At 28.8% G+C, this 115,343-nt stretch carries 121 protein-coding genes and 1 tRNA gene; 56 read left to right on the top strand and 66 right to left on the bottom strand.

All coding sequences use genetic code 11. From position 1 onward, the window contains the following. Positions 1 to 51: 51 nt before the first annotated feature. Positions 52 to 564, bottom strand: a complete 513-nt coding sequence (locus B5464_RS00615; protein WP_079736772.1) for a VOC family protein — start codon at positions 562 to 564, stop codon at positions 52 to 54. A 158-nt stretch (positions 565 to 722) separates the two neighbouring features. Between B5464_RS00615 and B5464_RS00610 the strand changes: the two genes are divergently transcribed. Then, on the top strand, positions 723 to 995 hold the full coding sequence (locus B5464_RS00610; protein ID WP_197684949.1) for a helix-turn-helix domain-containing protein: 273 nt from the start codon (positions 723 to 725) through the stop codon (positions 993 to 995). 51 nt (positions 996 to 1,046) lie between these two features. Here the strand turns inward: B5464_RS00610 and B5464_RS00605 are convergent, their stop codons facing one another. Continuing rightward, positions 1,047 to 2,891 (bottom strand): PLP-dependent transferase, encoded by a 1,845-nt coding sequence (locus B5464_RS00605; protein WP_079736770.1) that lies wholly within the window; start codon positions 2,889 to 2,891, stop codon positions 1,047 to 1,049. 198 nt (positions 2,892 to 3,089) lie between these two features. Between B5464_RS00605 and B5464_RS00600 the strand changes: the two genes are divergently transcribed. Both B5464_RS00600 and B5464_RS00595 read left to right on the top strand, forming a co-directional pair. Continuing rightward, positions 3,090 to 5,588, top strand: coding sequence for a M14 family metallopeptidase (locus tag B5464_RS00600; RefSeq protein ID WP_079736769.1), 2,499 nt, complete (start codon positions 3,090 to 3,092; stop codon positions 5,586 to 5,588). A gap of 122 nt (positions 5,589 to 5,710) precedes the next feature. After that, positions 5,711 to 5,869 carry a YqaE/Pmp3 family membrane protein gene (locus tag B5464_RS00595; RefSeq protein ID WP_077809516.1) on the top strand — a complete coding sequence of 53 codons (159 nt, stop codon included), beginning with the start codon at positions 5,711 to 5,713 and terminating at the stop codon, positions 5,867 to 5,869. Positions 5,870 to 5,877: 8 nt separating this feature from the next. Here B5464_RS00595 and B5464_RS00590 read toward each other — a convergent pair whose 3' ends face one another. From B5464_RS00590 to B5464_RS00575, 4 genes are all read right to left on the bottom strand, one after another. Further along, positions 5,878 to 6,219 carry a tRNA-binding protein gene (locus tag B5464_RS00590; RefSeq protein WP_079736768.1) on the bottom strand — a complete coding sequence of 114 codons (342 nt, stop codon included), beginning with the start codon at positions 6,217 to 6,219 and terminating at the stop codon, positions 5,878 to 5,880. A 4-nt stretch (positions 6,220 to 6,223) separates the two neighbouring features. After that, positions 6,224 to 6,685, bottom strand: a complete 462-nt coding sequence (locus B5464_RS00585) for a DUF962 domain-containing protein (RefSeq protein ID WP_077809514.1) — start codon at positions 6,683 to 6,685, stop codon at positions 6,224 to 6,226. 64 nt (positions 6,686 to 6,749) lie between these two features. Then, positions 6,750 to 7,286 carry a YfiT family bacillithiol transferase gene (locus B5464_RS00580; RefSeq protein ID WP_079736767.1) on the bottom strand — a complete coding sequence of 179 codons (537 nt, stop codon included), beginning with the start codon at positions 7,284 to 7,286 and terminating at the stop codon, positions 6,750 to 6,752. 3 nt (positions 7,287 to 7,289) lie between these two features. After that, positions 7,290 to 7,967, bottom strand: coding sequence for a lipopolysaccharide assembly protein LapB (locus B5464_RS00575; RefSeq protein WP_079736766.1), 678 nt, complete (start codon positions 7,965 to 7,967; stop codon positions 7,290 to 7,292). 395 nt (positions 7,968 to 8,362) lie between these two features. Here B5464_RS00575 and leuC point away from each other — a divergent pair, with 395 nt between their 5' ends. The 4 genes from leuC to leuB all read left to right on the top strand — a co-directional run bounded on the left by leuC (position 8,363) and on the right by leuB (position 13,126). Then, complete coding sequence (gene leuC, locus B5464_RS00570) at positions 8,363 to 9,763, top strand: 3-isopropylmalate dehydratase large subunit (RefSeq protein ID WP_079736765.1); 1,401 nt, start codon at positions 8,363 to 8,365, stop codon at positions 9,761 to 9,763. Between the two features lie 88 nt (positions 9,764 to 9,851). Beyond that, a complete protein-coding gene (gene leuD, locus B5464_RS00565) occupies positions 9,852 to 10,451 on the top strand; it encodes a 3-isopropylmalate dehydratase small subunit (protein WP_079736764.1) in 600 nt (199 codons plus the stop codon). Between the two features lie 27 nt (positions 10,452 to 10,478). Beyond that, on the top strand, positions 10,479 to 11,999 hold the full coding sequence (locus tag B5464_RS00560; protein WP_079736763.1) for an alpha-isopropylmalate synthase regulatory domain-containing protein: 1,521 nt from the start codon (positions 10,479 to 10,481) through the stop codon (positions 11,997 to 11,999). Between the two features lie 71 nt (positions 12,000 to 12,070). Beyond that, positions 12,071 to 13,126, top strand: coding sequence for a 3-isopropylmalate dehydrogenase (leuB, locus tag B5464_RS00555; protein ID WP_079736762.1), 1,056 nt, complete (start codon positions 12,071 to 12,073; stop codon positions 13,124 to 13,126). A gap of 52 nt (positions 13,127 to 13,178) precedes the next feature. Here leuB and B5464_RS00550 read toward each other — a convergent pair whose 3' ends face one another. The 5 genes from B5464_RS00550 to B5464_RS00530 form a co-directional block, all read right to left on the bottom strand. Further along, positions 13,179 to 13,913, bottom strand: coding sequence for a flavodoxin family protein (locus B5464_RS00550; protein WP_079736761.1), 735 nt, complete (start codon positions 13,911 to 13,913; stop codon positions 13,179 to 13,181). 149 nt (positions 13,914 to 14,062) lie between these two features. Then, complete coding sequence (locus tag B5464_RS00545) at positions 14,063 to 14,995, bottom strand: peptidylprolyl isomerase (protein WP_079736760.1); 933 nt, start codon at positions 14,993 to 14,995, stop codon at positions 14,063 to 14,065. Between the two features lie 52 nt (positions 14,996 to 15,047). Beyond that, entirely contained in the window at positions 15,048 to 16,631 is a 1,584-nt protein-coding gene (locus B5464_RS00540) for a hypothetical protein (RefSeq protein ID WP_079736759.1), read from the bottom strand. Positions 16,632 to 16,634: 3 nt separating this feature from the next. Then, a complete protein-coding gene (locus B5464_RS00535) occupies positions 16,635 to 18,227 on the bottom strand; it encodes a peptide chain release factor 3 (RefSeq protein ID WP_079736758.1) in 1,593 nt (530 codons plus the stop codon). A gap of 44 nt (positions 18,228 to 18,271) precedes the next feature. Next, positions 18,272 to 18,961: a peptidylprolyl isomerase gene (locus B5464_RS00530; protein ID WP_079736757.1), complete on the bottom strand. Its 690-nt coding sequence runs from the start codon at positions 18,959 to 18,961 to the stop codon at positions 18,272 to 18,274. Positions 18,962 to 19,082: 121 nt separating this feature from the next. Here B5464_RS00530 and idi point away from each other — a divergent pair, with 121 nt between their 5' ends. The 4 genes from idi (at position 19,083) to B5464_RS00510 (ending at position 21,507) form a co-directional block, all read left to right on the top strand. Further along, positions 19,083 to 19,601: an isopentenyl-diphosphate Delta-isomerase gene (gene idi / locus B5464_RS00525; RefSeq protein WP_079736756.1), complete on the top strand. Its 519-nt coding sequence runs from the start codon at positions 19,083 to 19,085 to the stop codon at positions 19,599 to 19,601. Further along, complete coding sequence (locus B5464_RS00520) at positions 19,594 to 20,007, top strand: 6-carboxytetrahydropterin synthase (protein ID WP_077809499.1); 414 nt, start codon at positions 19,594 to 19,596, stop codon at positions 20,005 to 20,007. The genes idi and B5464_RS00520 overlap by 8 nt, the downstream gene beginning before the upstream one ends. A 107-nt stretch (positions 20,008 to 20,114) precedes the next feature. Further along, positions 20,115 to 20,909: a metallophosphoesterase gene (locus B5464_RS00515; protein ID WP_079736755.1), complete on the top strand. Its 795-nt coding sequence runs from the start codon at positions 20,115 to 20,117 to the stop codon at positions 20,907 to 20,909. Position 20,910: 1 nt separating this feature from the next. Next, entirely contained in the window at positions 20,911 to 21,507 is a 597-nt protein-coding gene (locus tag B5464_RS00510; protein ID WP_079736754.1) for a hypothetical protein, read from the top strand. A gap of 59 nt (positions 21,508 to 21,566) precedes the next feature. On the opposite strand, the gene argH is transcribed toward B5464_RS00510, so the two are convergent. The 9 genes from argH to B5464_RS00465 all read right to left on the bottom strand — a co-directional run bounded on the left by argH (position 21,567) and on the right by B5464_RS00465 (position 30,534). Further along, positions 21,567 to 22,844, bottom strand: a complete 1,278-nt coding sequence (gene argH, locus B5464_RS00505; RefSeq protein WP_079736753.1) for an argininosuccinate lyase — start codon at positions 22,842 to 22,844, stop codon at positions 21,567 to 21,569. Positions 22,845 to 22,945: 101 nt separating this feature from the next. Next, on the bottom strand, positions 22,946 to 24,016 hold the full coding sequence (locus tag B5464_RS00500; protein ID WP_172830835.1) for a M20 family metallo-hydrolase: 1,071 nt from the start codon (positions 24,014 to 24,016) through the stop codon (positions 22,946 to 22,948). Beyond that, positions 24,016 to 24,798, bottom strand: a complete 783-nt coding sequence (gene argB, locus B5464_RS00495; RefSeq protein ID WP_079736752.1) for an acetylglutamate kinase — start codon at positions 24,796 to 24,798, stop codon at positions 24,016 to 24,018. The genes B5464_RS00500 and argB overlap by 1 nt, the downstream gene beginning before the upstream one ends. Then, positions 24,791 to 25,729 (bottom strand): acetylornithine carbamoyltransferase, encoded by a 939-nt coding sequence (locus B5464_RS00490; RefSeq protein WP_079736751.1) that lies wholly within the window; start codon positions 25,727 to 25,729, stop codon positions 24,791 to 24,793. The genes argB and B5464_RS00490 overlap by 8 nt, the downstream gene beginning before the upstream one ends. After that, on the bottom strand, positions 25,723 to 26,853 hold the full coding sequence (locus B5464_RS00485) for an aspartate aminotransferase family protein (protein WP_079736750.1): 1,131 nt from the start codon (positions 26,851 to 26,853) through the stop codon (positions 25,723 to 25,725). Before B5464_RS00485 ends, B5464_RS00490 begins: the two co-directional genes overlap by 7 nt. Further along, complete coding sequence (proC, locus tag B5464_RS00480; RefSeq protein ID WP_079736749.1) at positions 26,850 to 27,650, bottom strand: pyrroline-5-carboxylate reductase; 801 nt, start codon at positions 27,648 to 27,650, stop codon at positions 26,850 to 26,852. The genes B5464_RS00485 and proC overlap by 4 nt, the downstream gene beginning before the upstream one ends. A gap of 114 nt (positions 27,651 to 27,764) precedes the next feature. Then, positions 27,765 to 28,742, bottom strand: coding sequence for an N-acetyl-gamma-glutamyl-phosphate reductase (argC, locus tag B5464_RS00475; RefSeq protein WP_079736748.1), 978 nt, complete (start codon positions 28,740 to 28,742; stop codon positions 27,765 to 27,767). A 2-nt stretch (positions 28,743 to 28,744) separates the two neighbouring features. Continuing rightward, complete coding sequence (locus tag B5464_RS00470) at positions 28,745 to 29,920, bottom strand: argininosuccinate synthase (protein WP_079736747.1); 1,176 nt, start codon at positions 29,918 to 29,920, stop codon at positions 28,745 to 28,747. Next, positions 29,917 to 30,534 carry a GNAT family N-acetyltransferase gene (locus B5464_RS00465; RefSeq protein WP_077809488.1) on the bottom strand — a complete coding sequence of 206 codons (618 nt, stop codon included), beginning with the start codon at positions 30,532 to 30,534 and terminating at the stop codon, positions 29,917 to 29,919. The genes B5464_RS00470 and B5464_RS00465 overlap by 4 nt, the downstream gene beginning before the upstream one ends. A gap of 618 nt (positions 30,535 to 31,152) precedes the next feature. Here B5464_RS00465 and B5464_RS00460 point away from each other — a divergent pair. The 15 genes from B5464_RS00460 to B5464_RS00390 all read left to right on the top strand — a co-directional run bounded on the left by B5464_RS00460 (position 31,153) and on the right by B5464_RS00390 (position 41,246). Then, positions 31,153 to 31,566 carry a DUF2141 domain-containing protein gene (locus B5464_RS00460; RefSeq protein ID WP_079736746.1) on the top strand — a complete coding sequence of 138 codons (414 nt, stop codon included), beginning with the start codon at positions 31,153 to 31,155 and terminating at the stop codon, positions 31,564 to 31,566. Between the two features lie 29 nt (positions 31,567 to 31,595). Then, positions 31,596 to 32,957: a 2TM domain-containing protein gene (locus tag B5464_RS00455; protein ID WP_079736745.1), complete on the top strand. Its 1,362-nt coding sequence runs from the start codon at positions 31,596 to 31,598 to the stop codon at positions 32,955 to 32,957. After that, complete coding sequence (locus B5464_RS00450) at positions 32,957 to 33,280, top strand: 2TM domain-containing protein (protein WP_079736744.1); 324 nt, start codon at positions 32,957 to 32,959, stop codon at positions 33,278 to 33,280. Before B5464_RS00455 ends, B5464_RS00450 begins: the two co-directional genes overlap by 1 nt. 1 nt (position 33,281) lies before the next feature. Next, on the top strand, positions 33,282 to 33,566 hold the full coding sequence (locus B5464_RS00445) for a 2TM domain-containing protein (protein WP_079736743.1): 285 nt from the start codon (positions 33,282 to 33,284) through the stop codon (positions 33,564 to 33,566). Between the two features lie 7 nt (positions 33,567 to 33,573). Continuing rightward, positions 33,574 to 33,909, top strand: coding sequence for a 2TM domain-containing protein (locus B5464_RS00440; RefSeq protein WP_077809483.1), 336 nt, complete (start codon positions 33,574 to 33,576; stop codon positions 33,907 to 33,909). Positions 33,910 to 33,911: 2 nt separating this feature from the next. Then, complete coding sequence (locus B5464_RS00435) at positions 33,912 to 34,220, top strand: 2TM domain-containing protein (protein WP_079736742.1); 309 nt, start codon at positions 33,912 to 33,914, stop codon at positions 34,218 to 34,220. A gap of 40 nt (positions 34,221 to 34,260) precedes the next feature. Continuing rightward, complete coding sequence (locus B5464_RS00430; RefSeq protein WP_079736741.1) at positions 34,261 to 35,016, top strand: LytTR family DNA-binding domain-containing protein; 756 nt, start codon at positions 34,261 to 34,263, stop codon at positions 35,014 to 35,016. A gap of 55 nt (positions 35,017 to 35,071) precedes the next feature. After that, the gene (locus tag B5464_RS00425; RefSeq protein WP_079736740.1) at positions 35,072 to 35,887 is read left to right on the top strand and encodes a DUF6597 domain-containing transcriptional factor; all 816 of its coding nucleotides are present in this window, start codon (positions 35,072 to 35,074) and stop codon (positions 35,885 to 35,887) included. A gap of 87 nt (positions 35,888 to 35,974) precedes the next feature. Continuing rightward, on the top strand, positions 35,975 to 36,349 hold the full coding sequence (locus B5464_RS00420; RefSeq protein WP_079736739.1) for a VOC family protein: 375 nt from the start codon (positions 35,975 to 35,977) through the stop codon (positions 36,347 to 36,349). Positions 36,350 to 36,477: 128 nt separating this feature from the next. Further along, entirely contained in the window at positions 36,478 to 37,059 is a 582-nt protein-coding gene (locus B5464_RS00415) for a porin family protein (protein ID WP_079736738.1), read from the top strand. A 172-nt stretch (positions 37,060 to 37,231) separates the two neighbouring features. Beyond that, the gene (locus tag B5464_RS00410; RefSeq protein ID WP_079736737.1) at positions 37,232 to 38,233 is read left to right on the top strand and encodes a bifunctional oligoribonuclease/PAP phosphatase NrnA; all 1,002 of its coding nucleotides are present in this window, start codon (positions 37,232 to 37,234) and stop codon (positions 38,231 to 38,233) included. A 69-nt stretch (positions 38,234 to 38,302) separates the two neighbouring features. Further along, positions 38,303 to 39,874 (top strand): helicase HerA-like domain-containing protein, encoded by a 1,572-nt coding sequence (locus tag B5464_RS00405; protein ID WP_079736736.1) that lies wholly within the window; start codon positions 38,303 to 38,305, stop codon positions 39,872 to 39,874. A gap of 43 nt (positions 39,875 to 39,917) precedes the next feature. Then, entirely contained in the window at positions 39,918 to 40,484 is a 567-nt protein-coding gene (locus tag B5464_RS00400) for a hypothetical protein (protein ID WP_079736735.1), read from the top strand. A gap of 6 nt (positions 40,485 to 40,490) precedes the next feature. After that, entirely contained in the window at positions 40,491 to 40,880 is a 390-nt protein-coding gene (locus B5464_RS00395) for a hypothetical protein (RefSeq protein ID WP_079736734.1), read from the top strand. Next, positions 40,881 to 41,246, top strand: a complete 366-nt coding sequence (locus B5464_RS00390) for a cupin domain-containing protein (protein WP_077809474.1) — start codon at positions 40,881 to 40,883, stop codon at positions 41,244 to 41,246. Here the strand turns inward: B5464_RS00390 and B5464_RS00385 are convergent. Continuing rightward, complete coding sequence (locus B5464_RS00385) at positions 41,243 to 41,944, bottom strand: TIGR02206 family membrane protein (RefSeq protein WP_079736733.1); 702 nt, start codon at positions 41,942 to 41,944, stop codon at positions 41,243 to 41,245. The two genes, B5464_RS00390 and B5464_RS00385, sit on opposite strands and share 4 nt — an antisense overlap. A 120-nt stretch (positions 41,945 to 42,064) precedes the next feature. Between B5464_RS00385 and B5464_RS00380 the strand changes: the two genes are divergently transcribed. Next, positions 42,065 to 43,096: an AI-2E family transporter gene (locus tag B5464_RS00380; RefSeq protein WP_079736732.1), complete on the top strand. Its 1,032-nt coding sequence runs from the start codon at positions 42,065 to 42,067 to the stop codon at positions 43,094 to 43,096. Here B5464_RS00380 and B5464_RS00375 read toward each other — a convergent pair. The 7 genes from B5464_RS00375 to msrB form a co-directional block, all read right to left on the bottom strand. Next, positions 43,093 to 43,983: a YitT family protein gene (locus tag B5464_RS00375; RefSeq protein WP_079736731.1), complete on the bottom strand. Its 891-nt coding sequence runs from the start codon at positions 43,981 to 43,983 to the stop codon at positions 43,093 to 43,095. The genes B5464_RS00380 and B5464_RS00375 overlap by 4 nt on opposite strands. Then, positions 43,983 to 44,861 carry a bifunctional methylenetetrahydrofolate dehydrogenase/methenyltetrahydrofolate cyclohydrolase FolD gene (gene folD, locus B5464_RS00370; protein WP_079736730.1) on the bottom strand — a complete coding sequence of 293 codons (879 nt, stop codon included), beginning with the start codon at positions 44,859 to 44,861 and terminating at the stop codon, positions 43,983 to 43,985. Before folD ends, B5464_RS00375 begins: the two co-directional genes overlap by 1 nt. Then, a complete protein-coding gene (locus tag B5464_RS00365; protein ID WP_154066910.1) occupies positions 44,858 to 46,276 on the bottom strand; it encodes a hypothetical protein in 1,419 nt (472 codons plus the stop codon). The genes folD and B5464_RS00365 overlap by 4 nt, the downstream gene beginning before the upstream one ends. A gap of 55 nt (positions 46,277 to 46,331) precedes the next feature. Continuing rightward, complete coding sequence (gene ffh, locus B5464_RS00360) at positions 46,332 to 47,660, bottom strand: signal recognition particle protein (RefSeq protein ID WP_079736728.1); 1,329 nt, start codon at positions 47,658 to 47,660, stop codon at positions 46,332 to 46,334. 75 nt (positions 47,661 to 47,735) lie between these two features. After that, positions 47,736 to 48,200, bottom strand: coding sequence for a hypothetical protein (locus tag B5464_RS00355; RefSeq protein ID WP_079736727.1), 465 nt, complete (start codon positions 48,198 to 48,200; stop codon positions 47,736 to 47,738). Beyond that, the gene (locus B5464_RS00350; protein ID WP_079736726.1) at positions 48,187 to 48,720 is read right to left on the bottom strand and encodes a DinB family protein; all 534 of its coding nucleotides are present in this window, start codon (positions 48,718 to 48,720) and stop codon (positions 48,187 to 48,189) included. The genes B5464_RS00355 and B5464_RS00350 overlap by 14 nt, the downstream gene beginning before the upstream one ends. A gap of 89 nt (positions 48,721 to 48,809) precedes the next feature. Next, positions 48,810 to 49,292 (bottom strand): peptide-methionine (R)-S-oxide reductase MsrB, encoded by a 483-nt coding sequence (gene msrB / locus B5464_RS00345; protein WP_077809465.1) that lies wholly within the window; start codon positions 49,290 to 49,292, stop codon positions 48,810 to 48,812. A gap of 200 nt (positions 49,293 to 49,492) precedes the next feature. On the opposite strand from msrB, the gene B5464_RS00340 reads away from it, so the two are divergent. After that, the gene (locus tag B5464_RS00340) at positions 49,493 to 50,302 is read left to right on the top strand and encodes a M48 family metallopeptidase (RefSeq protein ID WP_079736725.1); all 810 of its coding nucleotides are present in this window, start codon (positions 49,493 to 49,495) and stop codon (positions 50,300 to 50,302) included. A gap of 83 nt (positions 50,303 to 50,385) precedes the next feature. Further along, positions 50,386 to 51,762 carry an MFS transporter gene (locus tag B5464_RS00335; protein WP_079736724.1) on the top strand — a complete coding sequence of 459 codons (1,377 nt, stop codon included), beginning with the start codon at positions 50,386 to 50,388 and terminating at the stop codon, positions 51,760 to 51,762. A 76-nt stretch (positions 51,763 to 51,838) separates the two neighbouring features. Here B5464_RS00335 and B5464_RS00330 read toward each other — a convergent pair whose 3' ends face one another. The 6 genes from B5464_RS00330 to B5464_RS00305 all read right to left on the bottom strand — a co-directional run bounded on the left by B5464_RS00330 (position 51,839) and on the right by B5464_RS00305 (position 57,742). After that, complete coding sequence (locus B5464_RS00330; protein WP_079736723.1) at positions 51,839 to 54,139, bottom strand: TonB-dependent receptor; 2,301 nt, start codon at positions 54,137 to 54,139, stop codon at positions 51,839 to 51,841. An 82-nt stretch (positions 54,140 to 54,221) separates the two neighbouring features. Continuing rightward, on the bottom strand, positions 54,222 to 54,494 hold the full coding sequence (locus tag B5464_RS00325) for a hypothetical protein (protein ID WP_154066909.1): 273 nt from the start codon (positions 54,492 to 54,494) through the stop codon (positions 54,222 to 54,224). 49 nt (positions 54,495 to 54,543) lie between these two features. Continuing rightward, positions 54,544 to 55,308: a TerC family protein gene (locus tag B5464_RS00320; RefSeq protein WP_079736721.1), complete on the bottom strand. Its 765-nt coding sequence runs from the start codon at positions 55,306 to 55,308 to the stop codon at positions 54,544 to 54,546. Between the two features lie 6 nt (positions 55,309 to 55,314). Then, the gene (locus tag B5464_RS00315) at positions 55,315 to 55,800 is read right to left on the bottom strand and encodes a hypothetical protein (protein ID WP_079736720.1); all 486 of its coding nucleotides are present in this window, start codon (positions 55,798 to 55,800) and stop codon (positions 55,315 to 55,317) included. Position 55,801: 1 nt separating this feature from the next. Continuing rightward, positions 55,802 to 57,145, bottom strand: coding sequence for an adenylosuccinate lyase (gene purB, locus B5464_RS00310; RefSeq protein WP_079736719.1), 1,344 nt, complete (start codon positions 57,143 to 57,145; stop codon positions 55,802 to 55,804). A gap of 45 nt (positions 57,146 to 57,190) precedes the next feature. Continuing rightward, entirely contained in the window at positions 57,191 to 57,742 is a 552-nt protein-coding gene (locus B5464_RS00305) for a hypothetical protein (protein ID WP_079736718.1), read from the bottom strand. Between the two features lie 80 nt (positions 57,743 to 57,822). On the opposite strand from B5464_RS00305, the gene B5464_RS00300 reads away from it, so the two are divergent. From B5464_RS00300 to B5464_RS00275, 6 genes are all read left to right on the top strand, one after another. Beyond that, positions 57,823 to 58,536, top strand: coding sequence for a toxin-antitoxin system YwqK family antitoxin (locus B5464_RS00300; RefSeq protein ID WP_079736717.1), 714 nt, complete (start codon positions 57,823 to 57,825; stop codon positions 58,534 to 58,536). Positions 58,537 to 58,623: 87 nt separating this feature from the next. Continuing rightward, a complete protein-coding gene (mnmA, locus tag B5464_RS00295; RefSeq protein WP_079736716.1) occupies positions 58,624 to 59,811 on the top strand; it encodes a tRNA 2-thiouridine(34) synthase MnmA in 1,188 nt (395 codons plus the stop codon). 44 nt (positions 59,812 to 59,855) lie between these two features. Next, positions 59,856 to 61,523 (top strand): S8 family serine peptidase, encoded by a 1,668-nt coding sequence (locus B5464_RS00290; protein WP_079736715.1) that lies wholly within the window; start codon positions 59,856 to 59,858, stop codon positions 61,521 to 61,523. Between the two features lie 20 nt (positions 61,524 to 61,543). Further along, the gene (locus tag B5464_RS00285) at positions 61,544 to 62,485 is read left to right on the top strand and encodes a nitronate monooxygenase family protein (RefSeq protein ID WP_079736714.1); all 942 of its coding nucleotides are present in this window, start codon (positions 61,544 to 61,546) and stop codon (positions 62,483 to 62,485) included. A 116-nt stretch (positions 62,486 to 62,601) separates the two neighbouring features. Then, positions 62,602 to 62,793, top strand: a complete 192-nt coding sequence (locus B5464_RS00280) for a cold-shock protein (RefSeq protein WP_077809452.1) — start codon at positions 62,602 to 62,604, stop codon at positions 62,791 to 62,793. An 86-nt stretch (positions 62,794 to 62,879) separates the two neighbouring features. Further along, entirely contained in the window at positions 62,880 to 63,077 is a 198-nt protein-coding gene (locus B5464_RS00275; RefSeq protein ID WP_079736713.1) for a YwbE family protein, read from the top strand. A gap of 9 nt (positions 63,078 to 63,086) precedes the next feature. On the opposite strand, the gene B5464_RS00270 is transcribed toward B5464_RS00275, so the two are convergent. From B5464_RS00270 to mtaB, 3 genes are all read right to left on the bottom strand, one after another. Next, positions 63,087 to 63,989, bottom strand: coding sequence for a lytic transglycosylase domain-containing protein (locus B5464_RS00270; RefSeq protein ID WP_079736712.1), 903 nt, complete (start codon positions 63,987 to 63,989; stop codon positions 63,087 to 63,089). 40 nt (positions 63,990 to 64,029) lie between these two features. Next, positions 64,030 to 64,689 carry an alpha/beta hydrolase gene (locus B5464_RS00265; RefSeq protein WP_077809449.1) on the bottom strand — a complete coding sequence of 220 codons (660 nt, stop codon included), beginning with the start codon at positions 64,687 to 64,689 and terminating at the stop codon, positions 64,030 to 64,032. Between the two features lie 78 nt (positions 64,690 to 64,767). Beyond that, positions 64,768 to 66,090: a tRNA (N(6)-L-threonylcarbamoyladenosine(37)-C(2))-methylthiotransferase MtaB gene (gene mtaB / locus B5464_RS00260; RefSeq protein ID WP_079736711.1), complete on the bottom strand. Its 1,323-nt coding sequence runs from the start codon at positions 66,088 to 66,090 to the stop codon at positions 64,768 to 64,770. Positions 66,091 to 66,283: 193 nt separating this feature from the next. Here mtaB and B5464_RS00255 point away from each other — a divergent pair, with 193 nt between their 5' ends. Beyond that, positions 66,284 to 66,601 (top strand): antibiotic biosynthesis monooxygenase, encoded by a 318-nt coding sequence (locus B5464_RS00255; RefSeq protein ID WP_079736710.1) that lies wholly within the window; start codon positions 66,284 to 66,286, stop codon positions 66,599 to 66,601. Here the strand turns inward: B5464_RS00255 and B5464_RS00250 are convergent. The 8 genes from B5464_RS00250 to B5464_RS00215 all read right to left on the bottom strand — a co-directional run bounded on the left by B5464_RS00250 (position 66,598) and on the right by B5464_RS00215 (position 73,967). Next, on the bottom strand, positions 66,598 to 67,758 hold the full coding sequence (locus B5464_RS00250) for an NAD(P)/FAD-dependent oxidoreductase (protein ID WP_079736709.1): 1,161 nt from the start codon (positions 67,756 to 67,758) through the stop codon (positions 66,598 to 66,600). The genes B5464_RS00255 and B5464_RS00250 overlap by 4 nt on opposite strands. A gap of 42 nt (positions 67,759 to 67,800) precedes the next feature. Beyond that, the gene (locus B5464_RS00245; protein WP_079736708.1) at positions 67,801 to 68,817 is read right to left on the bottom strand and encodes an endonuclease/exonuclease/phosphatase family protein; all 1,017 of its coding nucleotides are present in this window, start codon (positions 68,815 to 68,817) and stop codon (positions 67,801 to 67,803) included. Position 68,818: 1 nt separating this feature from the next. Further along, positions 68,819 to 69,673, bottom strand: coding sequence for a rhomboid family intramembrane serine protease (locus B5464_RS00240; RefSeq protein WP_079736707.1), 855 nt, complete (start codon positions 69,671 to 69,673; stop codon positions 68,819 to 68,821). Further along, positions 69,673 to 70,404 (bottom strand): rhomboid family intramembrane serine protease, encoded by a 732-nt coding sequence (locus B5464_RS00235; protein ID WP_079736706.1) that lies wholly within the window; start codon positions 70,402 to 70,404, stop codon positions 69,673 to 69,675. Before B5464_RS00235 ends, B5464_RS00240 begins: the two co-directional genes overlap by 1 nt. A 2-nt stretch (positions 70,405 to 70,406) precedes the next feature. After that, positions 70,407 to 72,221, bottom strand: a complete 1,815-nt coding sequence (gene mutL, locus B5464_RS00230; RefSeq protein ID WP_079736705.1) for a DNA mismatch repair endonuclease MutL — start codon at positions 72,219 to 72,221, stop codon at positions 70,407 to 70,409. Beyond that, a complete protein-coding gene (locus tag B5464_RS00225) occupies positions 72,221 to 72,496 on the bottom strand; it encodes a riboflavin synthase subunit beta (RefSeq protein WP_077809441.1) in 276 nt (91 codons plus the stop codon). The genes mutL and B5464_RS00225 overlap by 1 nt, the downstream gene beginning before the upstream one ends. A gap of 120 nt (positions 72,497 to 72,616) precedes the next feature. Further along, a complete protein-coding gene (ribH, locus tag B5464_RS00220; protein WP_079736704.1) occupies positions 72,617 to 73,123 on the bottom strand; it encodes a 6,7-dimethyl-8-ribityllumazine synthase in 507 nt (168 codons plus the stop codon). Positions 73,124 to 73,199: 76 nt separating this feature from the next. Next, positions 73,200 to 73,967 (bottom strand): tol-pal system YbgF family protein, encoded by a 768-nt coding sequence (locus B5464_RS00215; RefSeq protein WP_079736703.1) that lies wholly within the window; start codon positions 73,965 to 73,967, stop codon positions 73,200 to 73,202. Between the two features lie 114 nt (positions 73,968 to 74,081). On the opposite strand from B5464_RS00215, the gene B5464_RS00210 reads away from it, so the two are divergent. Next, positions 74,082 to 75,161, top strand: a complete 1,080-nt coding sequence (locus B5464_RS00210) for a DNA replication/repair protein RecF (protein WP_079736702.1) — start codon at positions 74,082 to 74,084, stop codon at positions 75,159 to 75,161. Continuing rightward, complete coding sequence (locus B5464_RS00205) at positions 75,161 to 75,457, top strand: DUF721 domain-containing protein (RefSeq protein ID WP_077809437.1); 297 nt, start codon at positions 75,161 to 75,163, stop codon at positions 75,455 to 75,457. The genes B5464_RS00210 and B5464_RS00205 overlap by 1 nt, the downstream gene beginning before the upstream one ends. Positions 75,458 to 75,529: 72 nt before the next feature. On the opposite strand, the gene B5464_RS00200 is transcribed toward B5464_RS00205, so the two are convergent. Both B5464_RS00200 and B5464_RS00195 read right to left on the bottom strand, forming a co-directional pair. Then, a complete protein-coding gene (locus B5464_RS00200; protein ID WP_077809436.1) occupies positions 75,530 to 75,949 on the bottom strand; it encodes a nucleoside-diphosphate kinase in 420 nt (139 codons plus the stop codon). Between the two features lie 50 nt (positions 75,950 to 75,999). Beyond that, positions 76,000 to 77,031, bottom strand: coding sequence for an alkaline phosphatase D family protein (locus tag B5464_RS00195; RefSeq protein WP_079736701.1), 1,032 nt, complete (start codon positions 77,029 to 77,031; stop codon positions 76,000 to 76,002). 80 nt (positions 77,032 to 77,111) lie between these two features. Here B5464_RS00195 and B5464_RS00190 point away from each other — a divergent pair, with 80 nt between their 5' ends. From B5464_RS00190 to B5464_RS00170, 5 genes are read left to right on the top strand one after another with little or no spacing between them, the layout of a single operon-like run. Beyond that, the gene (locus B5464_RS00190; protein ID WP_079736700.1) at positions 77,112 to 78,140 is read left to right on the top strand and encodes a bifunctional oligoribonuclease/PAP phosphatase NrnA; all 1,029 of its coding nucleotides are present in this window, start codon (positions 77,112 to 77,114) and stop codon (positions 78,138 to 78,140) included. Next, positions 78,130 to 78,663, top strand: a complete 534-nt coding sequence (gene gldI, locus B5464_RS00185) for a gliding motility-associated peptidyl-prolyl isomerase GldI (protein WP_079736699.1) — start codon at positions 78,130 to 78,132, stop codon at positions 78,661 to 78,663. The genes B5464_RS00190 and gldI overlap by 11 nt, the downstream gene beginning before the upstream one ends. Positions 78,664 to 78,672: 9 nt before the next feature. Further along, positions 78,673 to 79,401, top strand: a complete 729-nt coding sequence (locus B5464_RS00180) for an FKBP-type peptidyl-prolyl cis-trans isomerase (protein ID WP_079736698.1) — start codon at positions 78,673 to 78,675, stop codon at positions 79,399 to 79,401. A 4-nt stretch (positions 79,402 to 79,405) separates the two neighbouring features. Then, positions 79,406 to 80,560, top strand: a complete 1,155-nt coding sequence (locus B5464_RS00175; protein ID WP_079736697.1) for a peptidylprolyl isomerase — start codon at positions 79,406 to 79,408, stop codon at positions 80,558 to 80,560. Between the two features lie 5 nt (positions 80,561 to 80,565). Beyond that, the gene (locus B5464_RS00170; RefSeq protein WP_079736696.1) at positions 80,566 to 81,120 is read left to right on the top strand and encodes a phosphatase PAP2 family protein; all 555 of its coding nucleotides are present in this window, start codon (positions 80,566 to 80,568) and stop codon (positions 81,118 to 81,120) included. Here B5464_RS00170 and B5464_RS00165 read toward each other — a convergent pair. After that, positions 81,117 to 83,111 (bottom strand): LTA synthase family protein, encoded by a 1,995-nt coding sequence (locus tag B5464_RS00165; RefSeq protein ID WP_079736695.1) that lies wholly within the window; start codon positions 83,109 to 83,111, stop codon positions 81,117 to 81,119. The genes B5464_RS00170 and B5464_RS00165 overlap by 4 nt on opposite strands. Before the next feature lie 347 nt (positions 83,112 to 83,458). Here B5464_RS00165 and pheT point away from each other — a divergent pair, with 347 nt between their 5' ends. Genes pheT through B5464_RS00150 form a run of 3 tightly spaced genes read left to right on the top strand, consistent with a single transcriptional unit; the run spans position 83,459 to position 87,621 of the window. Beyond that, the gene (gene pheT / locus B5464_RS00160) at positions 83,459 to 85,885 is read left to right on the top strand and encodes a phenylalanine--tRNA ligase subunit beta (protein WP_079736694.1); all 2,427 of its coding nucleotides are present in this window, start codon (positions 83,459 to 83,461) and stop codon (positions 85,883 to 85,885) included. 48 nt (positions 85,886 to 85,933) lie between these two features. Then, positions 85,934 to 86,965: a quinone-dependent dihydroorotate dehydrogenase gene (locus B5464_RS00155; protein ID WP_079736693.1), complete on the top strand. Its 1,032-nt coding sequence runs from the start codon at positions 85,934 to 85,936 to the stop codon at positions 86,963 to 86,965. Positions 86,966 to 87,003: 38 nt separating this feature from the next. Beyond that, a complete protein-coding gene (locus B5464_RS00150) occupies positions 87,004 to 87,621 on the top strand; it encodes a LysE family translocator (protein ID WP_079736692.1) in 618 nt (205 codons plus the stop codon). 54 nt (positions 87,622 to 87,675) lie between these two features. Here B5464_RS00150 and B5464_RS00145 read toward each other — a convergent pair whose 3' ends face one another. Together B5464_RS00145 and B5464_RS00140 are read right to left on the bottom strand one after the other, a co-directional pair. Further along, on the bottom strand, positions 87,676 to 89,514 hold the full coding sequence (locus B5464_RS00145; RefSeq protein WP_079736691.1) for a DEAD/DEAH box helicase: 1,839 nt from the start codon (positions 89,512 to 89,514) through the stop codon (positions 87,676 to 87,678). Between the two features lie 138 nt (positions 89,515 to 89,652). Continuing rightward, entirely contained in the window at positions 89,653 to 91,050 is a 1,398-nt protein-coding gene (locus tag B5464_RS00140; RefSeq protein ID WP_079736690.1) for a hypothetical protein, read from the bottom strand. Between the two features lie 186 nt (positions 91,051 to 91,236). Between B5464_RS00140 and B5464_RS00135 the strand changes: the two genes are divergently transcribed. Next, positions 91,237 to 92,856: an ABC-F family ATP-binding cassette domain-containing protein gene (locus B5464_RS00135; RefSeq protein ID WP_079736689.1), complete on the top strand. Its 1,620-nt coding sequence runs from the start codon at positions 91,237 to 91,239 to the stop codon at positions 92,854 to 92,856. Positions 92,857 to 92,933: 77 nt separating this feature from the next. Here B5464_RS00135 and B5464_RS00130 read toward each other — a convergent pair whose 3' ends face one another. Beyond that, positions 92,934 to 93,872, bottom strand: coding sequence for a hydrogen peroxide-inducible genes activator (locus tag B5464_RS00130; protein ID WP_079736688.1), 939 nt, complete (start codon positions 93,870 to 93,872; stop codon positions 92,934 to 92,936). A gap of 103 nt (positions 93,873 to 93,975) precedes the next feature. Here B5464_RS00130 and B5464_RS00125 point away from each other — a divergent pair, with 103 nt between their 5' ends. Continuing rightward, positions 93,976 to 94,449 carry a Dps family protein gene (locus B5464_RS00125; protein ID WP_077809421.1) on the top strand — a complete coding sequence of 158 codons (474 nt, stop codon included), beginning with the start codon at positions 93,976 to 93,978 and terminating at the stop codon, positions 94,447 to 94,449. A 47-nt stretch (positions 94,450 to 94,496) separates the two neighbouring features. Here B5464_RS00125 and B5464_RS14480 read toward each other — a convergent pair whose 3' ends face one another. From B5464_RS14480 to B5464_RS00105, 3 genes are all read right to left on the bottom strand, one after another. Then, on the bottom strand, positions 94,497 to 95,132 hold the full coding sequence (locus tag B5464_RS14480) for an acyloxyacyl hydrolase (RefSeq protein ID WP_231963614.1): 636 nt from the start codon (positions 95,130 to 95,132) through the stop codon (positions 94,497 to 94,499). A gap of 9 nt (positions 95,133 to 95,141) precedes the next feature. Further along, positions 95,142 to 96,029, bottom strand: a complete 888-nt coding sequence (locus B5464_RS00110) for a 3-hydroxyacyl-CoA dehydrogenase family protein (RefSeq protein WP_079736687.1) — start codon at positions 96,027 to 96,029, stop codon at positions 95,142 to 95,144. Between the two features lie 136 nt (positions 96,030 to 96,165). After that, positions 96,166 to 97,125: a Gfo/Idh/MocA family protein gene (locus B5464_RS00105; protein WP_079736686.1), complete on the bottom strand. Its 960-nt coding sequence runs from the start codon at positions 97,123 to 97,125 to the stop codon at positions 96,166 to 96,168. 193 nt (positions 97,126 to 97,318) lie between these two features. Between B5464_RS00105 and B5464_RS00100 the strand changes: the two genes are divergently transcribed. Then, on the top strand, positions 97,319 to 97,960 hold the full coding sequence (locus B5464_RS00100; protein WP_077809418.1) for a protein-L-isoaspartate(D-aspartate) O-methyltransferase: 642 nt from the start codon (positions 97,319 to 97,321) through the stop codon (positions 97,958 to 97,960). Positions 97,961 to 98,004: 44 nt separating this feature from the next. Here B5464_RS00100 and B5464_RS00095 read toward each other — a convergent pair whose 3' ends face one another. From B5464_RS00095 to B5464_RS00085, 3 genes are all read right to left on the bottom strand, one after another. Continuing rightward, entirely contained in the window at positions 98,005 to 98,427 is a 423-nt protein-coding gene (locus tag B5464_RS00095) for a DUF2147 domain-containing protein (RefSeq protein ID WP_079736685.1), read from the bottom strand. 74 nt (positions 98,428 to 98,501) lie between these two features. After that, positions 98,502 to 99,026 carry an HAD family hydrolase gene (locus B5464_RS00090; protein WP_079736684.1) on the bottom strand — a complete coding sequence of 175 codons (525 nt, stop codon included), beginning with the start codon at positions 99,024 to 99,026 and terminating at the stop codon, positions 98,502 to 98,504. Between the two features lie 23 nt (positions 99,027 to 99,049). Continuing rightward, positions 99,050 to 99,754: a Rossmann-like and DUF2520 domain-containing protein gene (locus tag B5464_RS00085; protein WP_079736683.1), complete on the bottom strand. Its 705-nt coding sequence runs from the start codon at positions 99,752 to 99,754 to the stop codon at positions 99,050 to 99,052. A gap of 74 nt (positions 99,755 to 99,828) precedes the next feature. Here B5464_RS00085 and B5464_RS00080 point away from each other — a divergent pair, with 74 nt between their 5' ends. The 4 genes from B5464_RS00080 to B5464_RS00065 all read left to right on the top strand — a co-directional run bounded on the left by B5464_RS00080 (position 99,829) and on the right by B5464_RS00065 (position 102,307). Next, a complete protein-coding gene (locus B5464_RS00080; protein ID WP_079736682.1) occupies positions 99,829 to 100,986 on the top strand; it encodes a PLP-dependent aspartate aminotransferase family protein in 1,158 nt (385 codons plus the stop codon). Between the two features lie 23 nt (positions 100,987 to 101,009). Next, positions 101,010 to 101,726 (top strand): bacillithiol biosynthesis deacetylase BshB1, encoded by a 717-nt coding sequence (gene bshB1 / locus B5464_RS00075; protein ID WP_079736681.1) that lies wholly within the window; start codon positions 101,010 to 101,012, stop codon positions 101,724 to 101,726. Between the two features lie 53 nt (positions 101,727 to 101,779). Then, positions 101,780 to 101,855, top strand: a tRNA-His gene (locus B5464_RS00070). 125 nt (positions 101,856 to 101,980) lie between these two features. Beyond that, on the top strand, positions 101,981 to 102,307 hold the full coding sequence (locus tag B5464_RS00065; RefSeq protein ID WP_079736680.1) for a hypothetical protein: 327 nt from the start codon (positions 101,981 to 101,983) through the stop codon (positions 102,305 to 102,307). Here the strand turns inward: B5464_RS00065 and B5464_RS00060 are convergent. From B5464_RS00060 to uvrA, 7 genes are all read right to left on the bottom strand, one after another. Beyond that, the gene (locus tag B5464_RS00060; RefSeq protein ID WP_079736679.1) at positions 102,296 to 102,748 is read right to left on the bottom strand and encodes a helix-turn-helix transcriptional regulator; all 453 of its coding nucleotides are present in this window, start codon (positions 102,746 to 102,748) and stop codon (positions 102,296 to 102,298) included. The two genes, B5464_RS00065 and B5464_RS00060, sit on opposite strands and share 12 nt — an antisense overlap. 36 nt (positions 102,749 to 102,784) lie before the next feature. Further along, the gene (locus B5464_RS00055; protein ID WP_079736678.1) at positions 102,785 to 103,540 is read right to left on the bottom strand and encodes a LytTR family DNA-binding domain-containing protein; all 756 of its coding nucleotides are present in this window, start codon (positions 103,538 to 103,540) and stop codon (positions 102,785 to 102,787) included. Between the two features lies 1 nt (position 103,541). Next, entirely contained in the window at positions 103,542 to 104,384 is an 843-nt protein-coding gene (locus tag B5464_RS00050) for a metallophosphoesterase (protein WP_079736677.1), read from the bottom strand. Positions 104,385 to 104,390: 6 nt separating this feature from the next. After that, a complete protein-coding gene (locus B5464_RS00045) occupies positions 104,391 to 106,427 on the bottom strand; it encodes a sensor histidine kinase (protein ID WP_079736676.1) in 2,037 nt (678 codons plus the stop codon). 87 nt (positions 106,428 to 106,514) lie between these two features. Then, positions 106,515 to 107,606, bottom strand: coding sequence for a hypothetical protein (locus B5464_RS00040; RefSeq protein ID WP_079736675.1), 1,092 nt, complete (start codon positions 107,604 to 107,606; stop codon positions 106,515 to 106,517). A gap of 131 nt (positions 107,607 to 107,737) precedes the next feature. Beyond that, the gene (locus B5464_RS00035; protein WP_079736674.1) at positions 107,738 to 108,838 is read right to left on the bottom strand and encodes a MauE/DoxX family redox-associated membrane protein; all 1,101 of its coding nucleotides are present in this window, start codon (positions 108,836 to 108,838) and stop codon (positions 107,738 to 107,740) included. Further along, positions 108,839 to 111,631 carry an excinuclease ABC subunit UvrA gene (gene uvrA / locus B5464_RS00030; RefSeq protein ID WP_079736673.1) on the bottom strand — a complete coding sequence of 931 codons (2,793 nt, stop codon included), beginning with the start codon at positions 111,629 to 111,631 and terminating at the stop codon, positions 108,839 to 108,841. A 212-nt stretch (positions 111,632 to 111,843) separates the two neighbouring features. On the opposite strand from uvrA, the gene B5464_RS00025 reads away from it, so the two are divergent. Both B5464_RS00025 and B5464_RS00020 read left to right on the top strand, forming a co-directional pair. Then, entirely contained in the window at positions 111,844 to 112,431 is a 588-nt protein-coding gene (locus B5464_RS00025; protein WP_077809404.1) for an RNA polymerase sigma factor, read from the top strand. A 304-nt stretch (positions 112,432 to 112,735) separates the two neighbouring features. Beyond that, complete coding sequence (locus B5464_RS00020) at positions 112,736 to 113,359, top strand: SDR family oxidoreductase (protein ID WP_079736672.1); 624 nt, start codon at positions 112,736 to 112,738, stop codon at positions 113,357 to 113,359. Between the two features lie 35 nt (positions 113,360 to 113,394). On the opposite strand, the gene nth is transcribed toward B5464_RS00020, so the two are convergent. After that, positions 113,395 to 114,057: an endonuclease III gene (nth, locus tag B5464_RS00015; protein ID WP_079736671.1), complete on the bottom strand. Its 663-nt coding sequence runs from the start codon at positions 114,055 to 114,057 to the stop codon at positions 113,395 to 113,397. A 121-nt stretch (positions 114,058 to 114,178) separates the two neighbouring features. Here nth and bcp point away from each other — a divergent pair, with 121 nt between their 5' ends. Beyond that, complete coding sequence (gene bcp, locus B5464_RS00010; RefSeq protein ID WP_079736670.1) at positions 114,179 to 114,631, top strand: thioredoxin-dependent thiol peroxidase; 453 nt, start codon at positions 114,179 to 114,181, stop codon at positions 114,629 to 114,631. 11 nt (positions 114,632 to 114,642) lie between these two features. Here bcp and B5464_RS00005 read toward each other — a convergent pair whose 3' ends face one another. After that, positions 114,643 to 115,266 (bottom strand): response regulator transcription factor, encoded by a 624-nt coding sequence (locus tag B5464_RS00005; RefSeq protein WP_079736669.1) that lies wholly within the window; start codon positions 115,264 to 115,266, stop codon positions 114,643 to 114,645. Positions 115,267 to 115,343: the final 77 nt, after the last annotated feature.

The raw sequence follows: 115,343 nt of genomic DNA, 5'->3' as shown, positions 1-115,343 counted from the left end.
AATATATATTAAAAGCTCAAGATTTTACATCTTGAGCTTTTTTCTTTTAGATTACTCTGTATATGCTCCAGAAGAATAAGTTAATTCGTAACTATGTGTGTAAATTTCAAACACAATTCCGAAAGGATCCTCTACATAACACATTTTAAAAGGTTTGTCTTTTGGATAGTATTCTCTAATTGGCATTCGTTGTTTTCCTCCGTAAGAAATAATTTTTTCTATCAATTCATCGATATTAGGATCTTGAACACAAAAATGAAATAATCCTGTATTAAATGGATTAAATTCTGGTGCTTCTTTAATTCCGTTAGGAAAAGAAAATAGTTCAACTCCAATTCCGTCTGAGGTTGCTAAATGTGCAATCTCAAAAGAGGTCCAATCGTTACCAAAAACATCTATACACATTTGCCCAATAGCTGTTTCTGTTTCTTTTTTTATTTCTGATGGCTGCATTATAACGTACCAACCCATAACTTCAGAATAAAATTCTACAGCTTTATTTATATCTGGTACAGTAATACCAATATGAGAAAATGACTTCGGATAATTTTTTGTTTCTTTCATGTTGTTAATTTAAGTTGCAAAATTCGTTTATATTTGTCATATAGACAATAACTTACCCAAAAGTAGTATAGTTACTAAAAAGAGTAAAATATTGATTTTTAGGTTTTTAATTTTAAATTATGATTGAAAATAAATTGAAATGTCCACTAAATTATACAATGAGTTTAATAGGTACTAAATGGAAACCGTTGGTGTTATTCCATTTATTAGATGGAGGATTAAGGTCTGGTGTTTTGCAAAAGCATATAGAAGGAATTTCTAATAAAATGTTTACGCAAACAGTAAGAGAATTAGAAAAAGACGAATTGATTACTCGAAAAATATATCCTGTTGTTCCTCCAAAAGTTGAATATGCTTTAACCGAAAAAGGAAAAACTTTAGAAGATATTTTAAGAAGCTTAGACCGTTGGGGAATAGAAAATTATAAATAAAAAAAGCCTAAGAATCAGTTCTTAGGCTTTGTTTTTTTCGATTAGCTTTTTTTAAATACTATCTACAAATTTTTGAAAAACTTGTTTATGTAATTCTAAATTTAGGTTTGCAGATAAGGCAACACGTGCAATATAATCTTTGTCACCTTCTTTTGTGGTTCCTTGTGTAGAAGTTGCTGGAATCGTCCAATAACAACCTTTTAATTGTCCGTAACTAACACAATATTTGCTTTCATCCGGAATTTCTGTAATCATTAAATTTATCAACTTTAAATTCAATGCTCTCTTGTAAGCTTCTCTTTCTTCATCAGAATTACCTTTTGTTGGTAAATCTAAAGAAAATACAGACGGTGTAAAATCTTCTTTAGCCAATGCTTCTGAAACAAAATTAATTTTAGCTTCTGGTAAAACTTCTTGAATAAAGTTTACAAATTCTCTAGTGTTTGTATATGCATCAGCAATTCTTTGATTCATTGATGGCAATTGCTTAGCCAAAATTTCATATTGATGAGCGGTAGCTTCATTATCACATAATTCTAAATGAGTATGAATTTTATCAATAAGGTTTTCAGTTTTATCATTACCAACACAATAACCTGCTGTACATTTTCCTCCGCTAGGAAATTTAGACCCACTTGCGTAAGAAATTGTTCTTACAGTAGATAAGATTTTTCCTTCACCTAAAAACAATACATTTGGGCAAAAAGTTTGATCTAATATAAATACAGGATCAACGGCAATAGAACCATTTTCTGTTTTTCTTTCTTTGCTTAAAACTTCTTTTAAAGCTAATAATTCTGGTACTTCAACTCTAGGATTTGTAGGTATTTCTGCAATAATATAAGGTACAGCATCTTGTTTAGCAATCTTATTTAAAACAGTATCAATACTTTTAACCATATCATTATCGCCATCTACCGGTAAATCTACAACTTCTACAAAATCTAAACATGCAGCTACACGTCTTGCTTGGTCATTTGTTCCTCCATAACAATTTGGTGGTACTATAAATTTAATAGCTTTTCCTTTATGATTTTCTAGAGCATTGTCTACTAATCCCATCATTATGGCATATTGAATAGACAAACCGCTAGAACCAACAACAGGTTTTAAATTTGTACCTGTTATACTTTTAATTTCTTCTAAAACGGATGCTTTATCATTAGGATTTACTTTACTTTTTTCAGAAATATTTACATTATAAGTTAAAATTTGTAAAGCATTTAAGGTGTTTGCAGGCGTCATTGCAACGGTTTCTCTTCTTCTTACATGCTGAATTTCGGAAATGTATTCTTCATTTTCTGTTCCGTTAACAACTAAAATACTTCCTAACTCTTGGTAAAGATTCAAATAAAAATCTATGTTTTTATGCATTGTTAATTCCCCAATTTCAGAATTTGAAGCAACCAAAATAGTGCTACCATCAAAAGGAGAAATAGAATTTAAATCTTCAATTTTTTGAGTTTCGAATGTGTAACCGTAAACTGTTTTTATCATTTCTGATGAAAAAGATTGAGGCAAACTATCTGTATATAATATTCTTGTATTTTTATGATCGATTAAATTCTTTCTTAAAACGGCAAGAATGGGTGTAGTTTTTGATGAAAAACTGATAACATTCGAGGCGTCTAAGTTATTTAACTTTGCAATAGACCATTCTAAAACACAAGATAAAGGATGACCTAATCTAATATAATCGTATGCCGTTGGCAAAAGATCTAAAGCAGATTGTTCTGAATTATTAGCTTCGTATAGTTTTTCGAAATGCTCTAAAAACTGAGTTTTAGCTAATTCTTCATTATAAATATCTAATCGATGCGTTGTTAAATTTAGCCAATTACTAGGCATATTATTTACTACGCTTTTAATATAATTTATGGTTTTATTGTCTTGCATAATCTTCACTTAAAAATAGGATTGCAATTTACGTTAAATTGCGTTATTTCTTAAAAATATTAAGACGATTTACATCAATTAAACTTACCAATTATTTGCAGTTTTAACCATTTTATTAAAAAGAAGTTAATAAGTTGTTAAAGAATATCATTAAAATTAACGAATCCTTATATTTGTTAGATAACCAACTTTTAATTTATGAAAAAAATTATATTATTTTTCCTGTTTATTTCAATAACAGTTTCTGCTCAAAAAGTAGATTTATCTTATTATTTACCTAAAGACGTTTCTTATAATTCAGCAATACCTACGCCAGCATCAGTAATTGGTCATGAAGTAGGAGAGTGGCACATTACTCATGATAAATTATCAGAATACATGAAAGCTTTAGCGGCTTCTTCAGATAGAATTTCAATAGAGAAAAGAGGTAAAACTTACGAAGACAGACAATTGTATTTATTAACAATTACGTCTCCTAAAAATCATCAAAATTTAGAAGAAATTAGAAAAAATCATATCGAAGCTACAAATAATAGTAACGTAGATGTTAGCAATAATAAAATTGTGGTGTATCAAGGTTTTTCTATACATGGTAACGAAGCAAGTGGTTCTAATGCTGCATTAGCAGTTGCGTATTATTTGGCTGCGGCGCAAGGAAGTGAAATAGACGATTTACTAGAAAATACTGTAATTTTATTCGACCCTTCTTTAAATCCTGACGGATTGCAACGTTTTGCATATTGGGCAAATACAAACAGAAGTAAAAATATAAATCCAGATCCAAACGACAGAGAATATTCAGAAATTTGGCCAAGAGGAAGAACAAATCATTACCAGTTTGATATGAATAGAGATTGGTTGCCTGTGCAATTGCCAGAAAGTAAAGCAAGAATAGCTACTTTTCATAAATGGTTGCCAAATGTTTTAACAGATCATCATGAAATGGGAAGTAATTCTAGTTTCTTTTTTCAACCAGGAGTTCCTTCTAGAACAAACCCGTTAACACCAAAATTAAATCAAGAATTAACGAAAGAAATAGGTTCTTATCATGCAAAAGCTTTAGATAAAATAGGTTCTTTATATTATTCTGAAGAAAGTTACGATGATTTTTACTATGGTAAAGGTTCTACTTTTCCAGACATTAATGGTAGTATTGGTATTTTATTTGAACAAGGTAGTTCTAGAGGTCATGCCCAAGAAACAATAAACGGAGTGTTAACGTTTCCGTTTACTATTAGAAACCAATTTACTGCAGCACTATCTACTTTAGAAGCAAGTAGAAAAATGAGAGTTAAAATTTTAAAATATCAGCAAGATTTTTACAAAGAATCTAGAAATTCTGGTAGTAATAAAGCGATTGTTTTTGGTGATGAAAAAGATGCAGCAAAAAGTTTTCATTTAGCAGAAGTTTTAAAGAATCAGAAAATAAAAATTCACGAAGTAAAATCTGATTTTACGCAAAACGGAAAGAAGTTTAGAAAAGGTTACAGTTACGTTGTACCAATGAATCAAAAAAATCAAAGATTGGTAAAAGCAATGTTTGATGTTAGAACTTCTTTTGCAGATAGTTTGTTTTATGATGTTTCTGCTTGGACATTTAACCATGCATTTGGTGTAGATTATGCAGAAAACATTTCTTTATCAAAAGCAGGAAAAGAAATAACAAATTTAAAGATGAAGCAAGGTGTTGTTTCTTCTAAAAGTGAATATGGATATTTAATGCCATGGAACGAATATTATGCACCAAAAGCGTTAAATGAAATTTTACAAAAAGGAATTCGTGCAAAAGTTTCTATGAAAAACTTTACAAACGGAAATACTTCTTATGATTACGGAACGGTATTTATTCCGGTTCAAAATCAAAGTTTAAACGCATCAGAATTATATGTGTTCTTACAAAATGTTGCTAAGAATAGTAATATTTCTATGGATGGTGTTGTAACAGGTTTAAACGAAGGAATAGATTTAGGAAGCAACAATTTTAGAAACATTAAAAAGCAAAAAGTTGCTATGTTGGTTGGCGACGGAATAACAGGAAATGATTCTGGAGAAATTTGGCATTTATTAGATCAAAGATTCGATATTGCTTTAACGCGATTAGATATGAGAGGATTTAATAGAGTAGATATTTCTAAATACACTTCTATTATTATACCAAGTAGTTATAATTTAGGTAAAAGTGCAGAAGAAAAATTAAAAGTTTGGGTTAGAAACGGTGGTGTTTTAATTGGTTACAAAAACACGGCAAGATGGTTGGCTAGAAGTAAATTTATCAACTTAGAATTTGTAAATGCAGAAGTTGCACCTGCGGAAAATGTAACGTTTGAAAACCGTAGTTTAAAATCTGGTGCACAAGTAATTGGTGGTGCAATTTTTGAAGCGGATATAGATAGATCACATCCGGTTAACTTTGGTTATAAAAATGATAAAGTAGCTTTATTCAGAAATTCGACCATGTTTATTAAAGCCGATAAAAATAGCTATAACAACCCAATTCAATATACAAGCAATCCGTTATTAAGTGGTTATATTTCGAAAGAGAATGCCAAAGTAATTGGTAAAACAATACCTTTTAAAACCCAAAGAATGGGTAGAGGAAAAGTAATTGTATTTACAGATAATACCAACTTTAGAGCATTTTGGTACGGTACAAATAAGTTATTGATGAATGCTATTTTCTTTGGAGATAAAATGTAAATTACATTTATAATAAAATAAAAAAGTGATAGAAAGTTTAATTATTAAACTTTCTATCACTTTTTTTATGTAACAATTTTAATTGGTAATCGTCTTAATTATAGAACCAACAAAATTGTATTATGAGTTTTTTTAGAGTATTATTTGCTATTATTTTTCCGCCATTATCTGTAATTGATAAAGGTTGTGGATCTTTCTTTATCATTTTTTTATTAACGCTTTGCGGCTGGATTCCTGGAGTTATAGGAGCATTAGTAATTTTAAATAACCCAAACAAATAAATGCTTAATTAAGAAATTTGCTCACCGTTTTTAATTTCTTTAGAAGGTTTTAGAAGTACAACATTTCCCTGTACATTATATACACCAATAACTAAAACTTCGCTCATAAAATTAGCAATCTGTCTTGGTTTAAAATTTACAATTGCAGAAATTTGTTTGTTTAAAAGTTCTTCCTTGGTATACAAATCAGTTATTTGAGCGCTAGATTTTTTTATACCCAAAGCACCAAAATCTATTTTAAGTTGATATGCGGGTTTTTTCGCTTTCGGAAAATCGTTAACTTCTATAATGGTACCTATTCTTATATCAACTTTTAAAAAGTCTTCAAAAGTTATTTCTTTGTTCTGCATTTTTTTATTTTTTACCTATTTTTTGAATTACCCATAACGGTCCAATTAATAAAAATTGTAAATCTTTGGCAAAAGAAGGTTTTTTACCTTCAACTTTATGTCCCCAAAACTGTCCAATCCAAGCTAATACAAATATGGTTATTGATGCATATAATAGATTAAAATTATTTCCTAACCAATAATTTCCAATAACCGATAATAAAATTACAAATAGCATTTCTACAAAATACCAAAATCCTAATTGTAAATAAAAAAGAGAAATAACCAAACCAATTACGACTGCCCAATTTTCGATTAAAGGATTATAAAGGCCAATTGTATTTTCTAAAAAAGTTGTTGGTATACTCATTAATAAACCAATAACACTAAAAAATATTAAAGGCACACAAATATAATGTACCATTTGATTTGTTTCATTTTGATGACTTACAGCGTATTCATCAAACCATTGTTGTGCATTTTTCATTGTTTTTCTATAAAATTAGAACTCGTAATATAGTTATTTTTATAGAAATGAGATATTACATTTTTTATTGCCAACCTTCTCTTAGCATTAATTGTTCTATATGCGCATAATGATGCAAACAATGCCACGCATAAATACCTATATTTTCTTGCAGCGTAATTACGTCTTTACTAGCTGGATGCGTAAATTTTCTTAATAATTCTTTTTTAGATAAACCTTTTAATAAATAAACCCATTTTGCATGTAAAGCTTTTAGGGCGTCCAAAGACAAAGAAATTGGAGCAGATTTAGTATCGTGTAATTCCGCCCAACGTTCTTCAAAATAAGCTTTAATTTCAGGATTTTCTTCTGTTAAAGCCCATTTAAAACGTATGTAAGAATTATGATGACTATCATAACAATGATGTATTACTTGTCTAACTGTCCAGCCATCTTTTCTGTATGGAGTATCAAGTTGATTATCGGATAAATCTTTGGTTAAAAATTCTAATTCATGCGGAAATCTTTCTAGAACAGAAATCCATTCTTCTAAATCTTTATCAGTAATAGAAGTTGGTAGTTTTGTTTTCCCTATCGGATATTTTAATTTTTCTAAATCCATTTACTATTTCGTAATTTTTTTTAAGCTTCTTAAAGCACCTTTATTTTCAGAATTAATTGATAGCGCTTTTTTATAGTTTACAATTGCATTTGTAGTATCTTTAGTAGATAAATATGCTTCTGCCAAACTATCAAATGTATTAGAACTATTGCTGTGTAAAACAGTATTAATTTTAAAAATCTCTATCGCTTTTTCAAATTCCTTTTCTCTAAGGTAGCTATAGCCAATGCCGTTTATTTCATACTCTCTAATAACAGGATTTAAAGAATCTTGTGTTTTAATTTTTAAGTAACCTTCTAGTGCTTTTTTGTATTCTTTATTCGCAAAGTATTCATGCGGAGTTTTTTCATTTGCAGCCATTTTTTTAAAATGATACTTTACACCTTTATGTTCAGTTTTTTCTGCTAATTTAATTTGAATAGTAGGTTCTGTTATAAAAATCATTTTTTCATTCATCTCTTTCATATAGAAAGATTTTTCACTAACCTTTAAAGGTTTAATATCATCTCTACCTCTCCATTTTACATAAAGTTCTTGTTCTTTAAAGTAAACTTCTAAAACTTCGTTGGCATTAAAAAGATAACGACCTTCTGCTTTATTTATAAATTCTTCAGAATTTTTAGAAGAAGAGCAGCTGATACATAAACTAAGTAAGAATAAAATTAATATAGATTTTTTCATGGTTAAATTGGTTAGTTTTAGAGATAAGACGATTCAAAGAAGGATATTGTTACAACAATAATCAGTTTTCTTAAAATTCACATATCCAATATAGTAAAATAGCTTTAAAAGATAATTTTAAGGTAAATGTAGTTAATTTATTCATTTTTAAAGGTGTAAAAAATGATTCCGTTTGTTTGTATTTCACTTCGGATTTATTTTATATAATTATTATTGATAGAAACTTTCAAATATTAGACATCGTATTTTAATTTGATTTAAATATCTGAATTTTAAATAGTTAAAAAAGACTTTAACATTTGGGTATAATGCTTTTATTTTATTTTAAAGTTTTTAGTTTAAGGAATACTATATTTTTGAGAGTAGATTATAGTTTGAATATAACAAAGAAAAAAATGGCAAAAACATTATTTGACAAAGTATGGGATTCACATGTGGTACGTAGCGTAAAAGACGGACCTGATGTTTTTTTTATAGATCGTCATTTTATCCATGAAGTTACAAGTCCTGTAGCTTTCTTAGGATTAGAAAGTAGAGGAAACAGTGTTGTTTATCCAGAGAGAACTTTTGCAACTGCAGATCATAACACACCAACAATAAATCAACATTTACCAGTTGCAGATCCTTTATCTGCAAATCAATTAAATGCTTTAGAAAAAAATGCTGCAAAGTATGGTATTTCTCACTGGGGTTTAGGTGATGTAAATAACGGAATTGTGCATGTTGTTGGTCCAGAAAACGGAATTACTTTGCCAGGAGCAACTATTGTTTGTGGAGATTCGCATACATCTACGCATGGTGCTTTTGGTGCAATTGCTTTTGGTATTGGTACTTCAGAAGTAGAAATGGTATTATCTACACAATGTATTATGCAACCAAAACCTAAAAAAATGCGTATTAACGTAAATGGTAAGTTAGGTTTGGGTGTTACGCCAAAAGATGTTGCCTTATATATTATATCAAAACAAACTACTTCTGGTGCTACCGGTTATTTTGTAGAATATGCTGGTGATGTTTTTGAAGACATGACAATGGAAGGTCGAATGACTGTGTGTAACTTATCTATTGAAATGGGTGCACGTGGTGGTATGATTGCTCCAGACCAAAAGACGTTCGATTATATCAAAGGACGTTCTCAAACTCCAAAAGGAGCAGATTGGGACAAAGCAATGAAATATTGGGAAACTTTATATACAGAAGAAGGAGCAGAGTTTGATGTAGAATTTAATTATGAAGCTTCAGATATTGAACCAATGATTACTTATGGTACAAACCCAGGTATGGGAATGGGAGTTACAAAATCGATACCAAACGCAGAAAATGTAGAAGGTGGCGTAGAAACATATAAAAAATCTTTAGGTTACATGTCTTTTAACGAAGGCGATGCAATGATAGGTAAAGAAATAGATTTTGTTTTCTTAGGATCTTGTACCAACGGTCGAATAGAAGACTTTAGAGCATTTTGTTCTATTGTTGAAGGAAGAAAAAAAGCAGAGAATGTAACTGCTTGGTTAGTACCAGGTTCTCATAAAGTTGTAGATCAAATTAAAGAAGAAGGTTTAGATAAAATTATAGATGATGCCGGTTTTGTTTTAAGAGAACCTGGTTGTTCTGCTTGTTTGGCAATGAACGATGATAAAATTCCTTCAGGAAAATTATCAGTTTCAACATCAAACAGAAACTTCGAAGGTAGACAAGGACCTGGATCTAGAACTTTATTAGCATCTCCATTAGTTGCAGCAGCATCTGCAGTAGAAGGTGTTGTAACAGATCCAAGAACATTATTAACAGCATAATAGCTATAGCTTTTGGCTGTTAGCCATTAGCTTAAAATTATTAATTATTGCCAATAGCTAACTGCTAAAGGCTAAAAGTATAAAAACAATGGCTTACGATAAATTTAATGTACTAACAAGTACAGCTTATCCATTACCAACAGAAAATGTAGATACAGATCAAATAATTCCTGCTCGTTTTTTAAAAGCTACAGAGCGTAAAGATTTTGATATCAATTTTTTTCGTGATTGGAGATTTAATCAAGACGGAACACCAAAAGCAGATTTTCCTTTAAATAAAGAAATTTATGCAGGTTCTAAAATTCTTGTAGGAGGTAGAAATTTTGGATCGGGTTCTTCAAGAGAACATGCGGCTTGGTCTGTGTATGATTTTGGTTTACGTTGTGTAATTTCATCAGCATTTGCAGATATTTTTAAAAATAACTGTTTAAACGTTGGGGTTTTACCTGTACAGGTTTCACCAGAATTTGCAGATACTTTATTTACTGCGATTATGGCAGATCCTAAAACAGAAATTAAAGTAGATTTACCAAGTCAAACTGTTACTTTGGTAGCAACTGGTGAATCTGAATCTTTTGAAATTAATGCTTACAAAAAAGATAACATGTTAAACGGTTTTGATGATATAGATTATTTAAAAAACATCGAAAACGAAATTTCTACATTTGCAGAAACTAGACCATTTTAAGAATAACTTTTAAAGGTTAAAAATACTATGGTTAGTAGAAAGATAGAAATAATGGATACGACACTTCGTGATGGAGAACAAACATCAGGAGTGTCGTTTTCGGTTTCAGAAAAATTAACAATTGCTAAATTATTACTTGAAGAATTAAAGGTAGATCGTTTAGAAATTGCATCTGCAAGAGTTTCTGAAGGTGAATTACAAGCAGTAAAAAAAATTACTTCTTGGGCAAAAGAACATCATTTTTTAGAAAACATCGAAGTGTTAACTTTTGTTGATGGTGGAAAATCTATCAATTGGATGTTAGAATCTGGTGCTAAAGTTCAGAATTTATTAACCAAAGGCTCTCTAAATCATCTTACACATCAATTAAAAAAAACACCAGAACAACATTTTAAAGATATTGCATCTACAATAGAATTAGCAGCTAAAAAAGGTATTAAAACCAATGTTTATCTAGAAGATTGGTCTAACGGAATGCGTAATTCTAAAGAATATGTTTTAGCTTATTTAGATTTTTTAACAAATCAAAAGATAGAACGTGTTTTATTGCCAGATACTTTAGGAGTTTTAACTCCCGATGAAACTTATAAATATGTTACAGCTTTAAGGGAAAGATATCCGAAGTTGCACTTTGATTTTCATGGACATAATGATTACGATTTAGGCGTTGCTAATGTTATGGAGGCTGTTAAAGCTGGTGTAAATGGTTTGCACTTAACAATTAACGGAATGGGTGAACGTGCAGGAAATGCACCAATGGCAAGCGTTATTGCAGTTATTAATGATTTTTTAGATAATTGTGAAGTTAATGTTAATGAAAAAGCGTTAAATAAAGTTAGTAAACTAGTAGAAACTTTTTCAGGATTTAGAATTCCTGTAAATAAGCCTGTGGTTGGTGCCAATGTTTTTACGCAAACTGCAGGTATTCATGCAGACGGTGATAATAAAAACAATCTTTATTTTAATGATCTAATGCCAGAGCGTTTTGGTAGAAAACGTAAATATGCTTTAGGTAAAACATCTGGTAAGGCAAATATTCAGAAGAATTTACAAGATTTAGGACTTAGTTTAAATGATGAAGAGTTAAAAAAAGTAACGCAAAGAATTATAGAATTAGGTGATAAAAAAGAAATTGTTTCTCAAGAAGATTTACCATATATAATTTCTGATGTTTTAGATAGCGACACCATAGAAAAACGTGTAGTTGTCGAAAACTACGTTTTAGGACATGCAAAAGGAATGAAACCTTCTACAACATTGCAATTAAAAGTTGAAGGGATTTTATATGAAGCACATGCGCAAGGAGACGGACAGTTTGATGCTTTTATGAATGCATTAAAAAAATTATATAAAATACATAGTAAAAAAGAATTACCAAAGTTAATAGATTATGCTGTTAGAATTCCTCCAGGAAGTCATTCTGATGCATTGTGTGAAACTATTATAACTTGGCAAAGAGAAGAAAAAGAATTTATAACACATGGTTTAGATTCAGATCAAACAGTATCTGCAATTAAAGCCACAGAAAAAATGTTAAATATTATATAATAGCTTTTTGCTTTTAGCAATTAGCATATAGCTAAGAGCCAAAAGCTAAGAGCCAAAATAGAAAATAGAAAATGAAATTAAATATAGCCTTATTAGCAGGAGACGGAATTGGACCAGAAGTAATTGATCAAGCAGTAAAAGTATCTGATGCAGTTGCTAAAAAATTTAATCATGAGATAAATTGGAGACCAGCTTTAACTGGTGCTGCAGCCATAGATGCTGTCGGAGAACCTTATCCAGATGAAACGCATGAAATTTGTGCTTCTTCAGATGCTGTATTATTCGGCGCTATTGGTCATCCAAGATTTGATAACGACCCATCAGCAAAAGTTCGTCCAGAACAAGGTCTATTAAAAATGCGTAAAAAATTAGGTCTGTTTGCTAATGTTAGACCAACATTTACATTTCCTTCTTTATTAGATAAATCTCCTTTAAAAAGAGAAAGAATTGAAGGTACAGATTTGGTGTTTTTACGTGAACTAACAGGTGGTATTTATTTTGGAGAAAAGGGTAGAAGAGATGAAGGTGAAACTGCTTTTGATAATTGTGTTTACACTAGGGCAGAAGTTCAACGATTGGCAAAAAAAGGTTTTGAATTAGCAATGACTCGTGGTAAAAAACTTTGCTGTGTAGATAAAGCAAATGTTTTAGAAACTTCTAGATTGTGGAGAGAAACTGTACAAGCCATGGAGAAAGAATATCCAGAAGTTGAAGTTTCTTATGAATTTGTAGATGCCGTTGCAATGCGTTTGGTACAATGGCCAAATAGTTATGATGTTTTAATTACAGAAAATTTATTTGGAGATATTTTAACAGACGAAGCTTCTGTTATATCTGGTTCTATGGGGTTAATGCCAAGTGCTTCTTTAGGTTCTAATATTGGTTTATTTGAGCCAATTCACGGTTCGTATCCACAAGCAACAGGTTTAAATATTGCAAACCCAATGGCGACAGTTTTATCTGCAGCAATGATGTTCGAAAACTTTGGTTTACAAGAAGAAGGTAAAGCAATTAGAGATGCCGTAAATAGTGCTTTAAATAAAGGTATAGTTACCGAAGATTTAGCAGATGGAGGTAAAGCTTTCGGAACAAGTGAGGTAGGAGATTGGTTGTCTCAAAACATATAAAAAAATTAGAGTTTTAAAAAAAGCGTATTCTTTTGAATACGCTTTTTTTACTTTATCTATATTCTGGGTTTTCAAAACTCCAACGTTCTCCATCATCCCAATCTTCTCTAGAATTACCATAACTTGGATATCCCTTGTTACTTTTTAATAATGATGCTAGATGTAATAAATTATAAGTCATAAAGGTGGTATTTCTATTTGTGAAATCGCTTGTATGACCAACAGGATTTTCTAATTTTTTATTTTTCCATTCTATATCGCCATAACTTGGTCCAGGACCAACTTCACCTATCCAGCCAGCATCCGCTTGCGGTGGAATAGAATAGCCTACATGTTGTAAAGAATATAAAATGCCCATAGCACAATGTTTAACTCCATCTTCATTTCCTGTTATTATACAACCACCAACTTTTCCATAAAACAAATACTGACCTTTATCATTTGTATTACCACTCATAGCATACAATCTTTCTATTAATTTTTGAGCTTCAGAAGATTTTTCTCCTAACCAAATTGGCGTGCCTACAATTAAAATATCAGCATCAATTATTTTATTAAATAATATAGGCCAATCATCTTTACTCCATCCATACTCAGTCATATCAGGATAAACACCGCTAGCTACTTCATAATCGATAAATCTAATTTCTTCAAAATCTACTTTTTCTTTTTTTAAAATGTCTTTAGAAACTTGCATTAATAAAGAGGTGTGACTTTTGGCAGGAGATTTCTTTAAAGTACAATTAACATATATAACTTTTAAATTACTAAAGTTAGGTTTTTTCATAATAGAAGTATTTATTAGATTAATTAAATGAATTATTTCTAATATAAAGAAAATTAAATAGTTATGATTTTAAATTAACTTTTTTAACAAGAACAAAAAGCCTCAATACAAAATATGTATTGAGGCTTTTTATTATTATAAGTATGTAATTACTTAACGTCCATTAATTCTACATCAAAGATAAGTGTAGCATTTGGAGGAATTACTCCACCAGCACCTGCAGCACCGTAAGCTAAATTAGACGGAATTACAAAACGAGCTTTATCGCCAACTTGTAATAACTGAATTCCTTCATCCCAACCAGCAATAACTTGACCAACACCAACATTAAAATCGATTGGTTGTTTTCTTTTATAAGAAGAATCAAAAACAGTTCCGTCTAATAATTGTCCTTTATAATGTACAGAAACTCCAGCTCCTTTTGTTGCCTTTTTTCCTTCACCTTTTTGTAAAATTTGGTAACGTAAACCACTTTTAGTTTCATCATAACCAGCAGCAACACTGTCTAAAAGCTCTTTTTGTTTTGCTTTTTCTTCTGCTTCTCTTTTTTCTCTTGCACCCTCAAAAGTTCTAAAAGCTTCTACAGCATTAAAAGCTTCAGCTTCTGCACCAACTCTAACAATTTCTAAAGAAGTTAATTCATCTCCTTGCGCAACAGCATCTACAACATCTTGCCCTTCTATTACAGAACCAAATACAGTGTGTTTACCATCTAACCAAGGTGTTGGTACATGAGTGATGTAAAATTGAGAACCATTGGTTGCAGGTCCAGAATTTGCCATAGCTAATTTTCCTGGTGCATCATGTTTTAAATCTGGGTGAAATTCATCATCAAATTTATAACCAGGGTTACCTGTTCCTGTTCCTAAAGGACAACCACCTTGAATCATAAAATCAGGAATAACTCTATGAAATTTTAAACCATTATAATAAGGTGTACCTTGCTCTTTTACTTCATTCTCTAAATTTCCTTCTGCCAAAGCAACAAAATTACCTACAGTACCAGGAGTTTTTTCGTGTTCTAATTGTACTAAAATTTCACCTTTTGATGTAGTGAATTTTGCATAGATTCCGTTATTCATTTCTTATTATTTAATTATTTTACTTTATTATTATTTACAGTTTAAACTGTATTTATTTTTTTGAATTTAAGATTGATAATCCGTAGGAAATACCAACATTTACGTTTGTAGAATTCACATTACCAAATGGAGACCACATTTGACCGCCAGATACTTGAAATGAAAAGTCTTTTGAAGCATGATAATTAAGACCAATAGTTGGTCTAATTAAAACACCTTCACCAGAATCTACACCACCACCTCCGGCAACACCACCAGCTGCTTCTAAGAATAGTGAAAAATTATTATTTAAAAATTTATTAGATTTTATACCAAGGCCAAAAATTCCGTGAGCATATCCACCAGCACCTCCTAAATAAGCAAATGAAGCTTCACCAGCCACATAAAAACGTTTGTTGATATCATAATTAATTTTTACAGCTAGTAACTGTAAATCATTATCTTGTCTATCAAGAATTGCAACATCATAATAGGTCTGATTTTGAAATCCTATTTGAATACCTTGAGTTTTAATAGATTTAATTTTTTCTGAAGAATAAGGATCTTTAATACCACCACTTAATCCGTAATATTTTAAGCTAAAACCTGCTGTGTAAGCTTCAAAAGTTCCGCCAACAGATCTATGATAACCACCGTGAAGACTTACGCCAATCTTTTTTGAGATTTTAAAATCTGCACCTACACTTGGATACATTGTTAAACCTCCTTCTGGAAAAACTCTACCACCTGCAGCTCCAATACCAACTTTGGCAAATAAATTTACATATTTTGTTTGCACAAAATTTTTACCCAAACCTATAAAAACATCCATAAAACCAGCTCTTAAACCACCATACATAGCATCTAGATGCGCATATACAAAAGAACTTTCTGTTAAATAACGTTGATATTCGAAACCTATTAGACTTAATGTTTGTGTAATAGGAGTAGTGTTGTTAAAGTTTCCGAAACCATCATTTCTAGTTGATCCAACAGGAAATAAGTAATCAAATGTAATTTGTTGTACACTTTTTACAGCTGGTTTTTGCCAAAAAGAATCACTAAAAGTATTTTCTACTTCAAATCTTTCTTGCGCATCTTTGTAAGAAGCAGCTCTAACTGTTGTAGGTATTTCTACAAAAAAAGAAATATTATCTCCTTTTTGAATACCTGTAAAGAAGTTTACATTACCATACTGTAAACCAAAAGCAAACTTATCTGTTTTGTATTGCAAGCCAATATTTGGGTAAATAATTCCGCCACCGTTTACTAAACTTCTAAATCCGCCACCACCACCAAAGTGAATATTTGCATCAAAATATAAATTTTTATAAATTTTCTTATTAACCCCAAGATTTACACCCAAAGTAAATAATCCGCCTTGATCGCCATAAACGGCACCATGAAAACCTGCACCAGTGTAAAGCCAATCAGTTAAAGGAATATTATAGTTTAACCCGAATAAACCCATTGTTGGGTCTAATTTATATGTAGTACCATCACCATAATTATATGTAATATCTGGTTGGTCTATTAATATATAATTTAAACGAATACTGTTTTTTAACTCTTTCCCCTTTAAATCATTGATACTATAATTTTGCGAATAGGTTTTAAAGGTGAACAATAAGATTAGCAGTAATACAATTTTCTTCATAAACTAATTTTTGAATTCACTTGTAAAATGTAATTTAACTGTTGGGTATTTACTCTGTGTCATTTGAATTGTGAATTCAGAATCTGCTAAAAACACCAATTGACCTTGCTTGTCTTTTGCTAAATAACGCTGTTTAACTCTTTTGAACTCTTTAAATTCATCATTCTTAGGGTTTTCTGGTTCAACCCAACATGCTTTATGAACTTGTAAATTCTCATAGGTACATTTTGCACCATATTCGTGTTCTAATCTATATTGAATAACTTCGTATTGTAATGCACCTACAGTACCAATTACCCTACGACCATTCATGTCTAACGTAAATAATTGAGCAACACCTTCATCCATTAACTGATCTAAACCTTTGTATAATTGTTTAGATTTCATTGGGTCTGCGTTATTAACATAACGGAAATGTTCTGGAGAAAAACTAGGTATTCCTTTAAAGTTTAATTGTTCTCCTTCAGTTAATGTATCTCCAATTTTAAAATTACCAGTATCGTGAATACCAACAATATCACCAGGAAAAGATTCTTCTACAATTTCTTTTCTTTCTGCAAAGAATGCATTCGGGCTAGAAAATTTTACTTTTTTACCATTTCTAACATGTAAATAAGGAGAGTTTCTTTTGAAGGTTCCTGATACAATTTTAATAAACGCAAGTCTATCTCTATGCTTAGGATCCATGTTTGCATGAATTTTAAAGACAAACCCAGTAAGTTTTGTTTCTTTAGAATCTACCAAACGTTCTTCTGCTTTTTTAGGTTGTGGTGCCGGTGCAATTTCTATAAAAGCATCTAATAATTCTTTTACACCAAAATTGTTTAAAGCAGATCCAAAAAATACAGGTTGTAAAGCACCATTTAGGTATTCATCTCTATCAAATTCTGGATACACCTCGCTTATCAATTCTATTTCTTCACGCAAGGTTTCTGCTGCAGTTTCACCAACTATGTTATCTAGTTCTGGGTTTGATAAATCATCAAACTCAACACCTTCGGATATAGAAGTTTTATTGTCTCCAGAAAAAAGATTAATTTTTTTCTCCCAAATATTGTAAATCCCTTTAAAGTCATATCCCATTCCAATAGGAAAACTCATAGGAGTTACTGTTAAACCTAACTTTTGTTCTACTTCATCTAATAAATCAAAAGCATCTTTTCCTTCTCTATCCAATTTATTGATAAAAACCAACATTGGTATGCTTCTCATTCTACAAACTTCAACTAATTTCTCGGTTTGTGGTTCTACACCTTTTGCAACATCAATTACAACAATAACGCTATCTACTGCAGTTAAAGTTCTAAAAGTATCTTCGGCAAAATCTTTGTGCCCAGGCGTATCTAGTATGTTTATCTTTTTATCTTTATAAATAAAGGCCAGTACAGAGGTGGCTACAGAAATACCACGTTGGCGTTCAATCTCCATAAAATCTGAAGTTGCACCTTTTTTTATTTTATTGTTTTTAACAGCACCTGCTTCTTGTATTGCACCACCAAAAAGTAAAAGCTTTTCCGTTAATGTTGTTTTACCAGCATCTGGATGCGATATAATACCAAATGTTCTTCTACGTGCTATTTCTTCTAAAAAACTCATCTACAAAATTTGAGGTGCAAAGATAGGTTTTACAAAGAGAAATATCAATCTAAAATTTCTATTGTCATTTTAATATCTTCAACAGGCCATTCATCTACACCAACTTTTACTCTAGAAATTTTATCTAATGTGTCGAAACCAGAAATTACTTCACCAAAAACGGTATGTTCGTTGTTTAAATGATGTGCACCATTTCTATTATGTACCATGTAAAATTCAAAAGGACTCGATAATTTATTCGGATTTTTTTCCCACTGTCTTGCAGCTGCTAAAGCACCATATTTATGCTTTCGGTTACTTTTAAATTCGGGTTTAATTAAATAATTGCCGTATAATCTTCTTTGATTATGTGTATAAGTTTCATCTGAGTTACCGCCTTGAATTACAAAGTTTCTTGCTACTCGATAAATTACTGTTGTATTAAAATATTTAAGTTTTGTTAAAAAGATAAAATTAGCTCTGTGTATAGGCACATCATCGTACAAACGAAGTTTAATATTACCAAATTTGGTTTTTATGATGACTTTATTCTCTTTGTTTTGCTTGCCATATTCTGTAAAAAAAGCTTCAACATTTGTTTTGTTTAAACTATCCCAACGCTTTTCTACTTTCTTTTCTACAACTTGTTTAATGTTTGTTTTGGTTTTTTTCTTATCATTTTTAATTTCAGAATTACTGCAATTATATAGAGAAGATAAAGCGATAAAAAATATTAACTTAAAGTAAAATTTCATAGAGTAAAAGTTCATTTTAAATGTCAAATATAAATCATCAATATAAAAGAATAGAAAAATCTTATAGTTTTTAATCAATTTTTATGATTTATTGATACTTGTATTCCTTATTTTTGCAATAATGAAAGAACAAGTAATTTTAGTAGACCAAAACGATAAGCAAATAGGCTTAATGGAAAAAATAGAAGCACATGAAAAGGCATTGTTACACAGAGCTTTTTCGGTTTTTGTTTTTAATGATAACGGAGAGTTAATGCTACAACAAAGAGCAGCATCTAAATATCACTCGCCATTGTTATGGACAAATACTTGTTGTTCACATCAAAGAGAAGGAGAAAGTAACCTAGAAGCGGGTAAAAGAAGATTGCAAGAAGAAATGGGTTTTGTAACAGATATAAAAGAAGTTTTTTCTTTTATTTATAAAGCACCTTTTGATAACGGCTTAACAGAACATGAATTAGACCATGTTATGGTTGGTAAATATAACGATGCACCCAATATTAATAAAGAAGAAGTAGAAGCTTACAAATGGATGTTATTAGATGATGTTAAAAAAGACATCGAAGAAAATCCTACGAATTATACAGAGTGGTTTAAAATTATTTTTGATAAATCTTACGAAAAACTAACAAATGCCTAAAGTTACAGTTCATAGAAAAGCACATTTTAACGCTGCACATAGATTGTACAGAAAAGATTGGAGCGACGATAAAAACTTCGAAGTTTTTAGTAAATGCAGTAATCCTAATTTTCATGGTCATAATTACGAGTTAATTGTTTCTTTAACTGGTGAAATTGATAAAGAAACTGGTTATGTTTATGATTTAGGAATTTTAAGAAATCATATAAAATCTGAAATTGAAGACTGTTTCGATCACAAAAATTTAAATTTAGAAGTACCAGAATTTAAAGAATTAAATCCTACAGCAGAAAACATTTGTGTTGTTACCTACAATAAGTTAAGAAAGTTATTACCAACTAATTTAGATTTAAAAATTACGTTGTACGAAACCCCAAGAAACTTTGTAAGTTATTCCGGAGAATAACAGCGTACATAACTTTACTTTTAATTCTGTAAGTTTTTTTAATAGCAGCGTCTATTAGAATTGTTAATGAATTAAACATTTATAAAATCATATATTAATTTAATAAAATGAAAAATTTTAAACTAGTAATGCTATTAAGCATTATTACAATATTTATTGCTTGCGAAAATCTTTTTGAATACAGTGTGTATGAAGCAGGAGTAAATAGTTCAGAAAAAAATACAACAGCAAAAAACTTAAAACTTTTAGCAGAATTAGAGCAAAATAATCAAGATTTTAAATTCGCATTTGTTACAGATGTTCATTATTTCTATAATAACTTAAGATCTGTAGTAGAAGATATCAATAATAGAGAAGATATTGCTTTTGTTGTTTTTGGTGGTGATATTGCAGATCAAGCACTTTTAAAAGAGTTTGAAATTTTTTATGATATCATGAAAAATTTAAATAAACCTTATTTTACTGTAATTGGTAATCATGATTATAACTCTAAAGGAGCATTGATTTACAAAGAAATGTTTGGAGATTACAATTACTCTTTCGAATTTAATAATAACAAGTTTGTAATGTTTGACGACATTATTTGGGAAAGTAATAAAGATCCTGATTTTGAATGGTTGTCTAACGAGTTAAGCGATAATGCAAATTACAACCAAGTATTTTCTTTTTCTCATATTCCTATTGTTGTTAGTAATGATTTACCAGACGAAATGAAAAACCAGTACAATACTATTTTAAAACAAAATAATGTTGCGCTTTCTGTGCATGGCCATACACACGGATATTTTTATGAAGAAGGTGATGTAAACTATTTAGTAATTCCGGCACTTAAAAAACCAGAATACGGAATTATAAGCGTACAACAAGACAGTTTTGATATTGAACTTATAGAATTAAAGTAACATGAAAATTAAACAATTATTTACGGCAGTAATGCTGATAATGTTTGTTGGTAAAACAATAGCACAAGAAGAAAAAACGGTTAAAAATAAATCTTGGTATGTACCAGATTATGTTAAAGCGCAATTTGCAGGTAATATTGGTATGATTTCTTTAGGTGCAGGTTATCAGTTATTTGATAAAGTTTTGTATTCAGAATTATTATATGGTTATGTGCCAGAATCCGTTTCTAAAGCAGACAGAATTCATTTATTAACAATCAAAAACACGTTTCCTATTTATAGAAAAAAAATAAGCGAAAACTTAACAATTACACCAATTGCAGGTTTTGCTTTATCATATGAAATTGGTACAAATTCGTTTACCTCTCTGCCTAGTATTTATCCTGAAGATTATTACGTGCCAAACGCATTTCATTTTACACTTTTTGGTGGCGGATTAGTACATCAAGAATTTAAGAATAAGAGAATATTTAGTGGAGCAGATTTTTATGCAGAAGTTGGTACTGTAGAAACCTATTTATGGTACGCCATAACTTCTAAAGAAGTTTCCTTTGGTGATGCTTTTAGTGCAAGTATTGGTGTAAATTTCTATTTATAAAATACATTTAAAATAAAAAAAACCTTGTTTACATTTAGTAAACAAGGTTTTTTTTTGATTTATTTTTTAGGATATTTTTCTCTAATTTTTTCTAAGGATAAATTATGGATACTTCCAACATGCGAATGTTGTTTTCCTAAATCTGGTTTGTAAGTTCCTTCTTGAACTTGACCGCCAATTTTTTGATAAGCTTCTCTAAAAGACATGCCTTCTACTACCAAATTATTAATAGAATCTACGGTAAATAAATATTGATACTTTTCGTCATTTAAATCGATATCTTTTACAATTACTTGTTGTATCGCATAATTAAAAATGTCTAAAATATCTTTTACATCTTCAAAAGCAGCAATAATATTTTCTTTTAATAATTGAAAATCTCTATGATAACCTGTTGGTAAATTATTTGTAATCAATAACATTTCTGAATGTAAAGCCTGAATTTTATTACATTTTCCACGGATCAATTCAAAAACATCAGGATTTTTTTTGTGAGGCATAATGCTGCTTCCTGTAGTTAATTCATCAGGAAAAGTGATAAATCCAAAATTCTGACTCATATACAAACAAACATCCATCGCAAAACGAGCCATTGTATTACACAATCCGCCCAAAGCAGCAGCAATAGAACGTTCACTTTTACCACGACTTAATTGCGCAGCTACAACATTATATTTTAATGTTGCAAAATCTAATTCTTTAGTAGTTAGCTCTCTATCTATTGGAAAAGAAGAACCATAACCAGCAGCAGAACCTAAAGGATTTTGATCTACAACTTTAGAAACTGCATTTAAAACGTAAACATCATCAATTAATAACTCTGCATAAGCAGAAAACCACAACCCAAAAGATGATGGCATTGCAACTTGTAAATGCGTATAACCAGGTAATAATAACTCTTTATGTGTATCAGCTAAATTTAATAACGTATCAAAAAGAGCTTTTACTTTATCATTTACAATGGCTAAATTTTCTTTATAGTATAAGTGTAAGGCCACTAAAACTTGATCGTTTCTAGAACGAGCTGTATGAATTTTTTTACCGATTTCACCTAGTTTATTGGTTAATTCCCATTCGATTTTAGAATGAACATCTTCAAAAGAAGGTTCTATCACAAATGTTCCGTTTTCTATATCTGTTGCCAGTTCTTCTAAACCTTTTTTAAGGTCTTTTAATTCATCCGTAGAAATAATTCCTATAGATTCTAGCATTATTGCGTGGGCCAAAGAAGCTTGTACATCATATTTTGCAATATGAATGTCAATTTCTCTATCATTACCAACTGTAAAATTTTCTATTTGTTTGTCTATTGAAAACCCTTTATCCCAAAGTTTCATAATTTTTATTTTTTGATGTCATAGTGAATGTTTTGAAGCAATCTTATCATTAATGAAGAGATAACTTCGTCATATTTCTTCGTAATGACGATTATATAATTTTAAACAATTACATTATTTAGTAATTCGATATAAATCTGTATTCCTTCTTCAATTTCTGCAACATATATAAATTCATTTGCAGAGTGAGAACGCGTGCTATCGCCAGGACCTAATTTTAAAGATTGGCAACTTAACACAGATTGATCTGATAGGGTAGGAGAACCATAAGTTTCTCTTCCCATTGCTATACCTGCTTTTACTAAATCGTGATTTAAAGATATAGAAGATGAATTTAATCGTAAACTTCTTGGTTTTATCTCTGTACAAGGAGATTGGCTTTGTAAAATATCTGCAATTTCTTGATTTGAATACGCATCGTTTACACGAACATCTATAACTAAATCTACATGTGCAGGAACAACATTGTGTTGTTTACCTGCATTTATTTGAGTTACTGTCATTTTTACATCGCCTAAAGCATCCGAAGATTTCTCGAATTTAAACTCTTTAAACCACTGTAAAACTTCTATTGTATTGTAAATTGAATTGTTATTATTTGGATGAGCTGCATGACTTGGTGTACCTTTTACTACTGCATCAAAAACTACCAATCCTTTTTCTGCCACTGCTAAATTCATTAATGTTGGTTCACCAACAATAGCAACATCTATATGCGGTATTATTGGCAACATACTATTTAATCCGTTTGGTCCAGAGCTTTCTTCTTCTGCAGACGCAACAATAACTAAATTATATTTTAAATTTTCTAAAGCGTAATATTTTGTAAAAGTTGCTATTAAAGAAACCAAACAACCGCCAGCATCGTTAGCACCTAAACCAAATAATTTACCATCTTTTACAAAAGCTTTAAAAGGGTCGTTTGTGTATGCCGAGTTTGGCTTTACAGTATCGTGATGCGAGTTTAATAGTAATGTAGGTTTGCTATCATCAAAATGTTTATTGGTTGCCCAAACATTATTTTTTGTTCTTTTAAAAGGAATTTCAAACTCTTTAAACCAATTTTCTATTAGAGTTGCTGTTTGGTCTTCTTCGGATGAAAATGATTGTGTTTCAATCAGATTTTTTAAAAGTGATATTGCTTTTTCTGTTAATTTTTCAATAGAAATCATTATAAAGTTATAGTTGTGAAGTTGTTGTTTTCTTTAGTGAACATGGCTGTATTGCCAATATGAACTTTTTGGACACCATTTTGTAAAGCATCAAAACAATTGTCTAATTTCGGAATCATTCCGTCTGAGATAATTCCGTTTTTTAGTAAATTTTGATATGTTTCAGTATCGATATTTTTTATTACTGATTCTTTATCAGAAAAATCTTGTAAAACACCATTCAATTCAAAACAATAGTAAATAGATGTATTATAGATTTTGCTCATCCCAACACCAATTGTACTTGCAATTGTATCTGCATTTGTGTTTAATAATTGTCCATTTCCATCGTGCGTAATTGCACAAAATACAGGTGTAAAATCGGCTTTAATTAATTTATCTATAGAATTAGAGGCTATTTCTTTAACATCACCAACATAACCAAAATCTATTTCTTTGATAGGTCTTTTATCAGATTTAACACTATTAATATCTGCACCAGTTAAACCAATTGCATCTACTTGTAAAGCTTGTAGCTTTGCAACAATGTTTTTATTAACTAAGCCACCATAAACCATAGTAATAACTTCTAAAGTTTCGGCATCAGTAATTCGTCTACCATCAATCATTTTAGAAGTTATTCCTAATTTAGACGCAACACTTGTAGCACGTTTACCACCACCATGAACTAAAATTTTATTCCCTTCTAAATTGGAAAAAAGTTTTAAGAAAGCAGCCAAAGATGTTTCATCTTCGATAATATTTCCTCCAATTTTTATGATTGATAGTTTTTCTTTAAGCATTTTCTAGAATTTTTTTCAAAACTAATTGCGCTGCATATGTTCTGTTGTTAGCTTGTTCTATTACCAAAGAAGCATCAGAATCTAACACAGCATCTTCTACAACAACATTTCTTCTAACAGGTAGACAATGCATAAACTTTGCATTACCAATTTTATCTTTAGTAATGGTCCAATTATTTTCTACATCTAAAACCTCGCCATAAGATTCATAAGAACTCCAGTTTTTTGTGTATACAAAATCGGCGTCTTTAAATGCTTCTTCTTGGTTGTGATAAACAGGAGTGTTTTTAGTAATTTCTTTACTTAAATTGTATCCTTTAGGATTTGCAATTACAAAATTAACATCCATTTTATGCATTGCTTGCGTAAAACTATTTGCAACTGCATGTGGTAAAGCCTTAATATGTGGCGCCCAACTTAAGACTACTTTGGGTTTCTTTTTAGTTGAAAATTCTGCAATAGTAATTGCATCTGTTAAACCTTGTAGCGGATGACCAGTTGCACTTTCCATACTAACAATTGGTACAGAAGCGAATTCTACAAAAGACTTTAAAATTTGTTCAGATTCATCTTTTTCTTTATCTGTTAAACTCGGAAAAGCTCTTACCGCAATAATATCGCAATATTGAGAAACAACAGCTGCAGCTTCTTTAATGTGTTCTGCAGTGCTACCATTCATAATTGTACCGTCTCCAAACTCAATTCCCCAAGCATCGCCAGAAACGTTCATTACAATCGGATCCATTCCTAAATTTAAAGCTGCTTTTTGCGTGCTTAAACGTGTACGTAAACTAGAATTAAAAAATAATAAACCTAAAGTTTTATTTTTACCTAAATCTTTATTTTTTAAGGGATTTGCCTTTATTTCTTGGGCTTCTTTTATCCAAGAATTTATATTTTCAATATCATCGATAGAAGTATAATTTAGCATGATAATTCTATTTTTAAAGCATTAAAAAATGCGTTAACGTGTTCTTTTTTAATTGTTAAAGGTGGCAATATTCTTAATAAATTAGGGTTTTTTGCGCTACCTGTAAATATCTGTTGATTAAAAATTAATTTCTTACGCAGTTCAGCAATCGGAAAATCAAACTCTAAACCAAGCATCAAACCACGACCTTTAATATTTTTAATTTCAGAGATTTCTTTTGCTTTTTCTAAAAAATAAGCAGAGATTTCTTTGACGTTTTTCATTAAGTTTTCTTCTTCTATAACTTCTAAAACAGTTAAAGAAGCAACCGATGCTAAATGGTTTCCGCCAAAAGTTGTACCCAATAAACCATAAGAAGCTTTAATGTTTTTATGAATTAAAATACCACCTATAGGAAAGCCGTTTCCCATACCTTTTGCAATTGAAATAATATCTGGTGTTACATTGTATTTTTGAAAAGCAAAAAAGTCTCCTGTTCTTCCAAAGCCAGATTGTACTTCATCAGCAATAAAACAAGTATTGTATTTTTTACATAAAAGATCTACGCCTTCATAAAAATCGGTATTACTTTCATCTAAACCACCAACACCTTGTATACATTCTATAATTACTGCACAAACATCGTTTTTAGCTAATGCTTTTTCTAAGGCAACTAAATCGCCTAATTCTAAAATTTCTACCTCTTGTTGTGCGTTAATTGGTGCTATAATTTTTGCGTTGTCTGTTGCTGCAACTGCAGCAGAAGTTCTACCGTGAAATCCGTTTTTAAATGCAATAACTTTTTTCTTTTGGTTATGAAAAGAGGCTAGTTTCAAAGCATTTTCATTAGCCTCTGCACCAGAATTACATAAAAATAATTCATAATCTTTGCAACTAGAAAACGAAACTAATTTTTCTGCTAATGCCTTTTGTAACGGGTTCTGAATCGAGTTGCTATAAAAACCTAATTTAGAAACTTGTTCTGATATTGCCGCTACATATTTTGGGTGCGAATGCCCAATAGATATTACTGCATGACCACCGTATAAATCTAAATATTTTGTATTGTTTTCATCAAAAACATATACATCTTTAGCTTTTACAGGAGTGATGTCGAATAATGGATATACATTAAATAAACTCATATTTGTTCTTTTTTAATGTTATTAATTTTGTTAAAAGAAGCAACCATACCTTGTATTAAAGAAGAGCTCAAACCCTTATGTTCCATTTCATTTAAACCTTCTATAGTACAACCTTTTGGTGTTGTAACTCTGTCAATTTCTTCTTCTGGATGATTGCCGTTAGTTATTAATAAATTTGCAGCGCCTTCACTAGTAAACATTGCCAATTCTTGCGCTTCTTTTGCATCAAAACCTAACTGAATAGCAGCTTGAGTTGTTGCTCTAATTAGACGCATCCAAAAAGCGATTCCGCTAGCACAAACCACGGTTGCAGCTTGCATTTGACTTTCTGGAATACTTAAAGAATGTCCTAGCCGATTAAAAATAGCTTCTGCAATTTTAATACGTTTTTCACCTTGTGGGTTGCTACACATACACGTCATAGATTTACCAACTGCAATAGCCGTATTTGGCATTGCACGAATTATAAATTTATCAGCACCAATTTCTTCTTCTATTTGCGGAATTAAAAAACCAGTTATTGTAGAAATAACTACATGTTTTTCTGTTAAATAAGGTTTTATATCTCTTAAAATTCTTTCAAAATGTGCAGGTTGAACTGCAAAAATTAAAATATCAGAATTTTTTACAGCGGTAATATTGTCTGTAGTTAAAAAAACGTTTGTGTATCCTTCAAACTCTGCAATACCATCAATATTTCTTTTTGTAAGGTATAAAGAAGTAATTGCATTGTTGGTAATTAAACCTTTTGCAATAGATTTTCCTAAATTTCCTGTACCTATAATTGCTATTTTCATTTTTATTTTTTTTGGGCGTTACCTAAAGGTCGCGCTTTCCGTTATATCTTTTTTTGCCATATGTGGCAACAAAAAAAGGATGCCACTTCAATCGCTAACGCGGGCTTTGGCTTCTTAAAAATAATTTGCTTTTAAATTTAAACCCAACGTTTCTTCAAAGCCATACATTAAGTTTAGGTTCTGTATGGCTGCACCAGATGCACCTTTTAATAAATTATCAATTGTACTTGTAATTAATAATTTGTTGCCATGTTTTTCTAGTTGTACCAAGCATTTATTTGTGTTTACAACTTGTTTCATAAAAATACTTTCATCAGAAACAATTGTAAAAGCAGCGTCTTTATAATATTCTTTATAAATTGTTTTCGCTTCTTCTAAAGTGCCATCAAATTTTGTATATGTTGTTGCAAAAATTCCTCTAGAAAAATCGCCTCTATTTGGCATAAAGTTAATTTCACTATTAAAATCTGCTTGCAATTGTTTAACTGTCTGATTTATTTCGCCTAAATGTTGGTGATTAAAAGCTTTATAATGCGAAAAATTATTGTCTCGCCATGTAAAATGAGTAGTTGCAGATAAAGAAGTACCTGCACCAGTTGCACCTGTTACAGCATTAATATGAACATCATTTTTTAGCAATCCGTTTGCAGCTAAAGGTAAAATTGCTAGTTGTAAGGCTGTTGCAAAACAACCAGGGTTTGCAATGTATTTAGCAGATTTTATTGCTTCTTTTTGCAATTCTGGTAATCCGTATACAAACTCTTTACCTTCAAAGTTTTTATCAGCAGTTAGTCTAAAATCATTACTTAAATCAATAATTTTTGTAGTGTCAGAAAAACTATTTTTTTGTAAAAAAGAAGTTGAATTTCCATGTCCTAAACATAAAAATAAAACATCAACATTAGTATTAACTTCACTAGAAAAACTAATATCTGTAGAACCTACCAAATCTTGATGAACTTTATATAATTTGTTACCAGCATTAGAAGTACTGTATACAAAGTTTATGTTTGTCTTTGGGTGATTTAATAATAATCGAATCAATTCTCCTGCAGTATAACCTGCGCCACCAATAATTCCTACTTCTAACATAATTAAGAATTTACTTGTTTGTATATTTTATTCTGATTCCCAATAATTTTTATAAAACCTTTTGCGTCATCGGCTGTCCAAGCTTTATTTTCTTCACCATAAGTACTAAAAGCACTAGACATTAAATCATGGTTAGATACTATTCCGTCTAAAGTAAAATGATATGGTTTTAAAGAAACCATCACATTACCAGAAACCATTTTTTGCGAACTTTGTAAAAAAGCTTCCGTATCTCTCATTACAGGATCTAAATATTGCCCTTCGTGTAAATGCATTCCGTAAAAACTAGATAAATACTCTTTGTGTTGTAACTGCCATTTTGTAAGCGTGTGTTTTTCTAACAAGTGATGCGCTTTCACAGTAATTAATGCAGCGGCAGCTTCAAAACCAACTCTACCTTTAGTACCCACAATTGTATCACCAACATGAATATCTCTACCAATTGCATATTTAGAAGCAATTTCGTTTAGATTTTCAATATTTATCTCAGGCTTATTTTCTTGTCCGTTTAAAGCAACAAATTCACCATTTTTAAAAGTTAGCGTTACTTTTTCTTCTCCTTCTTTTTCTAATTGAGAAGGATATGCTTCACTTGGTAAAGGTTTTTCAGATTTTAAAGTTTCTACACCACCAACACTTGTTCCCCAAAGGCCTTTATTAACAGAATACTTAGATTTCTCCCAATTCATGTCAATTCCTTCAGATTTTAGATAATCTATTTCTTCTTGTCTAGATAATTTTTGATCTCTAATAGGTGTAATAATTTTAATGTTTGGCGCTAAAGTTTGAAAAATCATGTCAAATCTAACTTGATCATTACCCGCACCAGTGCTACCGTGTGCAATATATTCTGCATCTATGCTTTTTGCATATTCTATAATTTCTATTGCCTGAATAATTCTTTCTGCACTAACAGAAAGTGGATACGTGGCATTTTTTAGAACATTACCAAAAATTAAATACTTAACTACTTTATTGTAAAAAGTAGCTACTGCATCTATATTTTTATAGGTTGTAACACCCATTTTATAAGCGTTACTTTCTATATTTTTAATTTCTTCGGATGTAAAACCACCTGTGTTTACACTTACAGCATGTACATCATAATCTTTAGATAAACTTACAGCACAATAAGAAGTATCTAAACCACCACTATATGCAATTACTAATTTTTTCATTTTTTATCTTTTTTTAAAAACAAGTTTTGTTTTATATGTTTTAATCTTTTAAAAACGTTTTCTTTAACCTCTTTTGTGGCTTCTTTATTATTGTTTTTTGGATCAAATAACATTCCTGTACACAAGCACATTTTTCTATCAGTTCTTGTTAAAACATCAAAATTTCTGCATGTTTGGCAACCATCCCAAAAGCTTTGGTCGTCTGTTAATTCAGAAAAAGTTACTGGTTTATAACCTAAATCGCTATTTAATTTCATTACAGCTAAACCTGTTGTAATACTAAATACTTTAGCATCTGGAAATTTGGTTCTAGAATGCTTAAAAATTACAAGTTTAATTTTTTTAGCTAAACCAATATTTCTATAATCTGGGTGCACTATAAGACCAGAGTTGGCAACAAATTTACCATGACCCCATTGTTCTATATAACAAAAACCGGCAAACATACCACCATCTAAAGCAATAACAGCGTTGCCATTTTCCATTTTTTTGGCAACGTATTCTGGCTTTCTTTTGGCAATACCAGTTCCTCTTACTTGAGCAGCATCTTCTATTGTCTTACAAATAATATCTGCGTAAATTATATGTGATTTATTAGCAATTACAATTTCCATTGTATTGATATTTAAAATTTAAATGTATTTGATATTTGTTTTTGAATGCAGAATTGGACTCACCTAATTCCATAACTTACTAAACACCCAAAGGGCGAGGTGAGAAAAAGCGGCGTACAGAAATACAATTACTATAAATTGTAATTATTTGGTTTTGTAGGCTTTGTAAGTTTTGTGTGTGAAACATGATTATAAAAAAATAAAAATTATGGTACTCTCTTCTTGTTGCTAAAAAAGATATTAGCGATTAGTATTGCGTCGTCGCAATCTGGGAACCATTGTATTTATTTTATTTTCTGTTATAAACATGTGGTAAAAGTATAGTATTTTTTAAATACAGAAATAAAAAAAGAAAAGAATTTTTAATTTTTATCAATTTATTAAAATATACCCATATCAATTCATAATTATTAATTTTTCTATACATAAAGTCATCTCTAATTACATATTATAACTAATTAAAACTCAGTTATCATTTAGATTATTAGTTAAAAGAGGTAGAATTTTTATTTTTTTTACAATTCATCATACAAATTTTACAGTTCGGTATTGTTTAGTTTTAAAAACTGTACTTGTGTTGCATCTTTGAACCATAATTAATAACAAAAACCACACAACATGAAAACTTTAGTATCTTTTTTAGTAATCGCAATGTTAACATTAACAAATGATTTAATTGCGCAAAACAAAACAATAACTGCAACTGTAGTAAATGTAACTTCAGATTCTGGTAAAGTAGGATTTGCGCTGTATGACAAATCTAACTTTAGATTAAAACCAATAAAAGCATCAGCATCTAAAATTATAGACGGTAAAAGTGTCGTTGTTTTTAAAGATGTAATCGCTGGAGATTATGCAATTATTTGTTACCATGACAGAAATGACAACGATAAAATGGACTTTAGATCTAACGGAATGCCATTAGAAGATTACGGTGCCTCTAATAATATTATGAGTTTTGGACCTCCAAATTTTGAAGATTCTAAATTTACAGTTTCTGATAAAGATGTATCTTTAGAGATAAAATTTTAAGAATTTATTTATAAAATTAAATAGTAAAAATGTTTGCAACCAACTCGAATTTATTTAAAGAATTAAGAAAAGATTTGTTAATTTCTTTAAAGCTAGCTTTAATTTTAGGAGTAGTATTTATACTGATAAATCAACAGTTTACAGTAAAAGGAATGGCTCTAACATTTTTAATATCTGCTATGTATTCTTTTACATTGGGTTTAGGAAACGGAATTTTAAACGAATTCTTAAACAAAAAATGGGATTGGGTTACCGAAACTAATAGTAGAGTTTGGGCAGGTGTTGTAGCAACATTTATTTATACTGTTATTGCAGTTTTAATTATTCATTATGTGCAATACATTTTAATATTTGGTTACAAATTCGAAGATTTTTTTAAAGGATTTTTAATTTGGGTTCATTTATTTGCCATCGTTTTTTCTCTTGGAGTAGCCGTTTTTTTTCATGCAAAGGGTTTTATGATCAACTGGAAAAAGGCAATGACCAAAGAAAGTACGCAACAACAAATTGTGGCTAAAACAGAAACTGCAAAGTTTGAATCTCTTAAAAATCAGTTAGATCCTCATTTTTTATTCAATAGTTTAAACGTTTTAACGAGTTTAATTGGAGAAAACCCTAATCAAGCAGAAAAATTTACAACCAAACTTTCTAAAGTTTATAGGTACGTTTTAGAACAAAGAAATAAAGATTTAGTACCAATTACCGAAGAATTAAATTTTGCAAAAACCTACATGCAATTATTAGGTATGCGTTTTGAAGATGCTGTAAAATTTAATATACCAGATCTGGTAAGTAACAACGATCTTAAAATTGTGCCATTATCACTTCAATTATTATTAGAAAATGCAGTAAAACACAACGTGGTTTCATCTTCAAAACCTTTAGAAATATCAATTTACGAAGAAGATAATTATTTAATCATAGAAAACAACATCAATCCTAAAGAAGCAATAGGTAAAAGCACCAAAGTTGGGCTGCAAAATATTGCAGATAGATACGGATTAATCACTCAGAAAGGAGTGAAAATAGAAAACAATAACAAAACTTTTAAGGTGAGCTTGCCTCTCTTATATAAAATAAATGACATTATGTTTACAGACGATTTAGAAAATAGCAAATATGTAAAAGCAGTAGAAAAAGTAGAAAAATTAAAAGAATTTTATCAGAATTTAGCTTCTTACTGTATTGTAATTCCTTTTTTAATATTTATCAATTTAAGATTTTCTCCAGGATTTCACTGGTTTTGGTTTCCAATTTTTGGTTGGGGAATGGGCTTAATTTTTCATTTCTTAGAAGTTAATAATTACAATATTTTCTTAGGAAATAATTGGGAAGACAGAAAAATTAAAGAGATAATGGATAAAGAAAATCAACAAAAAAATTACAGATAATGAAAACGAATTATACAGAAGAACAAAACTATATTTTAGCAAAAAAGAAGGTTGAAAGGTTAAGTAAGTTTTACAAGCATTTAGCAGTTTACATCGTAGTTAATACTTTTTTAAGTGCAATTTTTATTGTTGGTGATATAAATGATGGTAGTACTTTTACACAAGCAGTGTTTTACAATAGCAACTATAAAATTTGGTTGTTTTGGGGAATAGGAATCGCTTTTCAAGCCATAAATACATTTGGTTTAAATATCTTTTTTACAAATGATTGGGAAAAAAGAAAGATAGATAAATTTATGAACGAACAAAATTATAGACAATAAAATGGAGGCAAATTATACACAAGAACAAAAACTTTTTGTTGCTAAAAAAAGGGTAAAAAAGATCAAAGGTTTCTATTCTCACTTAACCGTTTACTGCATTGTAATACCAACTTTAATTTTTATAAATTTAAAATTCGATCCTAGTTTTCATTGGTTTTGGTTTTCTTTATGCGGTTGGGGTATTGGTCTTTTCTCTCATTGGTTTGCGGTTTTTGGCTTGAACTTATTAGGTTTTGGAGAAAATTGGGAAGAAAAGAAAATTAAAGAATTAATGAATAATAATTAAAACTATTATGGAAAAAGATTTTAGAAAAGAACAGCAATATATTAAAGCAAAAAAAAGAGTAAAAGCCATTAAAGGTTTCTACATTCATTTAATAGTTTTTGTGTTGGTAAATATTTTTATTAGCGGAATTGTTATTTTTGGTTTAATGCAAAATGGATATAATTTTAAAGAAGCATTAACTAATTTTGGCACCTATTCTACATGGTTATTTTGGGGAATCGGTATGTTTTTTCATTGGTTAGGTGTATTCGGATTTAATTCTATTGGTTTTGGCTCTAATTGGGAAGAAAAAAAAATTAATGAGATTTTAGACAGACAAAACGATAGAGACAACAAAAGGTAATTATGAAAAATGCAGATAAATACAAATATGCAAAAGCAAGAAAGAAAGTAGAAAACATTAAAAAGTTTTACAAACATGTAGTTACTTATCTAATAGTAAATTTATTTTTAACATTTGTTTGGAAATTTTCGTTTAAAATATTTGGAAACTTTATATTGAGCAATCAATATGATAGTGACGGATTTATACACATTCCGTTTTGGTTAATTTGGGGAATCTTCTTAATATTTGATGCATTTAGAACTTATGATGTGATTACTATTTTTGGTAAAGATTGGGAAGAAAGAAAAATGAAAGAGTTTATGAAATAAAACATTTCATTCATAAAAAGTAAAAAAGAAAACAATTTCTATGAACGTATTAATAATTGAAGATGAAAAACCTGCTGCAAGAAGATTAAACAGAATGTTAGCAGAATTAGATATAGAAGTACAACAAATGCTACATTCTGTAGAAGAATCTTTGAGTTGGTTACAAAACAATGCTCACCCAGATTTAATATTTTTAGATATTCAATTATCAGATGGTTTGTCTTTTGAAATCTTTGAAGAAATAGAAGTAAAGTCTGCAATAATTTTTACAACGGCTTATGATGAATATGCTTTAAAAGCATTTAAATTAAATAGTATAGATTATTTGTTAAAACCTTTAGATGAAGATGAATTAAAGGTTGCTGTAAATAAATTTAAAGAAAACCAACCAAAGCAATCAGATGTTCAAGTAAACTTAGATGATATCCGTAAACTTTTGGTAAATCCTGTCGATCGTAAATTTAAAAAACGAATATCAATCAAAGTTGGGCAACATATTAAAATTATTAATATTGATGAAGTTGAATGTTTTTATAGCGAAAATAAAGCTACATATATTCATACATCAGAGAATAGAAATTATTTATTAGATGGCTCTTTAGAAAACTGGCAAGAACAACTAGATCCAGAAAAGTTTTTTAGAGTAAACCGTACTTTTATTATCAATATAAATTCGATTAAAGATATCATTGCCTATTCTAATTCACGCTTAAAATTGATTTTAAATACATATCAAGATTCAGAAATTATTGTAAGTAGAGAGCGTGTAAAAGATTTTAAAAATTGGATTGAATGATAATTAAAAAAATCACCCAAATTAGTAGCAACTAAATCTTTTAAAAATTGCATAAATGAATCATAAAATATTTGAACCTCAAGAGAATTTAAAAGAATGGGTAAAGTGTTATTGGACATTAGAAAGTGATTTTGAAAATACCCCGAAAAAAAACACCATAATTCCAGACGGAACAATGAAACTGATATTTCATTATGGTGATACTTATAAGCATCATTTTGATAATAATACTAGCTCAATTTTACCAAAATGTTTTTTAATAGGTCAGCTTACCAAACCATATATTGTAGAACCTTTGGGAGTTACGGGTTCTTTTGTGGTAAGATTTCAACCTAATGGTTTTTTACCTTTTTGTAAATTATCAATAAAAAGTATTCAAAACACTGCCATTCCATTAGAAAAGTTATTTGGTTTAGAAGGTAAACTGTTAGGAGATGAAATTTTAAATGCAAACTCTACAGACGAAAGAATTGAATGCATAGAAGCATTTTTAATTAATAAATTGAAGCATAAATACACCATCGATTCAATTGTAAAATCAACTATTGATACTATTTTAGCAGTAAATGGTCAACATTCTGTTGATACATTATCGAAACAAAATAATACTAGTAGAAGACAATTAACTCGTAAATTTTCATCAACAATAGGTCTAAGCCCAAAACAACTTTCTAAAACTGTTAGAATTCAACATGCTTTAAAGTCAATGTTAAATAATAAAGTTACTAGTCTAACGGATTTGGCTTATGAAAACGAATATTTTGACCAAGCACATTTTATCAAAGACTTTAAAGAATTTACAGGATTAACTCCTAAAGAATTTTATGGTGACAATTTAAAAATGTCTTTAATTTTTGATCAAAAAAGTTAACATGTCCCATTTTTACAATTTTAAGATTTCATCTTAGCGCATCTTTGTATTGCAATTAAGCAACAAAATAATTAAAACAAATAAAAGATGAAAAATGTAAATCCTGTAAATTGGTTCGATATTCATGTATCAAATTTAAAAAATGCTAAAGAGTTTTATGAAACGGTATTTAATATAAAATTGGTAGATTTTCCTGTAGAATTTGGTAAACAAGCTGGTTTTCCTTTTGATCCAAAAGGGCTTAATATTACCGGTGCGTTAGTAGAAAGAGAAAATTTTGTAAAATGTAATAACAATACAATTATTTATTTTGAATCTAAAGATTGTATAACAGAAGAACGTTTGGTAGAAAAAGCAGGCGGTAAAACTATCCGTTCTAAAATGTCTATTGGAGAATTTGGTTTTGTTTCGATTCTAGAGGATATTGATGGTAATTCAATTGGATTACATTCTATGGAATAGTAAATGTAATTTTTAAGTATATAATTTATTTCTTGCTATTTTTCGGTTCAAAATTCACAAGTTTTTATTTTTATTTTTTTGAATTTAATTATATGTTTGTCCTGATAAAAACTCAAAAAATTGTAATTATGAAAAAAGTATTATTGGCTGTTGCTATCTTAGTAGCAGGGTTAACAGCAAATGCCCAAGAAGTAAATTTTGGTGCAAAAGCAGGTGTGAATTTTGCGAATGTAAGTGGTGAAGATGTTGAAGACAATATAACAAGAACATCATTTAATGTTGGTGCTGTTGTAGAATTTGAAATCACAGATAAATTTTCTATTCAACCAGAATTAATTTATTCTGCACAAGGAGCTAAATTAGAAGAGGAAAGTGATATAGATTTAACTTTAAAGTTAGATTATTTAAACGTACCTGTGATAGCTAAATTTTATGCCGCAGAAGGTTTTAGCTTAGAATTTGGTCCTCAAGTAGGTTTTTTATTGTCTGCAAAAGCAAAAGCAAAAATTGGTGGAGATTCAGGTGAAACAGATATTAAAGATGAATTTGAAACTGTAGATTTTGGTTTAAATTTTGGTGCTGGTTATAAATTAGACAGCGGTTTAAATTTTAGTGCTCGTTACAACTTAGGCTTATCTAATGTTGCAAAAGAATCTGAAAGTAGCGTAAAGAATTCTGTATTTCAAATTTCTGTAGGTTATTTCTTTTAAACTAAAAAAAAATATACAAATTATAAAAAAGGAAGCTTAAAAGCTTCCTTTTTTTGTTTTTATGATAGATTTCAATTTTTAAATTGAAATTATTATTTCACTTCAATAATAATCCTAACTTCGCGAACTTTAAAATAATTACACTTCTAAAGTAATTATAAAAATAATTTTCATGAATATTTATAAGAAAATTGAAGCTGAAATATTAGCAGCTACAAACATCGTAATAACAGCTCATAAATCTGCAGACGGAGATTCTGTTGGATCATCCTTAGGATTACTTCATTTTATAGAGAAATTGGGTAAATCTGCAGTAATTTGTCATCCCGATAAAGCACCCGGTTTTTTACATTGGTTAGATACATCAGAAATACTTTTAATGGATGAAAATCCTGAAGAAGGTACAAATAAAATAAGTAAAGCAGATTTAATTTTTTGTTTAGACTACAATTCAATTAGCAGAGTAGGGCCAGAAATGGAATCTTTGTTGGCAGCTTCTACTGCTAAGAAAATAATGATAGATCATCATTTAAATCCAGAAGATTTTCCTGATATTATTGTTTCTGAAACAACAGCATCATCAACATCACAATTAATTGTAGATTTAATAGAGCAGTCTGATAATTTAGATGTATTAGACGCTAAAATAGGTACTCCGTTGTATTTAGGTATTTTAACAGATACAGGTAGTTTTAGATTTAATTCTGTAAAACCAAGAACACATGAGGTTTTGGCTAAATTATTAGCTGCAGGTGTAGAACATCATTTAATTCACGAAAAATTGAGTGATAATAATACAGAAACTCGTTTGCGCTTGCAAGGTTTTGCAATGAGCGAAAAGTTAGAAGTTTTATATGATTATAATGTTGCTATAATTTCTTTATCTAAAGAAGAATTGGCAAAATATAAATATGTTAAAGGAGATACCGATAATTTGGCAAATTTAGTTTTATCAATAAAAGGAATGAGAGCCGCCATTGTTTTTACAGAAAGAGACGGAATTATGAAAATTTCTTTTCGATCTAAGGGTGCAGAAAATCCTGTAAACCTTTTAGCTAAAGAACATTTTAATGGTGGTGGTCATGCAAATGCAGCTGGAGGAATGAGTGAATTGTCTGTAGAAGAAACATTGGTAAAACTTAAAAGTTTAATTCCGGAATATTTTTCTAATTAGAAGGAACAAAACTCTTCAAATAATTTCTTAAATGTTAAAGTTTGATTATTTTTATCAAAATTTACGAAGATGAGTCAAAAGGAAGAATTTTTTGAATACATTAATAATGGCTACAAAACTAAAGGTGAGTCTATTGAGTTAGGCGCTGCAATGTTAGGTGAAGAAACCATAACAAACGCCATTGTTAAAGTTCCTTTAAAAACTTTAAATAGGCACGGTTTAATTGCTGGTGCTACAGGAACCGGTAAAACCAAAACTTTACAAGTTTTAGCAGAAAACCTTTCAGAAAAAGGAATTCCGGTTTTGTTAATGGATATAAAAGGAGACCTTTCTGGTTTAGCACAACCAAGCCCAGGACATGCAAAAATTGACGAACGTCATGCAAAAATTGGATTTGAATTTACTGCTCAAAAATTTCCTATTGAAGTTCTAACGATATCCGAACAAGATGGTACAAGGTTGCGTGCAACAATATCAGAATTTGGACCAGTTTTGTTATCTAGAATTTTAGATTTAACAGAAACACAAAGCGGAATTGTATCTATAATTTTTAAATATTGTGATGACAATAAATATCCGTTGTTAGATATTAAAGATTTTAAAAAGGTATTACAATTTGTAACGCAAGAAGGTAAAGAAGAAATTCAAGCAGAATATGGTCGAATTTCTACTGCAAGTACAGGTGCAATCTTACGTAAAATTGTAGAAATAGAGCAACAAGGTGGCGATTTGTTTTTTGGTGAAAAATCTTTTGATGTAGAAGATTTAACAAGAATAGATGAGGACGGTAAAGGAATAATTTCAGTTTTACGTTTAACAGATATTCAAGACAAACCAAAGTTGTTTTCTACATTTATGTTGCAACTATTGGCAGAAGTTTATGAAACTTTTCCTGAGCAAGGAGATTCTGGAAGACCAGAATTGGTAATTTTTATTGATGAAGCACATTTAGTTTTTGAAGAAGCTTCTAAAGCATTGCTTAATCAAATAGAAAGTATTGTAAAATTGATTCGTTCTAAAGGTATAGGTTTGTATTTTGTAACGCAAAACCCTAAAGATGTACCAGAAGATATTTTAGCACAATTGGGTTTAAAAATTCAGCATGCATTAAGAGCGTTTACTGCTAAAGACAGAAAAGCAATTAAATTGGCTGCAGAGAATTATCCAGATTCAGAATATTACGATACGAAAGAAGTATTAACTCAATTAGGTATTGGTGAAGCCTTTGTTTCTGTTTTAAACGAAAAAGGAATACCAACACCATTGGCAAGAACAATGTTAAGAGCACCAATGAGTAGAATGGATGTTTTAACACCCAAAGAACTTAAAAGTGTTATTAATAATTCGAGACTTTTTTATAAATACAATGAAAATTTAGATAGAGAAAGCGCTTATGAGTTGCTAAACTCTAAAATTGAAAAAGTAAATTTAGCTGAAGCAAAAGCAATTAAAGAAACGGAAGAAAAGAAGGAAAGAGAAAAACTAGCGAAAGAAAAAGAACGAGAAAGAAAAAGAGAAGAAAAAGCGTCTAGAAGTTATTCTAGAAGAAGAAGTACAGCTCAAAACCCAATTGTAAAAGTACTTACAAGTGCAACCTTTATAAGAGCAGCCTTCGGAATATTAAAAAAAGTTTTAAAATAACAAAAATAGATATAGCACGTTATAAACGTATAAACTACCAAATATGATTAAAAAAAATATATTATCAATAGTAATAATTGCATGTTCACTTTTAGTAATTAGTTGTGGCGATGGAGGAAGATTTACAATAGAAAAAGGTAAAGTAGGTCATTTAACACCAAAAACAACTATTGAAGAATTAGATGAAATTTTTGAAAATGATTCTATTGTAAAAAATTTAAGTGAAGGGGCTTTAGGTGATAATTATTTTCAAGATGATGACGAATATTTGGTATATGAAAAAGGAGGGAAGTTAAAACTAACAATTGTACCTAAAGAACAATTAGATTCTGTATCTACAATTAAAAGTATCGAAATTCATGATTCAAGATATGCTACTGAATCTGGTATCAATATTAATTCTAGTTTTTCTGAAATAAACTTAAACAATAATATAAATAGAGTAGAGTCTACTTTTTCCACTGCAACATTATTTATCGATGATTTAAACGCAACAATAGGAATTGACAAAGAAGAATTAGGCTTAAAAGATTTTTCTACTCAGAATGTAACTTTAGAACAAATTCCTGATTTAGCAAAAATGAAATCTTTTATTGTTTGGTTTAATTAATAGAATATGGGCACGTATTCTATAGAAAATAGTAAAGATTCAATTTTAAGACCAAATTCTGAGTTCGAAAGAAGAATTATTCTTCAATATTATCTTGATAATGATGTTAAAATTAACGAGATAGAAAGAGATATTTTAAATGAATGTTCTGTTTCAGAACACGAGTCTATAGGTATTATTGGTTGCTTGCTAGATGATAAATCTTTACTAAATTCTTTAAGATTAGTTATCGGTGCAAATAATAGATCTAATTTTAAACTTTCTACATTATCAAATTCTTTACTAGATTCAGAAACTTTAAAAAAAGCTGTTTCTTATTATTTTGAGGAAAATAAATACGATAGTTTTAATAGAAATGAACAAATTATAAGAAGAGAATTTAACATCGTTTATTAAATGAAAAAATATACAATTCAGAAATCTCCGTTTGTTGTACCAACAACAGATGGCAAATTAATAGAAGAACATTTTGGTAATGCAACTGATGGTAATTCTCAAATAAGTATTGCACATATGGTTGCGCCATCTAAATGGAGTGAGCCATTTCAAACACCAGAATTTGACGAATACACATACATTATTAAAGGTAAAAAGCAATTTATTATAGATGGAGAAACTGTTATTTTAAAAACAGGCGAGTCTATTAAAATTGAAAAAAATACTAGAGTGCAATATTCAAATCCTTTTGATGAACCTTGTGAATATCTTGCAGTTTGTTTACCTGCATTTTCTATCGATTTAGTAAATCGAGAAGAAAATTAAGACCTTTTTTTTGCGATATAAAAAGGTAAATAAATTAGTAAAAAGTAAGGGATTACTATAATCTCTACTACAAAAATGTATTTTGGCCACTCGCCGAATAAATCTAGTAAGGTAGCAGCGTCTGGTTTTCTATTGGTGTAAAAATAGTTAGAACCTAAGAAATAATTTAAAGCAAACATAACTATCATATAAATTTGCATTGCTAAAAATGATTTTGCTACACTTTTTATAGTGGGTCTCATTTTATATATAAACGTGGCATATAGCATAAAAATGATTAGTCCTGCGTGTACAAACCAATATCTAAAAAACTTAAAATTTAAATAATTACTTTCGTCTGGTGTTATTAAAGACTGCAAAGTTCCTGCAAATACTAAAAATAGAAGAATTTCATAATATATAAGCTTTCTAGTAAGTGACAAAACAGGAATAATAATTGCCATAAAACTACATAAATGCAATGGTAAGTCTTTTTGATAATTAAAGTTTCCTTTATAAAAGTTTATAATTGTACCTAATATTACGGTAAAAGAAAGACTGAAAGCAAATAAATTTCCTATTAATATTTGTTTTCTTTTAGATTGATTTTTTGCAAATAAAAGTAAAAGAAATCCAAAAACAATTAAAGAAGCGACTACACTTAAGTGCTGATTTGTAAAAGGTGTAAAATCATTGTTTTCCTTCAAAAAGAAATCCATAAAACGTACTTAATATAATTTTGTTACCTCTAATATTATGAGGTTTAAATGAGTTAAATTTATAATTGATTTTTACAATATATAGATTTATAATTTAATAAATTGCATAAAATCTATTTTATGAATGATACAATTGCACCAAAAACCATAAGACAAGTATTTGTTTTATTATTAATATTAGTTATTGGTATTTTAATTTTTAAGGAAATGATGCCTTATTTATCGGGCGTTTTAGGTGCCATAACTGTGTATGTCTTGCTAAGAAAATGGATGATAATTTTAGTAAAAAGAAGATGGCATCCTGATGTAGCAGCAATATTTTTAATGTTGATATCATTTGTGTGCATTTTATTACCAGTAACAGGTTTATTAATGATGTTAGGTAGCAAAATAGGAGATGCAGTTAAAAATTCTGCAGAAGTTACACAGGCCCTAAAAGATATATTTGGTAAAATAGAAAATAGATTTGGTTATGATTTAGCTGAAAAAATTAATGTGTCTGAAGTTTCTACTTGGGTTACAAGCAATTTAGAAGGTTTTGCAGGCGGAACTTTTAATATTTTTATAGCAATTGGTATCATGTATTTTATGTTGTATTATATGTTTACCAATAGATCAGAACTTAGAAATTCTTTGTACCAATATATACCAATAAGTGATAAGAATTTAAAAATTATAGGAGAAGAATCTCAAGCAATGGTTCGTTCTAATGCAATTGGTATTCCGTTAGTTGCTATTGGTCAAGGTATAATTGCTTTAATTGGTTTTTTAATTTTTGATATTAACGACCCTTTCTTTTGGTTTATAATTGTTACTGTAGGTTCTATGATTCCGTTTGTAGGAACTCTTATAGGAATCTTACCCGTTTTTATTTTAACAATTTCTACAGGAAACAATTTTGCAGCTTGGGGAATTCTAATTTACGGTTTAGTTGTAGTAGGTTCTACAGATAATATTATAAGGCTGTTTGTTTTAAAGAAATTAGATAATGTACATCCGTTAATTACATTAATTGGTGTTATTGTTGGTGTGCCTTTATTCGGGTTTATTGGTTTAATTTTTGGACCATTACTAATAAGTTTATTCTTAGTGATAGTAAGAATTTATAGAAAAGAATTTGGTGCACAAAGATCAGAAGAAAATGTACTCTAAATAATTGGTAGTTTTTTGTTTTTCTTCTTGTTAATATAATGTCTTAAAACTCCGCCTTTAACACTATTTACATCAAACTCTACAATAAATGCATTTTCATCTAAATTTTGTACAATTCGATACATTTTTTTAATATCGATTCTATTAATTATAGAATGAATAATATCAAAATCTTCTGATTTGCCGTTGCTACCAAAACCTGAAGACCCTTTGTAAATTGTTAAACCTACACCCAATTCTTCTAAAATAGCTTTTTTAATAATTTTATGTTCTCTAGAAACTATTGTTACACCAATAAAATCTTCAAAGCCTTCTATTACGGTATCTGTAACTTTAGCGGCAATTATATATGTTAAAATAGAATAGAGTGCAACTTCTACAGAAACCACAAAAGCTGTTACTGCGAATAGAATAATGTTAAAAAATAATACAATTTTACCGATGCTTAATCCGAATTTATCGTTTAAGTAAACACCCAAAATTTCAGATCCATCTAAAACAGAACCATTTCTTATCGCTATTCCAATACCAGAACCAACCAATAAACCACCAAATATTGAAATTAGCAGTTTATCGTTGGTAATAGTTTGAAAGTTCTCTAAATGAATAAACAAGGCTAAGCCTAAAATACTTATAATAGATTTAATTACAATTCTTTTCGAAACTGTAAAATAACCTAATATTAAAAAAGGAATACTGAATACTAACAATAGATAAGACATGTTAATGTCTACTTGCGTTCTTACTAAAAGTGCAATACCAGTTACACCACCATCTAGAAAACCGTTTGGTAATAAAAAGGCCTTCAAGCCCAAACTTGTTAAAACGATTCCAACAAATATTTGAAAATATTCTGATAGGTAAGTGGTTACATTTTTAATTGACATTATTTAGATTTTCTAGTACAAGCTAAGAGAGTGTTTTTTAATAACATTGCAATTGTCATAGGACCAACTCCACCAGGAACCGGCGTTATAAAATCAGATTTTTTAGAAACTTCTTCAAAAGCAACATCGCCAACCAATCTAAAACCACTTTTTTTAGTTGAATCTGCTAAACGTGTAATACCTACATCAATAACAGTTACATTGTCTTTAACCATGTCTGCTTTTAAAAATTCTGGAATACCAATTGCAGCAATTACAATATCTGCTTGTAATGTAATTTCTTTTAAGTTTTTTGTTCTACTATGGCACATTGTAACAGTTGCATTACCAACTTTACGTTTTTGAGATAAAAGTATACTCATTGGACTACCAACAATATGGCTTCTTCCTAAAACAACTACATGTTTACCTGATGTTTCTACGTTGTATCTATCTAATAATTCTAAAATTCCGAAAGGAGTTGCAGAAATAAAGGTTGGTAAGTTTAAAGCCATTTTACCAACGTTAGTTGGGTGAAATCCATCAACATCTTTTTCAGGATCTACTGCCATTAATATTTTTTGCTCGTCTATATGTTTAGGTAATGGTAATTGTACAATAAAGCCATCAATATCATTATCTACATTTAAAACAGCAATTTCGTTAAGCAGTTCTTCTTCTGTTGTTTCTTCTGAAAGTCTAATTAATGTAGATTCAAAGCCAACACGTTCACATGCTTTTACTTTTGCATTTACATAAGTTATACTAGCACCCTCGTTACCTACAATTACCGCAGCTAAATGAGGCGCTTTATGGCCTTTGTCTTTTAAGTCTCTAACTTCTAAAGCAATTTCTTCTTTAATGTCTGCAGATGTCTTTTTTCCGTCTAATAAAATCATTGTTCTTTTAAAATATAAATATTGATAGTTATGTTAAAATTATTGAATTCTTTTAATATGGTATAGTCATTTTCTAAACTTTTTAATTCATCATCTGATAAATTAAAAACTGTGACGTAAAAAACGTACTTGTTTTTTTTATTAAATTTTTGAAAAGATCTTGTGTCTCCTTTAAAATCAACAAAATCTAATTTTGTTAAGTTAGGAAAAAAACTAGCAACATCTTCGACATTAATATTTTCTTTATTTAAATAATTAATAGCTTCTAAGCGCAAAGAATGATAAGGAATGTGCGCTAAAGTAGCATCCCAACCTTGTGAGATTTCCTTAGGATAAATCCATAAATTACCGGTTACAAGTCCAAGAAATAAGATACTGTAAATAATTTTTTTTCTAGTAAAAAAGAATATAATTATTCTAAAAGATAATGTGATAAATACAATGTAAGAAACTATAAAATATCGATGCCCAATTGTGTTAGTAGATATTAATGAAACTAGAATAACAAAAAATACAGAAGAAATTGATAATAATAACAACTGTTTATTTTTAACAGATTTTATTATTCTTTTACCAAAAAGAATGAACGAAACAATTAAAAATAAGAAAATAAAAATTTTACCAAAGTCTAAATATCTTTGTACTAAAATAAAACAGTTTTTAACAAACCATTTAATATCAACAAATTGCCATAAACTAGCCCAAGGAGAATCTGGATGAGTTTGCAACCAACCTTTAGTAATAAGTCTCCAAACCACAAAAGAAATGCCAGTTAAACTGCCAAAAAAATAAATTAATAGGAATTTAAAATTTAATATAGAATTTATTTTCTCTCTTTGGATATATAATTTATTCAGCACATCATAAAGAAAAATTCCTGCAACTAACATCATACTTCTGTATGATATAATACTTAAAAATATAAGACCAATAAATTTTAAGTAATCATTTTTAAATAGAATCGAGTTTACAACTAAAAAAAAGAAAAATAGAATAATTATTTCTGGATTAACAATCACAAAAGAGGTTGCTAAGCTTGGTTCTGCAATTATTAGAATAAATAAAAAGAAGTGCTTTTTAGTAGCTTCTATAAAATAGGAAATAAATTTTCTAATTTGAAAAAAGAACCCAATAGTAAAAGGTAATATCAATAAATGAGAAACCCATAATTCATGACCGAAAATTTTCCAGAAAATGGCTAATAAAAAACCTAAAAAAGGCGGATGACCAGGATCGAAACTAATAGGAATATTCCAGTCGAATAAAGAGTTTTCATAGAGATGATTGCCCATTTTTGAAGCAAACAATACATTATCCCAAAACATTCCGTTTCTAAAAGATACCAGAAATAATAAGACACCAAAAGAAATAAAGAAAAGGATTCTTTTATTTTTTGATTTGAATAACGTTTGCAAAAAAATGTACATTTATTAATTAAAAAAAGCTGCAAAATTGCAGCTTATATTTATTTTATTTCATTCCTTTCATCATTTGCATCATTTTTTTGCCACCACCACCTTGCATCATTTTCATCATCTTGCTCATTTGATTAAATTGCTTCATCAATTGATTTACTTCTGTAACCGATGTACCAGAACCTTTAGCTATTCTTTTCTTACGACTAGCATTAATAGTTGTTGGTGTGCTTCTTTCCGAAGGTGTCATAGAATGTATAATTGCTTCAATACCTTTAAAAGCATCATCATCAATATCAATATCTTTCATTGCTTTACCAGCGCCAGGAATCATACCCATAAGGTCTTTCATGCTTCCCATTTTCTTTATTTGCTGAATCTGATTTAAGAAATCATCAAAACCAAACTGATTTTTTGCAATTTTTTTCTGTAATTTTCTAGCTTCCTCTTCATCATATTGATCTTGAGCTCTTTCAACAAGAGAAATAACATCTCCCATTCCAAGAATTCTATCTGCCATTCTATCAGGATGAAAAACGTCTATCGCATCCATCTTCTCTCCAGTACCAATAAATTTAATTGGTTTGTCTACTACAGATTTAATCGATAACGCCGCTCCACCACGAGTATCACCATCTAACTTTGTAAGAACAACACCATCAAAATTTAAAATATCATTAAAGGCCTTTGCTGTATTAACTGCATCTTGCCCTGTCATAGAATCTACAACAAATAGCGTTTCTTGTGGCGTAATTGCTTTATGAATATTAGAAATCTCTGTCATCATTTCTTCATCAACAGCTAAACGACCAGCGGTATCGATAATTACAACATTTTTACCATTTGCTTTGGCGTGTTGAATTGCGTTTTTAGAAATTTCTACAGGATTGTTATTACCAACTTCTGCATATACTTCTACACCAATTTGCTCACCAACTACTTGTAATTGGTTAATTGCTGCAGGTCTATAAACATCACAACCAACAAGAAGTACTTGTTTTGCTTTTTTTGTTTTTAAGAAGTTAGCTAATTTTCCAGAAAAAGTTGTTTTACCAGAACCTTGTAAACCAGACATTAAAATTACGGTTGGTGATCCACCAAGGTTAACACCTACAGTTTCACCACCCATTAGTTCTGTTAGTTCATCTTTAACTAACTTAACCATTAATTGCCCAGGATTTAATGTAGTTAATACATCTTGTCCTATTGCTTTTGTTTGAACACTTTTAGTAAATTGTTTTGCAATTTTAAAGTTAACATCGGCATCTAATAACGCTCTTCTAACTTCTTTTAAAGTTTCTGCAACGTTTACTTCTGTAATTTTACCGTGTCCTTTAAGGGTGTGTAAGGCTTTATCTAATTTATCGCTTAAATTATTAAACATAATTTGTGTCTTTTTTTTGGAAACACAAATATAATAAATTAACAAGAATTTTAAGAAAGTTATTAATGCCTTTTTTTACAAGTTTTTCTTTAAAAATAATGTGGTAAAAAAGTTTGTAAAATGTAAAAAAATAGAAATCAAGAAAAGTATAATTGCTATTGTAAATAATAATGAACTATAATTATATAAGTTATTGTAGCCTAGGTTGTTATGTGTTTTTGTATTTTTAAAATATTGAGAAATCATTAAGGTTACTAATGATGAAATTTGGGTAATTAAATGTAAAATAGTGAGCCATTTATTTGGTTTTTTGCCTGTCCATTTCAAAATATAATAATTAAAAGCAATTAATAAAAAATACACAGCAGATACATAGAACCAATAATTGATACTTACAGTCATGTAAATATCCATAAAATCGATATTTATAAGATTATTATTTACAATACCTAATATGATGAACGAAATACTAAACGCTAGAAATGTTAAGTATGGTTTTTCTAAACCGTTATTTAATAAAGATACTTTATAAGTTTTCATATTTTTCTGAAAGAATAGTAGTGTGATGTTCTAAATGATATGCAGACCACATAACAATTTCTCTAATAGTCATTTTACCCATTAAAGGATGTGGAATAACTAATCGGTCTAAATTTAAATCACTTTTTCTTCTAACTTTATTTTGAAGTTTTTTATTAGATAAAGACAATTTACGAAGTATTTTTTTTCTACTTTTTAAAGAAGGGTTTTTTAATTTACTATTAAATTTTCTCGCCTTATCTTCATTACTTTTTAATTTATTTTGATAATTCTTAACAACCGTATCGTAATCTCTTGTTGCTCTGTTGCACAAACCAAATTTGTGTTTTAAAAAGAATCTCGGAAAGTTTAAAGCTTTGTTTAATAATTGAAAACTGTTAACTAGATGCAGAACATGCTGCCCAGTTGTCCATTTATCAGAAGGACCTTTTTCCCAAATTTCTTTAGGTTGTTTTTCTAACCAATTGATTAAAATATCATGATTAGTTTTTAACAATTCTATTATTTCTTTTTTATTCATTCTGAATAATTATATCAATAAATATACAAAATTTAAAGCATAAAAAAAGAGCTTTGTTAAAGCTCTTATATCATTAAAATGATTACAAATTATTTTTGTTTCGGAATAAATTCTAAAGCAACTCCGTTAATACAATGACGTTTTCCTGTGGTTTCTTGCGGTCCATCATCAAAAGAATGCCCTAAATGGCCACCACAAGTATTACATTTTAATTCTGTTCTTGCATAACCAATTTTATAATCTACGTCTAATTCTACGTTTCCTTTAACTGCTCTATCAAAAGATGGCCATCCTGTACCAGAAATAAATTTATGTTTTGTTTCGTATAAAGGTGTTTTACATGCAGCACATACAAATGTTCCTGGCGTTTTTATTTTATTTAACTCACTAGAATGTGGTCTTTCTGTGCCTGCTTGCCTAAGCACATAATATTGTTGTTCTGTTAGTTCTTTTTTCCATTGTGCATCTGTTTTTGATATTTTGTACGTTTTGGTTTTATCAGATTTTTTCTGAGCATTACCAGCACAACTAAAAAAAGAGAAAATAATAATTAATGAAAATATTTTATTCATGACGATTTTGTTTGTAAGTTTTTATTGAATTATTTTGTCGATATAGCTATCGAAAACTTACACAAATTTACTTTTTTTAAAATTCATTTTAAAGTGATTTTCTTTTTCAGTTAAGATTAAAACTGATATAGTTCAAATTCTAATAATAAAATTTATAAATTGCTATCGAAAATAAAATATTAGAATAAAAACAATCAAAAATGAAGAAAATAGCCATTTTATTATTTACTGTTATTCTTTTTTCAGAATGTAGTAAAGTTCCTATTACAGGCAGAAGTAGAGTTAATTTTGTAAGTGATTCACAAGTTTTACCTGCAAGTTTTGCACAATATCAAGGTTTTTTAGAAGAAAATAAACTTTCTACAAATAGAACCATGACTAATCAAGTAAAAAGTGTTGGTACAAATATTGCAGCTGCTGTAGATCGATTTATGAGAGCCAATAATATGACTAGTGAAGCAGAAGCTTATAGATGGGAATTTAATTTAGTAAAAGACAATACGGTAAACGCTTGGTGTATGCCAGGAGGAAAAGTGGTTTTTTATACTGGTATAATGCCAATTTGTAAAAATGTTGATGGAGTAGCAGCAGTCATGGGGCACGAGGTTGCACATGCATTTGCTAAACATGGTCAAGAAAGAATGTCTCAAGGACAATTACAACAAATCGGAGGATTAGCTGTGGCTTTAGGTACTTCTGGTAAAGATGCTAAAACACAACAATTATGGAATACTGCTTTCGGAATAGGTTCTGGTTTAGGAGTTTTAAAGTTTAGTAGAGTTCACGAACAAGAGGCAGATAGATTAGGATTGGTATTTATGATTATGGCTGGTTATGATGGTACAGAAGCTGCAGAAGTTTGGGTAAGAATGAGCCAGAAATCTGGCGGAAGCTCTCAACCAGAAATTTTAAGTACACACCCTTCTAACGAATCTAGAATTCAAGATTTAAAAACGTATTTACCTACCGCAAGAAAGTATGCAGCTAAATTTAATGTAGCCGCAAAATAAAAATAATTTAAAAGGTAAAAACTTTTACTATATTGTATGCCGTTCAATACACATTGAACGGCATTTTTATTTAAAAAAACGATATGTTAAAAATAGGAGATAAAAAATTAATTAATGCTTGGGCTTTTTATGATTGGGCAAACTCTGTGTATTCTTTAGTTATTAGTACTGCTGTTTTCCCTTTATTTTATAGCGCCATAACAAAAGATGAAATTGTAACATTTTTAGGCATGAAATGGGATTACCCAGATACTTTATACAGTTACGCATTATCTTTTTCTTTTTTAGTTGTTGCATTTATGTCTCCAATTTTATCTGCTATTGCAGATTATACGGGTAACAAACTTAAGTTTATGAAATTCTTTTGTTGGCTTGGTGGTTTGTCTGTAATTTCTATGTATTTCTTTAAAGATTTAAACACCGCTTGGATAGGTATTATTTGTACAATTTTAGCAAGTATTGGTTTTTGGTCTAGTATTGTTTTTTACAATTCTTATTTACCAGAAGTTGCGCACCCAGAACAACAAGATGCTGCAAGTGCTAAAGGTTTTATTCATGGTTATATTGGTTCTATAATTTTACTTTTAGTTTGTTTAGGAATGATTTTAGCACCTAATACTTATGGTTTTGATACCAGTATTTCTGAAACTATATTATCTTCTGGTAACAGTTTAGAAATTGAAAAAGCTATAGAAGATGCTAAAAATGCAGCATCATTAAAGGCCATGAGAATATCTTTTGTTATGGTTGGCTTATGGTGGATTGGTTTTGCACAAATAACATTTAAAAAATTGCCAAACAATATTTACAATAGAAAACCAGAAAAAGATTTTATTTGGAAGGGTTTTAAAGAACTAAAAAAAGTTTGGATAGAATTAAAAGGATATCCAACCTTAAGAAACTTTTTAATAGCTTTCTTTTTACTGAGTGTTGGTGTACAAACAATTATTTTATTAGCAACAATTTTTGGTTCATCAGAATTAGGTTTAGGTACTACAAATTTAATTGTAACGGTATTACTTATTCAGTTTGTTGCTATTTTAGGTGCTTGGGTTTTTTCTAACGTTTCTAAAAAATTAGGGAATTTTATGGCAATAAAAATCACTATTTTCATATGGATTTTAGTTTGTTTTTCTGCTTTTATGCTAGAAAAAGAATTACAAAATGTAGAAATTTATTTTTATGCCTTAGGCGGATTATTAGGTTTGGTGTTAGGTGCAATTCAATCTTTAACAAGATCTACATATTCTAAACTTTTACCAAAAACTCAAGACAATGCAACGTATTTTAGTTTTTATGATGTTACAGAAAAGATAGCAATTGTTTTAGGAACTTTTGTATTCGGATTTTTAATCTATTTAACAGATTCTATGCAATGGAGTGTTCTTTCTTTGGCTTTATTTTTTGTAGCTGCTTTAATTGTATTAAGTACTTTAAAAAGAACGGAATACGTACATTAATTTTAGAATAAAATTATTAAAATAAAAAAAGTGTCACTGTTTAGTGACACTTTTTTTATAAACACAAATGTTTAATTTAAATATGAACATTAATTCCTAAAACTACATTTCTACCTTGGTTAAATATTCCATCGTTTTTTAATCGAGATAAATGATTGATATATTTTTTATTTAATAAATTATTAACGCTAAGTGAACCTGTAAATTTTACATTTCTTATAGAAACATCTCCACCTAAAGCAAAATTTAATAAATTATAATTGCTAGTTTGGGTTTCAAAAGAGCTTACATTTTCTTGAGAAAAAGTACTTTCTAATGTAATAGAAGTATAACCTTGCGTTAACCAGTTTTTATAATTAAATTCTGTTCTAAAAGTATTTCTCCAAGTATTAGCAGGTATTAGCGGTAAATAATCTCCATTTTTTTGTTTACCAATTACAGTTTCGAAAGTACTTTCTAAATGCAACCAATCTTGTGGATGCGGATGTAAATGGAAACCAAATTCACCACCATATAATTTTGCATTTTCTTGTATATACGTAAATACTTGCTCACCATCTTCAATTTCATCCGTAGGCGTTATAAATATATAATCGTTTAAATGGTTATAAAATCCGTTAGCAAATAACTCGAAATGTTCTGTTTTGTATTCTAAGGAAAGATCTAATTGTACATTTTTTTCATTTACCAAATTACTATTTCCTTTTTCGAATCTATTTGTACCATGATGCACTCCGTTAGAACTTAATTCTGCTAAGTTAGGAGCTCTAAAACCAGAAGCAACATTTATTCTTGTAGTAATTTGATCTGATAATGAAGTTTTAAAACCTAAAGAAGTTGTAAAACTGTTGTAAGATTTATTTACTGCCTCAAAAACATGTATTTCATCATCATGAGCAACTTCGTGTCTTTCTGTATCAATTTTTCTATTATCGAAGCGAATACCAGCTTGTAAAGTATTGTTTTTCCATGTGTAATTTGCGGTTGTAAAAATTCCGAAGTCATTTACGGTAGCATTTGGTATTAAAATTTCTTCACCAAAATTAGTATTTGTTTGATGTAAACCTTGTATACCAGATAAAATTTCTAAGCTTCCAATCTTAGGGAAATGATATTTTGCATTATAGGTAAATGTTTTCAATTTCATTCTTAAAGCAGCTTCTTCATGTTCTTCATCATGGTCTTCATCTCCGTGGTCATGATCATGATCGTGGTCGTCTTCATCTTCATCCTCATCATGGTCATCGTGCTCTTCATGTTCTTCAAACTCTTGTCTATCATTAAAAGTATAACCTAAATCGATATCTAATTTAGAATCTCCAAAAAAGAAATGATTATGAGAGCTTATAATATGATTGTCTATTGTTTGAAACGGTTCTAATAAATCATTACTTGTTGATTGTAGACCGATTCCTTCTGTTAAACCTAAATTAGATTTGTTGTAATTATACCTTAATTCTGATGTAAATTTATTTTTAGAATATGCAATTCCAGATTTAAAATCCTTTTCGTTAAAACGTGTATTTGTAACTCTTTTATCTGTAGGTATTTTATAATCTGCATGATTTGCATAAGTTCCTCTTGCTAAAAACTTCCAATTTTCTAAAGAACTTTTAACTCCTACCGATGTATTTGTTCCTAAAGTATTATTAAAGTAACGCTGATTGATATTAACTTTTGTTTTATTTGAAGAAGCAAATTTTTCTGGATTTAGATATAAAACACCACCTAATGCATCGGAACCATAAAGTAAAGATGCAGGACCTTTAATTACTTCTACAGAACCAATACCGGCATCATTAATACCTAAACCGTGTTCGCCACCAAATTGCTGATTTTCTAAACGAATACCTTGTGCGTAAACCAGAACTCTGTTACCGCTTAAACCTCTAATAACAGGTTTACCAATAGAATTTCCGGTAGAAATTTGAGAAACTCCTGCAATATTTACAATTCCTTCGGATAATGTTGTAGCGCCTAATTTTTGCAATTTATTTGCAGAAAGTCTTTCAACTTTCATCACATTTTCTGATTGCAATTTATTAAAAGGAGTAGAAACAATAATTTCGTCTATTTCATAAAACGTTTCAACTAATTGTAAATTAATTTCTTGGTTGTTATCGTTTAAATCTACATTTTTAGATACAGTTTTATAACCTAAATAAGTAAATGTTAATTTAATTTTTCCGTTTGGGATATTTTTTAATTCATAAAAACCATCATTATTAGTTATGGTTCCTTTATGAATTTCTTGTGCATGAATTTCTACACCAATTAGTGCGTTGTTATTAGTGTCTGTAATTTTTCCAGAAATGCTATTTTGAGCATTCACAGATATAATTGCCATTAAAAATAGCAGTTTTAAATATGATTTCATTGTAATGTTTTTACTATTAAATAGAAGATTTTCCCAGAAAATTATATTGAAAAAATAATTAGTAGGGTATAGGTATTTAGTTCTAAATAGTAAATTGAGGTGGTGCTCTAGAAGATTTTTTAGAAATTTTTACTTCTTTAAGTCTAATTTTTTTTAATAGAAAATTACTTTTGTATATTTCTATGTTTGTTAATTCGAATGAATTAAAAGTAAAGTTAAATGTTATTAATTGTTTGTGCAGTTCATCACAATTTAAAGAATCTTGATGTAAGTGTTGCTCTACTTTTGATGAACAAACCACATGGTCATGATTTTCTAGCGCGTGGGTTATTTGTATTGATGCAGGAAACATCAATACGAACAAAAATAAAAAACTGATATGTTGTTTAAAACCTTTGATAAAATTACTTTTTTCTAATTTTTAAATTCAGCATTTCTACTCCTAAAGAAAAAGCGATGGCAAAGTACAAATATCCTTTAGGAATAGCTCCTACAGTTTTGTTAAAAATTTCTGTATGCGATAAATGTGCAGCTTCTGTAATAAGCATAAAGCCAATTAAAATTAAAAAAGAAAGCGCCAACATTTGAATTGTTGGATTTTTGTTTACGAAATTACTTATTGGTTTAGAAAAAATCATCATAATAAGAATCGAAACAATTACAGCAATAATCATAATTATAAGTGCACCTTCGATTCCGTTAGTCATACCAACTGCCGTAAGAATACTATCAAAAGAAAAAACAATATCTATTAATATTATTTGAATAATTACAGTAGAAAAAGAAATTACTTTTGGTGATTTTAGTACTTCATCTTCGTTTGTGTTTTCTACTTTTTGTCTTATTTCCTTTGTGCTTTTGTATAATAGAAATAAACCTCCTAAAAATAAAATTATACTTTGACCAGTAATGCCTGTTTTAAACCAATCGATATCTATTTTTAAAAAAGGATCTTTTAAAGCAATTAAATAAGATACACCAAAGAGCAAAATGATTCTCGTAATCATTGCTAAGGCCAAACCTAAAATTGTTGCTTTTCTTACTTGATTTTCTGGTAATTTGTTGGCAGATATTGATATAAATATAATATTATCTATACCTAAAATTATTTCTAAAAAAGTTAATGTTAGTAGTGCTACCCAAGTATCTGCATTTAGAAATATTTCCATGTTATTTTATTTTATTTTATAAATAGTACCGTCTGTTAAAAATTTACTGAATCCTATTTTAGCAGAAAAATCGTAAGAACTGTCTTTAATCTTAGTTATTTGCACATAAATAGCATCTTTGTCTAACTGCTTTTTTGGTGATTTCATTTTTAAAGAATAGAAAAAGTTACTTTTCCATTTAATGTATAAAGTATCTATATGTTTAATTCTTTTTTCTGTGGTTAAACTATCTGTAGAAATACTTACAATTTTATCGTACTCTTCTATTTGCAAACTATCGATTCTAGTAATTTTAGTTTTACTATAACCATCTCCGGCAGGAATTTCGAAAACACCTTGTTTAAATCTATCCGGATCACCTTTTTCAGCTTTACAAGAAGCTAATATTAGAAAAAAAAGACAAGAAAAAAGAGACAAAAGAATGCCTTTATTTCTTTTAAAAATAAATTTTGAAACCTCTTTTTTCTCTATCTTTTTTTCTGTTTTTATCATTTTAAATACCTGTATAATTTGCTGGTGTTATTGCTTTTAATTCGTTTTTAATTTCATCAGAAACTTCTAATGTATCGATAAAGTTCGAAATCGAATTTTGATTTATTTTTTCGTTTGTTCTAGTTAATCCTTTTAAAGCTTCATAAGGATTAGGATATGCTTCTCTTCTTAAAATTGTTTGTATTGCTTCTGCAACAACAGCCCAATTATTTTCTAAATCTTGCTCGAACTTTTCTTTGTTTAATAACAATTTGTTTAAACCTTTTAAAGTAGATGTAAATGCGATAATGGTATGACCAAAAGGTACACCAACATTACGTAAAACCGTACTGTCTGTCAAATCTCTTTGTAGTCTAGAAATTGGTAATTTTGCAGAAAGATGTTCGAAAATTGCATTAGCCAAACCTAAATTTCCTTCAGAATTTTCGAAATCAATTGGGTTCACTTTATGTGGCATTGCAGAAGAACCTACTTCACCAGCTTTAATTTTTTGCTTAAAATAATCCATAGAAACATAGGTCCAGAAATCTCTGTCTAAATCTATAATTATTGTATTGATACGTTTTAGTGTATCAAACAAAGCAGCCATATGATCGTAATGTTCTATTTGAGTTGTTGGAAAAGAATGCTGTAAACCTAATTTTTCTTGTACAAAAGTAGTTCCAAATTCTTTCCAATCTATTGTAGGATAAGCAACTTTATGTGCATTATAATTACCAGTTGCGCCACCAAATTTAGCTGCACTTGGTATATCATTTAACAAATTGAATTGTTCTTTTAAACGAACCACAAAAACTTCTATTTCTTTTCCTAATCTTGTAGGAGAAGCTGGTTGACCATGAGTTCTTGCCAACATAGAAATATCTGCCCATTCTGTAACCAATTCTTGTAGTTTTTCTAAAACTTCAAAATATTGAGGTACATAAACATCATTCATTGCTTCTTTTATAGAAAGCGGAACAGCGGTATTATTAATATCTTGAGACGTCAATCCGAAGTGGATAAATTCTTTAAATTCTTGTAAATTTAAAGCATCAAATTTTTCTTTGATAAAATACTCTACAGCTTTTACATCATGGTTTGTAATGCTTTCGATATCTTTAATTTTTTGCGCATCTTCAGCTGTAAATTCTGTATAAATTTTACGTAATTCTTCAAAAAGAGAAGTATCAAAACTTTCTAATTGTGGTAAAGGAATTTCGCATAAAGCGATAAAATATTCTATTTCTACGCGAACTCTATATTTAATTAAAGCTTCTTCAGAAAAATAGTTTGCAAGTTTATCAATTTTACCTCTATAACGACCATCAATAGGTGAGATGGCATTTAATTTTGTTAAGTTCATTTTTTAGTTATGTTGTTAATTGCAAAAATAGGTAATTTAACAGATTTATAAACTCGATTTTTGATGTTTTTCTATCATTGCTAAAATGTGATTTCCGCGAGCTTTACAGCCTTTGCTTTCGTGTATAATTTTTGTTAGTATTAAATGTTTTAATTCAGGATGAATCCATTCTTTTTCTAAGCCAAAAAAGTACAAAGTATTCATTGTATAAGCTCTAACCGCAATTTTTTGTGGTGTAATTAACCAATCAAATCCTGTTTCAACGATGTTGTCTATATGTTTTTTGGTTAATGTTTTTTGAACATCATTTTCTTTTTTAGCATAATAAGCAGTTGCCAAATGTTCACAAATTTTAGCACAAGGTCTTATAGCGCTGTCAAATTTTACATTGTAAATTTCAGTTGTAAAAGTATCTAAATGTGGTAAAATCCAGTTTATGTGATTATGTGTGCAAATCCATTCTAAAATCCAAGCAGCTTTAATAGATGTTTTATCATCAACGTTAAAAGTAATTGATACCAAATCTTTAAATAAATCTGGATTATCTAATACAATATTTGCAACTCTTTGGCGGTTATCTCTTTTAGGATTTGCCATATTATTAAGTTGCTCTGTTATATAAAGTAAATTTGAATTTGGCACTATTAATGTATATTTGTTTTAAAAATTTTGTTTAAATGATAAATATAAAAAGACTGTTTTTGATTTTATGCTTTTTCTCTTGTTTTTTAACAACTGAAAGGATTAATGCTCAAAAAATAAATCAGTTTGATGCGAATAAGAAAAGAACTGGTGTTTGGAAAAAATATTATCCTAATAAACGTGTGCGTTATACTGGCCAGTTTAAAAACGGAAAAGAAGTTGGTGTTTTTAAGTTTTACGACATAAGAACTTCTGATCATCCTGTCATAATAAAAACTTTTTTTGAGGATTCTGATTCTCTTTTTGTTCAATTTTATACTTTAAAAGGAAAGATTAAAACTGAAGGCGTTTTAAATGATAGAAAAAGAGTAGGGAATTGGCAATATTTTTATCCTGACGGAACTTTAATGTCTGAAGAAAATTATAAAAATGGAAAACTCGATGGCGAACAGTTGGTATATTATCCTAACGGACAAGTCACTGAATTTGCTACTTATAAAAACGGATTGTTAGATGGTGTAACTAGTAAATATTCTAGTAAAGGAGTTTTAATTGAAGAAGTTACATATAAAGAAGGTAAACCAAACGGATTAGCAAAATATTTTGAATTGAATGGTAATCTTAAAGAAACCGGAACTTATAAAAATGGTGTTCGAGTTGGTAAATGGGAATATTATTTAGACGGAGAACTTGCTACAGATTTAGAAAAAAAGAAAAAAAGTACGTTTACACGAAAAAAAGACAATTAATTGATAACATAAACTAATATATCTATCAATTTTTTCAATCTTTAAAACCATTTCTAATTCGTACATTTGCAAACTCAAAAATAGATAATGAAAAGAGTAGTTGTTGGTCTTTCTGGTGGTGTAGATTCTAGTGTTACTGCACATTTATTAAAAGAACAAGGTTACGAAGTTATTGGGCTTTTTATGAAAAATTGGCACGATGATTCTGTAACTATTTCTAATGAGTGCCCATGGTTAGAAGATAGTAATGATGCAATGATTGTTGCAGAAAAGTTAGGTATTCCGTTTCAAGTAGTAGATTTAAGTGAACAATATAAAGAACGTATTGTAGATTATATGTTCGATGAATATTCTAAAGGAAGAACGCCAAACCCAGACGTACTTTGTAATAGAGAAATTAAGTTTGATGTTTTTATGGACATTGCCTTAAAGTTAGGTGCAGACTATGTTGCAACGGGGCATTATTGTAGAAAAGGAGAAGAAATTATAAACGGTAAATCTGTTTATAAATTATTAGCTGGTAAAGATAACAACAAAGACCAATCTTATTTTTTGTGTCAATTATCGCAAGAGCAATTAACAAAAGCTTTATTTCCAATAGGGGAATTAACAAAACCACAAGTTAGAGAAATTGCCAAAGAAGCAGATTTAATTACTGCAGAAAAGAAAGATTCGCAAGGTTTGTGTTTTATTGGTAAAGTTAGATTACCAGAGTTTTTACAGCAAAAATTGCAACCTAAAACTGGTGAAATTGTTACAATTCCTTCAGATTTTGAACAATACACAAAACCAACACCAGAATTTAAAAATAAAGAAGCAGCTTTAAAGTATTATGCTACTAAGTTTTCTTATCATAAAAACGATGGTAAAATTGTTGGTAAACACCAAGGAGCTCACTATTTTACAAAAGGACAACGTAAAGGTTTAAATGTTGGCGGAACAAAAGAGGCTTTGTATGTTATTGAAACGGATGTAAATGAAAATGTTATTTACACAGGTGAAGGTAAAAACCATCAAGGGTTATACAGAAATGTATTGTTTGTTGCTAATGAAGAAATTCATTGGATTCGTGAAGATTTAACCCTTAAAACCGGCGAAAATTTAGACGTCGAAGCTAGAATAAGATATAGACAGGCTTTAGAAAAAGCCACTTTACATAAAGTTGAAACAGGTTTGTATGTAGAATTTGAAAATAAACAATCTGCAATACAAGAAGGACAATTTGTTGCCTGGTATTTAGACGAAGAATTGCTCGGGTCTGGAGTAATTTCGTAAGCTTTAAATTTATAAAATCATAAAAAAGTAGTAATTTCGAAAACATGAAGAAATTACTACTTTTTTTGTTTGCAATTACTTTTTTTCAAGCAAAGGCACAAGAAGATGCTTGGTTGTTTTTAAAGGATAAACCTAGTGCAGAAACATATTTAGAAAACCCGCTTCTAATGTTATCTCAAAGAGCATTAGATAGAAGAAATAAACTAAATATAGCGGTTGGTTTAATTGATGTTCCTATAGAAAACACATATATAGAAACACTAAAAACTACTAATGGTATAACAGTTTTAGGTGCTTCTAAATGGTTAAATGCAGTTCATATTCAAGCTACACAAAGTGATATTGAAAATGCTAAACAAAATTTAAGTTTTATAGATTATATAGAATATGCCAATAAATCTTTAAATCAAGCGGCAAGAAAGGGTAAGAAAATCAAACAAAATCATCAGAATAAATTTAATAATTCTATGACTGATTTTACCTACGGAAGTACTAAAAATCAAATTGAAATGTTAAAAGGAGATTTTTTACACGGAATTAATTTAACCGCCAAAAACCAAATTATAGCAGTTATTGATGCGGGTTTTCCAAACGTAAATACATTACAGGCATTTCAGAGATTAAGAGATAATGATAAGATTTTAGGAGGTTATGATTTTGTAGAAAGAAGTACAGATTTTTATTCAGGTCATAATCATGGTACAAATGTACTTTCTACAATTGGTGGTTATATAGAAAATGAATTTGTTGGTTCAGCGCCAGATGCTTCATTCTACTTATTTAGAACAGAAAATGCCTCAGTAGAAGTTCCTTTAGAGGAAACATTATGGGTAGAAGCAGCAGAAAGAGCAGATAGTTTAGGTGTTGATGTAATAAATACATCTTTGGGGTATTCTACTTTTGATAATCCAGATTACAATTATAATTATAATGATATGGATGGAAAAACTACATTTATATCTAGAGGAGCAGAAGTTGCTGCAAACCGTGGAATTTTAGTTGTTAATTCTGCCGGAAATTCTGGTACTGATTCTTGGAAATATATTACAGCACCTGCAGATGCTGCATCTGTAATTACAGTAGGTTCTGTAGATAGTAATGGAAATATATCTAGTTTTAGTTCTTTTGGACCAACTTCTGATGGAAGAATTAAACCAGAAATTTTAGCGCAGGGTACTGCATCGGCTATTATTAATCATACAGATAATTCTATTTCAAGCGCTAGTGGTACTTCTTTTTCTGCTCCAATAATGGCAGGTTTAATAGCTTGTTTAAATGACACAGGAAATATAATTTTTAAAACGTCAAATAAAAAAGATCAAGCAAAACAATTAAACAATCGAATTCAAAAGTTAAAACAGTCTATAATAGAATCTGCTGATAAATTTAATAATCCAACAGATCAGCATGGTTACGGAATTCCTAATTTTGAAACTGCTTACAATAGTTTTTTAGTAAGCTTATCTACAGAAAATAATTCAATAAAAAATGTAGAAGTTTATCCAAATCCGGTTTTAAATGAGCTTAATATTACTATTGATAATCTTCATTTAAGTGAAACCAAAGTTACAGTTTATACAATTCTTGGTAAAAAGATTTTAACCTTTGAAAATAAAAAAAATATAGATGTTTCATCTTTAAAGTCAGGTGTTTATTTATTGAAAATTAAAAATGGGACTTCTTTAAAATCACTTAAATTTATTAAAAAATAAAATTTTATCTCTCTAACAAGATGACAAATAAAATAACAGAATTATTTAAAATAAAATATCCTATAGTTCAAGGTGGCATGATTTGGGTATCTGGTTATAAATTAGCAGCAGCAGTATCTAATGCAGGTGGATTAGGACTAATTGGTGCAGGTTCGATGTATCCAGAAGTTCTAAGAGAACATATACAGAAATGTAAAAAAGCAACTACAAAACCATTTGGTGTTAATGTACCAATGTTATATCCTGATATTGAAAAAATAATAGAAATTATTGTTGAAGAAGGTGTTAAAATAGTTTTTACTTCTGCGGGTAACCCTAAAACTTATACTTCTTTCCTCAAAGAAAAAGGTATTACTGTTGTACATGTTGTTAGTTCTGTAAAGTTTGCATTAAAATCTGAGGCTGCGGGTGTTGATGCCGTTGTTTGTGAAGGTTTTGAAGCTGGTGGACATAATGGTCGAGAAGAAACTACAACTTTTACGTTAATACCAATGGTTAAAGAGCAATTGAAAATTCCGGTTATTGCAGCAGGAGGAATTGGAACGGGTAGAGGAATGCTTGCAGCAATGGTTTTAGGTGCAGATGCAGTGCAAATTGGTAGTAGATTTGCGGCTACAGAAGAATCTTCTGCACATTCTAATTTTAAGAAAACTATTATTGATGTTAAAGATGGTGATACACAATTAACATTAAAAGAATTGGCACCAGTTAGGCTGATTAAAAATAATTTTTACAATCAAATACAAGAATTATATCAACAAAATCCGACTTTAGAAGAAATTAAAGATCTTTTAGGTAGAGCACGTGCAAAAAAAGGAATGTTTGAAGGTGATTTAGAAAATGGTGAATTAGAAATAGGGCAAGTAGCCGGATTAATACATAAAATTAAACCAGCTAAAGAAGTTTTAGATGAAATTATTGCAGAATTTACTACTGTTAAAGCATTAATTGCCAGTATTTAAGTTATTTTCTAAAATAAAAGTAAATAAACTTGGTTATTTAATTTTATTGGCATTATCTTTGTAACTCAATAAACGTTGTTAGTAATTAAACAAGCAACATATTTAATATTATTATAATGAATAAAGGTACCGTAAAATTTTTCAATGAATCTAAAGGATTCGGATTCATCACTGAAGAAGGAACAAACAAAGAACATTTTGTACATGTGTCAGGTTTAGTTGACGAAATTCGTGAAAACGATGAAGTTGAGTTTGACTTACAAGATGGAAGAAAAGGATTAAACGCAGTAAACGTAAGAGTTATATAATTATATATTATTACTAGTTAAATTTTTATCTAAAAGCCTATCAATTATTGATAGGCTTTTTTTATTTTAGTCATTAAAAAATTAATATGAAAGATGGTAGACAAAGAAAAAACGTACAATCGGGTATTTTTGTAGAAATTGTACAAAAACATCATCAATCTTCGGGTGAATTAACCAAAGGTGTTGTACAGAAAATATTAACCAAATCTAAAAACCATCCTTACGGAATAAAAGTACAATTAGAATCTGGTTTGGTTGGTAGAGTAAAGAATATTCTAGATTAAGTTTTTCTTCTATTTGTCTAAAACTTTAATTTCATAAAGCTTTCTACTTTTATTATTTAATTTGTTTTCTCTTAACCAAGGATTGTGAATTTTTAATTCTTTATAATTCATTCCGTAGTTTTTAGCAAAGTTAGTCAGGTTGGTAATTACAGTATCAACCTTAACTGTTCTTGTTTTTTCAAGAGTATAAAGATCAGACTCTTCGAAAACAAATCCATATTTCTTTGGATTCGAAATTATTTCTTTTAAAGCAATTATCCTAAATATGTAACGCTCTGTTTCATCAGGAAGTAAAGCATCGTAATAACTGCTTACTTGTTGCGTTTCTAATCTTTTAGAAACACCATAATTACCAGCGTTATATGCAGCAGCAGCTAACGTCCAAGAACCTAATTTGCTTTTAGATTTCTTTAAGTATTCTGCTGCAACTCTAGTAGATTTTTCAATATTATAACGTTCGTCTACGTTTTTATTAATTTCTAATCCGTATTCTTTACCTGTGGCTCTCATAAAATGCCACATACCAGCAGCACCAACAGAAGAAGTTTCATCTGTAAAACCACTTTCGGCTAAAGCTAAAAACTTAAAATCATCAGGTAAATTATATTTTTTTAATAATGGTTCTATTATTGGAAGATATTTATTGGCTCTCTTTATAAGCAATAATCCATTCGATTGCCAATAGGTATTTACAAGTAATTCGCGTTCCATTCTTTCTCTTACATCATTAATTTCCAAAGGAACTCTTTCTCCTGCAAGGTTTAATCCTTCAGGTAATTTAAGAGATTTAATTTTGTAAGTTCTATGTGTAAGTGTTTCCGGATCTGTATCAGATTTATGTACACCGTTAAAAAAAACGATGGTTATAAGAGTTACACTTAGTAAAGAAAATATGCGTTGTAAAGATTTCATAATATCAATTTTACCATAAATGTATGGAAAACACTTTAGTTTAAAAAGTTAAAACGTCATCAATAATCTTAGATATTTTTTTTGCTTTAGTTAATATCATGATATGTGTTCCGCCTTTGATTTCTATAGCGTTTTTTACATTTTTAATAGGAAATACGGTGTCTTTAGTTCCGTGAATATGTACAATATCTTCTAAAGGACTAATTTGTTCCCATTTAAGTACATTGTAAATAGACCATTTAAGGTATTTCTTACTTCTAACAGAAAGATATTTCTTATATAATTCTGCTTTTTTCTTTAAAGATTTACCAAGAAAATACCTTGCATAATCTTCAAAATTCTCTACAATTACTGTAGGAAAAAACTTGTAAACCTTTGTAAATTTTGCCAGTTTAAATTTTTTAGGCAATTCGCCTTGATTTTTAACACTAGAAATAATAATTACTTTCTTAGGATTTACAAATTTGGCAATTTCTTGTACCATAATTCCGCCGAAAGAAACACCAACTAAAACAGGATTTTTTTCTTTAATTTCATCACTTAACCTGCATGCATAATTATCTATATCTTCTTCTAAAGCCAGTGGTTTGATCCATTTTAAATAATGAAAAGTATACTTTTCTGGATCTAATTCTAAATTTTCAAAAATTTCTGGACCCGCAGCTAAACCGGGCATAAAATATATAGGGGTTTTATTCATTTAAATTATTTGTATTTTGTCGACATTAGAGCATCAAAACAAATGCCAAATTTACTTTTTCTTAATGTTAATTTAATCTTAAAGGTTTGTAAAATTTAATCTTACAGAACCATCTTCGTCTATTTCAGTTAAGATTACTTTATGAAGTGTATTTACCAATGCAGGATTCCATGGAGTTTTTACTTTTACGTAATTTTCTGTAAAGCCATGTATATATCCTTCTTTATTTTCACTTTCAAACAGAACAGTTAAAGTATTACCTAATTGACTTTCATAAAAAGCTCTACGTTTTTTTGCAGATAAACCTCTAAGCATTTTACTTCTTTTTGCTCTTACTTTTTTAGGAACTACGCCTTCAAATTCAACAGCTTCTGTATTAGGCCTTTCAGAATAGGTAAAAACATGTAAGTACGAAATATCCATTTCGTTTAAATAATTATATGTTTCTAAAAATAATTCGTCTGTTTCACCAGGGAAACCAACAATAACATCAACACCAATACAAGCATTTGGCATAACTTCTTTAATACGAGTAACCCTGTTTGTATAAGTATTTGTTAAGTATCTACGTTTCATTTTATTTAATAAAACATCGCTACCAGATTGTAAAGGAATATGAAAATGAGGTACAAAAGAAGAAGATTTAGAAACAAAGTCTATAGTTTCATCTTTTAATAGATTTGGTTCTATAGATGAGATTCTTAAACGATGAATTCCATTTACTTTATCTAGTTCTTTAACAAGTTCTAAAAAGGTATGTTCGTGTTTTTTATTACCAAACTCACCTTTACCATAATCACCAATATTTACGCCAGTTAATACAATTTCTTTAATACCTTTAGAAGAAATTTCTTTGGCGTTAGAAATTACGTTTTCTAAAGTATCACTTCTAGAGATTCCTCTAGCTAGTGGTATTGTACAATATGTACACTTATAATCGCAACCATCTTGAACCTTTAAAAACGCTCTTGTTCTGTCTCCAATAGAATAAGAACCAACATAAAAATCGGCATCAGAAATTTCACACGAATGTACTTCTCCAACATTGTTTTTAGTTAAATCATTTATGTAAGAAGTAACATTAAATTTTTCTGTTGCACCAAGTACTAAATCTACACCATCTACTGCAGCTAATTCTTCTGGTTTAAGTTGCGCGTAACAACCAACTGCTATTAAAAATGCATCATCATTTTTCTTTAAAGCATTTTTTACAATAGATTTAAAACGTTTATCTGCATTGTCTGTAACAGAGCATGTATTTATTACATATACATCTGCTTTCTCTTCAAACTCTACACGTTTAAAACCTTCATTAACAAAATTTCTAGCAATAGTAGATGTTTCAGAGAAGTTAAGTTTACAACCTAAAGTATAAAAAGCTACCTTTTTTTCTGCGACCATTTTTATGATTTTTGCAAATGCAAAAGTACGATTTTATTGATGATTTTTAAAATGGATCGATTACATATTAATAAATGGTTAAATAGTAAAATTATAAACTATTCATTAACTTGATATTACATTTTATTTTTTTACTTAATTAATCGCTTTTTAATCTCTAAATTTTATTTTTGAAGTTTAAAAATATATTATAATGATAATTGATAATTTGAAAACACCATATTATGCTGTAGTTTTTTCAACAATTTTAACCGGTAATATAAAAGGTTATGAAGAAATGGCTGATAAAATGGAGATGTTAGCAAAAAAACAACCTGGTTATTTAGGTATCGAATCTGCTAGAAAAAGTATTGGCATTACTGTTTCTTATTGGAGTTCTTTAGAGGCTATAACTGCTTGGAAAAACAATGTAGAACATACAGAAGCTAGAGAATTAGGTAGAAAAAAATGGTACAAGAAATATCGTTTACGTATTTGTAAAGTAGAAAGAGAATATGGTTTTGAGAGCTAATAACTTTTTCTTATGATAATTTTTGTTGCTTTTGTTTGAATTCTATTTTTTAGTAAATAAGTTATTGAACCAAACAAAAATTTAAATTCTGTAGCTTTAAGCATTAAACGGCTAAACTTTAATAACCTACCAAATTCACTTTTTAAGTTTTTAGAGTAAGTTGATAAAAAATCTTCACTGTAGTCATTGTTTTTTAGACTAGCCTCAATAGATTTTGCACAAATGATACCAGACATCATTCCTGTACCAACACCTTCTTTGTAAAAAGGATTTGTTAAGCCAGCAGCATCACCAACCAACATAAATCTATTTCCGTATACTTTATTTTTACCAAAATTATAAGGAATACTCCATCCTCGCCACGAATCAATTTTAATAGCATTTGTAAATTTATACGCTACTTTAGGATGGTTTTTAATTATTGATTCTACTTGCTCGACTAAATTAATATTATGTTTTAATACCAATTTTGCATTTCCGCCTAAACTTATATTTACAGATCCATCAGAAAGAGGAAAAATATAGAAAAATAATGGAATTTTTTTATAAATGATCCTTATTTCAGCTTCGTTAGTTTTAGATAAGTTGGTAACATTTTTAAAATAACCGTTTACAAATGTAGATGTTAAGTTTTTTTGAAGTTTATTTCCGGCTAGCTTTCTACTAACAATAGAGTTAACACCATCTGCACCAATAACAATTTTACTTAAAATTTCTTTACCATCTTTTAGCTTGATGAGAACACCGTCTTTAAGTTCAGTTATATTTTTAACTCCATTACCAAAATCAAAAGAAGCATATTTATCAGAAATATTCTTAACTAAAAAGTCATCAAAATCGAATCTTTTAGCATAAGTTATTACCATGTTTCGATCTTTACTTTCTTTAAAGTTGATATCTACATTATTATTTACATGTAGTTTAATATTTTTACTATGTATAAATTTAGGGTGATTTAAAAATTTTTCAAACAAACCTTCATCTATTAAGCGTAAAGCTTTGTAAGCATATAAAATCAATCCATCGCCACAAGTTTTATTTCTAGGAAAAGTAGATTTATCTATGATGTAATGTGGTATTTTCATCTTTGATAAAGTCAAAGATGTGCTTGCACCCGATGGGCCAGCACCAATAATACAAACATCAGTTTTTATCATAGCTATTGGGTGAATCTCTTTTGTTAATTTTAGCTAATTTACTTAATCTTTCCAATTAATTTTTGATAGAATAGGGAAGTGGTCTGAGTTTTTATTTTCTAAAGTTAAAAATTGATTGACTATAGCATCTTTATCTGTTAAAATAAAATCTATTCTTAACGGAAACCAATAAGAAAAAGATTTACCAAAACCTTTACCAGCTTCTATAAAAGCATCTTTCTTGTTATCTGATATTTGATGGTATAACCAAGAGTAAGAAGTATTGTTAAAATCGCCGCTTATAATTTTTTTACCAGTCCATAGTTTTTCATGTGCTAAAAAAATATTGGTTTGTTCTGCTTGTTTTTTAAATGAATTTGAAACTCGTTTTATTAATTTTTCTGAATTTTCTTCACCAAAATTTTCCTCGTTAGGCTTAATTCTTAGAGATTCGAAATGAACGTTATAAATTCTTATGGTGTCTTTATTCTTAATTATATCTGCAAAAATTATATTATTTCCTTTACTATCTAAATCTAGCGAACCTGAATTTACAATTTTATATTTAGAATAAATTGCCAATCCATATTGACTCTTTTTTGATCTAAGTTTGATGTATTTATAAGGAAACGATAATTTATTTTTTTTTGACTTATAATATTCTTGAATAACTAAAATGTCTGGATTTTTATCAGAAATAAAATCAAAACCATTAGAAAAGTTGCTACTGTCTTTTGATTTTGTAAATAAATCGAAAGCTTTTACGTTATAACTCATCACTTTTAAATCGGAATTTAAAGAAGAATTATTACTTGAAATTTTGTAAAAAGGAGGTGTGAAAAGCCATCCAACAATTAAAACTATTATTGATATTAAAAACTGACGTTTAAGTTTTAACAACCAATAAATAACAAAAACAAGATTTATAATTAGTAAAAAGGGGACAAATAAACTTAAAATAGCAAACACCGGAACAACACTTGGCGATATAAATGGCAACAAGTAAGAAAGTAACAGTAATGTTGCAGCAAGAGAGTTCAATAAATAAAGAACTTTGTCTAAAAAAGATAAGTTTTTCATATTATTTTTTCCCTTGTTTAAATAAAAACTCTTTTTCTTGTTTCGTTAAAGTGTCATAACCCGATTTACTAATTTTATCTAAAATTTGATCAACTTGTTCTTGGTTAAGGCTATTTGTTTTTGGCTTCGTTTTTTTAGTTTTCTTAGAATTATAAACAGTTTTTAATTTCTTTTCTTTCTTTTTAAATAGAGAAGAAAATATTTCAGAAAAGTTGATTTCTTTATTACTTGCTTGTCTCACATACAAAAAGCCTAATAAACTTCCACCTAAATGAGAAAAACTACCACCCGCATTAGCACCAATTAACCCAATAAAGTCAAAAGCTAGCCAAATTACTGCTAAATGCCATAATTTTAAAAAGCCTAACAAAGGTATTTTTATTTGATAATTTGGCATATATGTAACAATACCTATAAATATTGCTGATACCCCGGCAGATGCACCAACCAATCTAGAAGATTCACCATCAAATAAAGGAAAATAATTTTGACTTAACATAAAAAATAATCCGCCAAATAAGGTTCCTAAAATATAAAATGTTAGCGCTTGTTTTTGAGTAAAATATTGAATAAAAAGATTGCCTATAAAATATAGCGTTATCATATTAAACAACAGGTGAATAAAATCTGCGTGCAAGAATCCGTACGAAATAATAGACCAAGGTCTTGATATAAAAATGTTTAATTTGTCATCTAAAGAAAACCACTCGAAAACAAAATCCTGATTACTTTTATATAAACCAGAAAATACCTTAAGAATAAGTGTTACTAAAAAAACACCTACATTTATATAGATTAGTTTTTCTATAATATTACCAGATTTATACTTGTATTTTAGATTGTCTATAAAACTCATTATGAAATTTTAAATTGATTTTTTTTCCAATAGTAAGCAATTATAAAACCTATTAAAGCACCACCAATGTGTGCAAAATGAGCAACACTACCAACAGAATAGTTGGTCATTCCGAAAAATAAATCTCCTAAAATCATTAACGGAATAAAATATTTAGCAGCAATCGGAACCGGAAAGAATAATAAGGCCAATTTTGCATCTTTAAAATACAATCCAAAAGCAACTAAAACACCGTAAACAGCACCAGAAGCACCAACTGCAGGCATGTGGTATAAAGAATAAATTTTATCAAACTGAGTTTGTGTTATTGCTGCGTTAACATTAAAACCAGCAGTAGAACCTTTTTCTAAAATAGAAATTACATCTGCATTATTCAAACCAGCACTTATAAATAAATCGTAAATTCCGTTAAATTGATAATAGTTTACAAGAGTATAAATTAAACCTGCGCCTAAACCTGCAGAAAAATAAAAGAATAAAAATTTCTTTTTGCCCCACATTTGCTCTAACGGTGTACCAAAAGCCCACAAACCGTACATATTAAATAAAATATGCGGAAAGCTGGCATGCATAAACATATGAGTTAAGTATTGCCAAAATCCGAAATGACTATTTTTTGGGAAGTGCAATGCTAAAACATTAGTAAGATCTAATTTTAAAAACTGAGGTGCTATAAATAAAATAACATTTATTATAATTAGATGTTTAATTCCGTCTGTAATTTTATTCATAATTAACTATTAAATAAATTATCTATTTGGTTTAAAGTTAGTGTTTTAAAAGTAGCTTTTCCAAACGGAGAAATTGTAGGTTCTTTACAAGAAAATAAATTGTTTACAAGACTTTCTTGTTCTTTTTCTGATAGAAGTGTACCTGTTTTTATAGATAAAGTTTTGGCAAAAGATTTTGCCATTACATCAAAATGACTAAAACTAGCATCTGGTACTTCTAAATTCATATCATTTAACAATTCTTCTAAAATAATTGTTATTTTACTTTCTGTTACAGAAACCGGTATACCTTTAATTGTAACACTATCTTTTGTAAATTCATCAAAAGAAAAACCAGCATTTTCTAATTCTGATTTTATAGTATATATCATTTCTATTTCTGCTGATGAAAATGAAATTTTAACAGGAAATAGCAATTGCTGACTGTTTGCTTCTTTAACGGTAATACTTTCTAAAAATTGTTCGTATAAAACTCTTTGATGTGCTAACGATTGATTGATTAAAACAACACCAGATTTAATCAAACTTATAACATATTTACGGTGTATTTGAAAAGTCTTTTGAGTCTTTTCTTCTTCAACTTGTTCAAATAAGCTTTCTGTTTTATTAGTTTCTGTGCTCTCTATGTTAGTATATAAAGATTCCCAACTTTCTGTTTGTTTTTCTCTTTTGTAATTAAAGTTTGGTTGTGTGTTTTGTTCTTCTTTAAAAGGATTAAAGTCTGGATTGACCGATATAGTTGGTACTGCAGCGGTTTTAGTGCTAGATTTAAAATTGTAAGGTGTATCTAAGTTTGCGTCTCTATTAAAATCTAAAACAGGTGCTACATTGTATTGACCTAAACTATGTTTAACAGTTGCTCTTAGCATAGCATAAAGCGCCTTCTCATTATCAAACTTAATTTCTGTCTTAGTAGGATGAATGTTAATATCTATTGTATTTGCAGGAACTTGTAAATACAAAAAATAGGAGGGATGCGAACCTTGTTCTAATAAACCGTCAAAAGCACTAACTACAGCATGGTTTAAATAAGAACTTTTAATAAATCTGTTATTTACAAAAAAGAATTGTTCGCCCCTTTTTCTTTTAGAAAATTCTGGTTTTGCTACAAAACCTTCAATAGCAACAATATCTGTTTTTTCATCTATCGGAACTAATTTTTCATTCATTTTAGTACCAAAAACAGCTACTATTCTTTGTCTTAAATTTCCGCTTTTAAGATGATATACCTCATTGTTATTATGGTGTAACAAAAAAGAAATGCTAGAATGTGCTAAAGCAACTCGTTGAAACTCGTCTATAATATGACGCGTTTCTACAGTATCAGATTTTAAAAAATTTCTTCTTGCAGGAATGTTATAAAATAGATTTTTAACAGCTAAACTTGTTCCTTCACCGGTAGAAATAAAATCTTGAGAAATTATTTTACTTCCTTCTATTTTAATGCAAGTACCTAATTCTTCTCCTTTAGGTTTTGTTTTTAATTCTACATGAGCAATAGCAGCAATAGAAGCCAAAGCTTCACCTCTAAAACCTTTTGTATTTAAATTAAATAAATCTTCTGCTTTCTGAATTTTTGAAGTTGCATGACGCTCAAAACTCATTCTTGCATCGGTAGTACTCATGCCTTTACCGTCATCAATTACTTGTATTAAAGTTTTTCCTGCATCTTTAATTAGTAATTTAATATTTGTTGCACCAGCGTCTATTGCATTTTCTAGTAATTCTTTAACTACAGATGCAGGACGTTGTACCACTTCTCCTGCAGCAATTTGATTTGCTACATGATCTGGTAAAAGTTGAATAATATCAGACATTAATTATTTATAAATATAGATAAGTCGAAGTCTATTATGTAAAGAAAGATTAAAACTAAAATAGAAATTATAATAATTAAAGTTCTATTTGTTTTCTTATCAGAATTTTTTAAATCTCCAATAGCATCATGAAACTTACCTTTAAGATTTTTATTTTTTCCGGCAGTTGTTCTAAACTGATCTAATTTGTGTTCTATTTTAAAAGGGTTTCCTTCTCCTTTATAATAGCGAGGTTGATAATCAAATTTTTTATTTGTTCTTTTTAGAAATCCCATAATTTTAGTAATAATTGATGAATAGATTTTAGAGTAAATCAATTTTCATACCAATTGAAAAAGGATTCCAAATTTAATTAAATTAAAGGAAACTTACTAAAAATGATGTTAAAACAATTCTTAAAAACCTATGCTTTCGCTTTTTCTGTCTATATTTTTTATAGCAGCCATTTTTATTGCAGCAACAGCACATTCTATACCTTTATTACCTAGTTTACCACCAGATCTATCGATAGATTGTTGCTTTGTATTGTCTGTTAATACACAAAAAATTACAGGCACATCGTATTTAATGTTTAAGTCTACAATACCTTGTGTAACACCTTCACATACAAAATCGAAGTGTTTTGTTTCGCCTTGTATAACATTACCAATTGCTATAATTGCATCTACTTGTTCAGATTCAATCATTTTTTTACAACCGTAAACCAATTCGAAACTTCCAGGAACATCCCAAGAAATTATATTTTCTTTAGAAGTACCACAGTCTAAAAAAGTTTCTATTGCACCTTGTTGTAGGTTTTTTGTGATTTCTCGATTCCATTCAGAAACAACAATCCCAAATCGAAAAGATTTCGCATTTGGGATTGTAGCTTTATCGTAATAAGATAAGTTTGTTGTTGCCATTTAAGTCAGTATTCAGTTTAAGTATGCAGTATTTATAAAACTACTTACTGCAAATTGTTACTGTTATTATTTCGAACTATTGTTCAGAGTATTTTGCAGCATTAATAAATTTATCAACATTTAGACCTTGATCTGATGTTGGATAATTGTCTTTTATTTTTGTAAATAAAGAAGTTGCTTTATCAAACTCTTTTAATTCCATAGCAGTTATACCTGCTTTATATAAAAATAAAGGAGTTGTAAATTCGTTGTCTTTTTTATTTGCTGCTTTTTCGTAGTATTCTAAAGCTTGTTCTGGTTGGTTAATATCTGCAAAAGCATCACCAACTGCACCTAGAGTAATAGGACCTAACATTTCATCATCAGAATCAAATTTTTCTAAATGATTTATTGCTTTATCATACTGCTTCATTTCTAAATAAGAAACACCTGCATAGTAATTAGCTAAATTTCCAGCGTTTGTTCCGCTATAATTATCTGCGATGTCTAAGAAACCATATTTACCATCTGCACCTTCTAGACCTAAATTTAATAAAGAATCGATACCAGAACCAGCTGTAGAAGCCATGTCGTAGTATTTTCTAGGAAAAGCCAATTCGTTAGAAGCTTCTAATTCGTTTGGTTCAGAAATGTAATTATTATAACCTAGGTAAGCTAAAAATAAAACAACTACTGCAATTAAAGAGTAAAATAACGGCTTGCTATTTTTTTCTATCCATTGTTCAGATTTAGAAGCAGTTTCGTCTAAAGTGTTTAAAACTCCAGCTGTTTCAAATTCAGAATCATCAAATTGTTGTTGCTCTTTTTTACCTTCTGGTTTATATTTTTTCTTGTATGTAGCCATGCTTAGTTTAAAATTAGTGGCGACAAAAATAGTTTTTTTAATTGGATTTTAAAAGCACATATTTCGCAAAATTTTCAATAATTTGCAATTCTTTTTAAAGAACAAAACTTATTCATGTATTTACAAAAACTTTCTTTAGTTAATTTTAAAAATATCGAATCGCAATCTTTTGATTTTCAGCAAAAAATAAATTGTTTTGTTGGTAATAATGGTGTTGGTAAAACAAATGTTTTAGATGCTATTTATTATTTGTCTTTTGCAAAAAGTTACTTTAATTCTGTCGCAACACAGAATATTAGACACGGAGAATCTTTTTTTATGATCGAAGGAGATTACAATTTAAACGACAGAAATGAAAAGATTGTATGTAGTTTAAAAAAAGGTCAAAAGAAGGTTTTAAAGAGAAATGGTAAAAATTACGACAAGTTTTCTGATCATATTGGTCAATTACCTTTAGTCATAATTTCACCTGCAGATAGAGATTTAGTAACAGAAGGTAGTGATACAAGAAGAAAATTTATAGATGGTGTTATTTCGCAGCAAAATAAAAGTTATTTAAAAGACCTAATTGCCTATAATAAAATACTGAGTCAAAGAAACGCCTTGTTAAAGTATTTTGCGGCTAATAGAACTTTTGATGCATTAAATTTAAATGTATATGATGAGCAATTATGTGAATACGGTACAAGAATTTATGAGGTTAGAAAAGTCTTTTTAGAGAAATTTATTCCTATTTTTAATGAGAAATATCAAATAATTTCTGATGACAAAGAACATGTAAACTTGGTTTATAAAAGTCAGTTACACGATTTTTCTTTAAAAGAATTATTTCAGAAATCTTTAGATAAAGATAAAATAATACAGTATACTACATCTGGTATACATAAAGACGATTTAAGTTTCGAGATAGGAAATTATCCTATTAAAAAATTTGGCTCACAAGGGCAACAAAAGTCTTATTTAATCGCTTTAAAATTTGCGCAGTTCGAGTTTATAAAGCAACAAGCTAGCGTAACACCTATTTTATTGTTAGATGATATTTTTGATAAATTAGATGAAAGTAGAGTGTTGCAAATTATCAATTTAGTTAATAATGATGAATTTGGACAAATTTTTATAACAGATACACATTCTGAAAGAACAGAAAACATCGTAAAACAAAGTAATAAACCTTATCAAATATTTAAATTATAATGTCTAAAAGAGAAAATGATTCTTTTTCAATTGAAGATTTAATGCAACTTTTTATCAAAGAAAACAATTTGACAAAAGGAATGCAAAAGATTAAAATTGAAGAATCTTGGACCAAAATGATGGGGCCAGGAGTTGCAAATCATACAACATCTGTTAAACTACAAAATAAAACGCTTGTTGTACAATTGACTTCTTCTGTTTTAAGAGAAGAATTGAGTTATGGTAAAGATAAAATTGCTAAAATGTTAAATGAAGAGATTGGTGAAGATGTAATCTCTAAAGTAATGTTGGTATAAAAAAAACTCGTAACAATTAAGTTACGAGTTTTCTAAATATATTTTTAGACTAAGAATTTCTAAAAATTCTTATTAAAATTGCTCTCTTCCAGAAAAGTGAAAGTTTCCTTCAATTTCTGCGTTTTCATCAGAATCAGAACCATGTACAGCATTTTCTCCCATAGAAGTTGCATATAATTTTCTAATTGTACCTTCTGCAGCATCTGCTGGGTTTGTTGCACCAATTAAAGTTCTAAAGTCTTCTACTGCATTTTCTTTTTCTAAAATTGCAGCTACAATTGGTCCGCGAGTCATAAATTCTACTAACTCACCAAAAAACGGACGCTCGTTATGCACAGCATAAAAAGTTTCTGCGTCTGCTTTAGTCATTTGAGTTTTCTTTAAAGCTACTATTCTAAAGCCTGCAGCGTTAATTTTGTCTAAGATAGCACCAGTGTGACCGTTTTCTACAGCATCTGGTTTAAGCATTGTAAATGTTCTATTTGTTGCCATTGTAATTTTTAAATTTTTGCAAAAGTACACTTTTTAATATTAATAGCAAGTTATGGATAGATTTGATAAAGTTCTTGTAACAATTTATTGTTTTTACCACGCATTTCCATTGTGATTTTATGAGTGTCAAAATCAAATTTTAACAAACCATAACTTATTTCTGATACAACATTTAGAACTCTATTTTTATTTTCTTCACCACTAAAATTTTTGTAAGAATGTGTTAATCCACTAGAAGTAAAATCGATTAAAGGATAGTTTAAGTCTTTAACTTCTGTTTTAGAAAACTCAGAAATGTGTCTGTCGCCAGAAAGTAATAAAACACCCTTTGCTTTACTATCTTTTATTATTTGCTTTAATTTATCTACTTCATGCGGAAAATTACCCCAAGTTTCGTAACCATGTTCTTGAGATAAAACTTGTATACTACTAACAATAATATTGAATTCTGCATTAGAGTTTTTTAGTTCTTTAGTTAACCATTCCCATTGTTGATCACCTAAAACAGTACCTTTGCCATATGTATTTGGCTTGTATCTTTTTTTAGTATCGTTGTCGTCTGTTAAGGCAGTTCTAAAATAGCGTGTATCTAAAGTAAATACTTTTATAGCACCTTTTGCTGTCTTAAAAGTTTCTGTATGATAAATTCCTTTTCGATTTCTGCGAGAATCATTAGCGTCTACATTAAAAAAATCTAAAAAAGCTTTTTGAGCTTCTATTTTATTTGGCGATTCTACACCACTGTCATTAACTCCGTAATCATGATCGTCCCAAGTAGCCATAACGGGAATGTTTTTAACTAAATCTAGATACCCTTTTTGATTTTTTTGAGTTGCATAATCTTCTTTAAGCTTTGCTAAATTATGAGTGTCTGCATAAATATTATCTCCACCCCAAATCCATAAATTAGGTTTGTTTTTTTTAATTTCTTTCCAAAGTACATTTTCTACATATTGTTTGTTACAAGATCCAAAAGCAATTGTAAAATCGTTTGTTTCATTTTCGATGATTGTGCCAGTTGATGTACATGAAAAAATAAAAAAAGCACAGATAAAATAATAATATTTAATAATTAATTTCACTTTAAATAGGTTTGAGTTTTAAACAAATGTAAATTAATTTTTATTTTGAACAATGTTATTAAATTGTATATTCGCCACATATGATTTTAAAAGGATTTGAAGAGTTAAAAACGTTTTTATCAGAACCAAGAAATATTGTAATTATTGGTCATAGAAACCCAGACGGAGACGCAATGGGTTCTACTTTAGGCTTATTACATTATTTAGAAAAAAAAGGTCATAAACCAACAGTTGTTGTACCTAATGAGTATCCAGATTTTTTACATTGGCTACCTGGTTCTAAAAACACGTATCGTTTCGATTGGCAAAACTCGCAATCTAAAAAGGCTATAGAAGCATCAGAAATTATATTTTTATTAGATTTTAATGCTTTACACAGAGTTGGTAACGATATGCAGAATACATTAGAAAAGTATCCTAATGATTTTGCAATGATAGATCATCATCAGCAACCAGACGATGTAAAATATATGTATTCTGATGTTACCATTTGTTCTACATGTCAAATGGTGTATCAATTTATAGAAATGAACAATGATTTAGATTTAATTGATAAAGATATTGCTACGTGTTTGTATACTGGTATCATGACAGATACAGGTTCCTTTAGGTTTAGATCTACAACAAGTACTACTCACAGAATTATTGCAAATCTTATTGACAAAGGAGCTAAAAATGATAAAATACATAACAACGTTTACGATTCTAATTCTTACGGAAGGTTATTATTATTAGGACAAGCACTAACAAATTTACAAATATTACCAGAATTTAAAACCGCCTTTATTACGTTAACCGAAGACGAAAAGAAAAAATTTGATTTTCAGAAAGGAGACACAGAAGGTGTTGTAAATTATGCTTTGTCTTTAAAAGGAATAATTTTTGCAGCAATTTTTATTGAAGATAAAGAGCAAAATATTATTAAAATTTCATTTAGATCTAAAGGGAAATTCTCTGTAAACAAATTTGCTAGAAATCATTTTGATGGTGGCGGACATGATAATGCAGCAGGAGGAAGGTTTTCTGGTTCTATAGAAGAAATTATTGAAGAATTTAAAGCGCTATTACCAAAATATAAAACTGAATTAAAAACCTCTTATGAAGACTAATTTCTATTTTATTATTTTCTTATTATTGATTTTAGGTTGTTCTAAACCACAACCAAGAAGACCTATTAATCCGAAGGCAAGCACAACAATCTTTCAAGATAATATAGAAACTGCTAAGAAAATGGCGCAATATGAAGATGAAAAGATTTTAGATTTTATTAGAAAAGATTCTCTTAAGGTTTATCAAAATTCATCAAACGGATTTTGGTACACATATAAAAATAAAAATGTAACAGATACCATTTCACCAAAAACAGGTGATGTTGTAGAGATAGAATACGATATTAGAGATTTGAACGACTCAATAATTTATTCTAAAGAAGAATTAGGTGTAAAAACTTACCGAGTAGATAAAGAAGATTTTATTTCTGGAATTCAAAAAGGAATAAAGTTGATGAAAATAGGAGAAACAATTACATTTGTTATTCCGTCTTATAATGCTTTTGGTATTACTGGAGATGGCAACAAAATAGAAATGAACAAAACAATTAAAAGTAACGTAAAATTAATAAACATTAAATAATTTATAAAAATGAAAATTGTAAAAAATTTAGCAGCAGTAGCAATTACAGTATCTATGTTTTCTTGCGGAAACCAAGTAAAAGAAGTTAGTTCTTTAGAAACAGAATTAGACTCTGTTAGTTATGCAGTTGGTTTAAGTATGTCTGGTCAATTAAAATCTAATTTTAGTGAAGTAGATAAAGATTTATTAGCACAAGGTATTAGAAATGGTTTAGACTCTACAAATTTATTAATTGAGAATAAAGATATTCAAAAAGTCTTAAGTTCATACTTTCAGAAGAAGCAAGAAGCTCAAATGAAAGAAATGCAAGCAAAAGCAGAAAAGGAAGCAATGGCTAAGTTTGGAGAAAACAAAAAAGCAGGAGAAGAATTTTTAGCAGAAAATAAAAATAAGGAAGGTGTAAAAACTACAGAAAGTGGTATTCAATACATCGTTTTAAAAGAAGGTAAAGGAGAAAAACCAGCAGGACCAAACTCTAGAGTAAAAGTTCATTATCATGGTACTAACTTAGATGGTAAAGTTTTTGATAGTTCTGTAGATAGAGGTACACCAGCAGAATTTGGTTTAAATCAAGTAATTAAAGGATGGACAGAAGGTGTGCAGTTAATGAAAGAAGGAGCAAAATATAAATTCTTTATTCCACAAGAATTAGCATATGGTGTACAGCAAAGAGGAGAAAACATCAAGCCTTTTTCTACATTAATTTTCGAAATCGAATTATTAGAAGTTTTAAAATAATAGAATGAAAAATTTTTTCATAGTTTCTTTATTATTGATTGTTCTAACATCTTGTAATACTCAAAAGTATAAAGATTTAGACAACGGTTTGTATGCAGAAATAGAAACCAATAAAGGAAATATTTTATTAGAATTACATGCAGAAAATGTACCCAAAACTGTAGCCAACTTTGTTGCTTTAGTTGAGGGTACAAATAGCAGATTAGCCGATTCTTTAAAAGGTAAAAACTTTTACGAAGGTATTATTTTTCATAGAGTTGTGCCTAATTTTGTAATTCAAGGTGGTGGATTTACACCAGAAGGTAGAAAAAGTGCAGGATATCTTTTTGGTGACGAATTCCCGAGAGATCAAAATGGAGATGTTTTGTATAAACACGACGATCAAGGTGTGCTTTCTATGGCTAATGGAGGTCCAACAACAAATAATAGTCAATTTTTTATAACACATAGACCAATTCCGCATTTAGATGGTAAACACAGTGTTTTTGGAAAAACTGTTGTGAACCCTTTTGAATTAAAAAAACTTCAACAAAAATATTCTGATTCTTTACAATTAGTAAAAGCCATAGATTCTACAAGAATGTTAGTGGTTAATAATATCGATCAAAACGATACTATAAAAACTATAAATATTATCAGAATAGGTGATTTTGCAGAGAATTTTAATGCTGCTGAAGTTTTTGATAGAGAAGTTGAAAATTTTAATAAATCTCAAAAAGAAAAACTAGAACAAGAAAAAATTCTAGAAGAAAAGAGATATGCTAAATATTTAAAAGCTAAAAAAGAATTTTTAATTGAAAAGGAAGAATCTAAAGCAACTAAAACAGGTACAGGTTTACGTATATTAAAACTAAAAGAAACGAACGGTAAAAAGGTAAACCCTAAAAAATCTGTTACAGTAAATTATACTCTTTACATTGCAGATGGTACAAGAATGCAATCTTCTAGTGATGTTGGTAATCCTATAGTTTTTGATTTAAATGATGAAGCTAGACCTATGATAAGTGGATTGAAAGAAGGTATTTTGACTATGAGACAAGGCGAAAAAGCAAGGTTGTTTATACCTTATACTATTGGTTTTGGTAATATAAAATTTGGGCCTTTTCCTGCAAAATCTGATTTGGTTTTTGAGGTTGAAGTTCTAAAAATTGGTAAGTAAGTTTTATGAATATTATTCAAAAAGACAAAGAATTACTAATTTTTCTAAATAATTTAGGAAATGAATATTGGGATCCGTTTTGGTTGACTGTTACAGATCAACGAAACTGGATTCCTTTATTTCTTTTAATTATGTTTTTGGTAATTAAAAAATTTGGTTGGAAAAAAGGAGGATTCGTTTTATTGGCGATGATTATTTTAGTAGCATTTTCAGATCAATTTACTAATCTAATTAAAAATTCTGTACAACGAATAAGACCTAATAACGATATTACTATAAAATATCAGCTTAGAACATTAATAAGTCCGCAAAGCTTTAGCTTTATGTCTGGTCATGCAACAACATCTACTTTCTTTACTGTATTTGTTATTTTGTTACTAAAAGATGCGTACAAGTATGTGTACTTTTTGTTATTATTTCCAATGATATTTGCTTATAGTAGATTGTATTTGGGTATTCATTATCCAATAGACATTTTAGTAGGAATTCTAATCGGAATCACTTTTGCAAAAATTTATTTTTACTTATTTAATAAGTTAGATAAAAAGATTTTTAGTTAGTCTTTTTTATTATTAAAATATAAGTATTTGGTAGCGTTATAATAAGCGCTGAGTAAACTGTCTAATTCTCTAGTTTTTCTTGGTAAATTATCTTTTAAATCTCTAAGCGATTTTTCTTTTAAATTATACAAACCATTAGATTTTGTAATGGTCGTTTTATAGTAATACAAACTATCTTCAATTATCCCTACAGCAGGTTCTCCTTTAATACCTAAGTATACAAAAGAGTTACTATTTATGTAGGTACTATCTAATAAATTGTTACCCAAAGTATAGTTTGTGTGTTCTATTTTAGCTAAACTAATTAAAGTAGGAAATAAGTCAATTAATTTACCATTCTTTTTAATAACTCTCGGCTTTACATATTTAGGCGCGTGAATTAAAAAAGGTACATGTTGCGATTGAATATTTAAATCATATTCTTTAGAATACAAATCTGTTTTTGTCATAGCAGTATTATGATCACCAAAAAAAGCGAAAATTGTATTATCATAATAACCAGATTCTTTAGCTCTTTTTAGAAATCTACCCACATTAAAATCTAGATATCTAAGTGCATTTAATTGATCTACAGATTTAAAACCGCTTTCTTCTAATTGATTTTTAGAAATATCATTCTCTTTTAAAGGTTTATAACTCTCCTTAGCATCTGGTACTGTAAAAGGCATATGATTTGTTGCTGTTTGTATATAAGCTACAAAGGGTTTGCCTTTTTTAGATATTTTTTCTAACTCTTTATTAGCTTCTTTGAACAATTCATAATCATCAATTCCCCAAACATCTGCTCTGTTTTCAGTTTCGTAGCTTCCTTCTTCAAAAATTTTTAAACCTTTAATATTCGATTGAAAAATACTTCTAATGTTTGCCCAATTTGCACTTCCGCCTAAAAAAAATAATTTTTCATAATCTGTAAACTGATCAAAAAGAATTCTTTGGTCTTGTAAGAGAGGGTTTCTAGAAGCTGTTCTAATATTTTCGACATCTGGTAAACCTGTTACACTTGCAAAAACACTAGCAGCTGTTCCAGATTTATGTACATAAAAATTAGGAAAGCTGATGCTTTTTTGAAGTAAAGAATCTAAAACAGGTGTACTATTTATCGGGTTACCATAATAGCTCATTGGTTTAACACCAACGGATTCTAACATAACAATAATTACATTTGGTTTTTCTTTAAAAGTCGTTTCAAAATTTATTTTTCTAGAAAATGATATTGAATCTTTAGGTAATTTTAAGTGTTTAGAAATTACAGGGTAATATTTGTTAAATTCTTTCATATTTACACCTTCACTTCTGTAGGCAAAACTGTCAAAAAAATATAAAACAGGATTTAAAGTAAATTGATTTACTGCATTATTTTTAGAAAAAAAAGCTTGACTCCATCGAAGAGGATAGTGAGTAAAACTATTATAAATTCCGAAAGAAAGAATTAAAAATGTTCCAATAAAATAAAGTGATTTAACTTTGTTAGTAATAAGAGTTTTTTGAGTTGTAAATGAGTTGTAAATAAATTTAGAAAACCAAAAGACAGCAACACAAAGTAATAATAGCCCAATCAAACCTTTATAAATAGGGTAGCTTTCTACTAAAACCTTACTAGAGATTTTTAAATTGCTTAAAAAGCGTAAAGAAGAAGCGTCTAGTCTAATGTTTAAATAGTCATAATACCCAAAATCGAATAAAAAGAAAAGTGTTAAAATTACATAACCAATTAAGAAGTAAATATTTGCAATAATTTTGAATATTTTTTTACTTAAAAATTTATAGTTGGTTATTAATACTAAAATAGCTATCGGAAAAATTGTTATTACAGCTAATTTTAAATCGAAACGTGCTCCTAAAAAGAAACCTTTTCTTACTTCACTAATTGCAATATTATCTAACTCGGAAAATAAAAAGTAAAATAAAATTCTAAAGAAAAATATATAAGCAAACAGAAAAATAAGATGAGTGAAAATATACTTAATATAGTTTGGTATTCTTTTGAACATTATATTTTTTTAACTGCAAATATATTGTTTTTCGGTTACTAATAAATTTATAAATGTTTTCAAAAACTTGGCCTATCCTGTGTTTAAAAAATAATTTAATGAAATACTTTTACTGATGAACTTTGATTCATCAAAATTTATAATAAATAAACATGGTTTAATTTTTAGTTTATTCTATGAAATACAGAGAATTAAAAAAATATAAAATGTAGATTCCATTTCTTCAAATTCAACAGAATTAAATATTATGTTTATTGTGAATAAACTTACGTCTTTTAACTAGAAAATGGACTTAAAAAACGATAAAAATAGTTAAATTTGCAGCTTATAAACCCGAAAAAAGGAATATGAAAATATCATACAATTGGTTAAAACAGTTTTTACAAACAGATTGGGATGCTGTTAAAACAGGCGAATTATTAACTGATTTAGGTCTAGAAGTAGAAGGAATAGAAACTAAAGAGTCTATTAAAGGGAGCTTACAAGGTATTGTTGTTGGTGAAGTTTTAACATGTGTGCAACACCCAAATGCAGATAGATTAAAAGTAACTACAGTAGATTTAGGTAACGGAGAACCTGTACAAATTGTTTGTGGTGCACCAAATGTAGCTGCTGGTCAAAAAGTACCTGTTGCAACTATTGGTACTACTTTATATGATGATAAAGGAGAAGGGTTTAAAATAAAAAAAGGTAAAATTAGAGGAGAAGAAAGTCATGGAATGATTTGTGCCGAAGACGAACTAGGTTTAGGTTCTGGGCACGATGGTATTATGGTTTTAGATGAAACTCTTACTACAGGAACACCAGCTGCAGAAGTTTTTAATATAGAAATAGATCAAATTTTTGAAATTGGTTTAACTCCAAATAGATCTGATGCGATGAGCCATTTTGGTGTTGCTAGAGATTTAAGAGCGGGTTTAATGCAGCAAGAAATTAATTTAGAATTAATTTCTCCTTCGGTAAGTGATTTTCATGTTGATGAAAGAACACTCCGTTTTGATGTTGAAGTAGAAAATAAAGAACAAGCTCCTAGATATTGCGGTATTACAATTACAGATGTAACTGTTAAAGATTCTCCGGAGTGGATTCAGAATAGATTAAAAGCAATCGGTTTAACGCCTAAAAACAATATTGTAGATATAACTAATTATGTTTTACATGAATTAGGACAGCCTTTACATGCTTTTGATGCTCAGAAAATAAAAGGAAATAAAGTTTTAGTTAAAACTTTAGAAGAAGGAACAAAGTTTACAACACTAGATGATGTAGAAAGAGAATTGTCATCAGAAGATATTATGATTTGTGATGCAGATTCAAATCCGCTTTGTATAGCAGGTGTATTTGGAGGAAGTAAATCTGGTGTTACAGAAAATACAACTTCAATTTTCTTAGAAAGTGCATATTTTAATCCGGTTTCTGTTAGAAAAACAGCTAAAAGACATGCTTTAAATACAGATGCTTCTTTCCGTTTTGAAAGAGGAATCGATATTAATATGACAGAATATGCTTTAAAAAGAGCTGCTTTGTTAATTGAAGAATATGCTGGCGGAAAAATGGGATCTGATATTTCTGATTTCTATCCTGAAAAAGCAGAAGATTATCAAGTGTTTTTATCTTACGAAAATGCATACCGATTAATTGGTCAAGAACTACCAAAAGAAACAATTAAAAATATTTTAGCTTCATTAGAAATTAAAATTAACAGTGAAACTGCAGGTGGTTTAGGATTAACAATTCCTTTTTATAGAACAGATGTTCAAAGAGAAGCAGATATTATAGAAGAAATTTTAAGAGTTTACGGTTATAATAATATCGAATTTTCTCATAAATTAAATACTTCTATTTCTTTTGACTCTAATAAAGATTCTAAGATAGAAAATGTTGTAGCAAATCAATTATCTGCTTTAGGTTTTAATGAAACTATGGCAAACTCTTTAACAAAACCGCATTATGCAACTTTATCAGAAAATATAAATGAAGAAGCTAATGTAGAAATGTTAAATCCATTAAGTAACGATTTAAAGGTGATGCGTCAGTCCTTATTATTTAGTGGTTTAGAGTCTGTTTCTTACAACATCAATAGAAAAAATAATGCTTTAAAGTTTTATGAGTTTGGTAAAACTTATCATAAATACAATGATAAATATCAAGAAGATAAACACCTAACATTATTTGTTACTGGTAACAGAACAAATGATACTTGGGTTCAGAACAATAAGCAATCAGATTTTTTCTACTTAAAAGGTTTAATTACGAATATTCTTGGTAGGTTAGGGGTAGATAAACTTAAAACAACTCCTTCTAAATTAGATGTTTTTTCTGAAGGAATTACCTTAAGTTTAGGTAAAATGAAACTTGTAGAGTTTGGAGTTGTTAAAAGAGCTTTATTAAAAGAATTCGGAATTAAACAAGAGGTTTTATTTGCAGATTTTAATTGGGATACGATTTTAAAAATTACTGGGAATAAAAACATTAAAATTACAGATTTGGCTAAGTTTCCTGCTGTAAAAAGAGATTTAGCATTATTGCTAGATACTAAAACCGAATTTAAAGAGCTTTATAATGCTGCTTTTCAATCAGAAAAAAAGTTATTAAAAGAAGTTGATTTATTTGATGTTTACGAAGGTAAAAATCTACCAGAAGGTAAAAAATCTTATGCAGTTAGTTTTTTATTGCAAGATGAAACAAAAACGTTAGCCGATAAACAGATTGACAAAATAATGCAAAAACTTCAGCAAACTTTCGAAAAGAATTTTAATGCTGTTTTAAGATAATTTATAAAAGCTCCATGTTATTTGGGGCTTTTTTTATACCCTAATTTTATGTACAAATTAATTATACGACCTATTTTATTTTTATTTGATCCAGAAAAAGTTCATTACTTTACATTTTCTCTAATTCGATTTTTATGTAAAATCCCTTTGATAGCACCTTTATTTAGAAAAGTATATCAAATTAATGATAAAAAATTAGAACGTAATCTATTTGGATTAACTTTTAAGAATCCTGTAGGTTTAGCTGCTGGTTTTGATAAAAATGCAGTATTATATAATGAGTTGGCAAATTTTGGTTTCGGTTTTATAGAAATAGGAACAGTTACACCAAAAGGACAGGTTGGTAATCCTAAAAAAAGACTTTTTAGATTAAAGGATGATAAAGGTATCATTAATAGAATGGGTTTTAATAATGATGGTGTAGAAGAGGCAATAAAAAATTTAAAAAAGAATAAACATAAAGTAATAATTGGTGGTAACATAGGAAAAAACACAACTACTTCTGCTGAAGATTATACCAAAGATTATTTAGAAGTTTTTGCTGAATTACATCCATTTGTAGATTATTTTGTTTTAAATGTTAGTTGTCCAAATGTAGGAAGTCACGCTAAATTAAATGACAAAGATTATTTAGTTGAATTGATTACAGAATGTCAAAAAAAGAACAACCAGTTTACAATTAAAAAACCAATTCTGCTTAAGATTGCTCCGGATTTAAATAATGTACAATTAGACGAAATAATTGAGTTAGTTGCAGAAACCAATATAGATGGTGTAATTGCCTCAAATACTTCGACTAAAAGAGATAATTTAAAAGCGAGTAAAGAAAGGTTAAATGAAATTGGTAACGGTGGGGTTAGTGGTCAACCTATAAAAAATCAAAGTACAGCAGTAATTAAATACTTAGCTGATAATTCTAATAAAAGTTTTCCGATTATTGGAGTAGGAGGTATTCATTCTGCAGAAGATGCTTTAGAAAAATTAAACGCAGGTGCAGATCTAGTGCAAGTTTATACAGGATTTATTTATGAAGGACCAAGTTTAATCAAAAAAATAAATAAAGCTATTTTAAATAATTAACTATTTTTATAATTAAATTATACAGATTTACTTATAAAATGATAGAAACCCTTTTTTCGTTTGCAATAGCAACCTCTATGCTAGCTTTATCGCCAGGACCTGATAATATTTTTGTGTTAACTCAAAGTATTGTTAATGGTAAAAAATACGGTTTAGCAACTGTTTTTGGTTTGATAAGTGGTTGTTTAATTCATACGACATTATTAGCTTTCGGAGTTTCAGCAATAATTAAAGAGTCGGAGAGTGTCTACTTAACAATTAAAATATTTGGAGCTATTTACTTATTATATTTAGCTTATAAAGTTTATAAATCTGACGATAATATTGAACTTTCACAAAATAATATCCCAAAAAAATCTACGCTGCAATTATTTAAGCAAGGATTTATCATGAATGTTTTAAATCCTAAAGTAACCATTTTCTTTCTTGCCTTTTTCCCAGGATTTTTATTCAGTGATCAATTAAGTACAGTTATTCAATTTTATGTTTTGGGTTTAATTTTTATGTTGGTTTCTTTAGTAATCTTTTCTGGAATAGCAATTTTATCAGGAAAAATATCTGAAAAAATAAAGCTCAATAATAAAATAGGTTTCTATCTAAAATGGATGCAAGTAATTGTTTTTACACTAATTGCTTTCTTAATTTTATATAAATAAAAAACTCGTAAAAAATTAATTTTACGAGCTTTTAAGGTTTTTAAATTTTATAATCTAGCTTTCTCTACGTTTTCTTCCGAATCCGCTAGAAGCTTTTCTATCTCCTCCGCTTCTAGAGCTTCTATCTGGTCTATCAGAAGAACGTCTATCAGAACGACCTCTATTTCCAGAATCACTTCTTCTAGAAGATGATGAAGAACCTTCAGAACTTCTACGTCTACCAAAACCGCCATCTTTTTTACCAAAAGATTTTTTACGTCCGCCTCTTCTTCCGCCACCAGAGCGTTCTTTTTTAGTAACTTCAACATTTACAGATCTACCTTCAAAATCAGGTTGATTGCTAGAGAAAGTTTCTAAAGTTTTGTCTTCGAAGTTTTTATCAATTTCAAAGAAAGAAAAAGTATCTAGAATATCTATAGCACCAATTTCAATTTTATCACCGATATTTTGCTCGTTAATTAAACCAATTAATTTACCTGGGTTTAAATTATCTTTTCTACCAATATTGATGAAAAAACGTGTCATGTTTTCATTAGTAGATCTTGCTCTAGAGTTATCTCTAGAAGACAAATCGTTTAAATCTTTAGCGTTTTCGTAGTATGCCAACATTGTATTGAATTCTAACGAAACGAATTTTTTAATTAACTCTTCTCTATCTAAAGATTCTAATTTTTCGTAAATACTTGGTAAAAACTCATTAATTTGAGTTTCATTTACTTCTATATTTTGAACTTTATCGATTAAATGCATTAATTGATTCTGACAAATTTCTTTACCAGAAGGCACTTTAGCTTCAACAAATTTCTTTTTTATTATTCTTTCTATTTGTCTTAGTTTTCCTTTTTCTTTACCATTAACTAAAACTATAGAAATACCCTTGTTACCAGCTCTACCAGTTCTACCACTTCTATGGTTGTAGTTTTCTACTTGGTCTGGTAATTTATGGTTAATAACGTGTGTTAACTCAGTAACGTCTAATCCTCTTGCTGCTACATCTGTTGCAACCAAAATTTGAATTGTTTTTTTTCTGAATTTACCCATTACAGAATCTCTTTGTCCTTGAGATAAATCTCCGTGCAAAGAATCTGCATTGTAACCGTCTTTAATTAAATTATCTGCTACTTCTTGAGTTTCTCTACGAGTTCTACAAAAAATAATAGCATATATATTTGGATTTAAATCTGCAATTCTTTTTAATGCTGGGTAACGAGTTCTTTCTGTTACTGCATAATACTCATGACTTACATTATCAGAACCTTGGTTCTTTTCACCAGAAGTAATTTCTACTGGCTTTGTCATGTAGTTTCTTGCAATAGCTTCTACTTCTCTAGGAAAAGTTGCAGAAAATAACAATGTTTGTTTCGTTTCTGGTGTAGCATCTAAAACGCTATCTAACTCATCTTTGAAACCCATGTTTAACATTTCGTCGGCTTCATCTAAAACTAACCACTCAACGTTTCCTAATTTTAATGCTCTTCTATTGATTAAATCTACTGTTCTACCAGGAGTACCAACAACTATCTGAGATCCTTTTTTTAAAGATCTAATTTGTTCTTCCATACTAGAACCACCGTATACTGTAGTTACTTTTACGTCTGGTAAATATTTACAAAAGTCTTTGATGTTGTTACCAATTTGTACTGCAAGTTCTCTTGTTGGAGATAAAATAATTGCTTGTACATTTTTACTATTAGAATCTAAAAGTTCTAAAATTGGTAAACTAAAAGCTGCAGTTTTACCTGTACCTGTTTGTGCAAATGCTTTTAAGTCGTCTGTAGATGAAATTATTTGTGGAATTGCTTTTTCTTGAATAACAGTTGGTTTTTCGTAACCTAAATCTGTTAATGCTTTGTTTATAGGTTCTTTTAAACCTAACTCTAAAAATGTTGACATTACTGTGTTTTTGTAGATTCACAGAACGCCCACCTGCAAATCAATTTATAAATTTCGACTTGATTTTCTATGAGTTACCTCAAAATTAAAATCGTGCAAAGGTACATCAAATTAACTTAATAGCAAGTCTTTAAGTGTTTAATTGTTTTTGCTTAGTTCTTTAAGCTGATTATTAATGTTATAAGACGATATTGCGGCATAACCATTAGTAACAATTCCGTTTTTATTTACAAGAATTGTTCTGTTCATTTTACTTGTAAGGAAATTTTCTTTTAAATCTTTTGAATTAATGTAGTACTGATTTTTAATATCAATATTTTTAATTCTATTGTTATTGTTACCATCAACCTCTATCACAGCAAAATTTAAATTTGGAAATTTTTTCTGTAAGTAGGGTATTCTAGAGCTTAAGAAAGATTTAGACATATATTCTTTGTTCCAAAATAATAGAACAGAATTTTTATTTTTTGTAAAATCTGTGATATCTATTGATTGATTGGTAAAATCAAAAATTGAAAAACCTTTAACTTTATCTCCTTTATGAATTACCTTATTATCTTCTAAAACATTTTTTACTAATCTTATATCATCTTTATTTGTAGAAAGCTTAAAAAATAATTCAAACGATTCATTATTAATATTACAACTAGATTTTCTGTAAAAATGATCTAAAACGGTTCTTTTAAGCAGAGCATTTTTAGAATCTTTTGAATTTATTTCTTTATCTATTGTATTCAGTAAATCTACAGTAAAGGCAGTTGTAAAACTATCTTGCTTTGGTTTATGACCTAAAGCATAGGTTTTATTATATAGATAATTAGTAATGTATCTTGCATAAGGCGTGTAATACATTAAATCATTGTTATTGTATTCTATATTTTTTCTGTAATCATAAAAAGAAGAGTTAATTTCTGGGAAATCCTTTTTTCTTAAACTGTAAACATGATTGGTTGGGTATCTTTCTGCTCTAGAATAAATAGTATAAGTTAATGCTGTTTTAAGTATTTTAAAATAGCTATCAGTTTCATTAGGATGTTTTTCAATGTATTCTTTATAGGTTTCTAATCTAACATCAATAATAGAATCTACTTTTTCTTGGTATTTGTTTGGTGATAACCTATTTAATTTATAGAAAAGTTTTCTTTCATTTTCGTCTTCAAGAAAAATATCAATTAAAATATTATTACGTTCTGCACCTTTACCTGCAAATACTAAAGATTCATCAAAATCCCAAGTATTTAAACGTAACATTAAACTGTCTTTTGGTTCTAAATAAATGTATTGGTTTTCGTTACCATGTTTAAAGTAATACAAACCTTCATCTAAATTATTAAATGTACCTAGAAACTTGTTTTTATTGTCTAAATCAAGCGTGTCTATTAATTTATCGTTTGCATATAAAACAACAAATTTAGTTTTAGGGTTTATAATTTTACCACCAAAATAAGTATTGGTGTTATTGCCACTATTTGTACAACTTTGCATTGCTACTAATAGTAATAAAAGCGGTGCAATTAATATGTAATTTTTACTCATATATATAAAACGCAAATATAGTATACAAATGTAGAAATTAGAATAATGTAAGGTTGTTAATTCACTGTTAAAATAGTTTAAAAGAATATTTAGAAATCAATTTTTTACTTAGAAAAGTATTAACGATTATGAGTAAAAAGAAAAATGGAATTTGTACTTTTGCACAAAATTCAAAAAAGCTTATTTATGTTATCAGTATCTAATTTATCTGTTCAATTTGGAAAACGTATTTTGTTCGACGAAGTTAATACAAAATTTGTTCAAGGAAATTGTTATGGAATTATTGGAGCAAACGGAGCCGGAAAATCTACATTTTTAAAAATAATTTCTGGCGTGCAAGAACCAACTTCTGGTCAAGTGCACTTAGAAACAGGTAAACGTATGTCTGTTCTAACGCAAGATCATTATGCTTTTGATGAGTATCCGGTATTAGAAACCGTAGTAATGGGAAACAAAGATTTGTTTAAGATTAAAAAACAAATTGATGCTTTGTATGCAGATTATACTGATGAAAATGCAGAAAAAATTGGAGAACTTCAAATTGTTTTTGAAGAAATGGATGGTTGGAATGCAGATTCTAATGCTGCCGCAATGCTTTCTAACTTAGGTATTAAAGAAGATTTGCATTACACCTTAATGAAAGATTTAGATGGTAAGCAAAAAGTACGTGTGTTAATAGCACAAGCTTTATTTGGTAATCCTGATGTGTTAATAATGGATGAGCCAACCAACGATTTAGATTTCGAAACGATTGCTTGGTTAGAAAACTTCTTAGCTAATTTTGAAAATACAGTAATTGTTGTATCGCACGATAGACACTTTTTAGATGCTGTTTGTACACATATTTCTGATATAGATTTCGGAAAAATAAATCATTACTCTGGTAACTATACGTTTTGGTATGAATCTAGCCAATTAGCCGCAAAACAAAGAGCACAACAAAACAAAAAAGCTGAAGATAAGAAGAAAGAATTAGAAGAGTTTATCCGTCGTTTTTCTGCAAACGTTGCAAAATCTAAACAAGCAACTTCTCGTAAAAAAATGATTGATAAATTAAATGTTGAAGATATTAAACCATCTAGTAGACGTTACCCAGCAATTATTTTTGATAGAGATAGAGAAGCTGGTGACCAAATTTTAAATGTAGAAGGTTTATCTAAAGAATTTGAAGGAGAAAAATTATTTAATGATGTTCATATCAATCTAAATAAAGGAGATAAAGTAGCTGTAATTTCTAAAAACTCTAGAGCAGTAACAGCTTTTTATCAAATTATAAATGGAAATGAAGACGCAGATGCTGGTAAATTTTCTTGGGGAGTTACAACTACGCAATCATATTTACCACTAGACAACTCTAGCTTTTTTCAAGATGGAAATTTAAATTTGGTAGATTGGTTACGACAGTATGCCCAAACAGAAGAAGAAAGAGAAGAAGTGTTTTTACGTGGTTTCTTAGGGAAAATGATATTTTCTGGTGAAGAAGCTTTAAAGAAAAGTAATGTGCTTTCTGGAGGTGAAAAAGTACGTTGTATGTTGTCTAGAATGATGATGAAAAGAGGAAACGTGTTAGTTTTAGATGAACCTACCAACCACTTAGACTTAGAATCTATTCAATCTTTAAACAACGCTTTAATTAATTTTAAAGGAACTGTTTTATTTACAACGCATGATCACGAGTTTGCACAAACAGTTGCAAATAGAATTATAGAGTTAACGCCAAAAGGTGTTATTGATAGATATACAACTTTCGAAGAATATTTATCAGATTCTAAAATTAAAGAATTAAGAGATAAGATGTATTCTTAAGAATAGCTTATTAGCAAAATAAAAAAAAGGAAACCAAATTAAATTGGTTTCCTTTTTTTTATGTGTAATTTTTGAAGTTAGTTTTTTAACGGACTAATAATTTTTACATCAGAAAATGAAATTGCACCTCTAACAACACCATCAATAGTTTTCTTTAAAGCTTCTATTAATTGCATTTTTAATTGCGATTTGTGGTAAATTAAACTTACTTCTCTTGCTGGTGGCGGATTTGTAAATTCTCTTAAATGGCTTTTATCTGTTGCGTTTAAATCTAAAGTATGTAAATAAGGTAACAATGTCATGCCCAAACCTTCTTTAGATAGTTTAATTAATGTATCAAAACTACCACTTTCTAATTGAAAACCTTTTTTATTATCTTGTTTATGAGTTCTACATAAATTAATAACGCTGTCTTTAAAACAATGACCATCTTCTAATAACAAAATATCTTCCATTTCTAACTCATCTGCAGTAATTTGTTTAGAATCAAATAACCTGTGGTTTCTTGGCACCAAACCAACAAAAGGTTCGTAATATAAAGGTCTTTCTTTTATTGCTTCATTTTCTAAAGGTGTGGCAGCAATTGCAGCGTCTATATGTCCGTCAGTTAACTTTCTAACAATATCTTCTGTTGTTAATTCTTCAATAATTAATTTTACTTTCGGATATTTGTTAGTGAAATTTTGTAAGAACATTGGTAACAACGTAGGCATAATTGTAGGTATAATTCCTATTTTAAATTCACCACCAATATATCCTTTTTGTTGATGTACAATATCTAAAATTCGGTTGCTTTCGTCAACAATAACTTTAGCTTGTTCTACAATTTTTCTACCAACCTCTGTTAGTTCAATTGGTTTTTTAGATCTATTAAAAACTTTTACGCCTAATTCATCTTCTAATTTTTGTATTTGCATACTTAAAGTAGGTTGTGTAACAAAGCTATGTTCTGCTGCTACCGTAAAATTTTGGTATTCTGAAACAGATAAAACGTATTTTAATTGAGTAATAGTCATTTATATAAGAAATTTTGATAAAGATATTAAAACTATCAATAATTATTATCTAATAAGGGGTTTAATTTTGATTAAATTTGAAGTACACTTAAAAGAGAATAAAATGAGCAAATCAATATTAGGATTAGATAAAAAAGACAGTGCAAATTTAGTTGATAATTTAAACGGATTATTAGCAAATTTTCAAATATATTACCAAAATTTAAGAGGTTTACATTGGAATATCAAAGGAAAAAATTTCTTTGAATTACATGTAAAGTTCGAAGAGTTTTATACAGATTCGCAAGTTAAAATAGATGACATTGCAGAAAGAATTTTAACATTACAAGGTAAACCATTACACACATTTACAGATTATTTAGAAGTTTCTTCTGTTGCTGTTGGTAAAGATATTTCTAATGATGTAGAAGGAGTAGAGCTTGTTGTAAATTCATTATCAGAATTATTAAAAATTGAAAGAGAAATATTAGATTTATCAGATAAAGCAGATGATGAAGGTACAAACTCTATGATGAGTGATTTTATCGCAGAACAAGAAAAAACAATTTGGATGTTAAATTCTTGGTTAGGAAAATAATCAATAATAACATAAAATATAAAAGGGAGCAATTTGCTCCCTTTTTTTTATTTCAATAAATAAGAAAAACCAATCTCGTAACCCGCGAATGTGTACCCGCTATTTGGTTGTTGTGTATCTAAGTTAGAAACATGACCAATATTGCCACCAAAGTATATAAACGCCTTTTTAAATGGTTCATAAGAAAGCCCTACAGAAGCATTTTCTACAAACGTAAAACCTTTTGCCAAACGTTCTGTTCTTTTATTTATGGTAGCCAAACCTAAACCAAGAGTTACTTGGGCATTTAATTTTTCAAATATGTTTTGTTCTATAAGTAAACCAAACTCTAAACCATACAAATTTATTGACTTTAAAGCTGTAAATTCAGCTCTTTTAGCTTCATAATTATCTTCATCTGGTGTTACAAATTGTTCATTTATAAGTTGATGTTTGATCGTTTGTTTTTGCGGTTGTACAATTAAATCAAAATCTAAAGATTTCCATTTTCCTAAATCATAAAAAACCTGAAACTTATAAATATCAGCAGTATAAGTATAGTCTTTATCAGCAGATAAAAAACTATCTTCATCTACATTATTGTACAAAAAACCAATTTTTTTAAAATTAAAAATCCCTTTTTTTGTTTGTTGTGCAGTACACATCAATGTAGAAAAAATAAAGACTAAGAATACTTTTTTCATTATGTTTTCTTAGCTAAACATTTTAGCAACTTTTTCTGCTTTTCTGTTCTCAGAATAATCATAAAAACCTTCACCAGATTTTACACCCAATTTACCAGCCATTACCATGTTTACTAAAAGTGGACAAGGAGCATATTTTGGGTTTTTAAATCCGTCGTATAAAACATTAAGAATAGACAAACAAACATCTAAACCAATAAAATCTGCTAATTGTAAAGGCCCCATTGGGTGTGCCATACCTAATTTCATTACAGTATCAATTTCTGCAACACCAGCAACACCGTTATATAGAGTTTCAATAGACTCGTTAATCATTGGCATTAAAATTCTGTTTGCTACAAAACCAGGATAATCGTTAACCTCTACCGGAGTTTTCTTAATTTCTTTAGATAAATTCACAATCGTTTCCATCACAGCATCAGAAGTATTATAACCTCTAATAATTTCTACCAACTTCATAATCGGTACAGGATTCATAAAGTGCATACCAATAACCTTTTCTGGTCTATTAGTAACAGCAGCAATTTGAGTAATAGAAATAGACGATGTATTGGTAGCTAAAATTGTTTTTTCACTACAAACTTCATCTAATTGTTTAAAAATTTTAGATTTTAACGCTACATTTTCTGTAGCAGCCTCAACAACTAAATCAACATCTTTAACTCCGTTTTCAATTGAAATAAAAGGTGTTATATTATTTAAAGTAGAAATTTTATCTGCTTCAGAAATTTTTTCTTTAGCAACCATTCTATCAAGATTTTTAGTAATATTTGCAATACCTTTATTTAAAGCAGTTTCAGAAATATCTATTAAGTGTACATTATAGTTAAATTGCGCAAAAGTATGGGCAATTCCGTTACCCATTGTACCAGCACCAATTACAGCGATATTTTTCATCAATATTTAATTTAAAATTTATTTTTGGGCGTTTAAACAGGCTTTCGCTACTCGCTTTTTTAAAATTTATTTTACAAAAATTTTAAAAAGAGCTCAAACAAACCGCTCTATCCTTAACGCACTTGTTTGTTAAGTTTTAGAAACAATCTATAATCATTTGTGCAACTCTTAAAGCTTCTGCACCTTGTCTTAAAGAAACTACAGGTTTAGTATTGTTGTGAATAGCATCTGCAAAAGATTCTAATTCATCTAAAATAGCATTGTTATTTTCTACTTCTGGATTGTCGAAATAAATTTGCTTTTTTACACCTTCTGCATTTTGCAAAATCATTGCAAACTCATCTGGTTTGTTTGGCACGTCTTTCATTCTAACAATTTCAGATTTTTTCTCTAGAAAATCAACAGAAATGTAAGCGTCTTTCTGAAAAAATCGTGTTTTACGCATATTTTTCATTGAAATTCTACTTGCCGTTAAATTGGCAACACAGCCATTTTCAAACTCTATTCTTGCATTTGCAATATCTGGTGTTTCAGAGATTACAGAAATTCCGCTAGCGTTTACATTTTTCACTTTAGAATCTATCACAGAAAGAATAATATCGATATCATGAATCATTAAATCTAAAACAACCGGCACATCTGTACCTCTTGGGTTAAATTCTGCTAATCGATGTGCTTCAATAAACATTGGTGTATCAATTTTATCTTTTACTGCAGTAAAAGCTGGGTTAAAACGTTCTACATGCCCAACTTGACCTTTAACATGAAACTGACTCGCTAAAGTTTTAATAGCTTCTGCTTCTACAACGGTTTTAGTAATAGGTTTTTCAATAAAAATATGTCTACCGTTTTCAATGGCAAGTTTAGCACATTCAAAATGCGATAAAGTTGGTGTAACAATATCTACAACGTCTACAGCTTTTATTAAGTCTTCTATCGAATCGAATAATTTGTAACCAAATTCTTTTGCAACTTTTTCTGCATTTTCTTTAAATGGGTCAAAAAAACCAACAAGTTCATATTTATCCGATTGTTGTAGTAAACGTAAATGAATTTTACCAAGATGTCCTGCACCTAAAACGCCAGCTTTTAGCATATATGTATTATTTTTTTTGAATTAATAGCTGTTGTTGCAGCATTTAAATTAAAAACAATAGTGAATAATGTTGTTTTTAAATGCTTTAAAATTTCTATTTTTTTAATAGAAAAAATCAACGAAAACAAAGATACAATTTTATAATATTGTATTTAGAATTATTACTATTTTTAGACTTTAGAAATTATTAAATTTGAAAGACACATCCAAACATCAAGGACTTAGAAATCAATTAGCTGCTGTTTTAGAAGCAAAAGGTATTACCGATAAAAATGTTTTAAATGCGGTTAGAAAAATACCAAGACATTTGTTTATAGATTCTAGTTTCGAAGCTCATGCATACCAAGACAAAGCTTTTCCTATTGCAGCAGAACAAACAATTTCTATGCCTTATACAGTTGCTTTTCAATCTGAAACTTTAGAAATTAAACCCGGAGAAAAAGTTTTAGAAATTGGTACAGGTTCTGGTTACCAAACGGCTGTATTATTAGAACTGAAAGCAGAAGTCTATTCTATAGAAAGACAAAAAGAGTTGTTTAAAAAAACGTCTTTGTTTTTACCTAAAATAGGTTACAAACCTAAGAGATTTATTTTTGGTGATGGTTACAAAGGTTTAAAAGAAAAAGCACCTTTTGATAAAATTATAGTAACAGCAGGTGCACCTTATGTGCCAAAAGCTTTATTAGCACAAGTTAAAGTAGGAGGGAAGTTGTTGATTCCGGTAGGAGACAAAACTCAAATTATGACATTATTTATAAGAAAATCTGCAAAAGAATTTGAAAAACATGAACTTGGTGATTTTGCATTTGTACCCATGTTAGAAGAAAAAAACTAATAAAAAAGCCGATTAAAATTTAATTTTAATCGGCTTTTTTATTTCTATTTAGCTCTTTCCCAATAGGCGGTTTTACCAAAGAGTGAAACACCAATATATCCTCTAAGTTTTAGCTTATTAGCATTTACTAATTTAATATAGCATTTGTACGTTTTACCATTTCTTGGATCTATAATTTGTCCTCCAGACCATTCGTCATCATCTTTTTCTAATCCAGATAAAATATCTAAACCTAAAATGGGTTTGTCTTTATATTCACCTTCACAATCAACACAAAGTGCATTTTTTCTAGCCGGATTTAATATTTCTACAACTTTTGCATATGCTTTGCCATTTTTTTCATAAACTTCCAATACAGAATCTACTGTACCTGTTTCATTTTTAGAATTCCATTTTCCAAAAATTGTTTGCGAATTGATAGAAAGTACTAATGACAAAAATAAAAATGTAAAAAATGTTTTTTTCATGTTAAAAAAGTATTGAATTCATATTAAAATGGATTTAAAAATATAAAATATTTTAGAATATTGTTGTTAAAGTTTTATAAACTCGCATCAAAATTTTCATTCCATTTGTTTTGAACACGTAAAACTTGTTCTATTACATCTCTAACACAACCTTCACCACCTTTTTTGTAAGAAATATATTTAGCTACTTGTTGTATTTCTTGAACTGCGTCATTTGGGCAAGCAGGCATTCCTACCAATTCCATTACAGGAAAATCTGGTACATCATCACCCATGTATAATACATTTTCGGCTTTTAAATCGTATTTTTTTACAAGTTCTTTATATTGTTCTATTTTGTTATGAGCACCAAGGTAAATATCTTCGATACCTAAAGCTGCTAATCTTTTTCTTACTCCTTCATTTGTTCCGCCAGAAATTATACAAACTCTATAACCTTTATTTAAAGCATTTTTCATAGCATAACCATCTTTCACATTCATATGTCTTACCAATTCGCCATCTGGCATAATTGTTAACATTCCGTTGGTTAAAACGCCATCAACATCAAAAATAAAAGTATTAATTTTTGGTAATAATTGTTTGTAGCTCAATTCCATAATTATATTGTAATCTTTATTTTTTATTCAGTTTTATTCGATTTCTGAATAGATTTGGTTAGTATTTTATAAATAATTTGCTGTTCATTAGAAAGTAAATCTAAATGATTTTTAATAGTTTCAGTATCGTTTCTTACTGCCGGACCTGTTTGCGCACTAGCAGGTTTTAACTGTTTAATTTTAGATGCTGTTTCATCTATTAAAGGTTGTAAAATTTCAAACGGAACATTATTTGTGTCGCAAATATCTGCGCCAATTTTGTATAAATGGTTTGTAAAGTTATTTACAAAAACGGCCGCAACATGTAATGTTTTTCTTTGTTCTGTAGTAATATTATAAATTTTGTTACCAATGCTTTTTGCAAGTTTTTCTAGTAGAATGTAATCTTTTTCAGTTTCGGCTTCTAAACAAAATGGTACTTTAGAAAAATCTATTTCTTTGTTTTTAGAAAAAGTTTGCAACATATAAAAAACGCCTTTGCGAGTTTTGTTCTGTAAATTATCCATAGAAAAACTACCAGAAGTATGCACAACAAAACTATTTTCAATTTTAGAAGAAACTTCTTCTATCGCATTATCTGAAACGGCAATAATTGTAATATCTGCTTTTGGGATGTTACTTAAATTTCTAGAATTAATTTTAGTAACATCAATAGTATTAGCTTTTAAAAAAGCTTTTTCTAAATGATGTGCTACGTTTCCGTTTCCGATAATTACTGTTGATATCATTATAGCGAAGATATTATAAATTTATATAATTTTAGAATTGCTTTTACTAAATTAGCTGATGTAAATTTATCGAAATGAAAGAAAACAATAAACCAGGAATAAATACAATTTGTGTACATACTGGAGAAGTTAAAGATGAACAATTTAAAGGTGCAGTTTCACCAATGTATATGTCTACTTCTTATGCTTTTGACGGTGTAGATGTAAAACGATATCCTAGATATTTTAATACACCAAATCAAGAAATGTTGTGTAAAAAAATTGCAGCTTTAGAAAAAACAGAAGATGGTTTAATATTTGGTTCTGGTATGGCGGCAATTTCTGCAGCTATGTTTGCTTTTCTAAAATCTGGAGATCATGTAATTATTCAGCAAGTTATTTATGGCGGAACCTATAATTTTATTGTTTCTGAATTTGATAAATACGGAATTGAATATTCTTTTACAGAATCTGATACTATAGAAGATTTTGAATCGCTAATTAAAGAGAATACGAAAGTTTTATATATAGAAACACCTTCTAATCCGTTGTTAGGAATTACAGATTTAGCGGCAATTTCTAATTTAGCTAAGTCAAAAGATATTTTAACAATGATAGATAATACTTTTGCATCTCCTATCAATCAAAATCCTGCTGATTTTGGCATAGACATTATGTTACATTCTGCTACAAAATATATGGGTGGTCATTCAGATATTTCTGCAGGTGCCATTGCTGCTAGTAAAGAACATATTGCACATATCTGGAATACCGCAATCAATTTTGGTGGTAACTTAAGCGATCAAACAGTTTGGTTATTAGAAAGAAGTTTAAAAACGTTAAATCTTCGTGTTAAAGAACAAACTAAAAATGCCGAAGTAATGGCATTATATTTAGAAGGCAACTTAGATATCGATCGTGTATATTATCCTGGTTTAAAAAGTCATCCGCAGCATGAATTAGCAAAAAAACAAATGAAAGGTTTTGGCGCTATGTTGTCTTTTGAGTTGACAAACGGAATTGATGCAATGGATTTTCAAAATAATTTAAAATTTATTAAACCTTCTATGAGTTTGGCAGGTTTAGAAAGTACAACAGTTAGTCCTGTGCAAACTACACATGCTTTATTAAGTGAAAAAGAACGTTTAGAAAGAGGTATTAAAGATGGATTAATTCGTTTTTCTGTTGGTATCGAAGAGCCAAAAGATTTAATTGAAGACATTGAACAAGCAATACAAAAAGCTAAGAAATAAGAGCTTTTTATAAAATTTAAAGAATGAAATTAGACATATTAGCTTTTGGAGCACATCCAGATGATGTAGAGTTAGGTTGTGGTGCAACGATAGCAAAAGAAGTTTCGCTAGGTAAAAAAGTAGGAATTGTAGATTTAACTCAAGGTGAATTAGGTACGCGAGGTTCTGCAGCATTAAGAATGATTGAAGCAAACAAAGCTGCAGACATAATGGGTGTTTCTGTAAGAGAAAATTTAAAGTTTTCTGATGGATTTTTTATTAATGATAAAAAACATCAACTAGAAATTATAAAAATGATTCGTAAATACAAGCCAGATGTTGTTTTATGTAATGCTATTGATGATAGACATATCGATCATGGTAAAGGAAGTAAATTGGTTTCTGATGCTTGTTTTTTAAGCGGATTAATAAAAATTGAAACTACTGTTGACGGAGAAATTCAAGAGAAATGGCGCCCTAAACAAGTGTATCATTACATTCAATGGAAAAATATTGAACCAGATTTTGTAATTGATATTACTGGTTTTATAGAAAAGAAAACCGAAGCAGTTTTAGCTTATGGATCTCAATTCTTTGATCCGAACAGTAAAGAGCCAGAAACGCCAATTACTAGTAAAAATTTTATAGATAGTATAAATTATAGAGCAAGAGATTTAGGAAGATTGATAGGAGTAGATCACGCAGAAGGTTTTACCTCAGAACGTTACGTTGCTGTTAAAAATTTAGATAAATTAATTTAGTTTTTGTTGTTTTAAATTAAAAAATATTTTTATATTTGCACCCGCAATTATATGGTGGTTGTAGCTCAGTTGGTTAGAGTATCGGTTTGTGGTACCGAGTGTCGCGGGTTCGAGTCCCGTCTTCCACCCAAAAATAGAAAGCTTCTTAGAAATAAGAAGCTTTTTTTGTGCTTAAAAATTTATATAAAATATTAAAAATTAGGTTTTTATCTGTTGAATTTGTAAATTTAGTTTCCCAAACTAAAACTGAAATTATGACTTTACAACAAAAAATGGTTAAAAAAATTAATGATTTTGGAGGATTAGATTCAATTGTTAATTTTTTAGAGAAGTTTAAATTAACTGTTAAAGATGAAGATCGAATTTATTTTAACAATATTATAGATTATTTTTCTTTATTATTTGAACAAGAAGTACCAGTAGAACAACATGCCGTAACCTACAAAGAGGCAACTTTAAAATCTATAGAAGTTTTAAATTATTATAATGATTTAAAAAAATCTGAAACTCTATATTTTTTAATAAACCTAATTCAATTTAAATTAGAAGCGGTATCAAATATTAAAGGGTTAGCTTCCTAAGTTTTTAGTATCTTTTTTTAATTCTGATACCAATTTAGAATTGTCTTGATCAATTCTTCTCAAGATATTCTTTGCGTTAGTTTTAGAAATTAATTCTTCAATATTTGATAATCTTTGATTCATTTCACTAGTAATTTTATCAAAGCGCTCCTTTACTATGTTTGAAATATATGTATCTATGGGGGTAGATACTATATTTTGGGGGACATAGTTATTTGTATATTTTCCTTTACCTGTTAATAACCATATTGGGTCTACACTTGTAATGTTATCTATAATGGCAAAAAGGATGGTTTCGTTTGGTTTTTTATTATAATTTAATACTGCACTTACCAATTGTTGAGATACACCAATTAATTCTGCAAATTTTCTTTGATTTAAACTTACATCATTATAAATTTCGATTATTCGGTCTGCCCTTTCCTTATCTTTTACCTTCATTACAAATTATTTATATGTAAATGTAGTGAAAAAATACTACAAATGAAGATTTTTAAGAAGATTTATTACTTCATTTTTTTTTCTAACAGATACAGGAATATTAGAATTATCAGTTAAAATTAAATAACCACCATCAGATTTTATAAACTCTCTTATATAAAATGTGTTAATCAAATGACTTTGATGTACTCTTAAAAAACCAATATCTTTTAATAAATCTGCATAAAATTTTAAGGTTTTTGATACTAAAATTTTCTGGTTATCAATTAAATAAAACGTAGTATAATTATTGTCTGACTTACAACGAATAATATCTTTAATATTTACAACAATAATTTTTTCTGATGTATGTAAAGAAATCTGTTCTAAATTAGTATTGGGTTCGTTTATAGCTTGTTTTAATACTTGTAATTGCTCTTTTTTAGGTTGAATTTGCTGTTTAGCTTTTTTAATTGAATTGGCTAAATCTTCATTAGAATAAGGCTTAAGTATATAATCTATAGCAGCAAATTTAAAAGCTTTAATAGCGTAAGCATCACTTGCGGTTACAAATATGATTTTTGATTGTAAATCAGGAAAAATTTCTAAAATATCAAAACCTGTTCCGTCGCCCAACATAATATCTAAAAAGAGAATATCTGGTCTAGTTTTACGTAGAAGTTTTGCTGCTTGTACAACAGATTTTGCAGTACCAATAATTTCTATTTCTTTGTGATACTTAGAAATATCTGATTCTAACATTTCTAAAGCTAAAGAATTATCTTCTACTAATATGGTAGTAAGTCTATTCATTTTAAGATTTCGATAACTTAAAAACTGTAATTTCTGGTCTTACATTAAATCGAACTTGATATAAATTACCTAAAGCTCTATTAATATATAATGTTCGTCCGTCGAATAAATCTATTTCACCAGCGTTGTATCTTTTATTTTCGACGGGTAAAATTGGAGGATTTAAAAAAGGAGGTTTCACTTGTCCGCCATGAGTATGACCCGAAAGAATCCAACCTTTATAATTATTCCAAACATCCAAATCACACACATCAGGATTATGACAAAGCATGATATTTGCTTTTTTTGCATCATATTTAGAAGTAATTTTTGTGGGATCAAAATTTAATCCCCAATAATCATCAATTCCCATAATATTCAATCCATCAAATTCTTTTTCATCATTTATTAAAATTGTAATTCCAGCTTCTTCTAATACATTAGTAATTGCATCAGCAACATGTTGTTCTACCCAATCGCCACCATAATCATGATTCCCTAAAACACCGGCAGTTCCTAACTTTCCATTAACTGTAGATTTCATAACAGTTTGTAATTGTTCTAATTGCTCTTCATTTTCATAAGAAACAAAATCGCCAGTGTACACTACAAAATCGGGTTCTAATAATTTAGCTTTTTCGAAAGATTCGATTACATAATTATAATTAAACTTATTACCAACATGAATATCGCTAATTTGCATTAGCGTTTTACCTTCTAAATGATCTGGTAAATTTTTAATAGGCATATTTACATGAACAAATTCTAACCAAAAAGGCTCTACTTGCCAAGTATATAAACCACCAATTAAACTAGCGCCAGCAGCACCTAAAAGTGAATTTTTTATAAATTTTCTTCTTTCCATTTTAATTTAATAATCTGTTTTTATAGGAATTTTAAATGAAATTTTTGTTCCGATACAATTTGATTCTTTAAAAATTTCATTAGCAGTAAAAACATTGTATTTCGATAGGTTTTCTATTCTTTCTTTTGTTACTTTAAAAGCCACAGAAGTATGTTTTTTTTCTGATTTATTAGCTGTGTCATGGTAAATTCCTATACCATTATCTATTATCGAACAATGTAAAAAGGCCTGTTTTACATCAAAAGTAATAAGAATATTTCCTTTTCTGTTGATTTTAGAAATTCCGTGTTTGATTGCGTTTTCTACAAAGGGTTGCATTAACATGGGCGGAATCAAAATTTCTTCGGCATCAATCCCGTTTAAATTTTCTTCAATAAAAAAATCAAAATTCTTAGAACTCATTTGTTGTTCTAATTTTAAATAATTTTTTAAAGTTGTAATTTCTTCTTTTAAACTAATTTCTTCTAATCTAGAGTTGTTTAAAACACTTCTTAAAAGTACAGAAAAACTAGATATTGTTTCGTTTAACTCTTGTTTTTTTTCTGAATTACCTAATGCTTTAATTCCGTTTAAAACGTTAAAAATAAAGTGAGGATTCATTTGTAACTGTAAAGCTTTTTGCTCTAAAGTTTGCAAATGATTTTTCAACTCTAAGTCTTTAATTTTCTTATGATTGCGTTTGTTTACTTTTTTTAAATGCATTTCTAAAATGAATATTGCAATTAAAAGAAAGACAATCGCACAAATAATATAAAACCATACTTCTTGATAAATTGGTTTTTTAATTATAAAAGTAAAGCTTTTAAAACTACTATTTTTATTATTTTTAAATCTTGCTTCTGCAACAAATTGATAACCACCAGGTTTTAAATTGGCAAAATTTATTTGGTTTATTGCTTGCCAAGGAGAAAATTTATCGCCCAATTTATAGCGATATTCTATAGTTTTATCAGAAGAAAATACATTGCTATTTAAAGTTATAGAAATATTATTACTAAATGAATTTAAGTTTAATTTTTTTTGGTAATTATTTAAGTTGATGGTATCTAAACTTTTATAATTAATTAAAACTTTATCAATATATAAATTCGGTTTTAAAAGCGATTCTTTATTTTTCTGAATGTAAAAACTATTTTCTGTTGCTAAAAATAAATTACCTTCAAAATCTTCAAAAATAGCTGTTATAACATTCGAATTGATATTACTATTGTATTTATTAATTCTTTTTTCAAAAATGAAGTTTTCAGCATTCAAAACATCAATACCAGTTTGTTTAGAAAACAAATACAATTTATCGGTAACAACTTCGTAATTAAATTTTTCATCAGAAGTATACTTTTCTATTAATTGATTATCCGGTTTTAACTGAAAAATAGTTCGCTTATTTTTTAAAACAAATAATTTATTTTGATACATTTTAAAAGTACTAAAATTTCCTTTTGAAAGTAGTGTAATTGTTTCTGGATTAAATAAATCTGATAAAACCCAAAGTCCGCTATTAGAAGCAACTATAAAATTATTATCATAAAAAATGATATCGTTTATTACAGAAAAATCTAGATTATAAGTAGTTTTTAATGGTTGCAGATAATTCTTATTAAAATAAAATATACCGTGGTTAGAGGCAACATAATATATGTTTTTGTGCTTAAAAATTTTGTTTACACCTTTAGCTTCAAAAGAAAAAATATTACTTTTTGTAATTAAAGAAAGGTTTTTACTGTTACCAATAAAAACTGAATCATTATTAATAAATAGGGCAGTGCTTAAACTTGATTTAATTGTCCTATTTTTATAACGATTAGAAATAAATTTTCCGTTGTAATTTAGTAAACCTTTGTTAGTTCTTAACCAAATTGTTTGGTTGTTGTCTTGAGTAATTTCTAAAATTGAAGAATTATCGAAATTTTTAAAAGCTGAAATTTCCTCGAAAATGGAATCTTGTGAAAAAACATTAAATGGTAAACATACTATTAGAATTAATAGTACTTTTTTTAAGTACAATTTTCTAAAAATAATTAAATTAACAATGCTTTTTTTCATTAGAACAAACTTACTAATTTAAACGCCATTACACCATTTTAAATTTTGGGTAATGACGTTTATTACAACTACTTTCTCTAATTCACTTTATTTTAAAGCATACAAACGCTTGTTGCTAGTATCTGGTTTTACATGTTCTAATTCGCCATATGGTTTTACAAGTGGCTTTAAAACACACAAACCTGTTGTTCTACCTCTAATTACTAATTTACTTGCTTTTATAGACCAATTCCATCTAAATTTATCTATCGATACGTTGTGTTTTTCGATATCATACATTAAATCTTCTTGTGTTTCAATCCAATCTTTTAATTCATCTACAGACTTAAATTTAGGCATTTCATTGTCTGTATTATAATAATCAAATTCCCACTTAATTGGTATAGAAAACTGTGTAGTATAAGGCTCTCCAACATATCTTTCTTCTTCATTATTTAATGCATCATACCAATCAATATCTTTTTCTTCTGGATATTTTCTTCCAATTTCTTTAGAAAGATCCATTTTACCAGGTGAATATGAAGTAGGATAAAATACATAATATGGTTGTGCTAAATAATGATTGGAAAATCGACCGCCAAAAATTGTGTGATAAGGAGATGCTACAACTTTTGGATTGTTTTTTGTGTAAAAAGCATCTTTTAGTGTTTTTAAAAGTTCTTTATTTTCTACTAAACCTGAAGCATGAAATATAATTTTTGAATTGGTATTTACTACATTTTCTAGTTTAGGTAAACTACCTTGGGTAATTGTTTTTCTTAAAGTTTCTGAAGTAATTTTATCACCTCTAACCACAGTTTCTAAATTCATACCTTTAAAAGGATTGCTTTTATTTACAATATGAATTTCGCTGTAAGGTTGATTGTTTCCGTTTTCGTTAAGCCACAAAATAATTTCCTCTAAAGAATATTTACCATCGATTACCTTTAAACCTTCTTCTGTGAAATATTTTCTGGCATCTTTATAAAAAGTTTCATTTCCTTTATCAAAACCAGCAATAAAAACGATCGGTTTTTTGTAAGTGATATCAGTGTTTTCTTCTGTAATTTCTTTAGATGTTTCTACAATTGCTAAATTTTCTGATGCTTTTTTTTCTGATGATGTATCGCAACTAATAAAACTGCTAGATGCTATTATTAAAGACGATACAACGAATGTTTTTCTTAAAATGTTTCTCATGATTTCTACTTTTTTAGTGTTATTACACTGTAAAAGTAGTTTAGAAGAAAGCTTAAATTTTAGCTGTTTTAGAATTCGTGAGATATCAATTAGAATTCGTAAATTAAAATGTAAATATCAATAAAAACCTGTTAATGATTGTAGATTTTTAGTGTTGTTAAACCTTCTTGATTAGGGTTTTTAGCAAAAGATTTTAAATAAGAATTCATATAATTTATAATTCTTTCTTCTGGATAAAATAATACTTTATTATCGTATTGAGCCCATTCATTCATATTTAAATAGGCTTTACCGTTTTTGTAACGATAAAAATCTTGAATGTGTGCTGGTAAATTATCTTCTAATTCTTCACTAAGAATAATATTGTAATAATTTAAATCTGCAGTAAAAAAATGAAATGATAACAAATTATCGTAAAAACCAGTTAAATTATTTGCCAATGGTAATAACATTGTAAAAACTAAAATAACCGCTTTTTGTTTGTTAAAAAATTTGATAAAGAAATCTGAAAAATTTATTGTTTTTAAAGACCAAAATATGATAAAAACTGATAACATATTTTGGATATTCCAAGGTACAACATTGTAACCGTAGCCTAAGTAAAATAACAAAAATGTTATTGTTGCATGCATTAATAAAATAAATAAAACGGCAAATTTTCTGGTTTTATTAAACAATAATAAAACTCCCATAGATGCTTCTAACCAAGGTACAGCGTATGTAAAGTATTCTAATAATATATGCGGTAAAAAGCTAAAATGCTTTTCTAAGGCACTTAACCATTGAATGTAGAATTCACCATTTACTTTTTGAATTCCGCTCCAGAAATAAGTTGCAAAAAAAACTAAAATAACTGCATAAAGAACTTTTTTATAGTCTGTTTTCTTTGGAAAAACTTCAATTGCTAAAATTGTTAGAAAGCTTTGATAGAAGTAGGGTTGTAGTCTATTTTGATCGACTAAAGAAAGGTAAATATATAATGCAAGAATTAGAAGACCTTGCCATCTTTTATTTTGAAAAATATATACAATTTGTAAAAGAAAAAAACTTCCAGCTAAAATATAATCTAAAGGATTTGTAGGAATAGGTAACCAATCAAACAAAGGGATTACAGGAAAAACTTTTGTGGTAATCCATAATTTAGGAGCATATATCATCAATATTAAAACCCCTAAAATAGCTAGGATTCTAACATAATTTACCTTTTGTTCGTTAGTTATATTAGTTATCATTTATATATTTAATTTTTCTGCTAAATATTTAGAAGTGTACGATTTTTTATTTTTTACCAATTCTTCTGGCGTACCTTCAAAAATAAGTTGACCACCATTTTTACCACCTTCTAAGCCCAAATCTATGATGTAATCTGCACACTTTATCAATTCTATATTATGCTCAATTACAACAATAGAATGTCCGCGTTCTATTAAAGCATTAAAAGAAGCTAATAGTTTTTTAATATCATGAAAATGCAAACCAGTTGTAGGTTCATCAAAAATAAACAAGGCTTTGTCTTTTGTGTTTCCTTTAACTAAGAACGATGCTAGTTTTATTCGTTGTGCTTCTCCGCCAGAAAGAGTAGAAGAAGATTGTCCTAATTTTACATATCCCAAACCAACATCTTGTAATGGCTTTAATTTGTTGGCTATTTTTGGTACTAAATTTTCTGTAAAAAAAGCAACAGCATCATCAATAGTTAGGTTTAAAATATCATCAATAGATTTCCCATCAAACTTAACTTCTAATACTTCTTTTTTAAACCTTTTACCGTTACAAGTTTCGCATTCTAAATGCACATCTGCCATAAATTGCATTTCTATTGTAACTTCACCTTCACCTTTACAAACTTCACATCTACCGCCTTCTACGTTAAAAGAAAAGTGTTTTGGTTTGTAATTTCTGATATTAGATAATTTCTGATTTGAAAATAACGCTCTAATATCATCATAGGCTTTGATATACGTAACAGGATTAGATCTAGAAGATCTACCAATAGGATTTTGATCGATAAATTCTACATGTTTTAAGGTGTCAAAATTACCAATTACATCTGTGTGTTGCCCAATTTTATCGCCATAACCAACTAACTTTTTTTGCATTGTTGGATACAGAATTTTCTTAACTAAAGTACTTTTACCAGAACCAGAAACCCCTGTAATAACAGATAGGCAATTTAAAGGAAATGTAACATCAACATTTTTTAAATTATTTTCTCTAGCGCCAAGAATTTGTATCTTATTGTTTGATTTTCTTCTTTTTTTAGGAACTTCGATTGTTAAATCTTCATTTAAATATTTTGCTGTTAAAGAATCAGATTTTAAAATTTCATCAAAATTACCTTCAGCAACAACATTTCCTCCGTAAGTTCCTGCTTCCGGACCAATATCAATAATATAATCTGCTTCTTTCATGATATCTTCGTCATGTTCTACCACAATTACAGTATTACCTAAATCTCTTAAATCTTTTAAAACGCCAATTAATCTTTCTGTATCTTTTGGATGTAAACCAATACTAGGTTCATCTAAAATATACATAGAACCAACCAAAGAACTTCCTAAAGATGTTGCTAAATTAATTCGCTGACTTTCTCCACCAGAAAGTGTGTTAGAAGTTCTGTTAATTGTTAAATAATTTAAACCAACATTAGTTAAAAACTGCAATCTGTTGTTAATTTCTGTAAGCAGTCTTTTACCTATTTTTTCTTCATATTTATTCAGTTTAATTTCCTTGAAAAAAGAAGCCAATTCGTCTAAAGGCAAAGCAACTAAATCTGAAATGTTTTTAGAATTGATTTTAACATAATTAGTTTCTTCTCTTAAACGCTTGCCATTACAAGTTGTACATTTTGTTTTGCCACGGTAACGAGAAAGCATTACACGATTCTGAATTTTATAACTTTTTTCTTCTAAAACAGAAAAGAAATGATGGATTCCGTGAAAAGAACTATTACCATTCCAAACCAACTCTTTTTGCTTGTCTGAAAGTTCAAACCAAGGTTTGTGAATTGGAATGTCAAATTTGTAAGCAACTTCTATTAAATCTTCTTTATAATGAACATAAGCAGGTGTTTTAAAAGGAAAAATAGCGTCTTCAAAAATGGATAAACCTGTGTTTGGTATTACTAAATCTTCATCGATACCAATTACATTTCCATATCCTTCGCAAGTTGGGCATGCGCCGTATGGATTATTAAAGCTAAATAAATGTGTGTTCGGTTCTAAAAAAGTAATGCCATCTAATTCGAATTTATTACTGAATTCTGCAACATTATTATCTTCTAAATTTTCCACAAAACAAACACCTTTTCCTTCAAAAAAAGCAGTTTGTATAGCATCTGCTAATCGATTGTAAAAATCTTCATCATCTTTTTTTACAATTCTATCTACAACTAAAAGTAAAGGTTCATTTTTAAATTCTTCTTGCGGAAAACTAGCAATTTTATATACTTTATCATTCCATTTAAGTCTTGCATAACCTTGCTGCTCTAAAACTTGTAAAACGGTTTTTAAATCTCTGTTTTCATCTATAGTTACAGGTGCAAGCAAAAGTAATTTAGTGTTGTCGTTAAATTTTTTAATAAAATTTACAACATCCGAAACAGTATCTTTTTTAACTTCATTACCAGAAATAGGAGAGAAGGTTTTACCTATTCTGGCAAACAATAATTTTATATAATCGTAAATTTCTGTACTTGTACCAACAGTAGACCTTGGATTTGTAGAGTTAACTTTTTGCTCTATTGCAATTGCGGGTGCAATACCTTTAATATACTCTACTTTAGGTTTGTGTAATTTACCTAAAAATTGTCTTGCATAAGAACTTAAACTTTCTACATAACGCCTTTGTCCTTCTGCATAAAGGGTATCAAAAGCTAAAGAAGATTTACCAGAACCAGAAAGACCTGTAATAACTACTAATTTATTTCTAGGAATTACAACATCTATATTTTTTAAATTGTGCAATTTAGCACCTTTTATAATGATGTTTTCTTTAGGATTTACGGCTGAAATATCTGTCTTCATGTATCAAAAATATAAGCTATAAAATTACCAAAAAATTACCTCATTTAGAAATTACTAAAATCTTTTTTGTAAAAAGTTTGTACTTTAAATAAAAAATATTCATATTTGTAATATAAACCTCACAAAATTAGACGTATATAGTATAAAATTACTTTAAAAATTATTAACAAATAATAATAAGAAAAGCACTAACGGCTTTTCTATAAGTAATTATGATACGTACTAATACAATTTCAGATAGCATTTTAGTAAGCGATTATATTAAAGGTAAAGAAGCCTCTTTAGCTATTTTAATCAACAGACACCAACAACGCCTTTTTAGCTTTATTTACAGTAAGGTACAAGATAAAGATTTAACCGAAGATATTTTTCAGGATACTTTTATTAAAGTAATTAGAACTTTAAAAAAAGGAAATTATAATGAAGAAGGAAAGTTTTTACCTTGGGTTATGAGAATTGCTCATAATTTAGTAATTGATTATTTTAGAAAGAATAATAGAATGCCTTCATTTAAAAATACTGATGAGTTTGACATTTTTTCTGTTTTGCATGACGGTAGCTTAAATGCGGAAAAACAAATTATACAAGAACAGATTTACGATAATGTAAGAGAGCTTGTTAATGAGTTACCACAAGAGCAAAAAGAAGTTTTAGTTATGCGAATGTATAAAGATATGAGCTTTAAAGAAATAAGCGAAAATACAGGCGTAAGTATAAATACAGCTTTAGGTAGAATGCGATATGCTTTAATAAATATGCGTAAGCTAATAGATAAACATAAAATTATTTTGGTGAATTAACAATAAAGTTTAAAATGCGTCGTTATTAAATTAGAAACCAATATATTAAATAATTTATATGATGCAACTTTACTCTAAAAAGTCTTCTGATTATCAGATGCAACCAAAAAAAGAAACAGTTCAATTTTTGATTAATTTTTCCAAATCTCTACGAATTGAAAAAACAAAATCAAATAACTTCATTGAATTGAATTTGAATTAAGAGTGGAAAAAGCTTCAACTAACGTTGGGGCTTTTTTTATATGCACTATTTAAAAAATGAAATGAGTTAATACAAAATCTAATATCTAATTAACTTGCACCCATGGAAAACATATTAGTAGCAGGTGCAAATGGTACCACAGGAAAAAAAATAGTTAATTTATTAGAAACATCACAATATTTTAATCCAATTGCTATGGTTAGAAAAGAAGAACAAAAAAAGCAATTTGAAGATAAAAATATTAAAACTGTTTTAGCAGATTTAGAAGAAGATGTTTCTTTTACAACTAAAAATATAGACAAAGTTATTTTTGCCGCTGGTTCTGGTGGTAAAAAAGTAGTAGAAGTAGATCAAGAAGGAGCTAAAAGAATGATAGATGCAGCAATAAAAGAAAACGTATCTAAGTTTGTAATGTTAAGTTCTATGGGAGCAGACAATCCTGAGCAAGCAGATGATTTGCAAGAATATTTAAAAGCAAAACACAATGCAGATGTTTATTTAAAAGAAAGTAATCTTACATATTCTATTGTTAGACCAGGATCTTTAACTGACAAAAAAGGAAAAGGAAAAATTGAACTAAGTGGAAAACTTAATAAATCTGGTGAAATTACAAGAGATGATGTAGCACAAACTTTAGTTAGATCTTTACATGATACAGCCGCAATTAATAAAACTTTCGAAATTATAGAAGGTGAAACCTTAATTGGTCAAGCAGTTCCTCATTAAATTATTACAGTTAAATAAAAATAAAAAAACACCTTTTAAGGTGTTTTTTTATTTTTATAATACTCGTTTAAAACTGTTTTTCTACCAATTGTTTTTGTAATAATGTCGTTATCTAAATTCCAACCTCTAGCAGGAGAATATTCTCTTCCGTACCAAATAATTTGAAGATGTAAATCATTCCATAGTTCTCTTGGGAATAATCTTTTTGCATCTTTTTCTGTTTGTGCAACGCTTTTTCCGTTACTTAAGTTCCAACGATACATCAATCTTAAAATATGCGTATCTACCGGAAAAGCGGGTACACCAAATGCTTGACTCATTACAACACTTGCAGTTTTATGACCAACAGCAGGTAATTCTTCTAAACCTTCGAAACTTTGAGGAACTTCGCCATCGTATTTTTCAATTAAAATTTTAGACAAACCGTAAATTCCTTTACTTTTCATTGGAGACAAACCACAAGGTCTTATTATTTCTTTAATTTCTTCAACAGACATTTTTACCATATCAAAAGGATTGTCTGCTTTGGCAAACAATAATGGTGTAATTTGATTTACTCTAACGTCTGTGCATTGTGCAGATAGCAATACAGCAATTAACAGTGTGTACGGATCTTTATGATCTAACGGAATAGGGATTTCTGGATATTTTTCTTGAAGTGTATCAATTACAAATTGTACTTTTTCTTGCTTTGTCATAAATAATAGATAAAATGTAAAGTTAAAAAAAGTTAAAAGTAAATTCTTTAGTATTACTTTACTTTTTTTAATAATTAAAGTAAAAAACTTGTTATTTTTATATTCTAAAATTTCAAGACAAATGACATCATTAAAAATAGGAGACAAAGCTCCGGAATTTGAAGCTAAAGACAATGCAGGTAACACAATTAAATTATCAGATTACAGCGGTAAAAAATTAGTTCTATTTTTTTATCCAAAAGCAAGTACACCAGGTTGTACTAATGAAGCGTGTGATTTAAGAGATAATTATCAAACTTTTTTAGGCAATGGCTATGATGTTTTGGGTGTAAGCGCAGATTCTGCAAAAAGACAACAAAATTTTATCAATAAAAATGAATTGCCATTTCCTCTATTAGCAGATGAAGATAAAGCAGTAATTGAGGCTTTTAATGTTTGGGGACCTAAAAAATTTATGGGAAGAGAGTATGACGGAATTCATAGAACCACTTTTGTTATAGATGAAAATGGTGTTATAGAAGATGTAATTTCAAAGGTAAAAACAAAGGCACATGCAGCCCAAATTTTAGAATAATGAGTACCTTTTTAGGTAATTATTATTCCTTTTTGAATACCGAATTTTATTAATTCTGGTGTACTTTTTGTTAACGTAATTTCAAAAAGCTCTCTTTTATGAGATTTTAAAGAACTTTCTGTAATGTTTAAGATTGCAGAGAGTTCTTTTTCCTTTTTATTCGAATGATCATATAATGCTTGTAAAATCTCTAATTTTCTTTTGGTAAACTTATAATTATCGATTTCTACTTTAAAAGAAGATTTTTTCTTTTTAACGGTTTTACTCATAAAAGAAGTAAGAATAACTTCTTTAAAATTTTCTAAATCTTCATCCTTTCCAACAAAAAAATCTACACCGTTACTTATTGCTTTATTTTTAATATAATTGTTATTCATGGTTGTTAAAGCAATGATTTTAAAGTTGTTATTCTTTTTAATTTCATTTAAGAAATCTAAAGAACTCTTTCCATTAAAATTTACGTCTAAGATTAAAACGTCAAAGTTGTTTAATGATGTAAAAGAAATTAAATGATCAAGATTATTAAACGTTTGTATTACATTTAATTCTTCATGAAAATTTAAACTATCTTTTAATGCATCGCAAAAAAAACGATTGTCATCAGCAATTACTATATTTATTGGACTTTTAATCATTTACAAGAATTTCAATTTTAAAAGTACTTCCGGTTTTATCAGAAATAATATTTAAGGTTCCTTTTAACTGAGAAACT

Source organism: Polaribacter sp. KT 15, from assembly GCF_900143115.1.
GTDB classification, from domain to species: domain Bacteria; phylum Bacteroidota; class Bacteroidia; order Flavobacteriales; family Flavobacteriaceae; genus Polaribacter; species Polaribacter marinaquae.
Note: the sequence above shows the minus strand (reverse complement) of the source record. Positions and strands in the feature narration are given on the sequence as shown.

What these genes read in the sequence shown, in the direction of transcription:
- B5464_RS00615 (WP_079736772.1), bottom strand. Translation starts at nt 564, where the DNA reads ATGAAAGAAACAAAAAATTATCCGAAGTCATTTTCTCATATTGGTATT.
- B5464_RS00610 (WP_197684949.1), top strand. Translation starts at nt 723, where the DNA reads ATGAGTTTAATAGGTACTAAATGGAAACCGTTGGTGTTATTCCATTTA.
- B5464_RS00605 (WP_079736770.1), bottom strand. Translation starts at nt 2,891, where the DNA reads ATGCAAGACAATAAAACCATAAATTATATTAAAAGCGTAGTAAATAAT.
- B5464_RS00600 (WP_079736769.1), top strand. Translation starts at nt 3,090, where the DNA reads ATGAAAAAAATTATATTATTTTTCCTGTTTATTTCAATAACAGTTTCT.
- B5464_RS00595 (WP_077809516.1), top strand. Translation starts at nt 5,711, where the DNA reads ATGAGTTTTTTTAGAGTATTATTTGCTATTATTTTTCCGCCATTATCT.
- B5464_RS00590 (WP_079736768.1), bottom strand. Translation starts at nt 6,219, where the DNA reads ATGCAGAACAAAGAAATAACTTTTGAAGACTTTTTAAAAGTTGATATA.
- B5464_RS00585 (WP_077809514.1), bottom strand. Translation starts at nt 6,685, where the DNA reads ATGAAAAATGCACAACAATGGTTTGATGAATACGCTGTAAGTCATCAA.
- B5464_RS00580 (WP_079736767.1), bottom strand. Translation starts at nt 7,286, where the DNA reads ATGGATTTAGAAAAATTAAAATATCCGATAGGGAAAACAAAACTACCA.
- B5464_RS00575 (WP_079736766.1), bottom strand. Translation starts at nt 7,967, where the DNA reads ATGAAAAAATCTATATTAATTTTATTCTTACTTAGTTTATGTATCAGC.
- leuC (WP_079736765.1), top strand. Translation starts at nt 8,363, where the DNA reads ATGGCAAAAACATTATTTGACAAAGTATGGGATTCACATGTGGTACGT.
- leuD (WP_079736764.1), top strand. Translation starts at nt 9,852, where the DNA reads ATGGCTTACGATAAATTTAATGTACTAACAAGTACAGCTTATCCATTA.
- B5464_RS00560 (WP_079736763.1), top strand. Translation starts at nt 10,479, where the DNA reads ATGGTTAGTAGAAAGATAGAAATAATGGATACGACACTTCGTGATGGA.
- leuB (WP_079736762.1), top strand. Translation starts at nt 12,071, where the DNA reads ATGAAATTAAATATAGCCTTATTAGCAGGAGACGGAATTGGACCAGAA.
- B5464_RS00550 (WP_079736761.1), bottom strand. Translation starts at nt 13,913, where the DNA reads ATGAAAAAACCTAACTTTAGTAATTTAAAAGTTATATATGTTAATTGT.
- B5464_RS00545 (WP_079736760.1), bottom strand. Translation starts at nt 14,995, where the DNA reads ATGAATAACGGAATCTATGCAAAATTCACTACATCAAAAGGTGAAATT.
- B5464_RS00540 (WP_079736759.1), bottom strand. Translation starts at nt 16,631, where the DNA reads ATGAAGAAAATTGTATTACTGCTAATCTTATTGTTCACCTTTAAAACC.
- B5464_RS00535 (WP_079736758.1), bottom strand. Translation starts at nt 18,227, where the DNA reads ATGAGTTTTTTAGAAGAAATAGCACGTAGAAGAACATTTGGTATTATA.
- B5464_RS00530 (WP_079736757.1), bottom strand. Translation starts at nt 18,961, where the DNA reads ATGAAATTTTACTTTAAGTTAATATTTTTTATCGCTTTATCTTCTCTA.
- idi (WP_079736756.1), top strand. Translation starts at nt 19,083, where the DNA reads ATGAAAGAACAAGTAATTTTAGTAGACCAAAACGATAAGCAAATAGGC.
- B5464_RS00520 (WP_077809499.1), top strand. Translation starts at nt 19,594, where the DNA reads ATGCCTAAAGTTACAGTTCATAGAAAAGCACATTTTAACGCTGCACAT.
- B5464_RS00515 (WP_079736755.1), top strand. Translation starts at nt 20,115, where the DNA reads ATGAAAAATTTTAAACTAGTAATGCTATTAAGCATTATTACAATATTT.
- B5464_RS00510 (WP_079736754.1), top strand. Translation starts at nt 20,911, where the DNA reads ATGAAAATTAAACAATTATTTACGGCAGTAATGCTGATAATGTTTGTT.
- argH (WP_079736753.1), bottom strand. Translation starts at nt 22,844, where the DNA reads ATGAAACTTTGGGATAAAGGGTTTTCAATAGACAAACAAATAGAAAAT.
- B5464_RS00500 (WP_172830835.1), bottom strand. Translation starts at nt 24,016, where the DNA reads ATGATTTCTATTGAAAAATTAACAGAAAAAGCAATATCACTTTTAAAA.
- argB (WP_079736752.1), bottom strand. Translation starts at nt 24,798, where the DNA reads ATGCTTAAAGAAAAACTATCAATCATAAAAATTGGAGGAAATATTATC.
- B5464_RS00490 (WP_079736751.1), bottom strand. Translation starts at nt 25,729, where the DNA reads ATGCTAAATTATACTTCTATCGATGATATTGAAAATATAAATTCTTGG.
- B5464_RS00485 (WP_079736750.1), bottom strand. Translation starts at nt 26,853, where the DNA reads ATGAGTTTATTTAATGTATATCCATTATTCGACATCACTCCTGTAAAA.
- proC (WP_079736749.1), bottom strand. Translation starts at nt 27,650, where the DNA reads ATGAAAATAGCAATTATAGGTACAGGAAATTTAGGAAAATCTATTGCA.
- argC (WP_079736748.1), bottom strand. Translation starts at nt 28,742, where the DNA reads ATGTTAGAAGTAGGAATTATTGGTGGCGCAGGTTATACTGCAGGAGAA.
- B5464_RS00470 (WP_079736747.1), bottom strand. Translation starts at nt 29,920, where the DNA reads ATGAAAAAATTAGTAATTGCATATAGTGGTGGTTTAGATACTTCTTAT.
- B5464_RS00465 (WP_077809488.1), bottom strand. Translation starts at nt 30,534, where the DNA reads ATGGAAATTGTAATTGCTAATAAATCACATATAATTTACGCAGATATT.
- B5464_RS00460 (WP_079736746.1), top strand. Translation starts at nt 31,153, where the DNA reads ATGAAAACTTTAGTATCTTTTTTAGTAATCGCAATGTTAACATTAACA.
- B5464_RS00455 (WP_079736745.1), top strand. Translation starts at nt 31,596, where the DNA reads ATGTTTGCAACCAACTCGAATTTATTTAAAGAATTAAGAAAAGATTTG.
- B5464_RS00450 (WP_079736744.1), top strand. Translation starts at nt 32,957, where the DNA reads ATGAAAACGAATTATACAGAAGAACAAAACTATATTTTAGCAAAAAAG.
- B5464_RS00445 (WP_079736743.1), top strand. Translation starts at nt 33,282, where the DNA reads ATGGAGGCAAATTATACACAAGAACAAAAACTTTTTGTTGCTAAAAAA.
- B5464_RS00440 (WP_077809483.1), top strand. Translation starts at nt 33,574, where the DNA reads ATGGAAAAAGATTTTAGAAAAGAACAGCAATATATTAAAGCAAAAAAA.
- B5464_RS00435 (WP_079736742.1), top strand. Translation starts at nt 33,912, where the DNA reads ATGAAAAATGCAGATAAATACAAATATGCAAAAGCAAGAAAGAAAGTA.
- B5464_RS00430 (WP_079736741.1), top strand. Translation starts at nt 34,261, where the DNA reads ATGAACGTATTAATAATTGAAGATGAAAAACCTGCTGCAAGAAGATTA.
- B5464_RS00425 (WP_079736740.1), top strand. Translation starts at nt 35,072, where the DNA reads ATGAATCATAAAATATTTGAACCTCAAGAGAATTTAAAAGAATGGGTA.
- B5464_RS00420 (WP_079736739.1), top strand. Translation starts at nt 35,975, where the DNA reads ATGAAAAATGTAAATCCTGTAAATTGGTTCGATATTCATGTATCAAAT.
- B5464_RS00415 (WP_079736738.1), top strand. Translation starts at nt 36,478, where the DNA reads ATGAAAAAAGTATTATTGGCTGTTGCTATCTTAGTAGCAGGGTTAACA.
- B5464_RS00410 (WP_079736737.1), top strand. Translation starts at nt 37,232, where the DNA reads ATGAATATTTATAAGAAAATTGAAGCTGAAATATTAGCAGCTACAAAC.
- B5464_RS00405 (WP_079736736.1), top strand. Translation starts at nt 38,303, where the DNA reads ATGAGTCAAAAGGAAGAATTTTTTGAATACATTAATAATGGCTACAAA.
- B5464_RS00400 (WP_079736735.1), top strand. Translation starts at nt 39,918, where the DNA reads ATGATTAAAAAAAATATATTATCAATAGTAATAATTGCATGTTCACTT.
- B5464_RS00395 (WP_079736734.1), top strand. Translation starts at nt 40,491, where the DNA reads ATGGGCACGTATTCTATAGAAAATAGTAAAGATTCAATTTTAAGACCA.
- B5464_RS00390 (WP_077809474.1), top strand. Translation starts at nt 40,881, where the DNA reads ATGAAAAAATATACAATTCAGAAATCTCCGTTTGTTGTACCAACAACA.
- B5464_RS00385 (WP_079736733.1), bottom strand. Translation starts at nt 41,944, where the DNA reads ATGGATTTCTTTTTGAAGGAAAACAATGATTTTACACCTTTTACAAAT.
- B5464_RS00380 (WP_079736732.1), top strand. Translation starts at nt 42,065, where the DNA reads ATGAATGATACAATTGCACCAAAAACCATAAGACAAGTATTTGTTTTA.
- B5464_RS00375 (WP_079736731.1), bottom strand. Translation starts at nt 43,983, where the DNA reads ATGTCAATTAAAAATGTAACCACTTACCTATCAGAATATTTTCAAATA.
- folD (WP_079736730.1), bottom strand. Translation starts at nt 44,861, where the DNA reads ATGATTTTATTAGACGGAAAAAAGACATCTGCAGACATTAAAGAAGAA.
- ffh (WP_079736728.1), bottom strand. Translation starts at nt 47,660, where the DNA reads ATGTTTAATAATTTAAGCGATAAATTAGATAAAGCCTTACACACCCTT.
- B5464_RS00355 (WP_079736727.1), bottom strand. Translation starts at nt 48,200, where the DNA reads ATGAAAACTTATAAAGTATCTTTATTAAATAACGGTTTAGAAAAACCA.
- B5464_RS00350 (WP_079736726.1), bottom strand. Translation starts at nt 48,720, where the DNA reads ATGAATAAAAAAGAAATAATAGAATTGTTAAAAACTAATCATGATATT.
- msrB (WP_077809465.1), bottom strand. Translation starts at nt 49,292, where the DNA reads ATGAATAAAATATTTTCATTAATTATTATTTTCTCTTTTTTTAGTTGT.
- B5464_RS00340 (WP_079736725.1), top strand. Translation starts at nt 49,493, where the DNA reads ATGAAGAAAATAGCCATTTTATTATTTACTGTTATTCTTTTTTCAGAA.
- B5464_RS00335 (WP_079736724.1), top strand. Translation starts at nt 50,386, where the DNA reads ATGTTAAAAATAGGAGATAAAAAATTAATTAATGCTTGGGCTTTTTAT.
- B5464_RS00330 (WP_079736723.1), bottom strand. Translation starts at nt 54,139, where the DNA reads ATGAAATCATATTTAAAACTGCTATTTTTAATGGCAATTATATCTGTG.
- B5464_RS00320 (WP_079736721.1), bottom strand. Translation starts at nt 55,308, where the DNA reads ATGGAAATATTTCTAAATGCAGATACTTGGGTAGCACTACTAACATTA.
- B5464_RS00315 (WP_079736720.1), bottom strand. Translation starts at nt 55,800, where the DNA reads ATGATAAAAACAGAAAAAAAGATAGAGAAAAAAGAGGTTTCAAAATTT.
- purB (WP_079736719.1), bottom strand. Translation starts at nt 57,145, where the DNA reads ATGAACTTAACAAAATTAAATGCCATCTCACCTATTGATGGTCGTTAT.
- B5464_RS00305 (WP_079736718.1), bottom strand. Translation starts at nt 57,742, where the DNA reads ATGGCAAATCCTAAAAGAGATAACCGCCAAAGAGTTGCAAATATTGTA.
- B5464_RS00300 (WP_079736717.1), top strand. Translation starts at nt 57,823, where the DNA reads ATGATAAATATAAAAAGACTGTTTTTGATTTTATGCTTTTTCTCTTGT.
- mnmA (WP_079736716.1), top strand. Translation starts at nt 58,624, where the DNA reads ATGAAAAGAGTAGTTGTTGGTCTTTCTGGTGGTGTAGATTCTAGTGTT.
- B5464_RS00290 (WP_079736715.1), top strand. Translation starts at nt 59,856, where the DNA reads ATGAAGAAATTACTACTTTTTTTGTTTGCAATTACTTTTTTTCAAGCA.
- B5464_RS00285 (WP_079736714.1), top strand. Translation starts at nt 61,544, where the DNA reads ATGACAAATAAAATAACAGAATTATTTAAAATAAAATATCCTATAGTT.
- B5464_RS00280 (WP_077809452.1), top strand. Translation starts at nt 62,602, where the DNA reads ATGAATAAAGGTACCGTAAAATTTTTCAATGAATCTAAAGGATTCGGA.
- B5464_RS00275 (WP_079736713.1), top strand. Translation starts at nt 62,880, where the DNA reads ATGAAAGATGGTAGACAAAGAAAAAACGTACAATCGGGTATTTTTGTA.
- B5464_RS00270 (WP_079736712.1), bottom strand. Translation starts at nt 63,989, where the DNA reads ATGAAATCTTTACAACGCATATTTTCTTTACTAAGTGTAACTCTTATA.
- B5464_RS00265 (WP_077809449.1), bottom strand. Translation starts at nt 64,689, where the DNA reads ATGAATAAAACCCCTATATATTTTATGCCCGGTTTAGCTGCGGGTCCA.
- mtaB (WP_079736711.1), bottom strand. Translation starts at nt 66,090, where the DNA reads ATGGTCGCAGAAAAAAAGGTAGCTTTTTATACTTTAGGTTGTAAACTT.
- B5464_RS00255 (WP_079736710.1), top strand. Translation starts at nt 66,284, where the DNA reads ATGATAATTGATAATTTGAAAACACCATATTATGCTGTAGTTTTTTCA.
- B5464_RS00250 (WP_079736709.1), bottom strand. Translation starts at nt 67,758, where the DNA reads ATGATAAAAACTGATGTTTGTATTATTGGTGCTGGCCCATCGGGTGCA.
- B5464_RS00245 (WP_079736708.1), bottom strand. Translation starts at nt 68,817, where the DNA reads ATGAAAAACTTATCTTTTTTAGACAAAGTTCTTTATTTATTGAACTCT.
- B5464_RS00240 (WP_079736707.1), bottom strand. Translation starts at nt 69,673, where the DNA reads ATGAGTTTTATAGACAATCTAAAATACAAGTATAAATCTGGTAATATT.
- B5464_RS00235 (WP_079736706.1), bottom strand. Translation starts at nt 70,404, where the DNA reads ATGAATAAAATTACAGACGGAATTAAACATCTAATTATAATAAATGTT.
- mutL (WP_079736705.1), bottom strand. Translation starts at nt 72,221, where the DNA reads ATGTCTGATATTATTCAACTTTTACCAGATCATGTAGCAAATCAAATT.
- B5464_RS00225 (WP_077809441.1), bottom strand. Translation starts at nt 72,496, where the DNA reads ATGGGATTTCTAAAAAGAACAAATAAAAAATTTGATTATCAACCTCGC.
- ribH (WP_079736704.1), bottom strand. Translation starts at nt 73,123, where the DNA reads ATGGCAACAACAAACTTATCTTATTACGATAAAGCTACAATCCCAAAT.
- B5464_RS00215 (WP_079736703.1), bottom strand. Translation starts at nt 73,967, where the DNA reads ATGGCTACATACAAGAAAAAATATAAACCAGAAGGTAAAAAAGAGCAA.
- B5464_RS00210 (WP_079736702.1), top strand. Translation starts at nt 74,082, where the DNA reads ATGTATTTACAAAAACTTTCTTTAGTTAATTTTAAAAATATCGAATCG.
- B5464_RS00205 (WP_077809437.1), top strand. Translation starts at nt 75,161, where the DNA reads ATGTCTAAAAGAGAAAATGATTCTTTTTCAATTGAAGATTTAATGCAA.
- B5464_RS00200 (WP_077809436.1), bottom strand. Translation starts at nt 75,949, where the DNA reads ATGGCAACAAATAGAACATTTACAATGCTTAAACCAGATGCTGTAGAA.
- B5464_RS00190 (WP_079736700.1), top strand. Translation starts at nt 77,112, where the DNA reads ATGATTTTAAAAGGATTTGAAGAGTTAAAAACGTTTTTATCAGAACCA.
- gldI (WP_079736699.1), top strand. Translation starts at nt 78,130, where the DNA reads ATGAAGACTAATTTCTATTTTATTATTTTCTTATTATTGATTTTAGGT.
- B5464_RS00180 (WP_079736698.1), top strand. Translation starts at nt 78,673, where the DNA reads ATGAAAATTGTAAAAAATTTAGCAGCAGTAGCAATTACAGTATCTATG.
- B5464_RS00175 (WP_079736697.1), top strand. Translation starts at nt 79,406, where the DNA reads ATGAAAAATTTTTTCATAGTTTCTTTATTATTGATTGTTCTAACATCT.
- B5464_RS00170 (WP_079736696.1), top strand. Translation starts at nt 80,566, where the DNA reads ATGAATATTATTCAAAAAGACAAAGAATTACTAATTTTTCTAAATAAT.
- B5464_RS00165 (WP_079736695.1), bottom strand. Translation starts at nt 83,111, where the DNA reads ATGTTCAAAAGAATACCAAACTATATTAAGTATATTTTCACTCATCTT.
- pheT (WP_079736694.1), top strand. Translation starts at nt 83,459, where the DNA reads ATGAAAATATCATACAATTGGTTAAAACAGTTTTTACAAACAGATTGG.
- B5464_RS00155 (WP_079736693.1), top strand. Translation starts at nt 85,934, where the DNA reads ATGTACAAATTAATTATACGACCTATTTTATTTTTATTTGATCCAGAA.
- B5464_RS00150 (WP_079736692.1), top strand. Translation starts at nt 87,004, where the DNA reads ATGATAGAAACCCTTTTTTCGTTTGCAATAGCAACCTCTATGCTAGCT.
- B5464_RS00145 (WP_079736691.1), bottom strand. Translation starts at nt 89,514, where the DNA reads ATGTCAACATTTTTAGAGTTAGGTTTAAAAGAACCTATAAACAAAGCA.
- B5464_RS00140 (WP_079736690.1), bottom strand. Translation starts at nt 91,050, where the DNA reads ATGAGTAAAAATTACATATTAATTGCACCGCTTTTATTACTATTAGTA.
- B5464_RS00135 (WP_079736689.1), top strand. Translation starts at nt 91,237, where the DNA reads ATGTTATCAGTATCTAATTTATCTGTTCAATTTGGAAAACGTATTTTG.
- B5464_RS00130 (WP_079736688.1), bottom strand. Translation starts at nt 93,872, where the DNA reads ATGACTATTACTCAATTAAAATACGTTTTATCTGTTTCAGAATACCAA.
- B5464_RS00125 (WP_077809421.1), top strand. Translation starts at nt 93,976, where the DNA reads ATGAGCAAATCAATATTAGGATTAGATAAAAAAGACAGTGCAAATTTA.
- B5464_RS14480 (WP_231963614.1), bottom strand. Translation starts at nt 95,132, where the DNA reads ATGAAAAAAGTATTCTTAGTCTTTATTTTTTCTACATTGATGTGTACT.
- B5464_RS00110 (WP_079736687.1), bottom strand. Translation starts at nt 96,029, where the DNA reads ATGAAAAATATCGCTGTAATTGGTGCTGGTACAATGGGTAACGGAATT.
- B5464_RS00105 (WP_079736686.1), bottom strand. Translation starts at nt 97,125, where the DNA reads ATGCTAAAAGCTGGCGTTTTAGGTGCAGGACATCTTGGTAAAATTCAT.
- B5464_RS00095 (WP_079736685.1), bottom strand. Translation starts at nt 98,427, where the DNA reads ATGAAAAAAACATTTTTTACATTTTTATTTTTGTCATTAGTACTTTCT.
- B5464_RS00090 (WP_079736684.1), bottom strand. Translation starts at nt 99,026, where the DNA reads ATGGAATTGAGCTACAAACAATTATTACCAAAAATTAATACTTTTATT.
- B5464_RS00085 (WP_079736683.1), bottom strand. Translation starts at nt 99,754, where the DNA reads ATGATATCAACAGTAATTATCGGAAACGGAAACGTAGCACATCATTTA.
- B5464_RS00080 (WP_079736682.1), top strand. Translation starts at nt 99,829, where the DNA reads ATGAAAGAAAACAATAAACCAGGAATAAATACAATTTGTGTACATACT.
- bshB1 (WP_079736681.1), top strand. Translation starts at nt 101,010, where the DNA reads ATGAAATTAGACATATTAGCTTTTGGAGCACATCCAGATGATGTAGAG.
- B5464_RS00065 (WP_079736680.1), top strand. Translation starts at nt 101,981, where the DNA reads ATGACTTTACAACAAAAAATGGTTAAAAAAATTAATGATTTTGGAGGA.
- B5464_RS00060 (WP_079736679.1), bottom strand. Translation starts at nt 102,748, where the DNA reads ATGAAGGTAAAAGATAAGGAAAGGGCAGACCGAATAATCGAAATTTAT.
- B5464_RS00055 (WP_079736678.1), bottom strand. Translation starts at nt 103,540, where the DNA reads ATGAATAGACTTACTACCATATTAGTAGAAGATAATTCTTTAGCTTTA.
- B5464_RS00050 (WP_079736677.1), bottom strand. Translation starts at nt 104,384, where the DNA reads ATGGAAAGAAGAAAATTTATAAAAAATTCACTTTTAGGTGCTGCTGGC.
- B5464_RS00045 (WP_079736676.1), bottom strand. Translation starts at nt 106,427, where the DNA reads ATGAAAAAAAGCATTGTTAATTTAATTATTTTTAGAAAATTGTACTTA.
- B5464_RS00040 (WP_079736675.1), bottom strand. Translation starts at nt 107,606, where the DNA reads ATGAGAAACATTTTAAGAAAAACATTCGTTGTATCGTCTTTAATAATA.
- B5464_RS00035 (WP_079736674.1), bottom strand. Translation starts at nt 108,838, where the DNA reads ATGATAACTAATATAACTAACGAACAAAAGGTAAATTATGTTAGAATC.
- uvrA (WP_079736673.1), bottom strand. Translation starts at nt 111,631, where the DNA reads ATGAAGACAGATATTTCAGCCGTAAATCCTAAAGAAAACATCATTATA.
- B5464_RS00025 (WP_077809404.1), top strand. Translation starts at nt 111,844, where the DNA reads ATGATACGTACTAATACAATTTCAGATAGCATTTTAGTAAGCGATTAT.
- B5464_RS00020 (WP_079736672.1), top strand. Translation starts at nt 112,736, where the DNA reads ATGGAAAACATATTAGTAGCAGGTGCAAATGGTACCACAGGAAAAAAA.
- nth (WP_079736671.1), bottom strand. Translation starts at nt 114,057, where the DNA reads ATGACAAAGCAAGAAAAAGTACAATTTGTAATTGATACACTTCAAGAA.
- bcp (WP_079736670.1), top strand. Translation starts at nt 114,179, where the DNA reads ATGACATCATTAAAAATAGGAGACAAAGCTCCGGAATTTGAAGCTAAA.
- B5464_RS00005 (WP_079736669.1), bottom strand. Translation starts at nt 115,266, where the DNA reads ATGATTAAAAGTCCAATAAATATAGTAATTGCTGATGACAATCGTTTT.